At 70.9% G+C, this 112,737-nt stretch carries 110 protein-coding genes, 2 tRNA genes and 1 riboswitch (2 of these 113 running past the window's edge); of the genes, 66 read left to right on the forward strand and 46 right to left on the reverse strand.

The features are described from left to right. On the reverse strand, positions 1–867 hold the 5' portion of the coding sequence (locus tag GL325_RS07150) for a long-chain-fatty-acid--CoA ligase (RefSeq protein ID WP_187769102.1). It extends 684 nt beyond the left edge of the window; 867 of the gene's 1,551 nt are visible here — the first part of the coding sequence; its start codon is at positions 865–867; its stop codon lies beyond the left edge, outside the window. 167 nt (positions 868–1,034) lie between these two features. Here GL325_RS07150 and purF point away from each other — a divergent pair, with 167 nt between their 5' ends. The 3 genes from purF to GL325_RS07165 all read left to right on the forward strand — a co-directional run bounded on the left by purF (position 1,035) and on the right by GL325_RS07165 (position 3,872). Continuing rightward, complete coding sequence (purF, locus tag GL325_RS07155; protein WP_187411570.1) at positions 1,035–2,531, forward strand: amidophosphoribosyltransferase; 1,497 nt, start codon at positions 1,035–1,037, stop codon at positions 2,529–2,531. Continuing rightward, entirely contained in the window at positions 2,528–3,571 is a 1,044-nt protein-coding gene (gene purM, locus GL325_RS07160; protein WP_187411569.1) for a phosphoribosylformylglycinamidine cyclo-ligase, read from the forward strand. Before purF ends, purM begins: the two co-directional genes overlap by 4 nt. Before the next feature lie 124 nt (positions 3,572–3,695). Beyond that, positions 3,696–3,872, forward strand: a complete 177-nt coding sequence (locus tag GL325_RS07165) for a DUF3073 domain-containing protein (protein ID WP_146826240.1) — start codon at positions 3,696–3,698, stop codon at positions 3,870–3,872. Between the two features lie 121 nt (positions 3,873–3,993). Here GL325_RS07165 and GL325_RS07170 read toward each other — a convergent pair whose 3' ends face one another. Together GL325_RS07170 and GL325_RS07175 are read right to left on the reverse strand one after the other, a co-directional pair. Further along, entirely contained in the window at positions 3,994–6,045 is a 2,052-nt protein-coding gene (locus tag GL325_RS07170; RefSeq protein WP_223111070.1) for an MMPL family transporter, read from the reverse strand. Positions 6,046–6,107: 62 nt separating this feature from the next. After that, positions 6,108–6,743, reverse strand: a complete 636-nt coding sequence (locus GL325_RS07175) for a TetR/AcrR family transcriptional regulator (RefSeq protein ID WP_187769103.1) — start codon at positions 6,741–6,743, stop codon at positions 6,108–6,110. Positions 6,744–6,874: 131 nt separating this feature from the next. Here GL325_RS07175 and GL325_RS07180 point away from each other — a divergent pair, with 131 nt between their 5' ends. From GL325_RS07180 to GL325_RS07195, 4 genes are read left to right on the forward strand one after another with little or no spacing between them, the layout of a single operon-like run. Then, entirely contained in the window at positions 6,875–8,224 is a 1,350-nt protein-coding gene (locus GL325_RS07180) for an NAD(P)/FAD-dependent oxidoreductase (RefSeq protein ID WP_187769104.1), read from the forward strand. Then, the gene (locus GL325_RS07185) at positions 8,221–9,075 is read left to right on the forward strand and encodes an SDR family oxidoreductase (RefSeq protein ID WP_154596493.1); all 855 of its coding nucleotides are present in this window, start codon (positions 8,221–8,223) and stop codon (positions 9,073–9,075) included. Before GL325_RS07180 ends, GL325_RS07185 begins: the two co-directional genes overlap by 4 nt. After that, on the forward strand, positions 9,072–10,424 hold the full coding sequence (locus GL325_RS07190) for an MFS transporter (RefSeq protein ID WP_187769105.1): 1,353 nt from the start codon (positions 9,072–9,074) through the stop codon (positions 10,422–10,424). The genes GL325_RS07185 and GL325_RS07190 overlap by 4 nt, the downstream gene beginning before the upstream one ends. Beyond that, positions 10,421–11,143 (forward strand): TSUP family transporter, encoded by a 723-nt coding sequence (locus tag GL325_RS07195; RefSeq protein ID WP_154596495.1) that lies wholly within the window; start codon positions 10,421–10,423, stop codon positions 11,141–11,143. The genes GL325_RS07190 and GL325_RS07195 overlap by 4 nt, the downstream gene beginning before the upstream one ends. A 3-nt stretch (positions 11,144–11,146) precedes the next feature. Here the strand turns inward: GL325_RS07195 and GL325_RS07200 are convergent, their stop codons facing one another. Then, complete coding sequence (locus tag GL325_RS07200) at positions 11,147–12,223, reverse strand: Glu/Leu/Phe/Val dehydrogenase dimerization domain-containing protein (protein ID WP_187769106.1); 1,077 nt, start codon at positions 12,221–12,223, stop codon at positions 11,147–11,149. Between the two features lie 84 nt (positions 12,224–12,307). Further along, positions 12,308–13,129, reverse strand: a complete 822-nt coding sequence (locus GL325_RS07205; protein ID WP_223111071.1) for an SDR family NAD(P)-dependent oxidoreductase — start codon at positions 13,127–13,129, stop codon at positions 12,308–12,310. Positions 13,130–13,170: 41 nt separating this feature from the next. Here GL325_RS07205 and GL325_RS07210 point away from each other — a divergent pair, with 41 nt between their 5' ends. Together GL325_RS07210 and GL325_RS07215 are read left to right on the forward strand one after the other, a co-directional pair. Then, positions 13,171–14,064, forward strand: a complete 894-nt coding sequence (locus GL325_RS07210; RefSeq protein ID WP_249379069.1) for a sterol desaturase family protein — start codon at positions 13,171–13,173, stop codon at positions 14,062–14,064. A 109-nt stretch (positions 14,065–14,173) separates the two neighbouring features. After that, complete coding sequence (locus tag GL325_RS07215) at positions 14,174–15,109, forward strand: hypothetical protein (RefSeq protein ID WP_187769107.1); 936 nt, start codon at positions 14,174–14,176, stop codon at positions 15,107–15,109. 18 nt (positions 15,110–15,127) lie between these two features. On the opposite strand, the gene GL325_RS07220 is transcribed toward GL325_RS07215, so the two are convergent. Continuing rightward, positions 15,128–15,868 (reverse strand): SDR family NAD(P)-dependent oxidoreductase, encoded by a 741-nt coding sequence (locus tag GL325_RS07220; RefSeq protein ID WP_154596499.1) that lies wholly within the window; start codon positions 15,866–15,868, stop codon positions 15,128–15,130. A gap of 26 nt (positions 15,869–15,894) precedes the next feature. Between GL325_RS07220 and mshA the strand changes: the two genes are divergently transcribed. From mshA to GL325_RS07240, 4 genes are read left to right on the forward strand one after another with little or no spacing between them, the layout of a single operon-like run. Next, positions 15,895–17,121: a D-inositol-3-phosphate glycosyltransferase gene (gene mshA / locus GL325_RS07225; RefSeq protein WP_187769108.1), complete on the forward strand. Its 1,227-nt coding sequence runs from the start codon at positions 15,895–15,897 to the stop codon at positions 17,119–17,121. Continuing rightward, a complete protein-coding gene (locus tag GL325_RS07230; RefSeq protein ID WP_187769109.1) occupies positions 17,118–17,603 on the forward strand; it encodes a YbjN domain-containing protein in 486 nt (161 codons plus the stop codon). Before mshA ends, GL325_RS07230 begins: the two co-directional genes overlap by 4 nt. A gap of 31 nt (positions 17,604–17,634) precedes the next feature. Next, positions 17,635–18,207 carry a DsbA family protein gene (locus GL325_RS07235; protein WP_187769110.1) on the forward strand — a complete coding sequence of 191 codons (573 nt, stop codon included), beginning with the start codon at positions 17,635–17,637 and terminating at the stop codon, positions 18,205–18,207. A gap of 10 nt (positions 18,208–18,217) precedes the next feature. Next, positions 18,218–18,961: a phosphoglyceromutase gene (locus tag GL325_RS07240; RefSeq protein WP_154596503.1), complete on the forward strand. Its 744-nt coding sequence runs from the start codon at positions 18,218–18,220 to the stop codon at positions 18,959–18,961. A 96-nt stretch (positions 18,962–19,057) separates the two neighbouring features. Here GL325_RS07240 and GL325_RS07245 read toward each other — a convergent pair whose 3' ends face one another. Then, the gene (locus tag GL325_RS07245; protein WP_187411568.1) at positions 19,058–19,735 is read right to left on the reverse strand and encodes a response regulator transcription factor; all 678 of its coding nucleotides are present in this window, start codon (positions 19,733–19,735) and stop codon (positions 19,058–19,060) included. Continuing rightward, positions 19,732–20,865, reverse strand: a complete 1,134-nt coding sequence (locus tag GL325_RS07250; protein ID WP_255955767.1) for an ATP-binding protein — start codon at positions 20,863–20,865, stop codon at positions 19,732–19,734. The genes GL325_RS07245 and GL325_RS07250 overlap by 4 nt, the downstream gene beginning before the upstream one ends. Before the next feature lie 132 nt (positions 20,866–20,997). Here GL325_RS07250 and phoU point away from each other — a divergent pair, with 132 nt between their 5' ends. Further along, positions 20,998–21,645, forward strand: coding sequence for a phosphate signaling complex protein PhoU (gene phoU / locus GL325_RS07255; RefSeq protein WP_187769111.1), 648 nt, complete (start codon positions 20,998–21,000; stop codon positions 21,643–21,645). A 68-nt stretch (positions 21,646–21,713) separates the two neighbouring features. On the opposite strand, the gene GL325_RS07260 is transcribed toward phoU, so the two are convergent. Continuing rightward, on the reverse strand, positions 21,714–22,274 hold the full coding sequence (locus tag GL325_RS07260; protein ID WP_154596505.1) for a hypothetical protein: 561 nt from the start codon (positions 22,272–22,274) through the stop codon (positions 21,714–21,716). Between the two features lie 93 nt (positions 22,275–22,367). Between GL325_RS07260 and GL325_RS07265 the strand changes: the two genes are divergently transcribed. After that, positions 22,368–22,853, forward strand: coding sequence for a CarD family transcriptional regulator (locus GL325_RS07265; RefSeq protein ID WP_154596506.1), 486 nt, complete (start codon positions 22,368–22,370; stop codon positions 22,851–22,853). A 56-nt stretch (positions 22,854–22,909) separates the two neighbouring features. Here GL325_RS07265 and GL325_RS07270 read toward each other — a convergent pair whose 3' ends face one another. Then, positions 22,910–23,506 (reverse strand): TetR/AcrR family transcriptional regulator, encoded by a 597-nt coding sequence (locus GL325_RS07270; RefSeq protein WP_222865791.1) that lies wholly within the window; start codon positions 23,504–23,506, stop codon positions 22,910–22,912. A 44-nt stretch (positions 23,507–23,550) separates the two neighbouring features. Between GL325_RS07270 and GL325_RS07275 the strand changes: the two genes are divergently transcribed. Further along, entirely contained in the window at positions 23,551–24,741 is a 1,191-nt protein-coding gene (locus GL325_RS07275) for an oxygenase MpaB family protein (RefSeq protein WP_187769112.1), read from the forward strand. A 117-nt stretch (positions 24,742–24,858) separates the two neighbouring features. On the opposite strand, the gene ispF is transcribed toward GL325_RS07275, so the two are convergent. Continuing rightward, complete coding sequence (ispF, locus tag GL325_RS07280; RefSeq protein WP_222865790.1) at positions 24,859–25,329, reverse strand: 2-C-methyl-D-erythritol 2,4-cyclodiphosphate synthase; 471 nt, start codon at positions 25,327–25,329, stop codon at positions 24,859–24,861. A gap of 19 nt (positions 25,330–25,348) precedes the next feature. Further along, the gene (locus GL325_RS15955; RefSeq protein WP_187769113.1) at positions 25,349–26,497 is read right to left on the reverse strand and encodes a peptidase C39 family protein; all 1,149 of its coding nucleotides are present in this window, start codon (positions 26,495–26,497) and stop codon (positions 25,349–25,351) included. Positions 26,498–26,600: 103 nt separating this feature from the next. Between GL325_RS15955 and cysS the strand changes: the two genes are divergently transcribed. After that, entirely contained in the window at positions 26,601–28,010 is a 1,410-nt protein-coding gene (gene cysS, locus GL325_RS07290; protein ID WP_187769114.1) for a cysteine--tRNA ligase, read from the forward strand. Next, positions 28,010–28,954, forward strand: coding sequence for a 23S rRNA (guanosine(2251)-2'-O)-methyltransferase RlmB (gene rlmB / locus GL325_RS07295; protein ID WP_154596509.1), 945 nt, complete (start codon positions 28,010–28,012; stop codon positions 28,952–28,954). The genes cysS and rlmB overlap by 1 nt, the downstream gene beginning before the upstream one ends. A 13-nt stretch (positions 28,955–28,967) precedes the next feature. On the opposite strand, the gene GL325_RS07300 is transcribed toward rlmB, so the two are convergent. Continuing rightward, the gene (locus GL325_RS07300) at positions 28,968–30,251 is read right to left on the reverse strand and encodes a D-arabinono-1,4-lactone oxidase (RefSeq protein WP_187769115.1); all 1,284 of its coding nucleotides are present in this window, start codon (positions 30,249–30,251) and stop codon (positions 28,968–28,970) included. Further along, on the reverse strand, positions 30,248–31,426 hold the full coding sequence (locus GL325_RS07305; RefSeq protein WP_255467061.1) for an amino acid deaminase/aldolase: 1,179 nt from the start codon (positions 31,424–31,426) through the stop codon (positions 30,248–30,250). Before GL325_RS07305 ends, GL325_RS07300 begins: the two co-directional genes overlap by 4 nt. A 24-nt stretch (positions 31,427–31,450) precedes the next feature. Between GL325_RS07305 and GL325_RS07310 the strand changes: the two genes are divergently transcribed. Both GL325_RS07310 and GL325_RS07315 read left to right on the forward strand, forming a co-directional pair. Then, entirely contained in the window at positions 31,451–32,233 is a 783-nt protein-coding gene (locus GL325_RS07310) for a hypothetical protein (protein WP_187769116.1), read from the forward strand. 37 nt (positions 32,234–32,270) lie between these two features. After that, a tRNA-Thr gene (locus GL325_RS07315) sits at positions 32,271–32,346 on the forward strand. A gap of 7 nt (positions 32,347–32,353) precedes the next feature. Here GL325_RS07315 and GL325_RS07320 read toward each other — a convergent pair. Next, positions 32,354–33,286 (reverse strand): MBL fold metallo-hydrolase, encoded by a 933-nt coding sequence (locus GL325_RS07320; protein WP_187769117.1) that lies wholly within the window; start codon positions 33,284–33,286, stop codon positions 32,354–32,356. Positions 33,287–33,401: 115 nt separating this feature from the next. Between GL325_RS07320 and GL325_RS07325 the strand changes: the two genes are divergently transcribed. Genes GL325_RS07325 through purU form a run of 3 tightly spaced genes read left to right on the forward strand, consistent with a single transcriptional unit; the run spans position 33,402 to position 35,496 of the window. Further along, positions 33,402–34,205 (forward strand): class I SAM-dependent methyltransferase, encoded by an 804-nt coding sequence (locus tag GL325_RS07325; RefSeq protein WP_187769118.1) that lies wholly within the window; start codon positions 33,402–33,404, stop codon positions 34,203–34,205. Positions 34,206–34,244: 39 nt separating this feature from the next. Next, on the forward strand, positions 34,245–34,580 hold the full coding sequence (locus GL325_RS07330; RefSeq protein ID WP_154596515.1) for a cupin domain-containing protein: 336 nt from the start codon (positions 34,245–34,247) through the stop codon (positions 34,578–34,580). A 49-nt stretch (positions 34,581–34,629) separates the two neighbouring features. After that, on the forward strand, positions 34,630–35,496 hold the full coding sequence (gene purU, locus GL325_RS07335; RefSeq protein WP_222865789.1) for a formyltetrahydrofolate deformylase: 867 nt from the start codon (positions 34,630–34,632) through the stop codon (positions 35,494–35,496). A gap of 3 nt (positions 35,497–35,499) precedes the next feature. Here the strand turns inward: purU and GL325_RS07340 are convergent, their stop codons facing one another. The 5 genes from GL325_RS07340 to GL325_RS07360 all read right to left on the reverse strand — a co-directional run bounded on the left by GL325_RS07340 (position 35,500) and on the right by GL325_RS07360 (position 39,982). Beyond that, on the reverse strand, positions 35,500–36,360 hold the full coding sequence (locus tag GL325_RS07340) for a hypothetical protein (protein ID WP_187769119.1): 861 nt from the start codon (positions 36,358–36,360) through the stop codon (positions 35,500–35,502). Then, entirely contained in the window at positions 36,357–36,926 is a 570-nt protein-coding gene (locus tag GL325_RS07345; protein WP_255955773.1) for an RNA polymerase sigma factor, read from the reverse strand. Before GL325_RS07345 ends, GL325_RS07340 begins: the two co-directional genes overlap by 4 nt. Before the next feature lie 66 nt (positions 36,927–36,992). Next, positions 36,993–38,159, reverse strand: a complete 1,167-nt coding sequence (locus GL325_RS07350) for an AI-2E family transporter (protein WP_187411564.1) — start codon at positions 38,157–38,159, stop codon at positions 36,993–36,995. A gap of 9 nt (positions 38,160–38,168) precedes the next feature. Then, a complete protein-coding gene (locus GL325_RS07355; protein WP_154596518.1) occupies positions 38,169–38,840 on the reverse strand; it encodes a uracil-DNA glycosylase in 672 nt (223 codons plus the stop codon). Next, positions 38,837–39,982 carry an MFS transporter gene (locus GL325_RS07360; protein ID WP_187411563.1) on the reverse strand — a complete coding sequence of 382 codons (1,146 nt, stop codon included), beginning with the start codon at positions 39,980–39,982 and terminating at the stop codon, positions 38,837–38,839. The genes GL325_RS07355 and GL325_RS07360 overlap by 4 nt, the downstream gene beginning before the upstream one ends. Positions 39,983–40,103: 121 nt before the next feature. Here GL325_RS07360 and GL325_RS07365 point away from each other — a divergent pair, with 121 nt between their 5' ends. After that, entirely contained in the window at positions 40,104–41,303 is a 1,200-nt protein-coding gene (locus GL325_RS07365; protein ID WP_223111072.1) for an MFS transporter, read from the forward strand. Position 41,304: 1 nt separating this feature from the next. Here GL325_RS07365 and GL325_RS07370 read toward each other — a convergent pair whose 3' ends face one another. From GL325_RS07370 to GL325_RS07385, 4 genes are read right to left on the reverse strand one after another with little or no spacing between them, the layout of a single operon-like run. Next, complete coding sequence (locus tag GL325_RS07370; RefSeq protein ID WP_187769122.1) at positions 41,305–41,892, reverse strand: GNAT family N-acetyltransferase; 588 nt, start codon at positions 41,890–41,892, stop codon at positions 41,305–41,307. Positions 41,893–41,940: 48 nt separating this feature from the next. Continuing rightward, positions 41,941–43,350 (reverse strand): aspartate aminotransferase family protein, encoded by a 1,410-nt coding sequence (locus GL325_RS07375; RefSeq protein WP_187769123.1) that lies wholly within the window; start codon positions 43,348–43,350, stop codon positions 41,941–41,943. Continuing rightward, complete coding sequence (locus GL325_RS07380) at positions 43,340–44,653, reverse strand: MFS transporter (protein ID WP_187769124.1); 1,314 nt, start codon at positions 44,651–44,653, stop codon at positions 43,340–43,342. Before GL325_RS07380 ends, GL325_RS07375 begins: the two co-directional genes overlap by 11 nt. Beyond that, on the reverse strand, positions 44,650–46,068 hold the full coding sequence (locus tag GL325_RS07385; protein WP_154596520.1) for a trehalose-6-phosphate synthase: 1,419 nt from the start codon (positions 46,066–46,068) through the stop codon (positions 44,650–44,652). Before GL325_RS07385 ends, GL325_RS07380 begins: the two co-directional genes overlap by 4 nt. 110 nt (positions 46,069–46,178) lie before the next feature. On the opposite strand from GL325_RS07385, the gene GL325_RS07390 reads away from it, so the two are divergent. The 7 genes from GL325_RS07390 to groL all read left to right on the forward strand — a co-directional run bounded on the left by GL325_RS07390 (position 46,179) and on the right by groL (position 51,699). After that, positions 46,179–46,469: a DUF3263 domain-containing protein gene (locus GL325_RS07390; RefSeq protein ID WP_154596521.1), complete on the forward strand. Its 291-nt coding sequence runs from the start codon at positions 46,179–46,181 to the stop codon at positions 46,467–46,469. A 1-nt stretch (position 46,470) separates the two neighbouring features. After that, complete coding sequence (locus tag GL325_RS07395; protein ID WP_187769125.1) at positions 46,471–47,055, forward strand: LytR C-terminal domain-containing protein; 585 nt, start codon at positions 46,471–46,473, stop codon at positions 47,053–47,055. Between the two features lie 27 nt (positions 47,056–47,082). Then, a complete protein-coding gene (gene otsB / locus GL325_RS07400) occupies positions 47,083–47,856 on the forward strand; it encodes a trehalose-phosphatase (RefSeq protein WP_187769126.1) in 774 nt (257 codons plus the stop codon). 89 nt (positions 47,857–47,945) lie between these two features. Then, positions 47,946–48,058: riboswitch (SAM riboswitch) on the forward strand. 8 nt (positions 48,059–48,066) lie between these two features. Further along, positions 48,067–49,338, forward strand: a complete 1,272-nt coding sequence (gene thrC, locus GL325_RS07405) for a threonine synthase (RefSeq protein ID WP_255467060.1) — start codon at positions 48,067–48,069, stop codon at positions 49,336–49,338. A gap of 36 nt (positions 49,339–49,374) precedes the next feature. Next, positions 49,375–49,653 carry a MoaD/ThiS family protein gene (locus GL325_RS07410; RefSeq protein WP_154596525.1) on the forward strand — a complete coding sequence of 93 codons (279 nt, stop codon included), beginning with the start codon at positions 49,375–49,377 and terminating at the stop codon, positions 49,651–49,653. 99 nt (positions 49,654–49,752) lie between these two features. After that, complete coding sequence (locus GL325_RS07415) at positions 49,753–49,956, forward strand: cold-shock protein (protein ID WP_154596526.1); 204 nt, start codon at positions 49,753–49,755, stop codon at positions 49,954–49,956. A 105-nt stretch (positions 49,957–50,061) separates the two neighbouring features. Then, the gene (groL, locus tag GL325_RS07420) at positions 50,062–51,699 is read left to right on the forward strand and encodes a chaperonin GroEL (protein ID WP_154596527.1); all 1,638 of its coding nucleotides are present in this window, start codon (positions 50,062–50,064) and stop codon (positions 51,697–51,699) included. Positions 51,700–51,754: 55 nt separating this feature from the next. On the opposite strand, the gene GL325_RS07425 is transcribed toward groL, so the two are convergent. From GL325_RS07425 to GL325_RS07435, 3 genes are read right to left on the reverse strand one after another with little or no spacing between them, the layout of a single operon-like run. Beyond that, complete coding sequence (locus GL325_RS07425; protein WP_187769127.1) at positions 51,755–53,629, reverse strand: hypothetical protein; 1,875 nt, start codon at positions 53,627–53,629, stop codon at positions 51,755–51,757. Beyond that, positions 53,626–54,345: an ABC transporter ATP-binding protein gene (locus tag GL325_RS07430; protein WP_255499440.1), complete on the reverse strand. Its 720-nt coding sequence runs from the start codon at positions 54,343–54,345 to the stop codon at positions 53,626–53,628. The genes GL325_RS07425 and GL325_RS07430 overlap by 4 nt, the downstream gene beginning before the upstream one ends. Then, complete coding sequence (locus tag GL325_RS07435; protein WP_154596529.1) at positions 54,342–54,860, reverse strand: PadR family transcriptional regulator; 519 nt, start codon at positions 54,858–54,860, stop codon at positions 54,342–54,344. The genes GL325_RS07430 and GL325_RS07435 overlap by 4 nt, the downstream gene beginning before the upstream one ends. A gap of 128 nt (positions 54,861–54,988) precedes the next feature. Here GL325_RS07435 and GL325_RS07440 point away from each other — a divergent pair, with 128 nt between their 5' ends. The 3 genes from GL325_RS07440 (at position 54,989) to GL325_RS07450 (ending at position 58,019) form a co-directional block, all read left to right on the forward strand. After that, complete coding sequence (locus GL325_RS07440) at positions 54,989–55,729, forward strand: hypothetical protein (protein WP_255467059.1); 741 nt, start codon at positions 54,989–54,991, stop codon at positions 55,727–55,729. 398 nt (positions 55,730–56,127) lie between these two features. Continuing rightward, positions 56,128–57,576 (forward strand): sugar transferase, encoded by a 1,449-nt coding sequence (locus GL325_RS07445; RefSeq protein WP_187769128.1) that lies wholly within the window; start codon positions 56,128–56,130, stop codon positions 57,574–57,576. Next, on the forward strand, positions 57,573–58,019 hold the full coding sequence (locus GL325_RS07450) for an adenylyltransferase/cytidyltransferase family protein (RefSeq protein ID WP_255955782.1): 447 nt from the start codon (positions 57,573–57,575) through the stop codon (positions 58,017–58,019). Before GL325_RS07445 ends, GL325_RS07450 begins: the two co-directional genes overlap by 4 nt. A 16-nt stretch (positions 58,020–58,035) precedes the next feature. Here the strand turns inward: GL325_RS07450 and cysN are convergent, their stop codons facing one another. Further along, complete coding sequence (gene cysN / locus GL325_RS07455; protein WP_154596531.1) at positions 58,036–59,280, reverse strand: sulfate adenylyltransferase subunit CysN; 1,245 nt, start codon at positions 59,278–59,280, stop codon at positions 58,036–58,038. After that, positions 59,280–60,200 (reverse strand): sulfate adenylyltransferase subunit CysD, encoded by a 921-nt coding sequence (gene cysD / locus GL325_RS07460; RefSeq protein ID WP_154596532.1) that lies wholly within the window; start codon positions 60,198–60,200, stop codon positions 59,280–59,282. The genes cysN and cysD overlap by 1 nt, the downstream gene beginning before the upstream one ends. Before the next feature lie 165 nt (positions 60,201–60,365). Between cysD and GL325_RS07465 the strand changes: the two genes are divergently transcribed. From GL325_RS07465 to GL325_RS07500, 8 genes are all read left to right on the forward strand, one after another. Next, on the forward strand, positions 60,366–61,313 hold the full coding sequence (locus GL325_RS07465) for a sulfite exporter TauE/SafE family protein (protein WP_187769129.1): 948 nt from the start codon (positions 60,366–60,368) through the stop codon (positions 61,311–61,313). Continuing rightward, positions 61,310–62,503, forward strand: a complete 1,194-nt coding sequence (cysC, locus tag GL325_RS07470) for an adenylyl-sulfate kinase (RefSeq protein WP_154596534.1) — start codon at positions 61,310–61,312, stop codon at positions 62,501–62,503. Before GL325_RS07465 ends, cysC begins: the two co-directional genes overlap by 4 nt. 43 nt (positions 62,504–62,546) lie before the next feature. Further along, positions 62,547–64,151 carry an AMP-binding protein gene (locus GL325_RS07475; protein ID WP_154596535.1) on the forward strand — a complete coding sequence of 535 codons (1,605 nt, stop codon included), beginning with the start codon at positions 62,547–62,549 and terminating at the stop codon, positions 64,149–64,151. A gap of 4 nt (positions 64,152–64,155) precedes the next feature. After that, on the forward strand, positions 64,156–64,614 hold the full coding sequence (locus GL325_RS07480; RefSeq protein ID WP_187769130.1) for a type II toxin-antitoxin system PemK/MazF family toxin: 459 nt from the start codon (positions 64,156–64,158) through the stop codon (positions 64,612–64,614). After that, on the forward strand, positions 64,611–65,597 hold the full coding sequence (locus tag GL325_RS07485) for a YihY/virulence factor BrkB family protein (protein ID WP_187769131.1): 987 nt from the start codon (positions 64,611–64,613) through the stop codon (positions 65,595–65,597). Before GL325_RS07480 ends, GL325_RS07485 begins: the two co-directional genes overlap by 4 nt. A gap of 87 nt (positions 65,598–65,684) precedes the next feature. Next, positions 65,685–66,080 (forward strand): cold-shock protein, encoded by a 396-nt coding sequence (locus GL325_RS07490; RefSeq protein ID WP_154596537.1) that lies wholly within the window; start codon positions 65,685–65,687, stop codon positions 66,078–66,080. A 4-nt stretch (positions 66,081–66,084) separates the two neighbouring features. Further along, complete coding sequence (locus tag GL325_RS15960) at positions 66,085–67,002, forward strand: AEC family transporter (protein WP_187769132.1); 918 nt, start codon at positions 66,085–66,087, stop codon at positions 67,000–67,002. A 59-nt stretch (positions 67,003–67,061) separates the two neighbouring features. After that, entirely contained in the window at positions 67,062–67,784 is a 723-nt protein-coding gene (locus tag GL325_RS07500; protein ID WP_154596539.1) for a DUF3027 domain-containing protein, read from the forward strand. A 40-nt stretch (positions 67,785–67,824) separates the two neighbouring features. Here GL325_RS07500 and GL325_RS07505 read toward each other — a convergent pair whose 3' ends face one another. Next, the gene (locus tag GL325_RS07505; protein WP_187769133.1) at positions 67,825–68,328 is read right to left on the reverse strand and encodes a hypothetical protein; all 504 of its coding nucleotides are present in this window, start codon (positions 68,326–68,328) and stop codon (positions 67,825–67,827) included. Between the two features lie 41 nt (positions 68,329–68,369). Here GL325_RS07505 and GL325_RS07510 point away from each other — a divergent pair, with 41 nt between their 5' ends. Together GL325_RS07510 and GL325_RS07515 are read left to right on the forward strand one after the other, a co-directional pair. After that, complete coding sequence (locus GL325_RS07510; protein WP_187769134.1) at positions 68,370–69,416, forward strand: hypothetical protein; 1,047 nt, start codon at positions 68,370–68,372, stop codon at positions 69,414–69,416. Positions 69,417–69,420: 4 nt separating this feature from the next. Further along, the gene (locus tag GL325_RS07515) at positions 69,421–69,939 is read left to right on the forward strand and encodes a gamma carbonic anhydrase family protein (RefSeq protein ID WP_154596541.1); all 519 of its coding nucleotides are present in this window, start codon (positions 69,421–69,423) and stop codon (positions 69,937–69,939) included. Here the strand turns inward: GL325_RS07515 and serC are convergent. Further along, complete coding sequence (gene serC / locus GL325_RS07520; protein WP_187769135.1) at positions 69,936–71,048, reverse strand: phosphoserine transaminase; 1,113 nt, start codon at positions 71,046–71,048, stop codon at positions 69,936–69,938. The two genes, GL325_RS07515 and serC, sit on opposite strands and share 4 nt — an antisense overlap. A gap of 74 nt (positions 71,049–71,122) precedes the next feature. Here serC and GL325_RS07525 point away from each other — a divergent pair, with 74 nt between their 5' ends. From GL325_RS07525 to GL325_RS15965, 5 genes are read left to right on the forward strand one after another with little or no spacing between them, the layout of a single operon-like run. Next, positions 71,123–72,910 carry a methylmalonyl-CoA mutase family protein gene (locus tag GL325_RS07525; protein WP_255499441.1) on the forward strand — a complete coding sequence of 596 codons (1,788 nt, stop codon included), beginning with the start codon at positions 71,123–71,125 and terminating at the stop codon, positions 72,908–72,910. Further along, a complete protein-coding gene (gene scpA, locus GL325_RS07530) occupies positions 72,907–75,024 on the forward strand; it encodes a methylmalonyl-CoA mutase (protein WP_187769137.1) in 2,118 nt (705 codons plus the stop codon). Before GL325_RS07525 ends, scpA begins: the two co-directional genes overlap by 4 nt. Positions 75,025–75,056: 32 nt before the next feature. Further along, on the forward strand, positions 75,057–76,406 hold the full coding sequence (locus GL325_RS07535) for a hypothetical protein (RefSeq protein ID WP_187769138.1): 1,350 nt from the start codon (positions 75,057–75,059) through the stop codon (positions 76,404–76,406). A gap of 20 nt (positions 76,407–76,426) precedes the next feature. Continuing rightward, the gene (gene meaB / locus GL325_RS07540) at positions 76,427–77,410 is read left to right on the forward strand and encodes a methylmalonyl Co-A mutase-associated GTPase MeaB (protein WP_187411556.1); all 984 of its coding nucleotides are present in this window, start codon (positions 76,427–76,429) and stop codon (positions 77,408–77,410) included. A 52-nt stretch (positions 77,411–77,462) separates the two neighbouring features. Further along, the gene (locus GL325_RS15965; RefSeq protein WP_187411555.1) at positions 77,463–78,257 is read left to right on the forward strand and encodes a transglutaminase family protein; all 795 of its coding nucleotides are present in this window, start codon (positions 77,463–77,465) and stop codon (positions 78,255–78,257) included. A 149-nt stretch (positions 78,258–78,406) separates the two neighbouring features. Here the strand turns inward: GL325_RS15965 and GL325_RS07550 are convergent, their stop codons facing one another. Further along, entirely contained in the window at positions 78,407–80,476 is a 2,070-nt protein-coding gene (locus GL325_RS07550) for an acyltransferase family protein (RefSeq protein ID WP_187769139.1), read from the reverse strand. 129 nt (positions 80,477–80,605) lie between these two features. Between GL325_RS07550 and GL325_RS07555 the strand changes: the two genes are divergently transcribed. Further along, the gene (locus GL325_RS07555; RefSeq protein WP_187769140.1) at positions 80,606–83,935 is read left to right on the forward strand and encodes a CDP-glycerol glycerophosphotransferase family protein; all 3,330 of its coding nucleotides are present in this window, start codon (positions 80,606–80,608) and stop codon (positions 83,933–83,935) included. Positions 83,936–84,378: 443 nt separating this feature from the next. Here GL325_RS07555 and GL325_RS07560 read toward each other — a convergent pair whose 3' ends face one another. Then, entirely contained in the window at positions 84,379–85,488 is a 1,110-nt protein-coding gene (locus GL325_RS07560; protein WP_187769141.1) for a citrate synthase 2, read from the reverse strand. A 101-nt stretch (positions 85,489–85,589) separates the two neighbouring features. Between GL325_RS07560 and pdxH the strand changes: the two genes are divergently transcribed. Both pdxH and GL325_RS07570 read left to right on the forward strand, forming a co-directional pair. Then, positions 85,590–86,228, forward strand: a complete 639-nt coding sequence (gene pdxH, locus GL325_RS07565) for a pyridoxamine 5'-phosphate oxidase (protein ID WP_187769142.1) — start codon at positions 85,590–85,592, stop codon at positions 86,226–86,228. A gap of 47 nt (positions 86,229–86,275) precedes the next feature. Continuing rightward, entirely contained in the window at positions 86,276–87,541 is a 1,266-nt protein-coding gene (locus GL325_RS07570; protein WP_187769143.1) for an MFS transporter, read from the forward strand. An 86-nt stretch (positions 87,542–87,627) separates the two neighbouring features. Here GL325_RS07570 and GL325_RS07575 read toward each other — a convergent pair whose 3' ends face one another. Together GL325_RS07575 and GL325_RS07580 are read right to left on the reverse strand one after the other, a co-directional pair. Next, the gene (locus tag GL325_RS07575) at positions 87,628–88,347 is read right to left on the reverse strand and encodes a hypothetical protein (protein ID WP_187769144.1); all 720 of its coding nucleotides are present in this window, start codon (positions 88,345–88,347) and stop codon (positions 87,628–87,630) included. A 9-nt stretch (positions 88,348–88,356) separates the two neighbouring features. Next, positions 88,357–89,703, reverse strand: a complete 1,347-nt coding sequence (locus GL325_RS07580; protein WP_187769145.1) for a deoxyribodipyrimidine photo-lyase — start codon at positions 89,701–89,703, stop codon at positions 88,357–88,359. 78 nt (positions 89,704–89,781) lie between these two features. Between GL325_RS07580 and GL325_RS07585 the strand changes: the two genes are divergently transcribed. Genes GL325_RS07585 through GL325_RS07600 form a run of 4 tightly spaced genes read left to right on the forward strand, consistent with a single transcriptional unit; the run spans position 89,782 to position 93,722 of the window. Next, positions 89,782–90,468: a metal-dependent transcriptional regulator gene (locus GL325_RS07585; protein ID WP_187411552.1), complete on the forward strand. Its 687-nt coding sequence runs from the start codon at positions 89,782–89,784 to the stop codon at positions 90,466–90,468. A 55-nt stretch (positions 90,469–90,523) separates the two neighbouring features. After that, a complete protein-coding gene (locus GL325_RS07590; RefSeq protein WP_154596552.1) occupies positions 90,524–90,967 on the forward strand; it encodes a PGPGW domain-containing protein in 444 nt (147 codons plus the stop codon). Between the two features lie 32 nt (positions 90,968–90,999). Continuing rightward, complete coding sequence (locus tag GL325_RS07595) at positions 91,000–92,049, forward strand: LLM class flavin-dependent oxidoreductase (protein WP_187769146.1); 1,050 nt, start codon at positions 91,000–91,002, stop codon at positions 92,047–92,049. A gap of 26 nt (positions 92,050–92,075) precedes the next feature. Next, complete coding sequence (locus GL325_RS07600; protein WP_154596554.1) at positions 92,076–93,722, forward strand: sodium:proton antiporter; 1,647 nt, start codon at positions 92,076–92,078, stop codon at positions 93,720–93,722. A gap of 273 nt (positions 93,723–93,995) precedes the next feature. Here the strand turns inward: GL325_RS07600 and GL325_RS07605 are convergent. After that, a tRNA-Arg gene (locus GL325_RS07605) sits at positions 93,996–94,068 on the reverse strand. Positions 94,069–94,190: 122 nt separating this feature from the next. Between GL325_RS07605 and GL325_RS07610 the strand changes: the two genes are divergently transcribed. Both GL325_RS07610 and GL325_RS07615 read left to right on the forward strand, forming a co-directional pair. Continuing rightward, on the forward strand, positions 94,191–95,084 hold the full coding sequence (locus GL325_RS07610) for an NAD(P)-dependent oxidoreductase (protein ID WP_154596555.1): 894 nt from the start codon (positions 94,191–94,193) through the stop codon (positions 95,082–95,084). After that, complete coding sequence (locus tag GL325_RS07615) at positions 95,074–95,262, forward strand: hypothetical protein (RefSeq protein ID WP_154596556.1); 189 nt, start codon at positions 95,074–95,076, stop codon at positions 95,260–95,262. The genes GL325_RS07610 and GL325_RS07615 overlap by 11 nt, the downstream gene beginning before the upstream one ends. A gap of 4 nt (positions 95,263–95,266) precedes the next feature. On the opposite strand, the gene mscL is transcribed toward GL325_RS07615, so the two are convergent. The 3 genes from mscL to GL325_RS07630 all read right to left on the reverse strand — a co-directional run bounded on the left by mscL (position 95,267) and on the right by GL325_RS07630 (position 96,682). Next, positions 95,267–95,698, reverse strand: a complete 432-nt coding sequence (gene mscL, locus GL325_RS07620; RefSeq protein ID WP_154596557.1) for a large conductance mechanosensitive channel protein MscL — start codon at positions 95,696–95,698, stop codon at positions 95,267–95,269. 47 nt (positions 95,699–95,745) lie between these two features. Further along, a complete protein-coding gene (locus GL325_RS07625; protein WP_154596558.1) occupies positions 95,746–96,330 on the reverse strand; it encodes an SAF domain-containing protein in 585 nt (194 codons plus the stop codon). Between the two features lie 67 nt (positions 96,331–96,397). Continuing rightward, complete coding sequence (locus tag GL325_RS07630) at positions 96,398–96,682, reverse strand: FmdB family zinc ribbon protein (RefSeq protein WP_187411551.1); 285 nt, start codon at positions 96,680–96,682, stop codon at positions 96,398–96,400. 73 nt (positions 96,683–96,755) lie between these two features. Between GL325_RS07630 and GL325_RS07635 the strand changes: the two genes are divergently transcribed. The 5 genes from GL325_RS07635 (at position 96,756) to GL325_RS07655 (ending at position 102,572) form a co-directional block, all read left to right on the forward strand. After that, positions 96,756–98,123 carry a hemolysin family protein gene (locus GL325_RS07635; protein ID WP_187411550.1) on the forward strand — a complete coding sequence of 456 codons (1,368 nt, stop codon included), beginning with the start codon at positions 96,756–96,758 and terminating at the stop codon, positions 98,121–98,123. Then, entirely contained in the window at positions 98,120–99,151 is a 1,032-nt protein-coding gene (locus GL325_RS07640) for a hemolysin family protein (RefSeq protein WP_154596559.1), read from the forward strand. The genes GL325_RS07635 and GL325_RS07640 overlap by 4 nt, the downstream gene beginning before the upstream one ends. A 79-nt stretch (positions 99,152–99,230) precedes the next feature. Then, complete coding sequence (gene guaA / locus GL325_RS07645; RefSeq protein ID WP_187411549.1) at positions 99,231–100,817, forward strand: glutamine-hydrolyzing GMP synthase; 1,587 nt, start codon at positions 99,231–99,233, stop codon at positions 100,815–100,817. 40 nt (positions 100,818–100,857) lie between these two features. Continuing rightward, positions 100,858–101,508 (forward strand): hypothetical protein, encoded by a 651-nt coding sequence (locus GL325_RS07650; RefSeq protein ID WP_154596560.1) that lies wholly within the window; start codon positions 100,858–100,860, stop codon positions 101,506–101,508. A gap of 74 nt (positions 101,509–101,582) precedes the next feature. Further along, on the forward strand, positions 101,583–102,572 hold the full coding sequence (locus GL325_RS07655) for a malate dehydrogenase (protein WP_187411548.1): 990 nt from the start codon (positions 101,583–101,585) through the stop codon (positions 102,570–102,572). Between the two features lie 70 nt (positions 102,573–102,642). Here GL325_RS07655 and GL325_RS07660 read toward each other — a convergent pair whose 3' ends face one another. Further along, positions 102,643–102,909, reverse strand: a complete 267-nt coding sequence (locus tag GL325_RS07660) for a DUF3017 domain-containing protein (protein ID WP_154596562.1) — start codon at positions 102,907–102,909, stop codon at positions 102,643–102,645. Further along, positions 102,906–103,769 (reverse strand): bifunctional methylenetetrahydrofolate dehydrogenase/methenyltetrahydrofolate cyclohydrolase, encoded by an 864-nt coding sequence (locus tag GL325_RS07665; RefSeq protein ID WP_187411547.1) that lies wholly within the window; start codon positions 103,767–103,769, stop codon positions 102,906–102,908. The genes GL325_RS07660 and GL325_RS07665 overlap by 4 nt, the downstream gene beginning before the upstream one ends. Before the next feature lie 66 nt (positions 103,770–103,835). Between GL325_RS07665 and GL325_RS07670 the strand changes: the two genes are divergently transcribed. Then, positions 103,836–104,516 carry a TetR/AcrR family transcriptional regulator gene (locus GL325_RS07670; RefSeq protein WP_187769147.1) on the forward strand — a complete coding sequence of 227 codons (681 nt, stop codon included), beginning with the start codon at positions 103,836–103,838 and terminating at the stop codon, positions 104,514–104,516. Here GL325_RS07670 and purH read toward each other — a convergent pair. Genes purH through GL325_RS07685 form a run of 3 tightly spaced genes read right to left on the reverse strand, consistent with a single transcriptional unit; the run spans position 104,488 to position 107,784 of the window. After that, positions 104,488–106,044: a bifunctional phosphoribosylaminoimidazolecarboxamide formyltransferase/IMP cyclohydrolase gene (gene purH, locus GL325_RS07675; protein WP_187769148.1), complete on the reverse strand. Its 1,557-nt coding sequence runs from the start codon at positions 106,042–106,044 to the stop codon at positions 104,488–104,490. The two genes, GL325_RS07670 and purH, sit on opposite strands and share 29 nt — an antisense overlap. Then, a complete protein-coding gene (gene purN, locus GL325_RS07680; protein WP_255955799.1) occupies positions 106,041–106,679 on the reverse strand; it encodes a phosphoribosylglycinamide formyltransferase in 639 nt (212 codons plus the stop codon). Before purN ends, purH begins: the two co-directional genes overlap by 4 nt. Then, positions 106,660–107,784 carry a DUF6350 family protein gene (locus GL325_RS07685; protein WP_187769149.1) on the reverse strand — a complete coding sequence of 375 codons (1,125 nt, stop codon included), beginning with the start codon at positions 107,782–107,784 and terminating at the stop codon, positions 106,660–106,662. Before GL325_RS07685 ends, purN begins: the two co-directional genes overlap by 20 nt. Positions 107,785–107,857: 73 nt before the next feature. Here GL325_RS07685 and GL325_RS07690 point away from each other — a divergent pair, with 73 nt between their 5' ends. Then, on the forward strand, positions 107,858–109,672 hold the full coding sequence (locus tag GL325_RS07690) for a hypothetical protein (protein WP_187769150.1): 1,815 nt from the start codon (positions 107,858–107,860) through the stop codon (positions 109,670–109,672). Positions 109,673–109,846: 174 nt separating this feature from the next. Here GL325_RS07690 and sucD read toward each other — a convergent pair whose 3' ends face one another. Further along, on the reverse strand, positions 109,847–110,743 hold the full coding sequence (gene sucD, locus GL325_RS07695) for a succinate--CoA ligase subunit alpha (protein WP_154596567.1): 897 nt from the start codon (positions 110,741–110,743) through the stop codon (positions 109,847–109,849). 9 nt (positions 110,744–110,752) lie between these two features. After that, positions 110,753–111,916: an ADP-forming succinate--CoA ligase subunit beta gene (gene sucC / locus GL325_RS07700; RefSeq protein ID WP_187769151.1), complete on the reverse strand. Its 1,164-nt coding sequence runs from the start codon at positions 111,914–111,916 to the stop codon at positions 110,753–110,755. A gap of 409 nt (positions 111,917–112,325) precedes the next feature. Between sucC and GL325_RS07705 the strand changes: the two genes are divergently transcribed. Then, positions 112,326–112,737: the 5' portion of a M23 family metallopeptidase gene (locus tag GL325_RS07705; protein ID WP_223111074.1), read on the forward strand. Its footprint extends 515 nt past the window's final position; only the first 412 of its 927 coding nucleotides appear in the window; its start codon is at positions 112,326–112,328; its stop codon lies beyond the right edge, outside the window.

Consider the following 112,737-nt stretch of genomic DNA (forward strand, 5'->3'; position numbering starts at 1 on the left):
GCGCAGGATCGTCTGGGGCATCGGGGCCGCGCCGTAGGAGAACGCACGCAGGCCGCTGAACAGCTTCATCGCGTCGTCTCCGGCCTGCAGCAGCATCGCCACGACGGCGGGCACGAGGAACGCGTGGGTGACGCCGGCCATCATGGCGCCGGCCAGCGCCGTGGGCTCGACCTCGCGGATGATGTGCCCCGGCACCCGGTTCTTGATCCCGAACATCGCGTACGAGGTGCCGCCGACGTGGAACATCGGCATCGCCACGAGCATCTTCGAGCCCTCGGGGTACTCGATGCCCGCATCGGCGTTCTCGGTGTGGGCGACGAGGTTGCGCTGGGTCAGCAGGACGCCCTTGGGCCGCCCGGTCGTGCCGGAGCTGTACATCACGACGACGGGGTCGTCGGGGCTCGTGTCGGGCGACTGGTCGAGCGGCTCGCCGGCGGACTGCCACGCCTCGAACTCGTCGGCCTCACCGCCCATCACGATGATCTTCTCGACCGTCGTGAGCTGGTCGCGGATGACCTCGACCTGGTCCATCAGCTCGGCGCCGACGAACAGCAGCTTCGCGCCGGAGTCGTTGATCGTGTAGTCCAGCTCGTCGCCGGCGAGGCGCCAGTTGACGATCGCGGTGGCCGCGCCGACGAGGCTGGCGCCGAGCACCAGCTGCAGGATCGCCGGGTTGTTCTTGTCGACCACGGCGATGTGGTCGCCGTGGCCGACGCCGTCGGCCGACAGGGCGCCCGCGGTACGGCGCACCGACTCCCACGCCTGCGCCCACGTCCACTCGCGACCCTCGTAGATCCACCCCGTCTCGTCGGGGGCGGCGTCCGCTGCGGCGCGGGCGTGGTCGGCGATGAACGTGGCGTCGGTCATGGGGTCTCCTGAGGGACGGTGACGAGACAGTGGCTGTGAGGTGGCTCACACGGTAGCCGCCCCGAGTCCCGAGTGGAAGACTTCCAAGCAGCCATGACTGTTTGTGTCGGCTTCTCGACCTTCCCGTGGTGGTCATGGCGCCCGTGGGTGGCCGCTAGACTGAATCCGTGCCCCGCGGAGATGGTCTCCTGACCCACGAGCTCGACCCCGCCGATGCCGGACCCCAGGACGCCTGTGGTGTCTTCGGTGTCTGGGCGCCCGGTGAGGAAGTCGCGAAACTGACGTACTTCGGCCTCTATGCCCTGCAGCACCGCGGGCAGGAGTCGGCCGGCATCGCGGTCAGCAACGGCCGCCAGATCCTGGTCTACAAGGACATGGGACTCGTCTCCCAGGTCTTCGACGAGGCCACCTTGGAGTCCTTGCAGGGCGAGGTCGCGATCGGCCACGCGCGGTACTCCACCACCGGCGCCAGTGTCTGGCAGAACGCGCAGCCGACGTTCCGCCCCACGGCGCAGGGGTCGGTCGCGCTGGGCCACAACGGCAACCTGACGAACACCCACGAGCTCGTCCAGCTGCTGCTCGAGCGCACGGCCGGCGACCCGAAGTCCGCTCACGCCGAGACCGCCACGACCGACACCTCCGTCATGGCCTCGCTGTTCGCGTCCTACCGTGACCGCTCGGTCGAGGACGCCGCGCTCGAGGTCCTGCCGAAGCTGCGTGGTGCCTTCTCGCTCGTGTTCATGGACGAGACCACCCTCTATGGCGCCCGCGACCCCCAGGGCATCCGCCCGCTCGTGCTCGGCCGGCTGGAGCGCGGCTGGGTCATCGCCAGTGAGACCGCCGCCCTCGACATCGTCGGCGCCTCGTACATCCGTGAGATCGAGCCCGGCGAGTTCGTCGCCATCGACGAGAACGGCCTGCGCAGCAGCCGGTTCGCCGAGGCCGCGCCCAAGGGCTGCATCTTCGAGTACGTCTACCTGGCGCGCCCTGACACCACGATCAGCGAGCAGCGCGTGTTCAGCGTGCGCGAGCGCATCGGCCGCAAGTTGGCGCGCACCGCCCCGGTCGAGGCCGATCTGGTCATCCCGGTGCCGGAGTCGGGCACCCCGGCGGCGATCGGGTACGCCGAGGAGAGCGGCATCCCGTTCGGCCACGGCCTGGTCAAGAACTCCTACGTCGGGCGGACCTTCATCCAGCCGTCCCAGACGATCCGCCAGCTCGGCATCCGGCTCAAGCTCAACCCGCTGCGCGACGTCATCGCCGGCAAGCGCCTCGTGGTCGTCGACGACTCGATCGTCCGCGGCAACACCCAGCGCGCGCTCGTGCGGATGCTGCGCGAGTTCGGCGCGGCCGAGGTGCACGTGCGGATCTCGAGTCCGCCGGTGAAGTGGCCCTGCTTCTACGGCATCGACTTCGCCTCGCGCGCCGAGTTGATCGCCACCGGCCTGAGCGTGGACGAGATCCGCCGTTCCATCGGCGCCGACAGCCTGTCCTACGTCGAGCTCGACGACCTGATCGAGGCGACCAACGTCCCGGGCGACAACCTCTGCCGGGCCTGCTTCGACGGGGTCTACCCGATCGAGCTGCCCGACGACGACCTCATCGGCAAGCACCTCCTGGAGCTGCCGGCCAACGGGACCGAGCCCTTGAAGGTGATCCAGTGACCTCGTATGCCTCCGCCGGAGTCTCGATCGAAGCGGGCGACCGCGCCGTCGAGCTCATGAAGCAGTGGGTCGCCCGCGCGACCCGGCCCGAGGTCGTGGGCGGGATCGGCGGCTTCGCCGGCCTGTTCGACGCCTCCGCGCTCAAGTCCTACACGCGGCCGTTGCTGGCCACCAGTGCCGACGGCGTCGGTACCAAGGTCGCCATCGCCCAGGCGATGGACCGCCACGACACGATCGGCTTCGACCTCGTCGGCATGCTGGTCGACGACCTCGTGGTCTGCGGCGCCGAGCCGCTGTTCCTGACCGACTACATCGCGACCGGCAAGGTCGTGCCCGAGCGGATCGCCGACATCGTCAAGGGCATCGCCGAGGCGTGCGCCGAGACGGGCACCGCCCTGCTCGGCGGCGAGACCGCCGAGCACCCGGGCCTGCTGGCCCCCGACGAGTACGACATCGCCGGCTCCACCACGGGTGTCGTCGAGGCCGACCGCCTGCTGGGCGCCGATCGGGTCCGCGCGGGCGACGTCGTGATCGCGATGGCGTCCTCGGGTCTGCACTCGAACGGCTACTCGCTGGTGCGTCACGTCTTCTTCGACATCGCCGGGTGGAAGCTCGACCGCGAGGTCCCCGAGTTCGGCCGCACCCTGGGCGAGGAGCTCCTCACGCCCACGCGGCTCTACACCAAGCCCTGCCTGGCGCTGGCCGACGCCGTCGAGGTGCACGCGATGTCGCACATCACCGGCGGAGGCCTGGCGGCCAACCTCGAGCGGGTGCTGCCCGAGTCGGTCTCGGTCCGGCTCGATCGCTCGTCTTGGACCCCGGCGCCGGTCTTCGGCCTGGTCGGTCAGCTGGGTGGCGTCGCCCAGGCCGATCTGGACCAGGCGCTGAACATGGGCGTCGGCATGGTCGCGATCGTGGCCCCCGACGCCGCCGACGCGGCCGTCTCCCTGCTGGCCGAGCACGGCGTCGACGCCTGGATCGCGGGCGAGGTCGGCGCCGCCGACGAGCACGGACCGGGCGGTTCGGTCACTCTCATCTGAAATATTCGCTGCAATACCGGTTCGCGAACGCGCCGAACCGGGGGCCCTGCATGCTTTCTGGGAACGTTTCGGTACGCTTGGGAGCACGACATTGTGAACCACTGAGTGCGAGGGGGTCGAGCCCATGGGCCGCGGCCGTGCGAAAGCGAAGCAGACCAAGGTCGCTCGCGATCTCAAGTACCGGACATTGGACACCGATTTCAATGATCTGGCCCGAGAGCTTCACGGAGAGTCCGGTGACCCGATCCCGGATCAGTACGTAGATCTCGCCAAGGAACTGGGAGGCCCGGCCGCCAGTTGAGCAGCTGGGCGATGTCTCCTTCCGTCGTCTGACGACGGACTCCACTGAAGCGACACCTGTAGGGCACCGTGGTGCCCGGGCGGCTCCGGCGGTCGGTCTCACCGACCGCCGGAGCCTTTCGTCATCGGGAGATCTTGCTGGGCCACCAGAACCAGCGGCCGCACAGCGCCACGATGGCCGGTGTCGCGACGCCACGCACCAGCACGGTGTCCAGCAGCACGCCGAATCCGACGATGACGCCGAGCTGCGCCAGCAGCACGAGCGGCAGCACGCCCAGGACGGCGAACACGGCGGCCAGCAGGATGCCGGCGCTCGTGATGACGCCGCCCGTGACGGCGAGCGCCTTGACGATCGATGCCGTCGCATCGCCCGTCACGACCATCTCCTCGCGCGCTCGCGCGGTCAGGAAGATGTTGTAGTCCACGCCCAGCGCGACCAGGAAGATGAACGCGAGCAGCGGCGTGCTGACGTCCATCGCCGACCAGCCGAGCACCCGGTCGAACAGCACCCAGCCGACGCCCAGGGCGGACAGGTAGGACAGCACGGTCGTCGCACACAGCAGGACCGCGGCCACGACCGAGCGCAGCAGCACCAGCAGCATGATCAGCACGATCACGAGCACGATCGGGATGACGCGCCAGCGGTCGTCGGACGCCGTCTGGTTCTCGTCCAGGGCCTGCGCGTCGGTGCCACCGACGAGCGAGTCCGGATCGGCGTCGTGCACGGCCGTGCGGAGGCCTTCGATGGTGGTCAGGGCCTTCTCGCTCTCGGGCTCGACCGAGAGCACGACCTGCACCTCGGCGAGGTCGTCCGACGCGTTCGCGGGCCGGGCGCTCTCGACGCCCTCGACCTGGTTCGCCGCGGCCACGACGGACTCGACCTTGTCCGGTGAGGTGACCACCGTGGTCGGCGAGGAGATGCCGGCGGGGAACGCGTCCTGCAGGGTCTCCTGGGCGGTGATCGACTCCGGGGTGTCGAGGAACTGCTCGCTCTGGCCCAGGCCCGTGTTCAGGCCCAGCAGGCCCGCGGCCATGGCCGTCAGCACCGCGAGGGCCGCGATCGTGGTCGGCCACGGCCTGGAGGTGACCGCCTTGCCGACGCGGAACCACCAGCCCTTCTCGGCCGGGTCGGCGTCGCCCTCGTGCGGGACGAACGGCCAGAACAGCCAGCGACCCGGGATGACCATGGCCGAGGGCAGCACGAGCAGGGCGAACGCCACGGCGACCGCGATGCCGAGCGCACCGGACCAACCGATCGCGCTGACGAACGGCGAGTCGGCGATCAGTAGCGACAGCAGTGCGAGGACCACGGTGCCCGAGCTGGACAAGATGGCCGGGGCCGCTCCGCCGAGGGCGGTGCGCATGGCCTCGTGCCGCGACGAGTGGCGGCGCAGCTCCTCGCGATAGCGGGCGATCAGCAGCAGGGCGTAGTTGGTGCCGGCGCCGAAGACGAGGACGGACGTGATGCCGGTGATGGAGCCGTCGATGCCCACGTCGAACGCGCCCGAGACGCCCTCGAGCGCGCGGGCGGCCACTCGGTCGCCGATGCCGATGACGGTCAGGGGCACGAGCCACAGCCACGGGCTGCGGTACGTGACGATGAGCAGGATGGCCACGACCGCGGCGGTGACGGCCAGCAGGCGCACGTCGGCACCGGCGAACACGGCACCGAGGTCGGCCTGGACGGCCGGTGCGCCCGTGACCTGGGCCTTCACGCCGTCGGGCAGGTCCTGCTTCGCGAGGTCACGCAACTCCTTGACCCGGTCCTTGTTCTCGTCGGACTCCAGGCCCGTCTCGAACGGCACGGCGACAAGTGCGGCGGACTGGTCCTCGGCGGGCACCGGCGGGCTGACCTCGACGCCGAGCTCGGACGCGATGACGCGCGAGCGTTCGGCGATCGCCGCCAGGTCACGCCCGTCGAGTCCGCTGTCCTTGGAGTAGACGACGATGGCCGGCGCCTCGTCCGCGTTCGGCAGCTTCTTCAGCGCGGCCCGGGCCTGGGACGACTCCGCGGAGTCCGGCAGGTTCGAGCCGGCCTCCGAGCCGGTGGTCGGATCGGGCGCGAACGCCATGATCAGGCCGGCGACCACGAGGCCGAGCAACACGACCACGATCGATCGCTTGGGGCCCACGAGATGAGCCAGGGGAAAGGTGCGTTGAGCGCGGCGATTCACGCTAGAAGGTTAAACTGTCTAACGAAATTCCGCTCAGTCCGGTCCGTGTCGTGCGACGCGGATCAGGCGACGGGCAGGGAGAGAGCGCCGTCGACGAGGCCGTGCAGGTGGCGCCGGAATCGCTCGAATGTCGGGTGATCCGTGGGCTGGGCCCGGGTGCCCGTGGGGTCGACCACGCCGGCCCGGCTGAAGGCGTGGGTCGTCCACACGATCGTGTAGACGAGCAGGTCCAGGTCGGCGTCCGTCGTGACGTGGGCGCTCTCGAGCAGCGCGCGGACGCGACCGGCGACCCGCTCGACGAGCGGGCCGGTGAACTCGCTCTCGAGTTCGGACAGCATCTCGCCCTCGGCGAGCCACCGTCGCATCCACAGTGCGGGGACGTCGGGGTGGGCCACGCAGAAGCTCAGGTACGCGTCGATGAAGGCGTGCAGTCCGGCGCGCGCCGCCTCGGGTGTCGACTCGGTGTCGGGGAGGGTGGTCAGCGCCTGCTCGACGGAGTCGCGCTGGGCGATGTGCGCCTCGCGCATGACCTCGCGGTAGAGGTCGCTCTTGCCGCCCACGTGATAGGCCACCGTGGCGATGTTGAGGCCGACGGCCTCGGCGATCGCGCGCGTGCTGGTGGCGTCGTACCCGCGCTCGGCGAACAGCCGCGAGGCGGCGGCCAGGATGCGGTCACGGCTCGACGGCTGCTCGCTCATGGCGTCACCCTACGCCATGGCTCCATCAGTTGATGGATCCCGTTTCTCCTGGTGAGAGTTGCTTGCGCTCCTCTCCATCATGCGATTGAATGACCGCGTCGAGACGCACGTCACACGAAGGAATCACCCACATGCCTGCTCATGTCGCCGTTGTCGGCGCCGGCGCCGCCGGTCTGACGACCGCCAAGTCACTGCTGGACGAGGGCCTGGACGTCACCGTCCTGGAACTGGGCGACCGGCCCGGCGGCCTGTGGGTCCAGGGGAACGCCAGCGGCCTGTCGCCGGCCTACGACTCGTTGCACCTCAACACGAGCAAGGGCCGCACCGAGTTCGCGGACTTCCCGATGCCGGCCGACTGGCCCGACTACCCGTCCGCCGCGATGATCGCGGGCTACCTCGCGGACTACGCCGAGCGCTTCGGCGTCACCGAGCGGATCCGATTCGGGACCGAGGTCGTTTCGGTCGACCGCACCGACACCGGCTGGACCGTCGTGTCCCGCACGGGCGACGTCGAGACCTCCGAGACCTTCGACGCGGTCGTCGTCGCGAACGGCCACAACTGGGACCCGCGCTGGCCCGAGCCGCAGTACCCCGGGACGTTCGACGGCGAGCAGATGCACGCGCACGACTACCGCAGCGCCTCGCAGTTCGCGGGCCGGCGCGTCATGGTCGTCGGGATGGGCAACTCCGCGATGGACATCGCGGTCGACGCCTCGTACGTGGGCAGCGGCCCGGTGCTGCTGTCGGCGCGCCACGGCGTCCACATCGTGCCGAAGTACCTCTTCGGCCGGCCCGCCGACGCGACCGGCGCCCTGTTGTCGGCGCTGCCGTGGCGGGTTCGCCAGAAGGTCGCCGAGACGATGCTGCGAGTCGCCGTGGGCACGCCGCAGTCGTACGGCCTCCCTGCCCCCTCGGGCGGCCTGTTCCAGAACCACCCGACGATCAGCGACACGATCCTGCACCGCGTCACGCACGGCGAGGTCGTCGCGCGGCCCGGTATCGAACGCTTCGAGGGATCGCGCGTCCATTTCACGGACGGCACGTCCGACGAGGCCGACGTCATCGTGTGGGCGACCGGCTATCGCGTCACGATCCCGTTCCTGGGTGAGCGGTGGATCGGCGCCGACCCGGAGCGGCTGCCGCTCTACCAGCGGGTGTTCCACCTCGACGACCCCGGTCTGGCGTTCGTGGGACTCATGCAGTCGACGGGCGCCGCGCTGCCCGTGGTCGAGGCACAGGGCAAGCTCGTCGCGGCGCACCTCGGCGGCCGCTACGGCCTGCCCGCGCCGGACGAGCAGCGAGCGGTCGTGGAGTCGACGTATGCCGCCGCCGTCGCCCGATGGGGGAACAAGCGGCCCATGATGCGCATCGACTTCGACGAGTACGTCGCTGCCGTGCCGAAGGAGATCGCTGCCGGCGCCGCCCGCGCCGATCGCGGCGCCGTCACCTTCCGTCCCGTCTCCCAGGAGGTCCCCGCATGAAGCTCTCGCTCCTGACACCCCGCCGGCCCGCCGCCGGGCGCCGTGTCCTCATCACCGGCGCGTCTGGCACGCTCGGCCGCGAGCTCGGCCGCCGTCTCGTCTCCGAGGGGGCCGTCGTGGTCGGCCTCGACATCGCCCCGGCGGGGGACGAGCCCTTCGAGGTCGTCGCGTGCGACATCACCGACGACGACTCGGCCGCAGCCGGTGTCGCCCGGGCCATCGACCTGCTCGGCGGGCTCGACGTGCTGGTCAACAACGCCGGCATCGGCGGGCCTGCCCCGGCCGAGCTCGCGCCCGGCGACGAGGTCCGTCGTCAGCTCGAGATCAACCTGGTCGGCACGTGGCGGATCACGGCGGCGTGCGTGGACGCGCTCGTCGCGTCCCGCGGCCGCGTCGTCATGGTCACCTCGCGCATGGCCGTCATGCAGTTGCCGCTGGCAGCGGCGTACGGCGCCTCCAAGCGCGCGATGGTCGCCTATGCCGATGCCCTGCGACTCGAGCTGGGCACGCACGTGGGGGTCACCTGCGTCTATCCGTCCGCCGTCCGCAGCCCCATCCACGACTCCACCCGCGAGGCGGGGCTGTCCCTGGAGGGCATGAGCAGCTACGAGTCCCTCGAGGGCGTCGTCGACGCGATCCACCTCGCGGCGCTGTCGGCTCGGGCCCGCCGCGACATCACCACCACGGGCAGGGGAGCGGTGGAGTTCTTCCTGTCCCGGCACCTGCCGCAGGTCACCGACGGGATCGTCCGCCGCACCCTCGCCGGCCGCGCCGCCGCCGGCGCCTTCGACGGTGCCGAGCTCGCCGCCGGCGTCGTCGCACGTCACCGGGGAACGGCGGGCGTCCGATGAGCGCCCGTGAGGACGCGCCCATCGACGAGTCGACCCGCGCGCCCGTCGGCGCCCTGTCCGCCTACGCCTCCGGCTCGTTCGGCATGGGCGTCTGGGTCACGGTGCCCGGCCTGCTGCTGCTGTACTTCCTGACCGACATCCTCGGGGTCGCCGCCGCTCTCGCCGGCCTGACCCTGCTGCTGCCGAAGATCATCGACGTCGTCATCCACCCGATGATCGGCTCGCGCTCGGACCGCCAGGCGCGAGCACTCGGACACCGGCGCCGCATGATGACCGGGGGCGTGGCCCTCGGCCTGGCGATGGTGGCCATGTTCACGGTCCCGTCCTCGCTCGAGGGCGCACCCGCCGCCGCATGGGTCGGCGGTTGGTACATCGTCGGCAACCTGCTGTTCGCGATGTTCCAGGTGCCTTACCTGACCACGCCGTCCGACCTGCGGATCGGCTACCACGAGCGCACCCGCGTCTTCATGTTCCGGATGCTGTTCCTGACGGTCGGACTGCTGGGCGCCGGCGTCGCCGCACCTGCTCTCGTGTCCAGCGAGCAGCGCGGCGACTACACGACGATGGCCGCCGTCCTGGCCGTCGTGATGGTCGTGTCGGCTCTCGTGGCGATCCTGGGCGTGCGCCGGCTGACCGACGCGTGCGGCTTCCGGGCACCGGCCGAGTCCGCCGGGCACTCGACGATCGCGGACGTGAAGGTGGCCTGGGCCGATCGCGACTTCCGCATGCTGGTCCTGTCCTACCTGTTCACCGGCACCACGACCCACCTGTTCATGGCGGCGCTGCCGTACTTCACGCGCTACGTCTTCGACAGCGCGGGCCTGACGGCGGTGTTCATGGGCTGCTTCCTCGCTCCCGCGGTGCTGGCCGGCCCGATCTGGCTGAGGCTCTCCCGCAGGATCGGGAAGCAGCGCGGTCTGCTGCTCTCCCAGCTGATCTTCGTCGTCGGTTCGCTGGCGGTGGCGCTGGGCGCGTGGCTGGACGCGGTCGCCGTGTCCGTCGTGGTCGTCGCGGTCATGGGCTTCGCGTTCGCCGGCCTGCAGCTGTTCGCCTTCTCGATGGTGCCGGACGCCGTCGCGGCCGCGGAGGAGAAGGGGGACTCCCAGGCCGGCGCGTACACGGGGGTCTGGACGGCCACCGAGGCGCTGGGAACGGCGGCCGGGCCGTACCTGTACTCGGCCGCGCTGGCCGTGGGCGGCTTCGTCTCCAGCACCGCCGACGTCGAGGTGACGCAGCCCGAATCGGCGATGAAGGCGCTGCTGTGGGGCTTCACCGTGCTGCCGGCCGCACTGATGGTCGTGGCGATCGTGTTCCAGCGCCGCTACCGGCTCGACCCCGCTCGCCGATGAGTGATCAGCTCCTCGCCGGACTGTCGTCCGGCGACCTCGTCCTGCTCGCCGTCCTCGTCGGAGCCTTCGCCCAGGCGACGACCGGCATGGGATTCTCCCTCGTCGCCGCACCCGTGCTGATCGCCGTGCGCGGGCCGGCGGAGGGGGTCGCCCTGGTCGTGCTCCTGGCGGCCTGCTCGTCGGGGCTGCCGCTCCTGCGGGAGGGGCGCCACGCCCAGCGGCGCGACGCGCTGCGGCTCCTGGTCCCCACACTCGCCGCGACACCGCTGATCGCCTGGGCGCTGGCGCCCCTCGACCACACGTGGCTCGCGGTCGCCGGCGGGATCGGCGTCGTCGTCGGCGTGGCGATGCTCGCGTCCGGATGGCGGTCGGCATGGCTGCGTCGGCCTGCGGGCACCATCGCGACGGGCATCATGAGCGCCGGCCTGAACGTGGTGGGCGGAGTGGGCGGGCCACCCGTCGGTCTCTACGCCGCCAACTCGACCTGGACCCCCGCGCAGACCCGCGGCACGCTGCACACGTTCCTGATCGTGCAGAACCTCGTCACCGCCGTGGTGGTCGGCCTGGTGCTGCCGTCGTGGCAGATGCTGGCTGCGCTCGGGGTCGGCACGGTGGTCGGGCTGGTCGTCGCGCCGCGGCTGTCGATCGGCGCGGCCCGCGCGGGGATCCTGTGCGTCTCGGCGGTCGGCGGGATGGCCCTCCTGCTGAGCGCCGCCTGACGGTCAGGGGAGCCGGATCTGCCCGAGTCGTCCGATCTCGCGGATGCGCTGCTCGGCCTGGCGGTCCGCGGCCTCCGCGGTCGTGATGTCCTCGCTCGCCGCGCGCTCCAGCACGGACAGGGTCGTGTCGAAGATGCCGGTCGCCCGGGCCTTCGCCCGCTCGAACGAGAACCCGCTCGGATCCAGCTCGTCCGCCACCTGGATCACGCCGCCGGCGTTCACGCAGTAGTCGGGCGCGTAGACGATCCCCCGGTCGGAGAGCAGCTTGCCGATGCCCTCGTGGGCCAGCTGGTTGTTGGCCGCGCCGGCGACGACCTTCGCGGTCAGCGTCTCGAGGCTCTTCTCGTCGAGCGCACCGCCGAGGGCGCAGGGCGCGTAGACGTCGAGGTCGGCTGCGATGAGGGCGTCGGTCGACTCGGCGACCTCGATCGAGGGGTACTGCTGCACCAGACGCGCCACCGCCTCGGAGTCGATGTCGGTGACGACGACGCGCGCGTCCTCCTCGACCAGGTGGGCGGCCAGGTGCCGTCCGACCTTGCCCACACCGGCGATGCCGACGCGCTTGCCCGCCAGCGACGCGTCGCCCCAGGCGAACTGCGCCGCCGCCCGCATGCCCTGGTGGACGCCGAAGGCGGTCAGGACGCTGGAGTCGCCGGCGCCGCCGTGGTCGACCGTCCGGCCGGTGACGAAGTCCGACTCGCGCGCGATGACGTCCATGTCGGTGGAGTAGGTGCCCACGTCGCAGGCGGTGAAGTAGCGCCCGTTCAGCGACTGGACGAAGCGGCCGTAGGCCCGCAGCAGCGCCTCGGACTTGTCGGTGCGCGGGTCACCGATGATGACGGCCTTGCCGCCGCCCAGGTCGAGTCCGGCGAGCGCGTTCTTGTAGGCCATGCCCTGGCTGAGGTTGAGGACGTCCGCGAGCGCGTCGGTCTCGGAGGCGTAGGGGAAGAAGCGGGTGCCACCCAGGCCCGGGCCCAATGCGGTGGAGTACAGGGCGATGATCGCCCGCAGACCGGAGGCCTCGTCATGACAGAACACGACTTGCTCGTGGTGGGTTCCGAAGCTGCTGGGCGCGCCCATGAGTCCTTCTTCCTGGCCGGGAGGGGTGGTTCCGGACCGGTCTGAATCGGTGACGACCGGGGGTGGTGGCCGTTGCGCCCGATGCTACTCGGGTACGTCGCCGGCGGCCGTCCGCCGAGCCAGCTGACGGTCCATCCGGCGGAAGAACGGCGCGGTCGCCCGGGTGACGATGCCGGGGGCCAGGGCCATCGACGTCTCGCCGGCGACGCCGAACGCGCTCGCGATCCGCGAGGGGCGCGACACGACGGCGCGCTCGATCCAGCGGGCCGCGTCGTCGGGGCTCATCATCTTCATCGCCCGGTAGATCTCGGTGCCCCCGGACATCGGGGTGCGCACCATCGGGAAGTGCACCGTCGAGGTCGTGATCCCCGCGTGACCCAACTCCGCAGAGAGGGAGCGGACGTACGACTCGAGGGCGCTCTTGCTGGCCAGGTAGGCCGAGAAGAGAGGGATCGGCACCTGGGTCGACAAGGTCGAGCTGACGACCACGTGCCCGCGCCCCTGCGCCAGCATCGAGGGCAGTACGAGGTGGATCAACCGCACGGACGCGAAGTAGTTGATCGCCATGACCCGCTCGTGGTCGTGCAGCCGGTCGAAGGACTCGACGATCGGGCGCCGGATCGAGCGGGCCGCGTTGTTCACCAGGACGTCGATGCGGCCGTTTGCACCGAGGACCTGATCGACGGCGGCGGCAGTGGAGTCGTCGTCGGTGAGGTCGACCGGGTACGCCTCGGCGGCTCCTCCCTCGGCGCGGATGGCGGCGGCGAGGGACTCCAGCTCGTCGGCGCGCCGGGCCAGGAGGCACACCGTCGCACCGCGTGCGGCGAGGCGTCGCGCGGCGGCCGCGCCGATCCCGCTGGAGGAGCCCGTGACGACGATGACCTGTCCGGCCGGATCGATGCCCATGGCGTGTGAGCGTAGTCACATCGAGGCCGTATCGTGGTCGCGTGCTCGAGGAACTCCTGGACCCGATGAAGAACCCGGTCACCTACGCGGTGCCGTTCTTCCTGCTCAGCATCGCGATCGAGGTCGCCGCCCTGCGGTGGCTCGACCACGACGACAACGTCACGGGCTACGCGTTCAAGGACGCGCGCACGTCGATCTCGATGGGCGTCGGCTCCATCGTGTTCCTGACGACCTTCAAGGTCATCACGTTCTTCGGGTTCGTGTTCGTCTTCGCCCATGCGGCGCTGTTCGAGCTGTCGACCTCGGCCTGGTGGTACTGGCCGACGCTGATCATCGCGCTGGACTTCTGTTACTACTGGCACCACCGCTTCAGTCACCGCGTGCGGATCGGCTGGGCCGGACACCAGGCCCACCACTCCAGCGAGTACATGAACTTCGGGACGGCGCTCCGGCAGAAGTGGAACCCCTGGTTCGAGTTCTTCTTCTGGCTGCCGTTGCCGTTGTTGGGCTTCGCGCCCTGGACCTTGTTCGCAGCGTTCGCGGCCAACCTGATCTATCAGTTCTTCGTGCACACCGAGATGGTCGGCAAGCTGCCGCGCCCCATCGAGTGGGTCTTCAACACGCCGTCGCACCACCGGGTGCACCACGGCTCGGATCCGGAGTACCTGGACAAGAACTACGGCGGCATCCTCATCGTCTGGGACCGCCTGTTCGGCACGTTCCAGCCCGAGCTGCACCGGCCGCGCTACGGACTGACCCACCCCGTCGAGACCCACAACCTGCTGACGCTGCAGTACGGCGACTACCGCAAGATGGCCGCCGACGTCCGCGCGGCGGCCACGTGGCGCGAGAAGCTCGGGTACGTGCTCGGGCCTCCGGGATGGCGCCCCGACGGCTCGGTCGAGCGCGGCCGGGCCGAGGCCGGCACCAGCTGATCGTCCACGCCTCGCGATGTTTCAGATCCGTGTCGTCACGATGGGCGCGGCGGCCGTTCCCCTCGTAGGGTGTTGGAAATCGGCGACATGAACCTCGAGAGGATCCGCGATGGCCAAGGACAAGAGCGACAAGAAGCTCCACGAGAAGGTCGGTGACCTGACCAAGGAGATCCGCAAGGCCAGCAAGTCGGCCGAGAAGGAGATCGGCAAGGCACGCAAGTCCGCCGAGAAGACCGCTGCCAAGCAGGTCGACCGGGCGATGAAGTCCGCGTCGAAGCAGATCGACCGCGTGAAGTCCGACGTGGCGCAGGTCCGTGACACCACGGCCAAGCAGATCGCCGACCTGACCGCGGCCGTCGACCAGCTGCGGTCCGAGATCGCGAAGCAGGCCCGCAACGCCACCGGACGTGGCGGGGAGTCCACCTCCTCGGCGGCTGCCGCCGCTCCCGCCCCGGCGGGTGCCTCGCAGCCGATGGACCCCGCCGACTCCACCCCGTCCTCCGAGCCGCCCGTGGCCTCGGCCGCGGCCGAGAAGCTCGCGGCGGCCGATCCGGACGTCCCGGATCGCACGACCACGCCGGGCACCACGTTCACGACCGACGAGCAGCCCACCAACCGGACGACGGCACGCAAGGCGCCGGCCAAGAAGAGCTCGGCCAAGAAGGCTCCGGCCAGGTCCGCGAACGGCACCAGCTCGGCGACCACGAAGAAGGCGGCCGCGAAGAAGACGACGGGCGCCGGCACCTCCACGGCCGCGAAGAAGACGACGGGCGCCGGCACCTCCACGGCCGCGAAGAAGTCCGCGGCGAAGAAGACCGCGGCGAAGAAGACGGCCACCAAGAAGGCGACCACGGCGAAGAAGACGACCGCGAAGAAGTCGCCCACGGCGACGCCGGGCGCCTCGGACACCCAGGCCGCCGCGACCCCCGGTCGCAAGACGGCCGCCCGGAAGGCGAGCACGCCGCCGTCGACGACCGGCACGACGACCCCGCCGCCCGCGACGCCGCAGAGCGGTGCCGGGGCGGACGTCCCCGCCGCCGACTGAGTCGAGCGGTCGCCCAGGTCACGTGGGCCGGCGGTGCACCTTCCACTGCGCGGCCTGGGCGACCGGCTTGATGACCATCAGGTCGATGTCGACGTGCGCGGGTCGCGTCGCGACCCAGCAGATGGCGTCGGCGATGTCCTGCGCCACGAGCGGCTCGTCGACCCCGGCGTACACGGCGTCGGCGCGCTCCTGGTCGCCGTCGAACCGGGTGAGGCTGAACTCCTCGGTCTTGACCATGCCCGGAGCGATCTCGGTGATGCGCACCGGCTGACCGTTCAGCTCCAGCCGCAGGGTCTCGGTGACCGCCGCCAGCGCGTGCTTGGCGGCGGTGTAGCCGCCCCCGCCCTCGTAGGTGATGTGGCCGGCGGTCGAGCCGACGTTGATGATCGTGCCCGCGCCGGAGGCGATCAGCGCCGGAGCGAGCGCCTGGGTCACGGCCACGGTGCCGAGCACGTTCGTCTCGTACATCCAGCGCCAGTCCGCGAGGTCGGCCTCGGTGACGGGGGACATCCCCTTGGCGCCGCCGGCGTTGTTCACCAGCAGGTCGAGTCGGTCGCCGACGACCTCGACCAGACGTGCGACGTCGTCCGGTGCGGTGATGTCGCAGGGCACGGCGGTGGCGCCGATCTCCTCGGCGAGACGCTCGATGCGCTCGCGTCGGCGGGCGACGGCGAAGACGGTGTATCCAGCGGCGGACAGGGCGCGGGCGGTGGCCTCGCCGATCCCGCTGCTGGCGCCGGTCACGACTGCTGTGGGCATGGGGACAGCGTGCCAGAATGGATCGCATGTCTGCTCGCGGGATCCGTCGTGTCGCGATGCTCTCGGCGCACACCTCTCCGTTGGATCAGCCCGGCACGGGCGACGCCGGCGGCATGAACGTGTACGTGCTGGAGCTGTCGAGGCAACTGGCCGCCCACGGCGTCGAGGTCGAGGTCTTCACGCGCGCCACGTCGCGCCACCTGCCGCCCGTGGTCGACGCCGGTGACGGGATCCGGGTCCACCACGTGGCCGCCGGCCCGTTCGAGGGCCTCACGAAGGACGAGCTGCCCAGTCAGCTGTGCGCCTTCGTCCGCGACGTGCTGCGCGTCGAGGCACGCCACGACCCCGGCTACTTCGACCTCGTCCACTCGCACTACTGGCTCTCGGGCCAGGTCGGCACCGTGTTGCGCGAGCGCTGGGGCGTCCCGCTCGTGCACTCGATGCACACGATGGCGAAGGTCAAGAACGCCGCGCTGGCCAGCAACGACCGACCCGAGCCCGTCGGTCGTGTCGCCGGCGAGGAGGAGATCGTCCGGTTCGCGGATCGGCTGATCGCCAACACCGCCGAGGAGCGCCGCGAGCTGATCGACCTCTACGACGCGGACCCGAGCGCGGTCGCCGTCGTCCACCCGGGTGTCGACCTGGGCGTCTTCACGGGTTCGGTGCCCGACGACGAGCCGCCCCTGATCGTCTTCGCCGGCCGCATCCAGCCGCTCAAGGCCCCCGACGTGGTGCTGCGGGCCTCCGCCCTGATCGACGTGCCGCACCGCGTCGCGATCATCGGCGGCCCTTCCGGCAGCGGCCTGGACCGCCCGACCGAGCTGACCGACCTCGCGCGCGACCTCGGCATCGCCGATCGGGTCGAGTTCGTCCGCCCGGTCACGCAGGCCGAGTTGGCGCAGTGGTACTCGCGCGCCGCCGTCGTCTGCGTGCCGTCGCACAACGAGTCGTTCGGGCTCGTCGCCATCGAGGCCCAGGCGTGCGGCACCCCGGTCGTCGCGGCGGCGGTCGGCGGTCTCACCACGGCGGTCGCGGACGGTGTCACGGGCACGCTCGTCGACGGCCACGATCCGGCCGACTACGCGGCGGCGATCCGGCCGTACCTGGCCGACGCGGCCTTCCGGCGCGAGGCCGGCGCCAAGGCCGTCCACCACGCGGAGTCGTTCGGGTGGGACGTCACCGCCGAGCGCACCCTCGACGTCTATGCCGCCGCCCTGCGGGACCGCGCGGCGGCGCGGAAGGAGAGCCGATGACCGACGCCCGCGACGTGATCGTCGCAGCACTGGACGAGGCCGGGCTCGAGTACGTCCGTCACGGTGAGGACGTGTTCGAGGTCGAGCTGCCGGGCGTGCGCAAGCTCAAGACCGCCTGCCGGCTGGAGGTCGGGAAGCACGCCCTCGGCGTGCACGCGTTCGTCGCGCGCCGCCCCGACGAGAACCACGAGGCGGTCTACCGCTGGCTGCTCGAGCGCAACCTCAAGCTCTACGGGGTCGCCTTCGCGCTGGACGCCGCCGGCGACATCTACCTCGACGGGCGTCTCCCGCTCCAGGCGATCACGGCCGACGAGATCGACCGGATCCTGGGCTCGGTGCTCTCCTACGCCGACGAGTCGTTCAACCCGATCCTCGAGCTGGGCTTCGCGTCGAGCATCCGCAAGGAGTGGCGCTGGCGCGAGTCGCGCGGCGAGTCCACGCGCAATCTCGACGCCTTCCGCCACCTGCGCCCGCAGGACTGACCCTTCGGTCCCGTCGCGTAGCGTGGTCGCCGTGAAAGCCATCGTGTTCGCCGACGTGGTGGACGCCTGGTCCTACGTCGGCGCCGTCCGGTTCGAGCGGGCCGCGGCCCTGTACACGATCGTGACCGGCGAGCCGGTCGAGATCTCGTACCGTGCGGCCGCGTTCGAGGCGCCGGCCGCCGTCGAGGGCGTCGCCGCGGCCGCCCGCATCACCGGCATCGAGCTCAACGCCGACGAGGTCGTCCCGGCCGACTCGACCGACGCCTGGCGCCTGCTGACCTGGGCCGCCGAGTCCGGTGCCGACGTGCAGCGCGAGCTCTTGCACCAACTGTGGCGCGCGTACTTCCTCGAGGGGACGGACATCGCGGACTCCTTCGTCCTGGCCAGCCGGGCCGCCCTGGTCGGACTCGACCTCGAGACCGCCGATGCGCTGCTGGCGAGCGACGAGTTCCGGACCGAGGTCACCGATCAGCGTGAGACGGCGGCGGCCATCGGGGCGACCTCCTCGCCCTTCGTCGTCGTCGAGGCCCGCTACACGCTCGCGGGCGTCCATTCCCAGGACGACTACCTCCGGGCCCTGCAGTCCATCGCCACCCAGCACTAGGGTGGGATCCATGAGCACCTTGGTCCTGCTGCGTCATGGACACAGCGAGTGGAACGCACTGAACCTCTTCACCGGTTGGGTCGACGTCGACCTCAACGAGCAGGGCGTGCAGGAGGCGTTGCGCGCGCCCCAGCTGTTGAGCGAGGCCGGCATCCTGCCGGACGTCTCGCACACGTCGCTGCTGCGACGGGCGATCCGCACGTCCGAGATCACCCTCAACGGCATCGACCGGCACTGGGTCCCGGTCAAGCGCAGCTGGCGTCTGAACGAGCGTCACTACGGCGCCCTGCAGGGCAAGGACAAGAAGGAGACCCTCGAGGAGTTCGGCGAGGAGCAGTTCATGACCTGGCGCCGCTCGTACTCGACGCCGCCGCCGGCGCTGCCCGACGACTCGGAGTTCAGCCAGGTCGGTGACGCGCGCTACGCCGAGCTGCCCAGTGAGCTGATGCCCCGCACCGAGTGCCTGGCCGACGTCCTCGACCGCATGCTGCCCTACTGGTACGACGAGATCGTGCCGGACCTGCGGGCGGGCAAGACGGTCCTGGTCACGGCGCACGGCAACTCGCTGCGCGCCCTGGTCAAGCACCTGGACGGGCTGGGCGAGGACGAGGTCGTCGGCCTGAACATCCCCACCGGCATCCCGTTGGTCTACGACCTCGACGACGACGTCAAGCCCACGACGCGCGGGGGCCGGTACCTCGACCCCGCTGCCGCCGAGGCCGCCATCGCCGCCGTCGCCAACCAGGGCCGCTGACGCCGCAGGTTTACCACGGGACCGTGGTAATTCCGCGCCTCCCCAGGGAAGTTTCCCGAGGGAAGCGCTGGTTTACCACGGGACCGTGGTAAACCGTCAGGCGTACTTGTAGCCCAGGCCCCGGACGGTGGTCAGGACGGTCGGGTGGGCGGGGTCGTCCTCGATCTTCGCGCGCAGTCGCTTGACGTGGACGTCGAGCGTCTTCGTGTCGCCGACGTAGTCCGACCCCCACACCCGGTCGATCAGCTGGCCGCGGGTCAGGACGCGGCCGGAGTTGCGCAGGAAGAACTCGAGCAGCTCGAACTCCTTGAGCGGCAGCTTGACCTCCTGGCCGTCCACCGAGACCAGGTGTCGGTCGATGTCCATGCGGACGGCGCCGACCTCGATCACGGCGTCGTCGTCGGGCTCCTCGGCGGCGCCGCGACGCAGGACCGCACGGATCCGCGCCACCAGCTCGCGGGGGGAGTACGGCTTGGTCACGTAGTCGTCGGCTCCCAGCTCGAGGCCGACGACCTTGTCGATCTCGGTGTCCTTCGCGCTGACCATGATGATCGGCACCGACGAGCTCTGGCGGATGGTGCGGCACACCTCGGTGCCCGGCAGTCCGGGCAGCATGAGGTCGAGCAGGATGATGTCCGCGCCGCCGCGCTCGAAGGCGGTCAGGGCGTCGGGACCGGTCTCGGCGACCGCGACGTCGTAGCCCTCCTTGCGCAGGACGTACGACAGGGCCTCGCTGTAGCTGGCCTCGTCCTCGACGATCAGGACCTTGGTCACTCGTGCTCTCCTTCATCGATGTCCCGCGCCGGCAACACCAGCGTGAAGGACGAACCGAGGCCCGGCTCACTCCAGACCTCGACGGTACCGCCGTTGCTGGCGGCGACATGCTTGACGATCGACAAGCCCAGGCCGGTGCCCCCGGTGGCGCGGGCGCGCGCCGGGTCGACCCGGTAGAACCGCTCGAAGATCCGCTCCTGCTCCTCCGGGGCGATGCCCACTCCGTGATCCGACACGGTGATCCGCACGTCCTGGCCGTCACCCACGGCCGCGACCGCCACGGCCGATCCGGCCGGGCTGTACGTCACGGCGTTCTCGACCAGGTTGCTGACGGCGGCGTGCAGCTGGGCCCGGTCGCCGCGCACGTGGAGGTCGGACTGGACGTCCTGCGTGATCTCGATGCCCTTGGCCTCGGCGTCGGTGCGCGAGTGCTCGACGGCCTCGGCGACCAGCTCGTCGACCTTGACGGTGCGCGCGTCGTCGCTGACCACATCGGCCTGCAGGCGCGACAGGTCGATGATCTGCTGGACGAGTCGGGTGAGGCGTTCGCTCTCGGTCTGCATCCGGGCGGCGAACCGCTCGACCGCCTCAGGGTCGTCGCGTGCCTCGCCGACGGCCTCGGCGAGCAGGCTGATCGCGCCGATCGGGGTCTTGAGCTCGTGGCTGACGTTCGCGACGAAGTCGCGCCGCAGCGCCTCGACGCGCTGCTCGGTGGTGCGGTCCTCGACCAGGGCGAGCACCAGTCCGTGCGACAGCGGTGCGACCCGGGCGCGGACGTAGACCGGGGGACGGCGCCGGGCGCGGATCTCGAACTCGGCCTCGCGGACCTCGCCGTAGCGACGCACCTGGCGCACGAGGTCGAGCAGCTCGGCGCTGCGGAGCCGGTCGTCGTCGGTCACGAAGCCGAGGCCGATCGCCGCGGCCGAGGCGCGCAGGACGCGCTCGTCGCGGTCCAGGACCAGGGCCGAGGACCGCAGCACCGAGAGCACGGTGACGATGTCGGGCGGGACCGCCGGCGTCCCGGTCGCCGGGACCCTCTCCTGCGAGCGCTCGGAGAACCGCCACACGTACGTGATGACGGCACCCAACACGACGCCCGCGGCACCGGCCAGGATCGAGGAGACCTCCACGAGGTCGATCGTAGGCTGCCCGTGGGGGCGCGCCGTCACCGAGAGCCCTCGGCCGCCGGGGTTTCCGTCACCGTTCACCGGGCGTTCACCGCACGTCGCCGGGCATTCATGCAGCGCCCCTAGCGTCGAGCCATGCGCGACCAGTACTACGAGCAGCTCGACCACATCGTCGACGAGCTCGTCCTCATCACCGACCGGGTCCGAACCGCCGTGGCCGATGCGACCACGGCCCTGCTCGAGACCGACCTTCCGACCGCCGAGCGGGTGATCGGCGGCGAGGGCGACATCGAGGAGTCGATCGACGAGGTCGAGGAGCGCGCCCTCGTGCTGCTCGCCACCCAGCAGCCCGTCGCCGGCGACCTGCGCCAGCTGGTGTCGACGCTGCGCATGGTGGCCGACCTGCAGCGCATGAGCGCCCTGGCGGTCCACGTCTCCAAGATCGCGCGGCGGCGCATGCCGGTCTCGGCCGTGCCCGAGCCGGTCCGGCCGCTGATCCGCGACATGGCGAACGTGGCGCACTCGATGATCGGGTCGGCCGCCCGCATCGTGTCCGAGCGCGACCTCGACGCCGCCGCCGCCCTCGAGTTCGAGGACGACGAGATGGACCGCCTGCGCCAGGAGCTCTTCCGCGTCCTGCTGGAGGGGACGTGGGAGCACGGCGTCGACACGGCGATCGACCTGGCGCTGCTGGGGCGCTACTACGAGCGCATGGGGGACCACGCGGTGAACATGGCCCGCCGCGTCGTCTACCTCGTCACGGGGGAGCTGCCGGTCGCCTGACCGGATGAACGACGAACGGCCCGGGCGATCCGCCCGGGCCGTTCGTTCGTGCTGTGTTCGTGGGGTGGTCATCCCGCCGGCGGCGAGGTGTCCTCCTGGTCGTCGTTGGTCTCCGGCATGGCCGGGTCGGTCTCGTCCTCCTGCGGCGTCGCGGTGGCGCCGGGCTTCGGACGCTTGGCGACGCTGTCGTACATGCTGTCGCGCGCCACGATCGGCACCTCGAGGCTGGAGTCGCCGCCGGGCGTCGCCGCGAAGCTGATGGTGACGTAGTCGCCCGCGGTCACCTCGACCAGCTTGACGACGATCTCGCCCTCGGCGCCGAGCGTGAGCAGCTGCTGCGGCTTGACCGAGATGGGGCGGGGGAGCTTCTTGGCGGCGCCGTCGATCGAGACCGTCTCGATGGTCTGGGCCTCGTTGGCGAGCAGGCCACCGGAGAACGTCGCGGTGCCGTCGCCGTTGTCGACGAGCAGGCCGTTGAAGACCTGGACGGGGCCCGTTCGCAGGTCCGAACCCACGGACGCTTGGTACTGCTGGTTGGTCTGCGCGCGGAAACTCGTGCCGCAGGCGGAGAGCGCGAACGGGGCGATCAGGGCCAGGGCGACGGTGGCGACGGTGCGACGAGTGCTCACCTTGGCATGGTATCCGGCACGGTCGGAGATGAACGCAGGCAGGGTACTCGTTCCCTTCTGTTATTCTAGTCACCTAGGAAAGGTGCTTGCTCCATGGCTTTCTCTGTCGGCGAAACCGTTGTGTATCCGAACCACGGCGCTGCGGTCATCGAAGACATCGAGGTCCGGACCATCAAGGGTGAGGACCGCGCGTACCTCGTTCTCCGGATCATCGCTCAGAACGATTTGGTCGTGCGCGTGCCGGCCGACAATGTCGACCTGGTGGGGGTGCGCGATGTGGTCGACGAAGCGGGACTGGAGCGAGTCTTCAGTGTCCTTCGTGCCGAACACGTCGAAGAGCCCACCAACTGGTCCCGACGGTACAAGGCGAATCTGGAGAAATTGCACTCCGGTGACGTCCTGAAGGTGGCCGAGGTCGTTCGCGACCTGTGGCGGCGTGATCACGAGCGTGGCCTCTCGGCCGGTGAGAAGCGGATGCTGGCCAAGGCGCGCCAGATCCTCGTCTCCGAGCTCGCGCTCGCCGAGAACACGAACGAGGACAAGGCCGAGACCCGTCTCGACGAGGTCCTCGCCTCCTGATTCGAACACCATGAGAAACGCCCGGCTCCGGCCGGGCGTTTCTCATGTCCGGGGTCTCACAGGCACGCCATGCCGAGCGCGACCAGGTCGTCGACGAACTCCTCGCGGGTCAGCGGCGGATCCTCGTCGAGCACGAAGCGGACCGTCAAGGACTCCACGGCCAGGACGATGAGCCACGAGGAACGTGCCGGATCGCGCTGCCGGCCGTGTGCCGGGAGCCGTCCGCCGAGGTAGGCCCGCAGTAAATCGCGCACCCGCCGCTCCAGGCCGAGCCGGTCGTCCAGGTGCCGCGACGCCGGCAGTTCCTGCCAGACCACGCGCAAGAGGGTGGGGTCGCGCTGCAGCGCCGTCAGCAGCGCCTCGGCGGTCGCCCGTGCCATCGCCGCGGGCTCGTCGTGGACGTGGTCGACCAGGGCCGCGACCACGTCCTCGGCGAGCCGGTCGACGTAGCGCGACGTCACCTCCTCGACGATCGCCGCCTTGTCGGGGAAGTACTGGTAGAGCGAGCCGGGACTGACGCCGGCGCGGTCCGCCACCCGGTTCGTGGTGAGTCGCTCGTACCCGTCGGCCACGAGCACGTCGCGAGCCGCGTCGACGATCGCGTCGACCATCTCGCGGGATCGCTGTTGTCGCGGGACTTTGCGCAGGGCCATGACGCGAATTGTATGCGAGTGATTGCTCGTGTCAGGGTGACGGCATGACCCAGGTGTCCGTATATCCGTCGCGCTTCCGCTCGGCCGAGCAGCGAGGCCGTCGCCTCGGCCGCGTGCTCAAGTACGCCGGGGGTGTCTCGCAGGTCGACGACGGGCTCCTCGACCGGATCGGCCGCGCCTTCAACGAGCAGGACGAGACCGGCGCCCGGTTCGCCGCCGCCATGCGACGTCCGGTCGGTGATCCGGAGCGCGTGACGATGGAGCAGTTCACGCGGGCGCTCCAGCAGGGCGTGGGGGCCGTCGAGGCCGCCCCGCCGGCGCTGGTCGACCTCGTCGGTCCGGCCGAGCAGGACCCGCCGTGGCTCAACCGCGAACTGGTGGACGAGGGAGCGCGCGTGTACCGCCGGTTCGGGCGCAATGCGGCCGATGTGTTGTTGCAGCTCGCGCTGATCGGCGGCTACCGGTTCGGCGGCCCGCCGGACCTGCTGGTGGCGACCGGCGCGCTGACGGGCGACAGCACGCGTCGGCGTCTCGCCGAGACCCAGTCCTGGGCCGTGGCCGTGACGACGCCCGGTGGCCTCGAGCCCCATGGCGACGGCTGGCGGACCACGCTGCACGTGCGCGCCATGCACGCGCTGGTGAACCAGGCCATGGCGCCGCGCTGGGACACCGAGCGCTGGGGACTGCCGATCAACCAGGCGGACCAGGCCGGGACCCTCGGACTCTTCGACGGCACGGTGCTGATCGGCGTGAAGGCACTGGGCGTCCCGGTGAGCCGGGCGGAGTCCGACGCGGTGATGCACCTGTGGAAGTACGTCGGATGGCTCATGGGCGTCGACGAGTCCTGGCTGGTCGAGACCGAACGCGAGCGGCACCGCATGAACTACCACGTGGTCCTGGCCCAGGCCGGCATCACGGAGGCAGGCCCGCGCCTGTCGCAGGACATCATCTCGGTGCTCGGCACGCTGCCGCACGGTCGCTGGAAGACGGAGCGGAACCTCAGCATGCTGAGCGTCTTCCTCGGCCGCGAGAGCATGCGCGAGCTCGGCCTGCCGTGGCGCCCGCCGTGGGCGCTGGCGATGCTCTGGGGCGCGAACACGGCGCGCTACCGCGTGCTCGGCCGCCTGCCCGGCGGTCGCGAGCGGCTGGATGTCGCGGGCGCAGCCGTGGCCCAGAAGATCCTGGCCGAGTACTACGACTCGGACGACCGCGCGGTCGCCGAGCTGCCTGCCTGAGGCGCCCCGCACTCCACTTTTGGAACCGGATCCACCTTCTCGGACAGATTCGACGTGGATCCAGTTCCAAAAGTTGGAAGGGGGGGGAGGAGGAGGGCCGGGTCGAGCGGGACTCCGTCAGACAACGAGGGCGACGGCGATCGCGGCGATGCCCTCACCGCGTCCGGTGAGGCCCAGCCCGTCGGTCGTGGTGCCCGAGAGTGACACCGGTGCCCCGATCGCCTCGGACAGCACGGCCATCGCCTCGTCGCGGCGGCCGGAGAGGCGCGGCTCGTTGCCGATCAGCTGGACGCTGACGTTGCCCACGGCCAGACCGGCCTCGCGCACGAGCTCGGCGGTCCCGCGCAGGAACTCCAGGCCCGAGGCTCCGGCGTAGCGCGGGTCGGCCGTGCCGAAGCGGCTGCCGATGTCGCCCAGTCCGGCGGCCGTCAGCACCGCGTCGACCATCGCGTGGGCCACGCAGTCGCCGTCGGAGTGCCCCTCGAGTCCGCGCGGGGCGTCGGGCCAGTGCAGTCCGGCCACCCACAGGGGACGGCCCTCGACGAGCTGGTGCACGTCGGTGCCGATGCCGACCCGGGGAATGCTCACGTCCTGCACCCTAGTCGGGTCAGAACTTCAGCCGCTCGGCCGTCGGCGCGATGACGTAGGTGACGCCGCCGCTGCCCTTGAGCCAGGCCCGCTCGAACTGCGCGCGGTCGTAGACGCGACGCACCTGCGAGTTGGTCCGTCCCGCCGGATCGTTCACGATGACGTCGCCCGTGGCGGTGAAGCCGCGCACGACGAGGAGGTGGCCGGGCGTCGAGCTGATCGGGGCGCCCGTGAGCTGGCCGCGACCGAACGCGACCGAGGCGATGACCGGGACGCCCTGCTTGATGTACGACTCGATCGGTCGCAGGTTCACCAGCCGGTGGACGACCGCGTCGGTGCCGAAGCGCGACGCATACGCGGTGTTGAACGGCCAGGTGCCGGTGCCGCGGTAGGAGGAGTCGTAGCTGTAGCGAGCGGCATGATCGACCTGCGGATCCGCGCCCTTGGCGAACGCGGTCGCCTTCTTCGACGGGCCCAGGCCCCAGTACCGCAGCACCATCGACGTCGAGGTCGGCGAGCACCAGGCCTCGCCGCCGCCACCGAACTGCGGGAAGTGACCTCGGTGGATCATCTGCGAGTACGCCGGGACCTTCAGGTCGATCGTCCGGGTCATCGAGGTCTTGGAGGTCTTGGCCGTCTTGCTGACGTAGGTCGACGACACTCCGGTGACGGCGCGGACGACCGGGGACTTCACCTTCGTGGTCTTGCGCCAGGCCGACACCTGGATCTGCCAGCGGGTGAACGACTTGCCGGAGCGGGCCCGGACGATGTCCGTGTCGAGCTGGGCGAGGGCGTCGGCCTGCTTGCCGTACGTCGTGCGCTTGCCGCCGGCGAGGGCGTGGCGCCACTGCGCCACCGTCTTCCACGACGAGACCTTCGAGCCGTCGGCGACGCGGACGTAGACCTTGAGCCACGTGCCGTCGGGCATGCGGCCGACGTTCCACGAGGGGAGCAGTGCGGTGCTGCGTTGCGGGGTCGACACCCACGGCGACCGCCACATCTTGCCCTTCTTGCCCGCGGGGATGACCAGATTCGGCGTCCAGCGGGTGAGCTGCGGCTTGGGGTGGGAGGCGGCCTCGGCCGGCGCCGTGGCCAGCCCCGGCGCGATCAGAACGGACGTCAGCAGGGCGGTGAGCACTGCCGCGACGGGGAAGAGTCGGCGGATCACCGCCTCAGGCTAGGTGAAATGTGTGACCAGCGGTAGGGAAGTGGCGGGGCAGGCAGGAATCGACGCGGTCCGGACACCGTGCTGCGGCCGATACTCTTGACTCGTGACGCTGCACCTGTACGACTCCGCCAGCCGTGAGCTGAAGCCGCTCGACCCCGTCGTGCCCGGCAAGGTCGGCATCTACCACTGTGGACTGACGGTGCAGGGTCCTCCGCACATCGGGCACATCCGCAAGGAGCTCGTGTTCGACGTGCTGCGTCGTTGGCTGGAGCGGTCGGGCCTCGAGGTCACGATCATCGCCAACGTCACCGACATCGACGACAAGATCCTCGCCAAGGCGCGCGAGCAGGGTCAGCCCTGGTTCGCGGTCGCGTACGAGAACGAGCGCGCACTGCACGCCGCGTACGAGGTCCTCGGCTGCCGCCCGCCCACCTATGAGCCGCGCGCGACGGGCCACGTCCCCGAGATGATCGAGATGATCGAGACCCTCATCGAGCGCGGTCACGCCTATCCGGCCACCGACGGCTCCGGCGACGTGTACTTCGACGTCCGCTCGTGGCCGGACTACGGCGAGCTGTCGAACCAGCGCATCGACGACATGCAGGCGGCGCCCGACGCCCCGGCCGAGGGCAAGCGGGACCCCCGCGACTTCGCGCTGTGGAAGGGCCGCAAGGCCGACGAGCCCGAGTCGGCGTCCTGGCCGACCCCGTGGGGACGCGGTCGCCCCGGTTGGCACCTCGAGTGCTCGGCGATGGCCGCGAAGTACCTCGGCACCGAGTTCGACATCCACGGCGGCGGCCTGGACCTGCGCTTCCCGCACCACGAGAACGAGCTGGCCCAGTCCCGGGCCGCGGGACAGCGGTTCGCCCGCGTCTGGATGCACAACGCGATGCTCAACCTGGGCAACTCCAAGATGAGCAAGAGCGTCGGCAACACGCTCGCCGTCAGCGAGGTCGTCAAGCGCGTGCCCGCGATCGCCCTGCGCTACTACCTGGTCGCGGCGCACTACCGCTCGATCATCGAGTTCAGCGAGCAGTCCCTGGCCGAGGCGGCCACCGCCTTCGAGCGGATCGAGGGCTTCTGCCTGCGCGCCGCCGAGCTGGTCGGCGCGGGCGAGCCGGGCGACGTCCCGGTCGCGTTCACCGAGGCCATGGACGACGACCTCGCCGTGCCCGCCGCGCTGGCCGTGCTGCAGGCCGCGGTCGGCGAGGGCAACCGGCTGGTCGCCGACGGTCCGTCGCCGGAGCTGGCGCAGACCTTGGCCTCGGTGCGGGCGATGCTGGACGTACTGGGACTCGACCCGTTCACCTGGGCCACGACGCAGGGCGAGTCCTCCGCGACCGTCGACGCGCTGGCCCAGCTCGTCGACGCGCTGGTGGCCGCGCGCGCCGAGGCCAAGGCCGCCAAGGACTGGAACCGCGCGGACGAACTGCGCGATCAACTCACTGCTGCGGGGATCGAACTCGAGGACACGCCCTCGGGGACCCGCTGGAACCTGAAGGGTGGCCACTGATGGCCGGCAACAGCAAGCGCAAGGGTGCGATCAAGAAGACGGGCAAGGGCAACCCCACCGCCGGTTCGGGCGGCCGTCGCCGTCAGGGACTGGAGGGCAAGGGCCCGACGCCTCGTGCCGAGGATCGTCCCTACCACAAGAAGCACAAGATGGCCCAGGCCGCCGAGAAGCGTCAGTCCGGTCGGCCGAAGCGTCGCAACGACGACGGCCCCGAGCTGGTCGTGGGCCGCAACTCGGTCGTCGAGCTGCTGCGGGCCAACGTGCCCGTCGTGGCGCTGCAGATCGCCGAGGGCATCGACCGTGACGACCGCGTGCGCGAGATCTTCCAGCTCGCGGCCGACCGCCACGTGCCGCTGCTCGAGGTCGCCCGCGTCGAGCTCGACCGGATCACGTCCGGTGCGGTGCACCAGGGTGTCGCGGCGAAGCTCGAGGCGTACGACTACGCCGATCCGGACGAGCTGCTCGACCTGGCCGCCGAGCGTGGCGAGCCGGCGCTGATCGTCCTGCTCGACGGCATCACCGATCCGCGCAACCTGGGTGCCATCGTGCGCTCGGCCGCGGGCTTCGGCGTCCACGGCGTCGTGATCCCCGAGCGCCGGGCGGCGCACATGACGGCGGCGGCGTGGAAGACCTCCGCCGGTGCCGCCGCGCGCGTGCCCGTGGCCCGCGCCACCAACCTGACGCGCCAGATCAAGGCGTACCAGGAGGCCGGACTCATGGTGATCGGCCTGGCCGCCGACGGCGACGTCGCGCTGCCCGACATGGACCTCGCCGACGGCCCGCTGGCGGTCGTCATCGGCAGCGAGGGCAAGGGCCTCTCGCGCCTCGTGAGCGAGACCTGCGACCAGCTGGTGTCGATCCCGATGTCGTCGTCACTGGAGTCGCTCAACGCGGGCGTCGCGGCCGGCATCACGCTCTACGCGATCAGCCAGGTCCGCGCCTGAGGCACGGACCTGCTCAGCTGCCGAGCACCTGCCGCAGGTAGTCGTTGGTGAACTTGCGGCCGGGATCGAGCCGGTCGCGGACGCCGAGGAAGTCGTCGAACCGCGGGTAGACCTTGCGGAAGTGGTCGGAGCCCAGGGTGTGCATCTTGCCCCAGTGCGGTCGGCCCTCGTGGGCGATGAAGATGTCCTGCATCGCCGCGAAGTACGACGTCGGGTCGGTGCGGTGGTACTGGTGCACGGCGATGTAGACGTTGTCGCGGCCGTGGCCGGTCGAGAGCCAGATGTCGTCGGCGGCCGTGAAGCGGACCTCGACGGGGAACGAGACGTGCTCGCCGGAGCGCGCGTACCACCGGCGCATCTCGGCGATGGCCTCGGCGGCCGCGGCTCGCGGCAGGGCGAACTCGGACTCGCGGAACCGCACGCGGCGCGGCGAGATGAACACCTCGTGCGACGTGTCGGTGTACTCGCGGGCGCCGAGCACCGAGCCGCTGACCGCGTTGATCCGGGGGATCAGCGCGGGCCGGCGGCTGGCGATGCGCTGGATGCGCTCGTAGACCGTGTTCGACAGGAACTCGTCGTCGAGCGTGTGCCGCCAGCGTGGCAACGGGGCGCGCGGCGTTCCCTCGGGCACACGGTTGTTGCGCTTGGTGAGCGCCCGATCGGTGTGCGGGAAGAAGTAGAACTCGAAGTGGTCGTTGCCGTCGACGAGCTGGTCGAGGTCGGTCAGCACCTCGGGCAGCGCCATCGGCTCCTCACGCGCGTGCAACAGAAACGCCGGGACGCACTGCAGCGTGACCTCGGTGACGATGCCGAGGGCGCCGAGGCCGACACGGGCCGCGTCGAACATGTCGTGGCCCCGGTCGATCTCGAGCACCTCGCCCTCGGCGGTGACCAGCTGCAGGGCGGCCACGGCGCGGGCGATGCCGAACAACCGGGCGCCCGTGCCGTGCGTGCCCGTGGACGTGGCTCCGGCGACGGACTGTGGATCGACGTCGCCCAGATTGGGCAGCGCGAGGCCCAGCGCGTCGAGGCGCCGGTTCAGGTCGTGCAGCGAGATGCCCGCCTGGACCCGGACCAGGCCCGTGGTCGTGTCGGCGTGCAGGATCCGATTCATCGCGTCCAGCCGCAGCAGGGCGCCGTCCGTGGCGGCGACGGGGGTGAAGGAGTGGCCCGCGCCGACCGCCTTCACCTGCGGGTGCTCGCGGACGAACGCGATGACCTCGTCGGTGGAGGCCGGACGGCCTACCACGGCCGGGTGCGCCGTGACGTTGCCGGCCCAGTTCTGCCAGGTGGTCATCCGAAGTTCTTCCCCTCACCACGGTAGGTCGGGATCATCGTGGCGTGGCCGGCCTGGTCGACCAGGGCCACGCGGTCGAACCGCTCGCACATCTCGCCGGCCTTCGCGTGCCGGAAGAGCACGCGGTCGCCGATCGTCAGGGAGCGCGCCACCTTGCCGTGCAACGGGGTCTGGACCTCGCCGGCGCCCTCGGCGGAGTACAGCTCGAGGCCCTCGGGCCACACCGGCGTGGGGACCCGGGAGTCACCCGGCGGGCCGGAGGCGATGTACCCGCCGCCGAAGCACGTGACCGCGTCGCGCGAGGGTTTGCGCACCACCGAGAGCGCGAAGAAGGCCGAGGGACGCGGTGTGAAGGAGCGGTAGCCGTCGAAGAGGGTGGGCACGAACAGGCCCGAGCCCGCGGCCAGCTCGGTGATCGAGGAGTCGCCGCGCCAGACGTCGAGACTGCCGGTGCCGCCGGCGTTGACGATCTGCAGGTCGGTCATGTTCGACACCGCCTTGACGATGCGGCGACGTCGGCGGCGCAACTCGCCGGCGGAGCGGCGCTTGACCATGCGGACGGCCGCGCCGCTGTCGGGCAGGCCGGCGATCTGAGCGTCGTAGAACATCAGGCCCACCAGGTCGAAGCCCGGACGCTCGCTGATCTCGGCGGCGATCCGCTTCGCCTCGCGCGTGGTGTGGACGGGGGAGCGGTGGGCGCCCAGGTGAGCGCCGAACATCCGCAGGGACGCGTCGACGTCGAGGCAGACGCGGATCGGCGGGTGGCCCGGACCGGTGTACGCGTCGATGAGGTCGAGCGCCTCGAGGGAGTCGACCATGACCGTGATCGAGGCCAGCCGGCGTTCGTCCGAGACGAGGTCGGCGTACGCCTCGCGCTCGACGCTGGGGTAGGCCAGCAAGATGTCGTCGACGCCATGGTCGGCCAGCCACACGGACTCGGCCAGCGAGTACGTCATGACGCCACGGAAACCGTCCAGGGTCAGCGCGTTCTTGATGATCGTGCGGACCCGGATCGACTTGGTCGCCAGGCGGATCGGCACGCCGTTCGCCCGCCGGACGAGGTCGCTCGCGTTGGCCCACAGGGCCTCCTCGTCGATCACCGCGAAGGGCGTGTCGAGCAGGTTCGTGGCGCGCAGGAGGCGGGGATACGGGGGAGTGAGGGAAGGAGGGGCCACGGGGCCAGTATGCATACTGGTCGGGTGCGTCGACCGGTCCTGCTGCTCGTGTTGGTGTCCTTCGTGCTCGCCGCCTGCACGTGGCGTTCGGACGACTCCGACCGTGGCGATGCGCCCGAGCCCCAGCCCACGCCCACGACGTCGATCTCGTTCGAGGACCTGGGCGTCGCGGACTGGCCGTCGCCTGACGAGGCGCGGTTCCCCGAGCCTCCGGCGCGTCCGGAGTGGCTGGCGGCCGAGGAGTACGCGCGCATGGTCGCGGCCGTGCGGACCTGGGCGGTCCAGGCCGTCGCGTCCCCCGAGCAGGTCGGTGCCGGACTGCCCGAGGAGCTGGCCGCGATGATCGCCGACGCCGGAGAGGATGACGCGGTGGCCCCGGCCCTCGCGCAGGGCAACGTGCTCGACCCCGGTCTCGAGGTGCTGGCGACCGGCCTGACGGGCGCCTGGACGCTGTCGGACGACGGGGAGTCGATGAACCTCGCGCTGCAGACGCGGGCGGCCTACGAGGTCAGGACGCCCGACGGGCCGGTGCGCGTGATCGGCGTGTTGCGGACCCAGGGCATCATCGCCGGCCCCGACACCCCGGAGTGGGGGACGGTCATGGGCTGGCAGGAGTTCGGTGCGGCGGACTGCGCCATCGCCCTGGACGGCTTCCTCACCGCCGGCGGCGACGCCGACGACCTGCAGTCGGATCTCGGCACCTTCGCCGAGATCGGCAACGGCGACGAGGCGATCACGCCCGAGCTGCCCGACGACCAGCTCGTCGACGAGGACTTCAAGCGCCGCTGTGAGGCCGGACGGGTCTGAGGCTCGCTAGGATGAGCCGGGCGGCACGGCCGCCCATGCCCCTGTAGCTCAGTCGGTAGAGCGCTTCTCTTGTAAAGAAGATGTCGCGGGTTCGAATCCTGTCGGGGGCTCCACCGGTCGTCAGTCCGTCCAGGGATCCTCGCGCCGCCACAGCGTCGGCAGGTGCAGCCGCACCCCGTCGCGCTCGGCCAGCGTGCGCAGGACGCGCACCGTCACGTCGAGGTCGTCCCCGGCATAGGGCAGGGCGCGCAGCGGTGCCGTGAGCGGGCGGAAGAAGTCGTCCCAGTGCGTCATCACCACGCGCCGTGCCCCGACCGCCGAGACCGTGTGGCGCCAGTACTGCGCGATGTAGTCCTCGCCGAGCACGCCCAGTTGTCCGACGCCGAGGTAGACCACGTCGGCGCGGGTGCCGTCCAAGGCTCCCGGTACGAACCCGGCACTGCCCTGCACGAGCGTGGACCCCGTGGCGGGGTGCTCGACCAGCAGCGACCACGCCTCGCCGCAGCGATAGGCCTTCGCGCGCGCGGGCGTGCGCAGGGGTTCGTCGATGGTGCCGGGAAAGCGATCCGGCGGGCAGTGCGCCGACGGCACTCCCGTGACGGTCCAGGGCCCGTAGGCGGTCGGGGTGGCCGGCGCCAGGAGCCGGGTCTGCTCGGGATCGAGGTCCGCGCCACGGCCGACCTGCAGGGTGGAGGTACCGCCGACGAGGAGCGCCCCCGTGCGCCGCGCCACCTCGGGGGAGTCCATGACGTGGTCGAAGTGGCTGTGGACCGGCAGGACCGCCTCGACCCGCGGCGCCGTCGCCCCGATCAGGCCGAGTCGCTCGAGGGCCGCGTCGATCCGCTCGGGCACCGGAGCGATCGTTCCGAGTCCCACCTTCACCAGCGACGGCCGCGAGAAGAACCCGTCGATCACCAGGGCCGACTCGCCGTCGTCGAAGGAGAGCGTCGAGACCCCGGCGAAGGTCACCGCCGGCGCGCCCGGCGCCGCCTCGGGGGCGTCGAACAGGCTCGCGTGGGCGGACAGGTCGGGGCGACCGAGCTTGATGCGCATGGACGCACCCTAGGGCGGCGCGGTCCTCGGCGGAGACGGAGAAGCCCGATTCGGGGGGTGGGCAGACCCGCCTCGCGTCGTTAGGGTGAGCCCCACTGAGGACCTAGGGGGCCACGTGTCGCAGATCGAGCACCGCGTCGAATTGGACGCCGACCTGACGAATCCGGACTATTCCGGGCTCGTCCTGACCGACGAGGAGATCGCCGCAGGCGCGCACCGCACGTTCGTCGGCGGCGTCTGGGACTCCCATGGCAAGCACCAACTGGACTTCCTGATCTCGCAGGGCCTGAAGCCGCACCACAAGCTGATGGACGTCGGCTGCGGCTCCTTCCGGGCCGGCCGGCACTTCATCGACTACCTCGACGCCGGCAACTACTACGGCATCGACGCCAACCACTCGGTGATGCAGGCCGGCTACGACAACGAGCTCTCGGACGAGCAGCGCGCGAAGCTGCCGATCGAGAACCTGAGGGCGAACGATCGCTTCGACACCGACTTCGGCGCGACGTTCGACTACGCGATCGCCAACTCGGTCTTCACCCACGTCTCGTTGAACCACATCCGGCTGTGCATGTACCGGCTCGACAAGGTCATGGCGCCGGGCGGCTCCTTCTACGCCACGTACTTCGTGCGCAAGAAGTCCGTGCCGATCGACGCGGTCAAGCCGATCAAGCGCCGCAACAAGGGCTACTTCACCGAGAAGAACAACTACGTCTACTACCGCGAGGACCTGCGCTGGGCGGCGAAGTGGGGCGACTGGTCGTACACGTGGATCGGCGACTGGGGGCATCCGGCCAACCAGCAGATGGTCAGGTACAGCAAGCTCACGCCCGAGCAGGTCGAGGAGCGTCGCGCCGCCCGTGAGAAGGCCGCCAACCCCGGCCGGGTGCGCCGGATCGCCCGGCGCATCGTCGGCTGACGCCCGTCGGACGGCTACGCGACGGGTTACGGTCGAGGCATGGAGTCCACGCATCTGCCGTCCCTCGGAAGCGACCTGCTCGACCAGGCACGCGCCTCACACGCGGGCCGCAGTGCGGCGGCCCTGCACCCGGGGCGTCACCATCACCTGCGCCAGACCGTGATCGCGCTGGCGGCGGACCACCGGCTCGACGAGCACGAGGCGCCGCCGGAGGCGACCCTGCAGGTGCTCACCGGATCGGTGCGGCTGACCGCAGGCGAGGAGAGCTGGGATGGATCAGCCGGCGACCTGCTGGTGATCCCCGACCACCGCCATGACCTGCTGGCACTCGAGGACGCCGTCGTCCTGCTGACCACGCTCGTCGACGCGACCTGACCGGGAGGGCCGATCAGCGTGCGCCGGGCCACCTGAGACGATGCAGTCCATGGACGTTCCCCAGCCGCACAGCGACTTCATCTTGACCTTCGCCTGCCCCGACCGGGTGGGCATCGTGGCGACGATCGCCTCGACGCTGGCGCAGGACGGTTGGACGATCACCGAGAGCCAGCAGTACGCCGATCCCGACACCCGGCGCTTCTTCATGCGGGTGCGATTCGCCGCCGACCGCGAGGTCGAGCTGGAGCAGATGCGGGCGATGCTGTCCCCGGCCCTCGAGCCGTTCGAGATGGACTGGGAGCTGCACGACGCGACCGCTCCGCTGCGCGTCGTCGTCATGGTCTCCAAGCAGGGACACGTGCTCAACAACCTGCTGTTCCACACCCGGCAGGGTCAGCTGCCGATCGAGATCGTCGCGGTCGTGTCGAACCACCCCGACTGGCGCGACGTGGTCGAGTGGCACGGGATCGAGTTCCACCAGATCCGCGTGACCCCCGAGACCAAGCGCGAGACCGAGCAGTTCGTCCTGGATCTGATGGAGCGCACGCAGGCCGAGGCGCTGATCCTGGCCCGGTACATGCAGATCCTGACCGACCAGATGTGCCGCGACGTCCACGGCCGCGCCATCAACATCCACCACTCGCTGCTGCCGAGCTTCAAGGGCGCGCGACCCTACGAGCAGGCGCACCGGCACGGGGTGAAGGTCATCGGCGCCACGGCACACTACGTCACGGCCGACCTCGACGAGGGGCCGATCATCGAGCAGGACTTCCGCCGTGTCGACCACCGCTCGTCGGCCGCGGAGCTGGCGGCGATGGGTCAGGACCTCGAGGCGCGCGCGCTGGTGCACGCGGTGCGCGCGCACGCCGAGCACCGGGTACTGCTCAACGGGATGAAGACGGTCGTCTTCGACTGACGTTCACCGGAAGAGCGCGTCGACCTCGGAGCGGTCCAGTGAGGGTGACCAGGCGGCGTTCGGCGGAGCCGCAGCCCAGACGAATCCGTCCGAAGCCGCAGTCAGCGATTCGATGACGACGGGTCCCGACCCCGTCCCGCCATCGATCGCCAGGAGAACCGATGCGCCGGTGCGATGGGGAACATGACCCCCCGGCCGGACCTCCACGAGATCGTCGAGCTCCTTCTCGTCCAGGCGGCCGAACGTGGACTCCAGATATCGACGCATGTCCCGCTTGGTGACGACTCCTCCGTGCTGGAGCACGGTCATGGTGGCTGCGCCGGCCCTCTGGCGCGACTGCTTGACCGCGACGGTCAGTCGAGTCAGCACCTCTGCGTCGTCCTCGCCGCCGATGACGACCGGCACGGAGTCGGTCACCGTGCCCTCGACGACGTCATCGATGAGACTCGAGCGCGTGAACTCTGCGAACGTGCTGGCGCCATAAGCCGCGGACCGGGAGGTGGTCTCGCTGCCGGCCACCTCGATCACCTGGATCGGCGGGGTCGCGGATGCTCGCTCGGCCGGCGATTCGCGAGCAGGGTCCCGGCTGCTCGAAGCGGTGTCGGTCACGTCCGCGCCATCGAGCGTGGCGAAGATCGGAGCCGCCACGACCGCGACGGCCGCGATGCCGGCCGCCCATGCGAGCGAGCGATGCCGGGGTGCCGGGCTTCTCATCGCCGACACGTCCGAGTTCGTTCGCGAGTGTCCGACCTCGTCCCGGTACCGGGCGTACGCCGACTCGAAGTAGGTGTCGTCGGGGGTGCCGATGTGCGCGGCCTCCACCAGCGCGTTCCACGCGCTCGCGGGTTCGTCTCGTCGATTCATCGCCGTCCCTCTCGTCCAGTGCCCTTCTTTCCCTCACTTGTCCGGTCGTCGGTCGAGCGTTCGCTCATCGCCTCGCGCAGGCGCTCACGAGCACGATGCAGGCGTGATCGCGCTGTCCCTTGGCGCAGGCCGAGGACTGAGGCCGCTTCGGTCGGAGAGAGCCCTTCCCACGCCACGAGGAGAAGGACCTCACGTTCGGCCGGCGGCACCTGGGCCAACGCTGCGCGCAGCTCGGGTGCGACGGAAAGGGCGTCGAGGCGCTCATCGACGGCTTCCCAGTCCTGGCCCGAGGTGTCGCGCTGGCGGAACGGTGTTGCGGGCCGGCGACTGCGACGCAGATGCGCGCGCAGGACATTGCGAGCGACCCCGAAGAGCCAGGGCCGGACGTCCCCTCGTGCGGCGTCGAAGGTGTGTCGGCTCGTGTAGGCGGCGACCCACACATCGACCAGGAGGTCATCGGCGTCCGTCGGTGACCGGCGCGCCAGATACGCATGGATCGGCACCCGAAGCTCCCACAGGGATGCACCGAACCGCTCGGCCTCTTCGGCTGACTGGTCCTGAGGCACGATGTTCACACCTCTGTCTTGGCCGGGAGTCGCCGAAGCGTTCGCTCCGGGTCGATTCGGGGCCTCTCAGAGTGGTCGGCCGGTCCCCGGGTCGGGGTCGTCCGGCGGGTCTGACGCCGGGGTCGTCGAGGTGAGCGCCACGGGGTCGCCGCCGGCCGTCAGGGCCGCGTCGATCCGCTCGTTGGCGTAGCGCAGGATCTCGGCGACCGTGGCCGTGACGGGCACCGCCAGGAACGCTCCGGTGATGCCGAACATCGAGCCGCCGGCGGTGACGGCCATCAGCACGACCGCCGGGTGCAGGTTCATGCTCTTGCCCTGCAGCATCGGCGACAGGACGTTGCCCTCGAGCTGCTGCACGGCGACGATCACGATCAGGACGATCACGGCGTCCCGCGGCGAGTTCGTCACGAGCGTGACCAGCACGGCGATCGCGCCGCTGGCGAAGGCACCGATGATCGGGATGAACCCGCCGATGAAGGTGATGAGCGCCAACGGCACCCACAGCGGCTGGCCGACGACCAGCAGCGCGGTGCCGATCAGCACGGCGTCGATCAGCGAGACGAGGGCCTGGGTGCGGATGAAGCCGCCCAGGGTGTTCCACGCCCGGTAGAGCAGCTCACGCAGGTGGCCGCCGACGCGGTGGCCGCCGAGGCGCTCCACGAAGGGCAGGAAGCGGTGGCCGTCCTTGATGAACAGGAAGGTCAGGATCAGCACCAGGACGGTGTTGACGACGACGTTCGTGGCGACGCCGATCGTGGACAGGACGCCGCTGCTGATGTCACCGGCGCTGTTGCGCAGCCAGTCCTCGATCGAGTCGAGCGCGTTGCTGATCTGGTTCGACTCCACGGGCAGGGGGCCGTTGAGGAGCCACTCCTGCACCTCGCCGACGCCCTTCGCGGCGCGGTCGGCGATCTGGGGCGCCTCGTCGATCAGCTGCGGGATGAGGATCGAGAACAGGAATCCGAGCGCGGCCAGGAAGGCCAGCAGCACGAGTCCCGCAGCGGCGGCGGCCGGCACCCCGCGGTCGCGCAGGGCCTTGGCCGGCGGGCCGAGGACCGTCGCGAACAGGATCGCCAGGGCGACCGGGAACCAGATCACCCACGTGTGTCCGACCGCCCAACCGAGGACGTACAGGGCGGCCGCGATCACGACGAGGCGGATGCCCCAGCGCTGGACCACGCCGAAGCCCTGATCGATGATGACGGCCCGGTCGCGAATGCGTGTCTCGCTCACGCCGCCACCCTAGCCGGGGAGGCGCCAATCGACCGGCTGTGCACCCTGCTTCCGGAGCGCGTCGTCGGCGCGGCTGAACGGGCGGGAGCCGAAGAACCCCCGGGAGGCCGACAGCGGGCTGGGGTGAGGCGACTCGATCCGGGGGACGTCGCCCAGCCGTGGGGCCAGTGCCTGGGCGTCGCGACCCCACAGGATCGCGACGAGCGGACCACCGCGTTCGACCAGCGCGGCGATCGCCCGGTCGGTGATCGACTCCCAGCCCTTGCCGCGATGGCTCGCCGCCTCGCCGGGCCGGACGGTCAGGACGCGGTTGAGCAGCATGACGCCCTGGTCGGCCCAGGCGGAGAGGTCGCCGTGGGCCGCCGGCTCGATGCCGAGGTCGGCCTGCAGCTCGGTGTAGATGTTGACCAGGCTGCGCGGCAGCGGCCGCACGTCGGGCCGGACCGAGAAGGACAGGCCCATCGCGTGTCCCGGCGTGGGGTACGGATCCTGTCCGGTGACCAGCACCCGCACCTGGGCCAGGGGAGTGCGGAAGGCGCGGAAGATCGCGTCCGGCTCCGGCAGGTAGCTGTTTCCCGCAGCCACCTCGGCGCGCAAGAACTCACCCATGGTGGCGATCTGCTCGCTGACGGGCTCCATCGCCTCGGCCCAGTCCGGCGCCATCAGGTCATCGAGGCTCATCGGCGGCTCCCGAGGGCGCGAGGGGCGAGGGCACTGGCCACGAGGCACAGGGCGAGGGGGACGAGGAAGGCCGTGGTCAGCGGGACCCAGTGCGTCAGCAGACCGATGATCGAGGGTCCGCTCAGGAGCGCCACGTAGCCCATGCCGGTGACGCGGGCGATGATCGCCGCGCCGTGACGCGGATCGACGTTGCCGGCGGCCGAGAAGAACTGGGGGACGCAGCCGGCCAGCCCGATGCCGACGACGGCCCAGCCGAGGATGGCGATCGCGGGGGTGGGGGCGACGATCGCGATGGTGAGGCCGCAGGCACCCAGCAGCGAGGCCCATCGGACGAAGGTCCCGGCGCCCGTCACCGCGACGATCCGGTCGACGACCAGGCGCGAGACGAACATCGTCAGGCTGAACGCGCCGTAGGCCACGGCGGCGAGGGCCTCGGAGGTGCCGAGCTCGTCGCGCAGGTGGACGGTGCTCCAGTCGTAGGCCACGCCCTCGGCCAGCATGAGCGCGAAGGCCAGCGCTCCGAGCAGCACGATCTGCAGGGTCCACGCGGGCCGGCCGGGTCGGTCCTGCGAGTCGCGCACGTCGTGGTCGAGCAGGTGCGGCCGCACCGCGACGACGAGGACGAGCCCGATGATCGCGAACACCACGAAGTCCAGCGGGACCGGCGAGCCGAGCGCCAGCATCGCGCCACCGAGCGCCGACGCGGCCAGGCCGCCGGCGGAGAAGTACGCGTGGAACGACGACATGATCGGGCGGCCGTAGGCCCGCTCCACGGTGACGGCCTGTGCGTTCTGGGCGACGTCGACGACGCCGTTGGCGGCACCCAGGATGCCGAGTCCGGCCGCGAGGGTCCACACGTTCGTCGCCAGGCTGGGCAACACGATGGCGAGACACATCACGACCAGTGCGACCACCACGGCTCGGGCGCTGCCGGTCCGGTCGACGAAGAACCCTGCTGCCTGCATCGCGACCCAGGCGCACACGCCCGTCCACAGCAGCAGCGTCCCGAGCGTGGCCGCCGAGATGTCGGTGCGGTCCATGATCGCGGGGATGTGCACGATCCAGGCACCCAGCACGAAACCGTTGGTGAACAGCACCGCGGACGTGGCCACGCGGGCCCGGGTCAACGTCGGTTCCACCACGGGCCGAGTCTAGGAGCCGCGGTGCGCGGTGCGGGGTGGGCGGGCCCGGTAGCATGGGCGGGTTGTGAATTCTGCGATCGCCGATTACCGCCGTCTCTGGGGCGCAGCTGGACTCTCGTTCGTGACGGTGGCCTTCCTGGGACGCATTCCGCTCGCGATGAGCCAGATGGGCGTGCTGCTGCTGGTCGCCCAGGCCACGGGGCGTTACGGCATCGCCGGCGCCACGGCCGGCGCCCTCGCGGTCGCGAACGCGGCCGGGTCCCCGTTCTTCGGCGCGCTCGCCGATCGCATCGGTCAGCGCCCCGTCGTCCTCATCCAGTCGGTCGCCGGATCGCTGGGCCTGGTCTCGATCGTGTTCTTCGCCGGCCAGGAGGTCTCCTCGGCCGTGCTCGTCGTCGTCGCGGCGCTCACCGGTCTGGCCATGCCCCAGGTCGGCCCGCTGGCGCGCGTGCGCTGGCGGCCCGTGCTGGCCCTGCGGGTCAACGAGGGCCGCATCCGCAAGGACGAGGTCGACCGCTTCGTCGATCTCGCGTTCTCCTACGAGGGCGCCGGCGACGAGGCCTCGTTCGTGCTCGGCCCGGCGCTGGTCGGCATCCTCGGTGTCCTCATCGGCGCCGAGGGGGCGCTGCTCGCCGCCGCGGTCCTGTTGCTGGTCTTCGGCACGTGGTTCGCCGCGCACCGGACGGCGGCGCTCGTGCCGCGCGGCAGCGAGCACGCGCCCACGCACGGCGTCCGGCTGTGGACCTCGGCGTTCCTGTCGCTGGCCGCGGCCGTGTTCCTCATGGGCGTGCTGTTCGGCAGCATCCAGACGGGCACCACGGTGCTGGCCACCGATCAGGGCCACCCCGACGTGGCGGGCCTGATCCACGCGGTGCTCGGCATCGGGAGCGTCGTCGCTGCCTTCGCGCTGGCGGCGGTGCCGGCCAGCGTCCTGTACGCCACCCGGATGCTGATCGCCTCCGGGGCGATGCTCGCGCTCGCCTCGCCGCTGATGTTCGTCCACACCATCCCGCAGCTGGTCGCGGTGATCGCGTTGATGGGCTTCGCCGTCGCGCCGTACCTGATCAGCGCCTTCGCCCTCGCGGGTCTCATCGTCCCTCCGGCACGGATCGGGACGGCGATGACCTTCATGGCCGGCGCCACGGGGCTGGGCTATGCGACGGGTGCGTCGATCGCCGGCCGCGCCGCCGACGGGGCCTTCGGCTCCGAGGGTCCGACCCCGGCCTTCACCGTCACCATCGCAGCCATGGGGGCGGCGCTCCTGCTGTCGTTGGCCTCGCAGCGGGTCCTGCGCAGGGCCAAGATCGCCTCCTCCGTCTGAGTCAGCGCTCGAGCGCGGTCCGGAGCCGCTGTGCGGCGGTCGGCCACTCGTCGTCGAGCATCGAGAACGTCACGGTGTCGCGCCACGATCCGTCGTCGCGCAGCTTGTGCTTGCGCAGGACGCCCTCACGCCGGGCGCCGAGCCGGGCGATCGCGTCCTGCGAGCGCTGGTTGCGGATGTCGGTGTGCCACACGACCCGCACGCAGCCGAGCTCGTCGAACGCGCGCGTCAGCAGCAGCAGTTTCGCCTCGGTGTTCAACCCGCTGCGCCAGAAGCGCCGGCCGATCCAGGTGTGCCCGATCGCGGCGGTCCTCATCGCAGGGCTCACGTCGTAGAAGCACGTCATGCCGGCGACCTCGCCGGTGCGCAGGTCGACCTGCGCCCACGGCACGAGCGCCGGGTCGGCCAGGGTCCGAGCGATCCGCTGCGCGGCCACGTCGGCGTCCATCGCGTCCCAGCCGCGCAGGTGCTCGAACACGGCCTCGTCGTCACCGGCGGCGGCGAGCCCGGCCGCGTGGTCGATCGTCAGGGGCTCGAGGCGCACGAGGGATCCGGTCAGGATCGCGGGCGTCGTCCACGGATCTGTCACGCGGTCACCCTAGCCACGCGGTCACCCTGGCCACGCTGATGCGCCGGCTCAGCGCGTGAGGCGGTCCAGGAAGGCGACCATGAGTGCCTCGCGCACCCGCGGGGGAGCGACGTCGACCAGCGCGTTGACCGGACCGAGCCGGTCGGGCACGGCGACCTGACCGTCGCCACCGGCGAGACCGGCGAGGGCGAGGAGCCCGTCGAACGCCTCGTCGTCGAGCGTGTCCGGATCGAGGGTCGCCGCGGCCTCGGCCAGTGCGGGGTCGATGCGGACGGGACCGGCCACGGCCGCCTCGGCCACCGCTTCGCGCAGCGCCGTGAGGAACTCCGGCACGGAGTCCGCGGTGGCGGCCGAGATCGTGAGGTGCAGGTTCGCCGGCTCGTCCCCGAAGCGCATCTGGGGCTGCACGAACCAGCCGCGGTCGAGCATCAGGTCGCTGATGGTGAAGACGTCGACGGCGTCGTCGGTGCCCACGACGACCAGGGAGGTGTCCGGCCGCTCGACCAGGTGCAGGTGGTCGATGGCCTCGATCCCCTCGGCGAGCGCCCGCGTGCCGGTGAGCGTGTGCTCGACCAGCTCGCGGTATCCCTCGGAGCCGATGAGGCGGACGACCGCCCAGGCCGCGGCCAGCGGCCCGCCGGACTTGGTCGACTGCATCGTGGAGTTGAGCATCGTGTAACCGGGCCAGTCGGCGTACGCGAAGAACTGGGGCCGTCGCAGCCCGGCGTCGGCGTGCAGCAGCAGGGACACGCCCTTGGGGGTGTACGCGTACTTGTGCAGGTCCACCGAGATGCTCGTGACACCGGGCACCGCGAAGTCCCACGGGGCCGCGTCGGGCATCCACGGCAGGATCCAGCCGCCGATGCAGGCGTCGACGTGCAGACGCAGGCCGCGCTCGCGCGTGACGGCGGCGAGTTCCTCGATCGGGTCGATCACGCCGTGGGCGTAGGAGGGTGTCGACGCCGCGACCAGGACGACCCGGTCCCCGAGGCGATCGATCGTCTCGGTCATGGCGGCGACGTCGGCACGGTGCTCGGCCCCGACCGGCACGGCGACGAGCTCGACACCGAAGTAGTGCGCGGCCTTGGCGAAGGCGGCATGGATCGTGCTGGGCACGACCATCGCGGGTCGCTCGACGCGGGCGGCGTCCCGGGCGGTCTGGACCGCCAGCAGGATCGACTCGGTGCCGCCGGACGTGACCGTCCCGACGACCGCGTCCCCCGCGTGCAGGTGTGTCCGCGCGAACGCCACGAGGTCCGCCTCCATCGACAGCAGGCTCGGGAAGGCGGTGGGGTCGAGCCCGTTGGCCGACGCGTACATCGCCAGCGCCTGACGGCCGACCTCGTCGGCGGCAGCCAGGCCCGAGTCGTAGACGTAGGCCAGCGTCCGGCCACCGTGCGTGGGCAGGTCCTGGCGGCGCCGCTCGGACAGCTCGGCGAGAATCTGGTCAGGTGACATCGGCGCTCCTGAGGCGGTCGTCCAGGCGGTAGCCCCGCAGCAGCACGAGGCTCAGCACCGTGAGTGTGGCGGGGATGAGGGAGAAGCCCAGGGCGATCGCCAGGCGTGCGCTGTCGGGCTGGGTGACGGTCTCGCCGCCGGTCGACGAGACGTAGCCGCCGGCCGTCAGCGCCAGGGCGAGGATGCCCGGACCGAGGGCCAGGCCCAGCGTCTCGCCGGCGGTCCACACACCGGTGAACACGCCGACCCGGTTGGCGCCGCTGCGTCGCGCATCGTCGGCGGCGACGTCCGGCAGCATCGCCATGGGGAACACCTGGGCGCCCGCGTACCCGATGCCGACGAGGGCCGCGGCGACGTACGTGACGGCGACCCAACCGGCATGGGCGCTGAGCAGGGCGACCATCCCGGCGATGAGGAAGCCGGTGGCGAAGACGTATCCCGAGCGCTTGCCGCGCGTGGCGGCGTACCGCTCCCACAGCGGCGTCACGAGCAGTGCCGGGCCGACGAAGGCCACGAACAACAGCGTGTTCGCCGCCGCACTGTCCAGCAGGTGGTCGGCGACGTAGGCGACGCCGGCCAGCACGGTGCCGATGGCGGCGGCCTGCACCACGAAGGTCAGCAGCACGGCGCGGAAGTCCGGGTTGGCGCCGACGAGCCGCAGTTGGTCGGAGAACGTTCCCGTCGCGGTCTCACCGGGGTGGTCGGGGGCGCCGCGGGTGCCCCACCAGGAGCCCAGGACGCCGATCGCGATGATGACACCGACGTACGCACCCATGGCGGCGTGGCCGAACTCGTCGGCGACGATCGGCGCGGTGGCGCCCGAGACCAGGATCGCGAGCGCGAGCACCACGACCCGCCAGGTCATCAGCCGCGTCCGCTCGCCGTAGTCCAGGGTCAGCTCCGCGGGCATCGCGACGTACGGCACCTGGAAGAACGCGTAGGCGCTCGCGCAGCCCAGGAAGGCCACGGCCACCCAGGCGGCGCCCAGCGCCTGCGGGTCGGCGGGGCCGGCGAACATGACGGCGAACAGCACCGCCAGGGTCAGGCCGGCCCGGACGAGGAACGGACGGCGGCGTCCCCCGGGGTGCCGCGAGCGGTCGCTGATCCGGCCCGCGATCGGGTTGAGCACGACGTCCCACGCCTTGGGCGCGAAGACCAGCACGCCCGCCAGCGCCGTCCCGATGCCGATCGTGTCGGTCAGGTACGGCAGGAGCAGCAGGCCCGGCACGGTGCCGAACGTGCCCGTCGCGACGCTGCCGAGGGCATAGCCGCGTCGGACCCGCGCCGGGAGCTGCGTCGTCACCCGTCCGAGGGCTCGATGTCGCGGACGGCGGCCAGCTCGTCGAGGAAGGTCTTGGCCCAGCGCACGATGTCGTTCTCCATGACCTGCTTGCGCAGGGCGCGCATGCGCTTGCGCAGGTCGACGGGGCTGGCCTGCATCGCGTCGACCATCGCCTGCTTCATGCCGTTGATGTCGTGGGGATTGACCAGGAAGGCCTGTCTGAGCTCGCCCGCGGCACCGGCGAACTCGCTCAGGACCAGGGCGCCGCGGTCGTCCCAGCGCGTGGCGATGTACTCCTTCGCCACGAGGTTCATGCCGTCGCGCAGCGGGGTGACGACCATGACGTCCGCAGCGCGGTACATCGCGGCCATCTCCTCGCGGGGGAAGGACGCGTGCAGGTACTGGATCGGCTGCTGGCCGATGCGTCCCATGTCGCCGTTGATGCGGCCGACCAGCCGATTGATGTCGTCGCGCAGGATGCGGTACTGCTGGACCCGCTCGCGCGAGGGGGTCGCGACCTGGACGAACACGGCGTCGTCGACGTCGATCACGCCGTCGCTGACGAGCTCGCCGAACGCACGCAGGCGCTGGGGCAGGCCCTTGGTGTAGTCGAGCCGGTCGATGCCGATCAGGACGTGGCGCGGGTTGCCCAGGCTGTCGCGGATCTCCTGGGCCCGGGCGATCACCTCGGGTGTGCGCGAGAGCTGCTCGAACCCGCGCGCGTCGATCGAGATCGGGTAGGCCTTCGCGATGACCTTGCGGCCGTCGGGCAGGAAGACGGTGTCCTTCACGGTGCGGTGGCCGACGCGCTGGCGGACCAACCGGGCGAAGTTCTGGGCGCCGCCGGGCATCTGGAAGCCGACGAGATCGGCGCCCAGCAGGCCCTCGAGGATCTGGCGACGCCACGGCAGCTGCTGGAACAGCTCGGTCGGGGGGAAGGGGATGTGCAGGAAGAACCCGATCAACAGGTCGGACCGCAGCTCGCGCAGCATCTGGGGCACGAGCTGGAGCTGGTAGTCCTGCACCCACACGATCGCGCCCGGAGCGGCCAGCGAGGCCGCCTTCTCGGCGAAGCGCCGGTTCACGGTGACGTAGGCGTCCCACCACTCGCGGTGGTACTCCGGCGTGACGACCACGTCGTGGTAGAGCGGCCACAGGGTGCCGTTGGAGAACCCCTCGTAGTAGTCCTCGACCTCCTGCTCGGACAGCGGGACCGGGACGAGGCGCAGGCCGTCGTGGACGAACTCGGGCAGGTCCTCGTCGGACGCGCCGTGCCAGCCGATCCAGGCTCCGCCCTTGACCTTCATCACGGGCTCGAGGGCGGTCACGAGGCCGCCGGGGGACTTGCGCCAGGACACCTCGCCGTCGGGACCGACGAGACGGTCGACGGGGAGGCGGTTGGCGATCACGAGGAAGTCGGTCTGCTCGGGCGCCATGGGCCCACCCTAGATGAGAACGGGCGCACGCGCGTGGGACTGACGGGCGTCCGGGCGTCGATTCGCCGACATGAATGACAACCGTGTGATTCCGCCGGTACCATCGAGCCATGGCAGCGGTGGAGAGTCACGACCCGGTGGTCCACGAGGGCACATTGTCCGATCGCGACCGCGAGATGCTCGAGCTCGAGCGGCTGTGGTGGAAGTACGCCGGCGCCAAGGAGCAGGCGATCCGCGACAAGTTCGACATGACCGCCACGCGCTACTACCAGATCCTCAACGCGCTGATCGACTCCGAAGAGGCGCTCGCGCACGACCCCCTGCTCGTCAAGCGGCTCCGTCGCCTGCGCTCGCAGCGTCAGCGCCAGCGTCAGGCCCGCCGCACCGGCTCCGACCGCTGAGGTGGAGCACGAGCCCGAGCCCGAGCGTCCCGAGGATCGTCGTGACCTCGGCCGTCCCCGGCCCACGTGGTCGCTGATCGTCCTGCCGGCCGTCTGGCTCGTCCTGGGTGCTCTCGGGGGTGTGGCCATCATCAGCGTCGTCCGCAGCGACGACCCCCCGGCCGCGTCCGCCGAGGTGTCGAAGGGCGCCAGCGCCGAGCCCACGGCCACCAAGAAGCCGAAGGCGCAGAAGTCCGAGAAGTCCGAGCCCACGGCGAAGGCGACGAAGAAGCCCAAGCCGGAGCCCACGACCGAGCCGACCGTCGAGCCCACCGCGACCCGCTCGATCGCGGTCGGCGTCTACAACCAGATCGGCATCGGCGGTCTGGCCGCCCGGGTCGCCGGGCAGGCCCGGGGTGCCGGCTGGAACGTCGCGGCGGTCTCCGACTGGCGCGGCAGCGTGCCACAGGACACGGTCTACTTCCCCGCGGGACAGCAGGCCGAGGCCGCGCTGCTGGGTCAGGACCTGGGCATCGTCCGGCTCATGCCCGCCACCGCGAACATGTCCTCGTCGTCGCTCACCGTCGTGCTGGCCAGCCCCCGGTGAGCTTTCGTGCCGCGCCATAATGGGGACATGACCGACCCGGGGCAGATGCTGCTGGCCCTCGACTTCGACGGAACACTCGCTCCGATCGTGGAGGACCCGGAGGCGGCGTACATCCACCCGAAGTCGCTGGACGCCCTGCGTCGTCTCGGGCCCGTGCTGGGCGCGATCGTGATCATCACCGGGCGCCCGGTCGACCAGGTCCGCCGACTCGGCCGGTTCGAGGAGGGCCCCGGTCTGGAGCACCTCGTCGTCTTCGGGCAGTACGGAGCCGAGCGCTGGGACGCGGCCACCGGCCAGGTCCGCCGCCCCAGCCGCCCGCAGGGCGTCTCCGACCTCGCCGACTGCCTGCCGCAGTGGCTCGAGGACCATGGCGCCTCGCGGATCCGTGTCGAGGACAAGGGACTGGCCATCGCGCTGCACACCCGCGGGGTCGCCCCGGGTCTGCTCGACGAGTTGCGACCCCAGATCGAGGCGCTCGCCGCCGAGGTCGGTCTGCACCTCGAGCCGGGTCGCCAGGTCATCGAGTTGCGTGCGTCGGGCTCGGACAAGGGCCAAGCGCTGCGCCGGGCGATCGAGCCGACGCAGCCCCACATCGTCATGTACGCCGGTGACGACCTCGGCGACCTCCCCGCCTTCGAGGAGGGACTCGCGTTGCGCGCCGACGGCATCGACGTCACGCTGGTGTGCTCGGCCTCGGCCGAGCAGGATGCGCTGGTGCCGCTCGCGGACGTCGTCCTCGACGGCCCCGACGCCGTCGCGACGTGGCTGAACGAGTTGGCCGACTCGCTCGTGCCCGCCTGACCGGTCACCGCGCCTGCCGCACCTCACCGCGTCCGTCTCATCACTTGGACGTAGTAGACGTATCGTGAGACGCCGTCCTACGCTGAACCCACTCATCCCGAGGGGCAGAGGGACACGGCCCGACGAAGCCCCAGCAACCAGCCGATCACCGGCCAGGTGCTAATTCCGTCCGTGGCCGAACGCCGGCCCGGAGAGATGAATGGAGCCTTCGTGAGCGTCACGACCCCGGACCAGACCACCACCCCCCTGCGTGAGGGCGCCTTCGGCAAGGCGACGTGCCTGAAGTGCCGCGAGTGCGGAGCGACGCGCGAGCTCGGCCCGCACTACGCCTGTTACGAGTGCTTCGGTCCGCTCGAGATCGGCTACGAGTTCGGCACCGTCACCCGCGAGCAGATCGAGGCCGGGCCCGCGAACATCTGGCGCTACAAGGCGCTGCTGCCCGTGCCGGACGACATCGAGACCAGCCCCAACCTCGAGCCCGGCTTCACCCGGCTGCTCGACGCGCGCAACCTCGCCGCCGAGCTGGGCCTGACGCGACTGTGGGTCAAGGACGACAGCACCAACCCGACCAACTCCTTCAAGGATCGCGTCGTGGCCTGTGCGCTGAGTGCCGCGCGCGAGTTCGGCAGCAAGGTCTTCGCCTGCCCGTCCACCGGCAACCTGGCGAACGCGGTCGCCGCGGCCGGGGCCCGCGCCGGCATCCGCACCGTCGTGTTCATCCCGAGCGACCTCGAGACGCCCAAGCAGGTCAACTCGGCGATCTTCACCGACAACCTCGTGGCCGTCGACGGCACGTACGACGACGTCAACAAGCTCGCCAGTGAGATCGCCGGTGAGGACCCGGGCTGGGCGTTCGTCAACGTGAACGTCCGGCCGTTCTACGCCGAGGGCTCCAAGACCCTCGGCTACGAGATCGCCGAGCAGCTGGGCTGGCGACTCCCGGACCAGGTGGTCATCCCGGTCGCGTCGGGCTCGCAGCTGACCAAGGTGCACAAGGCCTTCCGGGAGCTCGTCGAGCTCGGGCTGGTCGAGGACAAGCCCTGCCGGATCTTCGGCGCGCAGGCCCGGGGCTGCAATCCCGTCGCGACCGCCTTCAAGGATGGCGTCGACGCGATCCGCCCGGTCAAGCCCGACACGATCGCCAAGTCGCTGGCGATCGGCAACCCCGCCGACGGCGTCTACGTGCTCGACATCGCGCGAGCCACCCAGGGCGCCGTCGAGGAGGTCGACGACGAGCAGATCCGCGACGCGATCGTCCTGCTGGCGCGCACGGAGGGGATCTTCACCGAGACCGCCGGCGGCACCACGGTGGCCGTGTTGAAGAAGCTCGTCGAGACCGGGCAGCTCGACCCGTCGCTCGAGACCGTCGTGATCAACACCGGCCACGGCCTCAAGACGCTCGACGCCGTCGCCGGCTCGGTCGGTCCGCGAGCGACCATCGCCCCCACCTACGACGCCTTCACCGCGGCCGGCATCGCCTGATCCGTCCGACCCACCCCTTCTTCTGAGGAGCACCCCATGGCCGTGTCCGTCCGTATCCCCACCATCTTGCGCAGCTACACGAACGACGAGTCCCAGGTCAGCGCCGAGGGCGAGAACCTCAGCGCCGTGATCGAGTCGCTCGAGGCGACCTACCCCGGCATCCGGGCGCGGATCGTCGACGAGGACGGCAAGTTGCGCCGGTTCGTGAACGTGTACGTGGCGGAGGAGGATGTCCGTTTCGCCGACGGTCTCGACACCCGCACGGTCGACGGCACGCAGATCTCGATCATCCCGGCGGTCGCCGGCGGCTGCTGAGCCACCGATCGCCGGATCCGATTCACGCTGCGGCCACGGCTGGCGATACGCTGGAGGTGGGTCCGGCCGCGGGCCTTTTCGCGCAGAACAGGTGGTCACATGGTGCATGGCACCGTCAAGTGGTTCAACTCCGACAAGGGGTACGGCTTCATCGCCGTCGACGGCCAGGACGACGTGTTCGTCCACTGGTCGAAGATCGCGATCAACGGCTTCAAGACCCTCGAGGACGGTCAGACCGTCGAACTCGAGGTCGTCGACGGCCCGAAGGGACGCGAGGCCGAGAACGTGCAGCCTCAGCACTGACGGGCTGGATCGGCCCCGGTGCGGGGTGGCTTGAGTTGTGGTGATTAGCACTCGTATAGTGAGAGTGCTAGATCCACTTCTACCCATTGTCGGAGACACGCACCCATGGCTAAGTCCATCGCATTCAACGAAGAAGCCCGGCGCGGGCTCGAGCGCGGCATGAACCAGCTCGCCGACGCCGTGAAGGTCACCCTCGGCCCGAAGGGCCGCAACGTCGTCCTCGAGAAGAAGTGGGGAGCCCCCACGATCACGAACGACGGCGTCTCCATCGCCAAGGAGATCGAGCTCGAGGACCCCTACGAGAAGATCGGCGCCGAGCTCGTCAAGGAAGTCGCCAAGAAGACTGACGACGTCGCCGGTGACGGCACCACGACGGCCACCGTCCTGGCCCAGGCGCTCGTGCGCGAGGGTCTGCGCAACGTGGCCGCCGGCGCCAACCCGATGGGCCTGAAGAAGGGCATCGAGACCGCGGTCGAGGCCATCAGCGCCCAGCTGCTGGACATGGCCAAGGACGTCGAGACCAAGGAGCAGATCGCCTCCACCGCGTCCATCTCGGCCGCCGACCCGACGGTCGGCGAGATCATCGCCGAGGCCATGGACAAGGTCGGCAAGGAAGGCGTCATCACGGTCGAGGAGTCGAACACGTTCGGCCTCGACCTCGAGCTGACCGAGGGCATGCGGTTCGACAAGGGTCACCTGTCGGGCTACTTCGTCACCGATCCCGAGCGCATGGAGACGGTCCTCGAGGATCCGTACATCCTGATCGTCAACAGCAAGATCAGCACCGTGAAGGACATGGTCCCGGTGCTGGAGAAGGTCATGCAGACCGGCAAGCCGCTGGCGATCATCGCCGAGGACGTCGAGGGCGAGGCCCTGGCCACCCTCATCGTCAACAAGCTCAAGGGCACCTTCAAGTCGGTCGCCATCAAGGCCCCCGGCTTCGGTGACCGCCGCAAGGCCATGCTGACCGACATCGCGATCCTCACCGGTGGCGAGGTCATCAGCGAGGAGGTCGGTCTCAAGCTCGAGAACGCCGATCTGACCCTGCTGGGCACGGCGCGCAAGGTCGTCACGTCCAAGGACGAGACCACCATCGTCGAGGGTGGCGGCGACGAGGCCCAGATCGCCGGCCGCGTGGCCCAGATCAAGGCCGAGATCGAGAACAGCGACTCGGACTACGACCGCGAGAAGCTCCAGGAGCGCCTCGCCAAGCTGGCCGGCGGCGTGGCCGTCATCAAGGTCGGCGCGGCCACCGAGGTCGAGCTCAAGGAGCGCAAGCACCGCATCGAGGACGCCGTTCGCAACGCGAAGGCGGCCGTCGAGGAGGGCATCGTCCCCGGTGGTGGCGTCGCGCTGGTCCAGGCCAGCAAGGCCGCGTTCGAGAAGCTCGAGCTCACCGGTGACGAGGCGACCGGCGCGAACATCGTGCGCCTGGCTGTGTCGGCCCCGCTGAAGCAGATCGCCATCAACGCGGGCCTCGAGGGCGGAGTCGTGGCCGAGAAGGTCGCGAACCTCGAGCCCGGCCAGGGCCTCAACGCGGCCACCGGCGAGTACGTCGACATGATCGCCTCGGGCATCATCGACCCCGCCAAGGTGACGCGCTCGGCGCTGCAGAACGCCGCGTCCATCGCCGCGCTGTTCCTGACGACCGAGGCTGTCGTCGCTGACAAGCCCGAGCCCGCCGCCGCCGGTGGCGCGCCGGACATGGGCGACATGGGTGGCATGGGCGGCATGGGCTTCTGAGTCCACTGCTGTACCTCACGGAACCCCGGCACCTCGGTGCCGGGGTTCCGTGCGTTCAGCGCAGGCTCGAGGTCGCGTGCTCGCTGCGCACCGGCGCAGTGGCGAAGGCGACGCCCGCGACCACGAGGGGGATGGCGATGCCGACCGTGGCCAGCAGGGCCCACGGGATGGCGACGAACGCCTCGCCGTAGCCACCGGTCATCGACGTCGCAGCCCGCATGCCGGGCAGGACCCCGACGAGCAGGCCCAGCATGCTCCCGAGCCCGCCGATCAGCAGGGCGGCGGCCGCAGCGCTCCACCGCGTCGTCGACGGGCGAGCGCCGACGGAGACGAGGGTCGCGGCGTCCTCGCGCCCGTCCAGCCGGGCCAGCGCGACGGCGGTCGCGGTGGCGAGGCCGACGACACCCACGCCCAGCAGCGTGAGCAGGACGAAGATCAGGTGGTAGCTCGCGAAGCGGGCCTCCTGCTGGACCTCGACGCTGACGCCGGGCACCTTCTCCAGCGCCGTCAGCTGGTCGTCGGAGGGCGCCGGACCGCGGCGATCGACGACGGCGGACGTGGCCACGAAGTCCAGGCCGAGCGACCGGGCCAGGTCCGGCGGGATGACGACGCGCGCGAGCGGGCTCCTGACCCCGTCGGGCACCGGTTCACCCTCGAGGTCGGCAGGCACGGCGGGAATCACCAGCGGTGTCCCCGAGCCGGACTCCTCGGCGTCGACGTCCTCGAGCGTTGCGGCGAGGCGACCGTTGCGGACGGCGGCCGTGGGGCCGGCGAGGGCACGTCCCGCGTCGAGCGCAGCGACGGCCTCGGGCTCCAGTGCCACGCCCCAACCCTGCACCGTGTCGGCATCGGCGACGACCACGTCGAACCGGGTGTTGTCGTACTGGATTCCGGAGGGTCCGGAATGCGAGAACTCCACGGAGACGTGTTCGTCCTCGGCGGGGGTCCCCATCGGCAGCAGGGCCACCCCCTCCGAGGCTCCGGCGCGCACGGCCGACTCGAGGGCCTCGGCGGACTCGCCGTACACCGTGACCGCACCGACGGGGAGGGGGTAGATCACCGATTCGGTGAGGCGGTCCTGGTTGTCGCTGAACGAGCCGATGCCCAGTGCGGTGACGGCCGCGACGCCCGCCATGACCGCGGCGATCGCCGGCGCCGTGCGCATGCGGTGGCGGTCGGCGTCACGGGCGGCGAGGCGTGCCGGCAGTGGCAGTGCCGCCGACGCCTTGCTCGTGACGTGGACCAGTGTCGGCGTCATGAGCGCGACTCCGGCGCCGAGCAGCGTCGTCCAGGCGGCGATCAAGATCGAGTCGGAGCTTCTCGAGGCGATGCCGAGCGCCCCGGCGGCCACGAGCACGATGCCGACGGCGAGCCATCGACGGCCGGGCCGGGTGTCCCGTCCGGCGGGCGTCGCGGGCAACGTCGCGGCGGTGATGAGCGCCGCCGCGACGGAGGAGCCCACGGCCACCGCCGCGAGGAAGGGCCACAGCGCGAGGTCGCCCAGCGATGCGACGGTGTGCTGTCCCTCGTCGAGGCGGTTGATCACCGCGACGAGTGCGAGCCACCCGGGCACGGCGAGCAGCAAGCCTCCCGCGGCACCGAGAACGCCGGTCACCAGGCCGACGGCCGTGATGGTGCGACGCAGATCGGCCTGCGTCCCTCCGGTCGACGCGAGCAGGTCGAGTTCGTCGCGTCGTGCCCGCGCGGTGACGCCGAAGGCCGGGATCGTCAGCAGGACGATCAGCAGCATGATCGGCAGGTAGAGCACGACGGCGAACGTGAGGTCGGTCGCCCCCATGACGAGTGCGGTGTAGATGCCCGCGAACAGGACGGGAAGTCCGATGAGGGACGCGGTGAGGAAGGAGCGGCGGCGATGCGCGCTCACGTCCCTGCGGGCGAGGCGCATCGCGACGCGCCAGGAGCCGCTCATGCCGCTCCACCGCCCGCGGTCGAGCGGTCGACGATCTTGCCGTCCCGCAGGAAGACCACGGTGTCGGCCCACGCCGCGTGGCGCGGGTCGTGGGTGACCATGACGGCTCCGGCTCCGGCGTCGACCCGCTCTCGCAGTCGCTTCATGATGTCCTCTCCCGTCGTGGAGTCGAGCGAGCCGGTGGGCTCGTCGGCGAGGATGAGCCGGCGCTCGCCGACCAGCGCGCGGGCGATGGCGGCCCGTTGTCGCTCCCCGCCCGAGACCTGGTCCGGCCGGCGCCGCTCGGCGTCGATGAGGTCGAGCTCTGCCAGCGCCGCACGGGCAGCGGCCATCGAGGCCTTGAAGGACATGCCGTCCAACTCCAGCGGGAGCGCGACGTTCTCGGTCAGCGACAGCGTGCGGATGAGGTTGAGCTCCTGGAACACGTAGCCGGCGGAGCGCCGCCGCACGCCCGCCAGCGCGGCGGCGGAGCAGCTGGCGAGGTCCACGCCGTCGACGACGACGGTGCCGTCGTCGGGCAGGTCGAGTCCGCCCGCGAGCCGCAGAAGCGTGGACTTCCCCGATCCCGACGGGCCCATGACGGCGACGAACTCACCGACCGAGACCGTCAGGTCGATCCCGTCGACGGCACGGATGGTGAGGTCACCGTCGGGGTACCAGCGCGTCGCGCCCCGGATCTCCAGGACCACGTCCCGGTCCGCCTGTGTCATCGTCATTGTCCGTCCTTGGTGGTGAGTCGGTCCTCGACGTGATCGAGCCAGCGCACGAGCGCCTCGGTGTCGAAGATGCGGCGTTCGAGCACCAGCTCGGCACCGAGTCCGGAGGTCCCGGAACGTTTCTGCGCCGTGAGGTCGCGGAGTCGTTCGATTCCGGCCGCACGATGGCGTTGCACGACGTCGCGGACGTCGACGTCGTCCGCGTCGACGGCCAGCGCCAGCTTGATGGTCAGCTCGTCGCGCGGGTCGGGGTTGGTCAGCGAGGGGTCGTCCCACCAGTGAGCCAGCGCCTCGCGTCCGGCCGCGGTGATCGCGTACTCCTTGCGGTAGTCGTCCGTGCCGTCCCCGACCGGCTCGACCAGGCCGTCCCGCTGCAGGCGGCCCAGCGTGGAGTACACCTGCCCGATGTTGATCGGCCAGGTCCCGCCCGTGCGGCGCTCGAACTCGGCGCGCAGCTCGGCGCCGTAGTGCGGTGTCGCGGCCAAGAGCGCGAGCAGTCCGTGTCTGACACTCATGATACTGAGTATGCATACCCAGTATGTTCTGGTCAAGGATGGTCGGTGGCGGGGGATTTCGCCGCGATGTCGCGGGGCGCGCGCCACCGGTGCACCCGCGCGGACCGAGCCCACGGGACAATGGGCCGGTGACGACGTGGCAGCAGTTGACCCGTACCGACGACCGGCTGACCGACGAGCACCGGGCGCGACTGATCGCCGCGGGCGTCGAGCCGGAACGGTTGGAGGCGGTCGACTGGCGCCGGATGGACGGGCCGCTGCCCTCCTGGTGGAACGATCTGGGCAACGCGCTCTACGCCGCCGAGGGGGCCCGCCTGCCCGACCACGTCGTCGAGGCGCTCACCACCTTCTACTTCCGCGACACCGTCATCGTGATCGGCGCACCCTTGGACCAGCTGACGTCTCTGTTGGTGGGCGGCGACGAGGCCACGGTGTTCCTGGACCAGCGCGTCGTCCTCACCGCCGGCGAGGTCTACTGCGGGCCCGGGTCCTCCGTCGTCCTGCACGGACCCTTGGTGGCCACGCGCTCGCCCGTGGTGGATGCGCGCAACGGCGGCCGCGTCGTCGCCGCCGGAGATCAGCTGTGGGCGGCGGGGGTCTACATCGCCACGGACGACATGCACCGGCTGGAGGACGCGGCCACGGGGGAGCGGATCAACCCCTTCGGCGCCACCATCTCGATCGGGCACCACGTGTGGCTCTGTCGCGATGCGGTGGTGTCCGGACACGTCGACATCGGCGAGCACGTGTGCGTCGGTCTCCGCGCGGTCGTGCGGGGCCAGAAGGTGCCGTCGCACGTCGTCGTCGCGGGGTCCCCGGGGCGCGTGGTGCGGGAGGGGACAACGTGGTCTTTCGGAGATGAGCCGTGACTCTCGCTTTGTCCCGTGATTGCAGGTAACCTCCGCATATCGGCCGTCCGTCGCTGGATTTCCCGCGCATGACCCGATTCCCCTCCTGTAACCCGCAGTAACATCTGATGTGACTTGGGCAACACTGGTGAATTTGTGCAATGCGCGGACACATGCGCCGTGAATGCCCTACTTTCAAAGGAAAGCAGGGGCGTCGCGTCACTTGATGCCGGGTCGGTGGGGGAAGCCGGCGCGGGGGAGATCGAGTGGCGGGAGTCGAGCGGGGGATGCCCACGGGCACGTATCGACACCGAGTCATGACGCTCTTGGCTGGTACGCAGACACGAGACGGCACGTGAGCGCAAGGTGAGGCGGAGGGGTCCGCAGCTCGGCACCAAGGCTCGCATTGGGGAGTGGGAATGAGTTCAGCGATCGATGGGCGAGACGACGTCGTCCTACCGCTGCGACTGGTCGAGCCGATCACCGGCGAGGCTGAGTTCGGATCACCGTCCGTGCACCGCGAGCTCACCGCCATCCCGACCGGCCGTTCCTCCGTCGCCACTCTCGTCCGCCAAGGCCTCGTCGGCCACCTCATCGTCCTGCTCGGAACCGTCGCCGCCGGCCTGGTCGTCGGCCTCACGCCCGGGACCCTGGTCCTGGTCACCCTCGGCGTCGTCGTCTGGCTGGGCTTCGGCCTCGCCGCCCTGCCCGCCTACGAGCGCGCCGGCTCGCTGCGCCCCGCGAAGCGGCTCCTGGCCGTGCTCGCGCTGGGCGCCCTCACCACCCTGGTCGTCTCCGATGTCGTGTCCGCGGAACTGCGGGCGACGGTCGTCGTCCTGAGCGTCACGGCGGTCCTGATCGTCGCGTCCGCGCTGGTCCACCGCGCCGTCATGCGGCGCGTCCCGACGCTCCTGGTCGGTCCGGCGGACGCGGTCAACCGGCTGTCCGCCCGCTGGGAGGATCGCGAGGACCTCGTCGTGGTCGGCCGGTGCACGTGGGACTCGAACCTGCCCCTGGGCAGCGCCACGGTGAACTCCGTCGTGCGCGACGTCCCCAAGCTGCTGCGCACGGTGCGCGGGGCGCGGGTCGTCATCACCGCCGACCAGGCGCTGGGCGACGCCTCCCTGCGTCACCTCGCCTGGGGGCTGCAGCGCGCCGAGGTCGAGTGCCTCGTCCTGACCGACATGAACGACTACGTCGAGTTCGTCCGGCCCACGAAGGTCGGCGACCAGCTGGCGCTCGCGCTCGACCCGCCGAACAGTCACCTCGTCGGTCAGGCGACCAAGGCCTTCTTCGATCGGTCCGTCGCCCTGATGGCGGTCGTGCTCGGTGCCCCGCTGATGGCGCTCATCGCGCTGGCCATCCGGCTCGACTCGCCCGGGCCGGTGATCTACCGCCAGGAGCGCACGGGCAAGGACGGCGTGCCGTTCACCATCTTCAAGTTCCGCACCATGGTCCTCGACGCCGACCAGCGCGTCGAGGAGCTCCGCGAGCTCAACGACGGTGCCGGGCCCCTGTTCAAGATGACGCAGGATCCCCGCGTCACCCGGATCGGCCGACTGCTGCGCCAGACGTCCCTGGACGAGCTGCCCCAGCTGTTCAACGTGCTGCTGGGCGACATGGCCCTGGTCGGTCCGCGGCCCGCGCTCGAGAGTGAGACCTCGCAGTACAGCCAGTGGGTCTGGCGTCGCCTGCACGTCAAGCCCGGCATGACCGGCCTGTGGCAGGTCAGCGGTCGCTCGACGCTGTCGTGGGACGAGTCCATCCGGCTCGACCTGATGTACGTCAACAACTGGAACCTGCGGATGGACTTCTCGATCCTGGTCAAGACCATCGGTGTGGTCCTGAACCGCAAGGGCGCCTGGTGAGCACCGTCGAGACCGTCGAGGTCGGATACGCCAGCGGCGTGTTCGACATGTTCCACATCGGTCATCTCAACCTGCTGCGCCGATCCCGCGAGCACTGCAACACCCTGGTCGTGGGCGTGGCCAGTGACGAGTACGTCCTGGGTCTCAAGGGACGCCAGCCGGTCGTGCCGCTGGCCGAGCGCCTCGAGATCGTCGCGTCGTTGCGCTTCGTCGACGAGGTGATCGTCGATCACAGCGAGGACAAGCGCCTGGCCTGGCGCGACCGCAGCTTCGACGCCATCTTCAAGGGCGACGACTGGCGCGGGTCGCCCAAGGGTGAGCGGCTCGAGCAGGCCATGCGGGACGTGGGCGCCCGGGTCGTGTACTTCCCGTACACGCTCCACACCTCCAGCACCCGGCTGCGCGGGTACATCGAGCGCAGCGAGGCCGAGAGCTTCGGCTGAGCCGACGCTCCCGGGCTCAGTGCTCGGTGATGGTGCCGGCGCCGACCGTCCGGTTGGTGGCCTCGTCGATCAGGATGAACGCGCCGCCCTGCCGGTTGCGCTGGTAGGGATCGACCATGAGCGGCTGCGTCGTGCGCAGGATGACCCGGCCGATCGCGTTGAGCGGCAGGTCGGACGGCGACTGGTGCCGGTGCAAGGTGTTGACGTCGAGCTCGTACCGGATCTCCTTGACGAGCGCCCGTGCCGACCGCGTCGTGTGCTTGATCGCGTACTTGCTCCCGACGCGCATCGGCTCGGCGTCCATCCAGCAGATCATCGCGTCGAGATCCTGCGTGACCGTGGGCATGTTGTTCGGGCGCACGATCATGTCGCCGCGCGACACGTCGACCTCGTCCTCCAGCCGGACGGTCACGGACATGGGGGAGAAGGCCTCGGAGAGCTCTCCCTTGGCGGTGTCGATCGCCTTGATCTTGGTGGGCAGGCCGCTGGGGAGCACGATGACGTCGTCGCCGGGGCGCAGGACGCCGCTGATGACCTGGCCGGCGAAGGCGCGGTAGTCGCCCTGGCCGTTCTGGGGCCGGATGACGTACTGCACCGGGAAGCGCACGTCGACCAGGTTGCGGTCGCTGGCGATGTAGACGTTCTCGAGATGGTGCAGCAGCGACGGTCCGTCGTACCAGGGCATCTCGGCCGAGCGCGTGACGACGTTGTCGCCGGTCAGGGCCGAGAGCGGGATGGTGGTGACGTCGGTGAACTCGAGGCGAGCGGCGAAGTCGACGAACTCGTCGCTGATCTCGCGGTAGACGTCCTCAGACCAGTCGACCAGGTCCATCTTGTTGATCGCCAGCACGATGTGCGGCACCCGCAGCAGGGACACCAGCGTCGCGTGGCGGCGGCTCTGCTCCTGCAGGCCCTTGCGCGCGTCGACCAGGATGATCGCGAGGTCGGCGGTCGAGGCGCCCGTGACCATGTTGCGCGTGTACTGGATGTGCCCGGGGGTGTCGGCGATGATGAACTTGCGCTTGGGCGTGGAGAAGTAGCGGTAGGCGACGTCGATCGTGATGCCCTGCTCGCGCTCGGCACGCAGGCCGTCGGTCAGCAGGGCCAGGTCGGTGTACTCGTCGCCGCGCTTGGCGCTCGTGGCCTCGACGGCCTCGAGCTGGTCGGTGAAGATCGACTTCGAGTCGAACAGCAGCCGGCCGATGAGCGTGCTCTTGCCGTCGTCGACCGAGCCGGCCGTAGCGAATCGCAGGATGTCCATCAGAAGTAGCCCTCCTTCTTGCGATCCTCCATCGCGGCCTCACTGACCTTGTCGTCGCCGCGCGTGGCGCCGCGCTCGGTGATCCGCGTGGCCGCGACCTCGGCCACGACCTCCTCCGGCGTGGCGGCGGTCGAGGGGACCGCCGCGGTCAAGGTGGCGTCGCCGACGGTGCGGTAGCGGACCGACTCGACGAACACCTCCTCGTCGTCGCGGGGGCGGCAGTGCTGGTTGATCGTGAAGTACATGCCGTCGCGCAAGAAGACCTCGCGCTCCTTGGCGTAATAGATGTCCGGCAGCTCGATGTTCTCGCGGGCGATGTACTGCCAGATGTCCAGCTCGGTCCAGTTCGACAGCGGGAAGCAGCGGATGCTCTCGCCCGGGTGGATCCGGCCGTTGTAGAGGCCCCACAGCTCGGGCCGCTGGTTCTTGGGGTCCCACTGGCCGAAGTCGTCCCGGAAGGAGAAGACGCGCTCCTTGGCGCGGGCCTTCTCCTCGTCGCGACGGGCGCCGCCGAACAGCGCGGAGAGCCCGTGGCGCTCGGCCGTACGGATGAGGACGGGGGTCTGGATGCGGTTGCGCGAGCCGTTGGGCTCCTCGCGCACGAAGCCCTCGTCGATCGCCTCCTGCACCGATCCGACGATGAGCCGGACCCCGAGCTCCTCGACCACGCGGTCGCGGAAGGCGAGCACCTCGTCGAAGTTGTGCCCGGTGTCGATGTGCACGACGGGGAAGGGGATCGGCCCGGGGGCGAAGGCACGCACCGCGAGGTGGAGCATGACGACGGAGTCCTTGCCACCGGAGAACAGCAGTCCGGGATGCTCGTTCTCAGCGACGAGCTCGCGGATGATGAAGATCGCCTCGGCTTCGAGGTGGTCGAGCTGGCTCAGGCCGTAGCGGCGCGTGTCGCTCGTGTCGGTCATCGACGGGTTCCTCCCCAGCGGGTCGATCGGTGCCCCGGTGCTGCGATGGCGCGCGGATCAGGTTCCGCGTCGGCCACACCGTCGGCGCGGCTCGACACTAACACCGCGACGAAGGCCCGCTGTACCTCGGTGAAGGCGTGAGACGCTGTGACACAATCGGCCCCCATGGACTCGTCGCTGGTGGCCGGTGCCTTCATCGTCGGCATCGTCGTCGGTCTGACCGGCATGGGCGGTGGCGCGCTCATGACACCGATGCTCGTCTTCTTCTTCAACGTGCCCCCGCTGACCGCCGTGTCGAGCGATCTGGTGGCCAGCGCCGTGATGAAGCCGGTGGGGGCCTCGGTGCATCTGCGCCGCGGCACGGTGAACCTCAAGCTCGTGGGCTGGCTGTGCGCCGGCTCGGTCCCGTCGGCCTTCTGCGGAGTCCTCGTCCTGAGGGCCTTCGGCCAGTCCGAGCAGGCCCAGGAGACGATCAAGATCGCGCTCGGCGTGGCCATCTTGCTCAGTGCCGCGATGCTCATGGTCCGCGCCTACCTGCGCCTGGTCGAGCGTGCGCGGACCCGTGACGGACGCGGTGAGCCGCTGCCCCAGTCGCGTCCCGAGCGCGAGGTGCGACCCCTGCCCACGCTGCTGCTGGGCATCGTCGGCGGCCTCGTGGTGGGCATGACGTCCGTCGGCTCGGGGTCCCTCGTGATCATCGGTCTGATGCTGCTCTACCCGGGCCTCAAGGCCAGCCAGCTGGTCGGCACGGACCTGGTCCAGGCGGTGCCCCTGGTCGCGGCGGCGGCGATCAGCCACGCGTTCTTCGGTGACCTCGACCTGGCCATCTCGCTGCCGTTGATCATCGGCTCGGTGCCCGGTGCCTACATCGGGGCGCGGTTGTCGGCCCGGCTGCCCGGTGGTTGGGTGCGGCGCGCCCTGGCGTTCGTCCTGCTGGCGTCGGGCCTGAGGCTGATCGGCGTCCCCACCGACACGACGGGCCTCATCCTCGTGCTGGTGCTCTTCGGTGCCCCGCTGGTCTGGATGGTGATCCGGTTGCGACTGGGATTCCCGGCGTTCGCGATGCTCGAGAACCGCCAGCGCAGAGCCCCACGTGACGAGTCGCGCCGATGAGCGCCTCGGCCGTCCTGCGAGGCCCGCAGCTCGACGGGCTGGAGCTGATCCTGGGCCGGTTCCTCGCGCCCGTCGACGGCTACTGCCTGCCCGGCCGGGCTCCGGCGGACTGGCCGGTCGAGGCGCACCTGGCGGTGCCCGCCCAGGCGGCCCGTGAGGCCGTCGACCAGGGCTCGCTGACCCTGACCGATCCCGACAACACGCCGCTGGCCGTCCTGGTCCTGGCGGACACGCGTCCGCGCGACGACCGCACGACCTGGGTCGCCGGTCGCGTCCGTCCGCTCAAGGCGGCCGAGCACCCGCCGGCCCGGGCCCTGCGTCTGGTCGTGCCCGTGGACCTGCGCGACCACGTCGTCGCGCTCTTCGCCGGCCGCGTGAGCGCTGCCGACGTCATGCGTGCCGTCCGCGCCGCGGACGGACGGCCGCTGGCCCTGATCGGGGTGGCCAGTCAGGACGTCCCGGCCGCCGACGTGGCCGTGATGGACGAGCTGCGGCACTGCGCCGACGAGATCCCCGGCGCTCGCGCCTGGTACCTCGCGGCGCCCGCCGTCAGCGAGACCAGCACCGCCGAGGAGGTGCTGGAACTCGCCCTGCGCACCTCGGGCGTCGACGAGTACCTGGACTTCCGCCACCCGGGTGCCGCAGCGGCCGGGGGCGCCGTGCTGCTGTTCACCGGGCTCTCGGGGGCCGGCAAGTCCACCGTCGCCCGGGCGCTCGTCGAGGCCGTCACGGCCCGGGGGCTCGCGCGCCCGGTCCTGCTCGACGGCGACGATGTGCGCCAGGAGCTCTCGGCAGGCCTGGGCTACGGCCGCGAGGACCGCGAGCGCAACCTCACGCGCATCGCCTGGGTCGCCGCGCGCGTCGCCGAGGTGGGCGGACTGGCGGTGTGCGCACCGATCGCGCCGTTCGCGTCGGCCCGCCAGGCGATGCGCGAGCGGGTCGAGCCCACGTCGCCCTTCCTGGTCATCCACGTGGCCACGCCGATGGCGGTCGCCGAGGCCCGGGACCGCAAGGGCCTGTACGCGAAGGCGCGGGCCGGGCTCATCCCCGACTTCACCGGGATCGACTCGCCGTACGAGGTGCCCGACGACGCCGATCTGGTGATCGACACCTCCCGGACCGGGGTCGGCGAGTGCGTCGAGTCCGTGCTGGGGATGTTGCGTGACAAGGGCTTGGTCACAGAGTCCTGAAAACGGGCAGGATACTGCCGTTTTGACTGTTAGGCTCCCGTCCATGGGTGATCTGGGTTACAAACTGAAGGTGCTGCGGCGCATGGGTGTCATCAAGGCACTTCCGCCCCACAAGATGATCGGCGCTGCGCGCCAACTCAAGAAGTGGGGCCCTGGCCTCCCTTCCGGTGTCAACGCCGCCGCCAAGCGCTACCCCAAGCAGGTCGCGATCATTGACGACGCCGGCGAGATCACCTACGAGAACTTCGCCAAGCAGATCAACCAGTTCACCGAGGTGCTGCGCGACCGCGGACTCCAGCCGGGCGACTCCGTCGCCGTGCTGTGCCGCAACCACCGCTACCTGGTGATCGCGCTCACCGCGGTCATGCAGCTCGGTGGCCGCATCCTGCTGCTCAACACCATGTCCAGCCGCGCACAGCTGACCGACCTGGCCGAGCGTGAGGGCGCCGAGCTGCTCATCCTCGACCAGGAGTTCCTGCCGCTGGTCGAGGACGTGCGTCGCAGCCGGCTGATGCTGGCGTGGGCCGGCCGGGACGCGCCCGACGACCTGCCGTCGATCGAGTCGGCGACCGCCAACCAGCCCTCCGGCGACCAGCCGCTGCCGGCCCGGCACGGCGAGATCATCATCTTCACGTCCGGCACGACGGGCCTGCCCAAGGGCGCCAAGCGCAAGGAGCCCGAGGACCTCAAGCCGGTGCTCGCGTTCTTCGGCTCGATCCCGTATCGCAGCAACTCGGTGGTCGCCATCGGTGCGCCGCTGTTCCACTCCTGGGGCCTGATCAACCTGGGCTTCGGCATGTCGACGTGCCCCACGTTCGTGTTCCGGCGTCGGTTCAGCCCCGAGCAGACGTTGCGCGACATCGAGAAGTACAAGGTCGAGGTCCTGGTCGTCGTGCCGCTCATGCTCCAGCGCATGGTCAAGGCCGACCCCCAGGTCGTCAAGGACACGGATGTGTCGAGCCTGAAGATCACGGCGTCCAGCGGCTCGGCCCTGGCCGGCGACCTGGCCCTGCACTTCATGGACATGTTCACCGACTCGATCTACAACTTCTACGGCGCGACCGAGACCAGCTGGATCACGATCGCCGACCCGAAGGACCTGCGGGCTGCGCCCGGTACGGCCGGCCGCGTCCCGTGGCGCACGACCGTCAAGATCCTCGACCACGACGGCATCGAGGTGCCCCAGGGCGACATCGGCGTCATCCACGTCGTGAACGACATGCCCTTCGGCGGGTACACCGACGGTCGCAACAAGTCCTTCCACTCCGGTCTCATGGACTCGGGCGACCTCGGCTACTTCGACGAGGAAGGTCGACTCTTCGTGGCCGGCCGCGACGACGACATGATCATCTCCGGCGGCGAGAACGTCTTCCCGCGCGAGCTGGAGGACTGCCTCGTCGAGCACCCCGAGGTCGCCGACGTGGTCGTCACCGGCATCGCCGACCCCGAGTGGGGCCAGCGCCTGGCCGCCTACGTGGTGCGCAAGGAGGGCAGCGGCGTCACCGCCGACGACCTGGTGCAGTACGCCAAGGACAACGTGGCCCGCTCGGCCGTCCCGCGCGGGGTCATGTTCCTCGACACCTTGCCGCGCAACCCCACGGGCAAGGTCATGAAGCGTCAGCTGCCCGCCTTCGAGACGACAGTCTGATCCGGTGCCCCGCCGGGGTCTGGCCGGTGTCCTGCGGCGGCTCGCCGGCGTCGGTCGCGCCCCTGCGTCGCCGACCGCCGGCCTCGACACGACGTGGGCCGGCGACCGTGACGGGCGCCCCGACCCGGGCGAGATCGTCTGGACCTGGGTGCCCTACGAGGACGATCCCCGCCGCGGCAAGGACCGGCCGGTCCTGCTGGTCGGCCGCCGGGCGGACGGCACCCTGGTGGCCCTGCAGATGACGTCGCAGGACCACGACCGGGACGCCGCCCAGGAGACTCGGGCCGGCCGCTTGTGGATGGACATCGGCTCCGGGCCCTGGGACGCCCAGGGCCGGCCGAGCGAGGTCCGGCTCAACCGGTTGATCGAGGTGCGCGAGGACGACGTCCGCCGAGAAGGCGCCGTGCTGTCCCGCGAGGTGTACGAGGGCGTCCTGCGCGCTGCGCGACAATACCTGTCATGAGCATCGTCGCCCGGGTCGACCGCTATCAGCGGAAGCACCCGGTCGTCGGCTTCCCGATCGCCGTCGTCTACAAGTTCTTCGACGACCAGGGTCCCTACCTGGCGGCGATCATGACGTACTACGCCTTCATCGCGATCTTCCCGTTGATGCTGATCGCCACGTCGGTCCTGGGATTCGTGCTGCAGGACGACCTCGACCTGCAGCAGGATCTGCTCGACACGGCGCTGGGCCAGTTCCCGATCGTCGGCGACCAGCTGGGCCGCCCGGAGGGCCTCACCGGCAGCACCACCGCGATCGTGGTGGGCACGGTCGCCGCGCTCTACGGGGCGCTCGGCGTCGGGCAGTCGACCCAGAACGCCGGGAACGTCGCCTGGGGCGTTCCCCGCAACAGCCGGCCCAACCCGATCGTCATGCGGCTGCGCAGCGTCGTGGTGCTGAGCATCGGCGGTCTCGGCATCGGCGTCATCGCCGTCGTCCAGTCGATCGTGGACAACCCCCAGGTCGTCGGCATCGACCACCTGCCCGACCTCGGCCTGCTGGTCCGCTTCGTCGGTCTGCTCGTGTCGTGGGGGATCTTCATCACCGTGTTCAAGCTCGTGAGCCTGCGCCGGGCGTCCTGGCGGTCGGTGCTGCCGGGCTCGCTGTTCTGCGCGCTGGGCTGGCAGCTGCTGCAGTACGTCGGCGACGCGTACGTGCAGCGGGTGATCGTGCGGGCGTCGTCGATGAACCAGACCTTCGCGCTCGTCCTCGGACTGATCGCCCTGCTGTTCCTGCTGACGTCGATCATCGTGATCGGTCTGGAGATCAACGTCGTGCGCCGGCGCCGGCTCTATCCTCGCGCCCTGCTGACTCCCTTCACCGACAACGTGGTGCTCACCGAGGGCGATCGACGCGCCTACGCGCAGTACGCGCGGATGCAGCGGCACAAGGGATTCCAGACCATCTCCGTCGACTTCGACAGCGACGACGACACGGCGCCGTGACGGGATCCGGGCAGCAGCGCGACCCGCTCGGGGCCCGGAGGCCACTAGACTGCAGACGTTGCACCCGGCGAACGCAAAGGAACGGTCATGCCCACCGGCAAGGTGAAGTGGTACGACCCCGAGAAGGGGTTCGGTTTCCTCAGTCGTGAGGACGGCGACGACGTCTACGTGCGGTCCGACGCGCTCCCCGACGGCGTCACCACGCTCAAGGCCGGCACGCGCGTCGAGTTCGGCATCGCCGCCGGCCGCCGCGGCGACCAGGCGCTCCAGGTGCGCGTGCTCGACCCCACCCCCTCGGTGGCCCAGGCGCAGGCCCAGGCGCGACGGAAGTCTCCCGAGGAGATGGTCGTCATCGTCGAGGACCTCGTGAACCTCCTGGACGGCCTGGGCGAGGGCTACCGGCACGGCCGGCACCCCGAGGGCAAGCGCGCCCGCCAGGTCGCGCAGCTGCTGCGTCGCCTCGCGGCCGACCTCGACGCCTGATCGGGTGACCGGAGCGCTCGAGGGCTTCGCGGTCATCGGCGCCCTCATCGCGGTGGGCTACGTCCTGGCCGCGACGGGGGTGCTCGACGCCGCCAGCCAGGTCGTGCTCTCGCGCCTCGTCTACTTCGTCGCCACTCCGGCGCTGCTGATCGACGTCCTGGGCTCGACCGACCTCGGCACGGTCTTCGGTCCGTGGTTCGTGGTCGCCGTCGCCGCGGTGGTGGGCAGCCTCGCGGTCTACCTGCCGTGGGCCCGCTGGCGTGGTCGCGCGCGACGCGACGCCGTGGTGGGCGGACTCTCGTCGTCGTACGCCAACGCCGGGTACCTCGGCCTGCCGATCGCGGGATTCGTCCTGGGCGACGCGGCGTTCGCGCTGCCGACGATGGTGCTGCAGCTGACCATCTACGCGCCGCTCGCGCTGACCTTCCTGAGCATGGACGCCGGCGTCCGAGCCACCCCGTGGTCGTTCGTCCAGGCAGGGCTGCGCAACCCCGTCTCGGTCGCGGCGGTCATCGGGGTGCTGCTGTCGCTGGCGCACGTGGAGATGCCGCGCATCGTGGCCGAGCCGATCTCGCTGCTGGGGGCGATGGCCATTCCGAGTGCTCTGCTGGCCTACGGCGTCGCGTTGCGCTTCGGGCCCCGGGTCGGGCACGGCAACGGCCGTGAGGTCGCCTTCGTCTCCGTCCTCAAGCTCGCGTGGCAACCGCTCGTCGCGTACCTGGTGGCCCGGTACGCGCTCGATCTCAGCGCACACGAGACCGCCGGGGTCACCCTGATGGCGGCGTTGCCCACGGCGCAGAACGTGTTCGTGTACGCCTCGCGGTTCGGGCACGCGACGGTCCTGGCCCGTGACTGCGTGGCGGTGACGACGGTGGCGTCGCTGCCCGTGCTCGTCGTGCTGGCGGCCGTGCTCGTGCCGTGACCCCTGCGGCGGACCGGCCGGGTTGGTCCGGTATGGGCCGGTGAGGGACAATCGGAGGCATGAGCACGGTGACCTCCCACGCACGCGCGGCCCTCGACGAGAGCCTCGACGACGGCACCGTCGGTGATCACCTCGGCACCACCGAGGAGGCGCCGGGGCTGCTGACCGAGCGCTTCGCGTGCCTGCTGCCCGGATACCGCGGCTGGTACTGGGCGGTCAGCGTGTGCGTGCTGGACGACCACACCACCGTCAACGACATCGTGCTGCTGCCCGGCGACGAGGCGATCGTCGCTCCGGCGTGGACGCCCTACCGCGAGCGCATCCGTCCCGGCGACCTCGGTCCCGGCGACGTGCTGCCGCCCGAGGAGGACGACATCCGGCTCGTCCCGGCCTGGTCGGCCGGCGACGGCGACGGAACCGGCGTGGTCGACCGTCACTTCGCCCGCGAGATCGGTCTCGGTCGCGAGTGGGTCCTCTCCCTCGAAGGACGCGAGGACGCCGCCGAGCGCTGGTACGAGGGCGACGCCGGACCCGACACCCCGATCGCCAAGCAGGCGCCGGGCGTCTGCGGCACGTGCGGGTTCCTCGTCTCCCTGGCCGGCGACCTGTCCGACCGGTTCGGCGTGTGCGCGAACAAGATGGCGAACGCCGACGGACGCGTCGTCGCGCTGACCCACGGGTGCGGTGCGCACTCGGGCAGCCGGCCCAAGCGCTCGTCGTCGGCCTCGAAGCTGCCGGACCCGGTCTACGACACGATCAGCGTGCAGGTCGAGGAGTTCTGAGCCCGTCGTGCCTGCTGCGACGCTGCGAGGCCGTGGGGCCTCAGTTCCTGCGACGCCGTCCGATCGGTCGCTCGGTCGGCTCGCTGCTCTCGGCCGGCGGGGCGACCTCGGCCTGCTGAGCGCGCGGGGCGCGGGTCTTCTCGGCCCGGGGAGCCTTCGCGGGCTTGGCGGGCTTGGCGGCTTTTGCGGCCCTCGGGGTCGTCGTGACCTCGGGCGTCTTCTTCGCCTCGGGCGCCTCCGCCTGCCGCTCGAGCAGCGCGTCGCGGCGTCGCTTGCAGAACTCGATGCCCATGAGGCCCAGCCCCAGCCCGGCGATCGCCGTCCAGAGCCACCACGTGCGACCCTGCTCCTGCAGGTTGCCCCAGAACGGCAGCAGGGCGATCGCCACGATGCCCCAGCCGATCGTGCCGATGGTCATCGTGCGGACGCCGTCGACGTCCATGGGCTCGACGTCCGCCACGCGATGGGTCGTGCGGCCGAACTCCAGCTCCGTGACCTCGGGGCGGCCCAGGTCGGGGATGCGCGACTTCTTCGTACGGGCCATGCCCCCACGATAGCCCGCAGCCCGGGAAGGAAGGTGCGCGTGTGAATCCCCGTCATCGCCGCTTGTTGATCCCCGGGCTGCTGCTCGCCCTGATCGTCGTGGTCGTCGTGGCATCGCTGATCGACCGGGCGGACGCTGCCGTCGCCGAGCCGGTGACGACGCTCTCGGACCCCAGGATCACCGAGTCGAGCGGCCTGGCCGTCAGCACCGCCGAGGACGATCTGGCCTACACGGTCAATGACTCGGGGAATGCTGCCGAGGTCTTCGCCGTCGATCTCACGACCGGTGCGGTCGTCGGAGTCACCACCGTCCGCGCGCAGTTCCGCGACGTCGAGGCGCTGGCACTGCGCGACGGCACGCTGTGGATCGGCGACATCGGCGACAACCGGGCCGAGCGCGGTGACCTCGCCCTCTACGCCATCGAGGAGCCCGGCCGTACGACGGCCACCGTCGACGCGCGCCGCTTCCCCGTCTCGCTCGAGGGCGGCCCCGCCGACGTCGAGGCGCTGCTGGCCCCGCCGGAGTCCGACCGGCTGCAGGTCGTCACGAAGTCGCTCGCCGATGCGACCGTCCTGACGCTCTCCGAGGACGACCTCGACGTGGGCCGGACCACCGAGTTCGATCAGACGGCCTCGGGTCTTCCGGCGCTGGTCACCGACGGCGCCTACTCGCGCGACGGCTCGCGGGTCGCGGTGCTGTCATACGGCTCGCTGTGGTCGATCGACCCCGCCGACTGGAGCGTCGTCGGCAGCGGGTCGCTGCCGCCGCTGGAGCAGTCCGAGACCGTGGCGTTCGTGTCCGACGACGCGGTCCTCGTCGGCAGCGAGGGCGCCGACTCGCCCCTGTACCGGCTCGCTCTGCCGTCCGGAGGTGCCGCGACCCGGGATCCGGACACGGTGGCCACCGCCACGCCCGAGCCGACGTCCTCCAGCGCGCCGGTGACCGGCGCGGATGAGGCGTCCGACGACGTGGTCGACGGCCGCACCCTCGTCGTGGGTGGGATCGGCGCCGCAGGCCTCGTCGCGGTGCTGGTGTTCCTCGTGGTCCGCCGGGGGCGTTCGGGAGGCTCGCGCCGGGCGCTACGGTGACGCCATGAAGATCGCTCTGGGAGACAGGTCACCGCAGGTCCACGAGTCGGCGTTCGTCGCCCCCACCGCCACCCTGGTGGGATCGGTCGTCCTCGAGGAGGGCTCCAGCGTCTGGTACGGCGCCGTCCTGCGTGCCGACAACGAGCCGATCACGATCGGCCCGCGCAGCAACGTCCAGGACAACTGCGTCTTCCACGTCGACCAGGGCAAGCCGCTGACCCTCGGTGAGGGCGTCTCGGTGGGCCACGGCGCGATCATCCACGGCGCCACGGTCGGCGACCACGTGCTCGTCGGGATGGGCGCCACGATCCTCAACGGCGCCGAGATCGGCGACGAGTGCCTCATCGCCGCCAACGCCCTGGTGCCGCAGGGCGCCGTGATCCCGCCGCGTTCCCTCGTGGCCGGGGTTCCCGGCAAGGTCCGCCGCGAGCTGACCGACGACGAGGTCGCCACGCTGCACCTCAATGCGGCCATCTACGAGGAGCACCGCGAGCTGCACCGCTCCGGGATCGTCGTCGACTAGCGCGCGAGCCGCTCGACCACGTGGTCGATGCAGCGCGTCAGCGCGGTGACGTCGTCGGGCTCGATCGCCGGGAACATCGCGATGCGCAGCTGGTTGCGACCCAGGCCCCGGTAGCCGGCCACGTCGACGATGCCGTTCTCGCGCAGGGCGGCCACGACGTCGGCGGCGGCGACGCCGTCGAGGTCGATCGTGCCCACGACGAGGGAGCGATCCGCGGGGTCGGGGACGAAGGGCGTCGCGAAGGCGCTGGCCTCGGCCCAGGAGTAGAGCCGCTGTGACGAGTCCGTCGTGCGCGAGACGGCCCAGTCCAGGCCGCCGTTGCCGTTGAGCCAGCGCAGCTGCTGGTCCATCAGGAACAACGTCGCGACGGCCGGGGTGTTGTAGGTCTGGTCCTTCAGCGAGTTGTCGATCGCCGTCGGCAGGTCGAGGAACCCGGGGATGTGACGACCCGATGCCTTGATCCGGTGCGCGCGCTCGATGGCGGCGGGGGACATGAGCGCGATCCACAGACCACCGTCGGACGCGAAGCCCTTCTGCGGCGCGAAGTAGTAGACGTCGGTCTGCGCCACGTCGACCGGCAGGCCCGCTGCGCCGGAGGTCGCGTCGACGAGGACGAGTGCCCCGTCGTCGATCCCCTCCGGGCGGCGCACCGGCACCATGACGCCGGTCGAGGTCTCGTTGTGCGCCCAGGCGTAGACGTCGATCCCGGCCGTCGCGTGCGGCTCGGGATGGGTGGAGAAGTCCGACTCGAGCAGCTCGGGGTCCTCCAGGAACGGCGCCGCGGCGACCGCCCGGGCGAACTTGGTGGTGAACTCACCGTGCACGAGGTGCTGGCTGCGGCGCTCGACCAGACCGAACATGGCGGCGTCGAAGAACGCGTGCGACCCGCCCAGGCCCAGGACCACCTCGTAGCCCTCGGGCAGGGAGAACAGCTCGCCCAGTCCCTCGCGCAGGCTGCCCACCAGCGCCTTGACCGGTGCGGCCCGGTGCGAGGTGCCCATCAGCGAGTCGCCGGTGTTCGCGAGGGCGGCCAGCGCCTCGGGGCGCACCTTGGAGGGACCGGAGCCGAAGCGTCCGTCGCCGGGCAGGAGTTCGTCGGGGATCTGCACGACGTCATTGTCGCAGCCGCCCTCGGAACGATGCGTTGAACCGTCCACGGATGCGGGCGGCTACCATGCCACGCATGGCAGCAGACGACCCCGTGGTGCCCCTCGCGGAGGGCATCGAGCACGACCAGTCGCAGTGGGAGAAGGCCACGGCGGCCGTCCTGCGCAAGACGCGCCGGCTCGCTGAGGACGCCCCCGACTCCGAGGTGTGGTCCGTCCTGACGACCACCACGCTCGACGGCCTCAGCATCACCCCGCTGGGCACGCCCGAGCTCGTGTCCGACCTGCCCGAGACCGGCCTGCCGGGCGAGGCGCCCTACACCCGCGGCTCCGGCACGGGCGATCCCGAGCTGACCGGCTGGGACATCCGCGGCTGGTTCACCGACCCCGAGACGACTCCGGCGGACCTGTCCACCGAGCTCGAGAACGGTGCCAACTCGCTGTGGCTCACGGTGGGGGAGCGCGGCATCGCCGCCGACCGCCTCGCCGAGCTGCTCGAGCCGGTCTTCCTCGATCTGGCGCCGGTGGTGCTGGACGCGCGCGAGGACGCCGTCGCCGCCGCCGAGGCGTTCCTGGCCGTCTGCCGTGACAAGGGCACCGACCCGCATCCGCTGACCAACCTCGGCGCGACGGGCACCGACCTCGACACCGTCGTCCGCGTGGCCACGCTCGCGAAGGAGGCCGGCGTCCGCGGCGTCGTCGTCGACGCCAGTGCGCTGCACGACCAGGGAGCCTCCGAGGTCCAGGAGCTCGCCTGGTCGATGATGGTCGCGGTGACGTACCTGCGTGCCCTCGAGGCCGCGGGATTCACGACCGACGAGGCCGCCGCTCAGCTGGAGTTCCGCTACGCGGCCACCGACGAGCAGTTCCCGACGATCGCCAAGCTCCGCGCGGCCCGTGCCCTGTGGAACCGGGTCGGCGAGATCAGCGGCATCGGCGCGCAGGCCCGGGCGCAGCGCCAGCACGCCGTCACCTCGCGCCCGATGATGGCGCGGTACGACTCGTACACGAACATGCTGCGCACCACGGTCGCCGGCTTCGCCGCGGGCGTCGGCGGCGCGGACGCCGTCACGGTCCTGCCGTTCGACGAGCCGCTCGGCCTCCCGACGCCGTTCAGCCGCCGCATCGCGCGCAACACCTCCAGCCTGCTGATCCACGAGTCGCACGTCGCCAAGGTCGTCGACCCGGCTGGCGGCGCGTACGCCGTCGAGAAGTTCACCGACGATCTCGCGATGGCCGCGTGGGCCCTGTTCTCCGAGCTCGACGGCCTCGACGAGCTCGAGGGCGTGGCCGACCTGGACGCCGCCGCCGACCGCCTGCGCCCGCTGGTCGAGGCGGTGCGCGACGACCGCGCGCTGCAGATCGCCCGCCGCCAGCGGCCGATCACCGGCGTCAGCGAGTTCCCGAACCCCGCCGAGAAGCTGCCCGAGCGCCGGCCGTACCCGGTCGAGCCGGACGTCTTCCGCTACGCCGGGGAGTTCGAGCAGATGCGCGACGAGCCCGCCGCGCAGCCGGTCTTCCTGGCCACGATGGGAACGATCGCGGCCCACACCGCCCGGGCGACCTTCGCCATCAACCTGCTGGCCGCCGGCGGGATCGGCATCGGTGCCGCCGGTGCCACCACCGACGTCGCCGACGTGGTCGACAAGTACCGCGAGGCCGGTGCGCCGCCGGTGGTGTGCCTGGCCGGGACCGACGCCGCCTACGGCGAGTGGGGTGCCGAGCTCGTCACGGCGCTGCGTGAGGCCGGCGCCTCGTACGTGATCGTCGCCGGAAAGTCCGACATCGGCCAGGACGCCTCGGCGGCCATGGGCCTGGACGCGCTGGCCTTCCTGCGCGCCCTGCGAGAGGAGCTGCAGAAATGAGCACCCCCCAGAGTTTCGCCGGTGAGCCGTGGCAGAGCCCCGAGGGCATCCCGGTCAAGCGGCTGTACACGCCCGAGGACCTGGCCGGGCTGGACGCGCTCGACACGTACCCGGGCCTGACCCCGTTCCTGCGCGGTCCCTACCCGGCGATGTACACGACCCAGCCGTGGACGATCCGCCAGTACGCCGGCTTCTCGACCGCCGAGGAGTCCAACGCGTTCTACCGCCGCAACCTGGCCGCGGGCCAGAAGGGCCTCTCGGTCGCGTTCGACCTGGCGACCCACCGCGGCTACGACTCCGACAACCCGCGCGTCGTCGGTGACGTCGGCATGGCGGGCGTCGCGATCGACTCGATCTACGACACGCGCACGCTGTTCGAGGGCATCCCCCTGGACCAGATGAGCGTCTCGATGACGATGAACGGTGCGGTGCTGCCGGTGCTGGCGCTGTTCATCGTGGCGGCCGAGGAGCAGGGCGTGAAGCCCGAGCAGCTGACCGGGACCATCCAGAACGACATCCTCAAGGAGTTCATGGTCCGGAACACGTACATCTACCCGCCGGCGCCCTCGATGCGGATCATCTCCGACATCTTCGCGTACACGGCGGCCAAGATGCCGCGGTTCAACTCCATCTCGATCTCCGGCTACCACATCCAGGAGGCCGGGGCGACGAACGACCTCGAGCTGGCCTACACGCTGGCCGACGGTGTCGAGTACATCCGCGCCGGCCTGGACGTGGGCCTCGACATCGACGCGTTCGCCCCGCGGCTGAGCTTCTTCTGGGCGATCGGCATGAACTTCTTCATGGAGGTCGCCAAGCTGCGCGCCGCCCGGGCCCTGTGGGCGCGGCTGGTCAGCGACTTCGATCCCAAGAACCCCAAGTCGCTGAGCCTGCGCACCCACTCGCAGACCTCGGGCTGGAGCCTCACGGCCCAGGACGTCTACAACAACGTCGGCCGCACGGCGATCGAGGCGATGGCGGCCACGCAGGGTCACACGCAGAGCCTGCACACCAACGCCCTGGACGAGGCCATCGCGCTGCCGACCGACTTCAGCGCCCGCATCGCCCGCAACACCCAGCTGCTGCTGCAGCAGGAGACGGGCACGACCCAGACGATCGACCCCTGGGCCGGCTCGTACTACGTCGAGAAGCTGACGCACGACCTGGCCAACCGCGCCTGGGCGCACATCCAGGAGGTCGAGGCGGCCGGCGGCATGGCCAAGGCGATCGACGAGGGCATCCCCAAGATGCGCATCGAGGAGGCCGCGGCCCGCACCCAGGCCCGGATCGACTCCGGCCAGCAGGCCGTCATCGGCGTCAACACCTACCGCGTCCCCGACGAGGAGCCCTTCGAGGTCCTCAAGGTCGACAACAAGGCCGTGCTGGCCTCGCAGATCGCCAAGCTCGAGCGGCTGCGCGCCGAGCGCAACGACGACGACGTCCGCCGCGCGCTGGACGCCCTGACGGCCTCGGCCGAGCGCGGCGCCCAGCAGTCCGGTGGCGAGGGCTCCATGGACGGGAACCTGCTGAAACTGGCCGTCGACGCCGCGCGCGCCAAGGCCACCGTCGGCGAGATCAGCGACGCGCTCGAGAAGGTCTACGGGCGTCACCAAGCCGTCATCCGTACGATCTCGGGTGTGTACCGCACCGAAGCCGGCCAGGCGGGCAACGTCGCCAAGGTCATCGAGGCCACCGACGAGTTCGAGCGTGCCGAGGGCCGCCGCCCGCGCATCCTCGTGGCCAAGATGGGTCAGGACGGCCACGACCGCGGCCAGAAGGTCATCGTCACGGCGTTCGCCGACATGGGCTTCGACGTCGACGTAGGCCCGCTGTTCTCGACGCCGGAGGAGGTCGCCCAGCAGGCGGTCGACGCCGACGTCCACGTCGTGGGGGTCTCGTCCCTCGCGGCGGGTCACCTCACGCTGCTGCCGGCGTTGAAGGCCGCGCTCGAGGAGCAGGGTCGTCCCGACATCATGGTCGTCATCGGCGGGGTCATCCCGCCCGACGACGTCGCGACCCTCAAGGAGATGGGCGCTGCCGAGGTCTTCCTGCCCGGCACGGTCATCGCCGACTCCGCGCTCGACCTGCTGGCGCGCCTGCGTGAGGACGCCTGAGGGGTAACTGCGGGTTGCACTAGCATGCAGGCGTGGACGACCGCCTCGCGTTGATGGACCAGGGCTCGTTCCTGGGGCTGCGCGCCCTGGGACACCAGCCGTGGACCTTCTTCACGTGGGTCTACGACCGTCCGGTCGACCTCGAGGCGTTGCAGCGCTTCAACGAGGCCCTCGCCGACACGTTGCTGGGCCGTCTCGTGCAGCGCTCGCCGCTGCCCGGCGGTCGGCATCGGTGGGTGGCTGTCGATGCGGTCCCGCCGCTCGAGGTCGAGCAGGTGCCGCGCTCGCGTGACGAGATCCACGACTGGACCGACGAGCTGGGCGATCGTGGCGTCGACCCCGAGCACGGTCCCGGCTGGCGCATAGGCGTGCTGCCGCTGACCGACGGCGGCACGGCGGTGGCCATGGTCTCGCCGCACGCGCTCGGCGACGGCCTCTGCAAGCTGGACGCCATCGCCGACGCCGTCAAGGGTGTCGCGCGTCGCCCTGTCTACCGGCCGCGCGGCGCCCGGCCGTGGCGCGAGCTGCTGTGGTCGGACCTCGTGACCTTCGTCCGCGAGCTGCCGGCGGTGGCCCGTGCGGTGATCGCCGGGATCGCGGTGGCGCGGGCCGAGTCCGCCGGGTCGGCGCCTGCGTCCTCCCCGACGCCGCAGCGGGAGTCCGCGGCGCTGCCGCCCGTCGAGCCCGAATCGTTCCATCCCGCCGCAGCCTGCGTGCGCGTCACCCGGGCCGACTGGGACGCCGCGGCGGCCCGGCTCGGTGGCACGAGCAACACCCTCGTGTCGGCCTTCGCGGCTCGCCTGGCGCAGCGGTTCGGTCGCACCGACGCCGACGGGCGGGTCGCGCTCGCCGTGCCCGTCAGCGTCCGGGTCGAGGGCGACACCCGTGCGAACGCGCTGGACTCGGTGACGGTCCACGCCGACCCCCGAGGGTTGGACCGGGATCTCACCGGCCTGCGGGCCGCCACCAAGACCGCGCTGCGCGAGCGGGCCGAGCGCCCTCACGACATGCTCGCGGTGCTGCCCCTCGTGCCGATCACGCCGCCGGTCGTCGTGCGCCGGGCCGAGCAGCTGGCGATGGGGTCGACCTCGTCGCCCGTCGGCTGTTCCAACCACGGTCGGCTCGACCCGGCGATCATGCGCATCGACGGCGCAGCGCCCGTGGACTTCTGGGTGCGCTCCGCGGAGCCCGGACAGACGGCGGCCGAGCTGGACCGGCTCGGCGGCAAGCTCTACGTGCTGGCCGGTGGTGCGCTGGACGCGGTGTACCTCTCGGTGATCGCGCACCCGGTCGGTGGCGGACTCGACCGGCCCGAGCTGCACGATCACGTCGCCGCGACGCTGACCGACTTCGGGCTCACGCCCTCGTCCGTCACGCGGTGATCCCCGACTACGATGCAGGCGTGACGGACCTGACCCAGTTGATCGACGGTGTCCGCGAGGGCAGGAGGGCGGCGGTGTCGCGGGCCATCACCCTCGTCGAGTCCCGCCGGACCGACCACCGCACCGCCTCGCGCGAGCTGCTGGCCGAGCTCACGGCCGCGCCCGACTCGAAGGTCGGTGGTGCGGTGCGGGTCGGGATCTCCGGTGTCCCCGGAGTCGGCAAGTCGACATTCATCGAGGCGCTCGGCGTCCATCTGACCGGCCGCGGACACCGCGTCGGCGTCCTGGCCGTGGATCCGTCCAGCGTCCGCACGCGTGGCTCGGTACTGGGCGACAAGACCCGCATGGTGCGCCTGTCGACCGATCCGAACGCCTACATCCGCCCGTCGCCCAGCGCCGGCAGTCTCGGCGGCGTCGCCCGGGCGACCAGCCAGGCGCTGACGGTCCTCGAGGCCGCCGGGTACGACGTCGTGCTGGTCGAGACCGTCGGCGTCGGCCAGTCCGAGATCACGGTCGCCGGCATGGTCGACACGTTCTTGTTCCTCACCCTGGCGCGCACCGGCGACCAGCTGCAGGGGATCAAGAAGGGCATCCTCGAGATCGCGGACGTCATCACCGTCAACAAGGCCGACGGTGAGCGGGCCCGCGAGGCGGAGTCGACCGCACGCGAGCTGGCCGGTGCCCTGCGCCTGGTGTACGCCGGCACCCAGGACTGGGTGCCCCCCGTGCTGACCTGCTCCGCCCTCGAGGGTTCGGGGATCGACACCGTCTGGAGTCGTGTCCTGCGGCACCGCGAGTTCATGGGCCAGCGCGGTGTGGCGAGCAAGCGCGCGCAGCAGCAGTTGGACTTCACGTGGGCGCTGGTGCGTGACGAGATCGAGCAGCGGCTGGCGACGGACGACTCCGTGGCGAAGGTCCGCGAACGGGTGCGCGACGAGGTCCTGGCCGGTCGCTTGTCCCCGGCGGCGGCCGCCGACGAGATCCTCGACGCGTTCGATCACTGAGGGCCGGTCAGCGCAGCGCGCACTCTCGGGTCGGGCGTGCCAGCATGGACCGGTGAAGCGCACCGTCTCCGCCCATCTCGAACTGCACGCCTTCGACCGAGCCGACCTCGTCCTGTCCATCGCCGTGGCCGGCAACATCACGACCCAGAGCGAGACGCTGACCGTCGTCCAGAACGGCGTCGAGCTGGAGGCGCGGGAGATCGCGGGACGGCACGAGACGCGCCTGCACCGCATCGACGCGCCTCCCGGACCGATCACCATCGACTACGAGGCCGTCGTCGAGGGCCGTGCCCGGCCGATCGTCACCGAGGAGCTCGACATCATCGAGTACCGCCGGCCGAGCCGCTACGCCGAGTCGGACTCGCTCTTCGCGATCTCGCGCGCCGAGTTCAAGGGCCTGTCCGGCAAGCCGCTGCTGGACGCGGTGACCTCCTGGGTCGGCACCCAGCTGTCCTACGTGACCGGCAGCAGTCAGCCGACCGACGGAGCCGTGCAGACGATGCTGAAGCGCCAGGGTGTCTGCCGGGACTTCGCCCACCTCGTGATCGCCCTGCTGCGCGCGCACGACGTTCCGGCCCGGCTGGTCTCGGTCTACGCGCCGGGCCTGCAGCCGATGGACTTCCACGCGGTCGCCGAGGCGTACGTCGAGGGCGACTGGCACGTCGTCGATGCGACGTCGCTGGCCCCGCGCGAGACGATGCTGCGCATCGCGACGGGGATGGACGCCTCCGAGACGGCCTTCCTCTCGCAGCACCACGCGGCCGTCAATCTGAACCGCATGAACGTCACCGCCGTGGCCGACTCGCTGCCCAGTGACGACGTCACCGAGCTCGTCACCTTGGGCTGAACATGGCGTGACACGCCGAAAGAACCACGCAGATAGTTCCAAAGGACTACCTGATGGGTTAATGTCAACACATACGACTGCCGCGTCGTCGGATCGCCTCGGGGGGGTGATGCGGCGTCGCGGCAGTTCTTCTTCCGGTTCCGCCGCGGTCAGGACGGTCGCGGCAGCGCGCCCATGCCGACCAGCCGGCGGTACACGTACGGCGTCATGGTGCGCACGTAGGTGACACTCAGGTGCGTGATGTCGCGGTAGACGTTCACCCCGCCGATGATGGCCGGGCAGGTCGTGCGATCGCAGTAGAACTGGCTCAGGTCCAGGGCCTGGGCGCCGTCGATGTGCTTGCCGGTCGCGAGGAACGCGTCGAAGTGACCCAGCGCCTCGTCACGGTCGACGGCGCAGGCGTCGGGCGTGATCTCGTCGAGCTGCGAGAGGCACTTCTGCGGCGACTTCGGCAGTCGGGGGTTGTCGCGGATCGCCACGATCCGGACGCCCTTCTCCAGAACAGGGCGCCAGACCGCCTCCATGCTCTCGACGCGCTCCTGCTGGGAGCCCGTGAGCATCTTGGCGTAGCCGGTCGTGAGGATCAGGTCCGTCTGCGGGGCCCGCTCCAGCAACCAGGCCTGGAGGTTGTCCTTCCATTCCTGGCAGGTGCTGACGCGCAGCGGGTCCTCGTGCTCGATCTCGTCGCGGGTCCAGGCGCAGCTGCTCTTGAGCTGGGCCGACACGGTGATGAGCTTCTGGTCGGCCATCCGCACCAGGGCGGGCAGGAACGAGCGGGCGTGGGAGTCGCCCAGCAGCGTCACGTGCGGCAGTGACCGGTCCGAGAGGTCGCCGAAGGTGCAGTCGTTCAGCTCGGTGTCGTGGACGCCGGCGAAGCAGCCCGGGTAGCCCGAGGCGTAGTCCTCGGCGGCGGCCTCGGGACTGGGCACGAGCTGGTCGTCGAGCTCGGGGTTGTGGCAGGGCTTCTCGGGGTCGCGTGCCGCGGCGCCGAAGCACGGCGGCGCGTCCTCGACCAGCTGCTCGGCGACGCGTCCGGCCCGCTCCTCGGCGGCGACGGCGCTCTGGTGCCCCACGAGGCAGCCCGAGACGAGCACCGCGGCACCGCCGAGGGTGGCCAGGCCGGTGATCGCGGGCTTGCGCAGGCCGAAGCGATGGGTGAAGCGGATCGGGTCCTCGACCCAGCGCTTGGTCGCCCAGGCGGCCGCGATCGTGAACACCAGGATCCCGATCCGCGGCGCGAGCCCGAGCTCGTGGCCCAGGACGTACGGCAGGATCACGATCGGCGGCCAGTGCCACAGGTACATCGAGTACGAGATCTCGCTGAGCTCGTGGGTGACCCGCCAGCGCATGAGGGGCGTGGGGGAGAGGCGGCCGGTCGGCTCGCCGGCCCAGATCACCGCGAGGGTCGCCATGACGGGCAGGATCGCCGCCGTGCCGGGGAACGGGGTCGTCTCGTCGTAGTTCAGACCGCACCAGGCGAGGGTGAGGAAGCCGGCCCACGAGAGCAGGAACGTGGGGCCGCCGCGCCTGACGGTGGCGCTGCCCATGACCAGCGCCAGCAGGGCTCCCGCCCCGAACTGCCAGGCGCGGGCAGGGGTGACGAAGTAGGCGGCCGGGGGATTGGCCTGGGTGATCCACAGCGAGTAGGCCAGGCTCGCGACGGTGGCCGTGCCGAGCACGATCCCCACCATGAGCCGGTGCGAACGGCCCAGTCGCACGGCGAGCACGGTGGCCAGCAGCACGAGCAGCGGCCACACCAGGTAGAACTGCTCCTCGATCGAGAGCGTCCAGTAGTGCTGCACCGCGGTGGGATCGGCGTCCGCCGCGAGATAGTCGACCGAGTCGGCGGCCAGGGCCCAGTTCTGGACGTACAGCGCCGAGGCGATGACCTCGGTGAAGTTCTGGCGCCACGTCGCCAGCGGCATCCACAGCCAGACGGCCAGGGCCGAGGCGCCCAGCACCAGATAGGCGGCCGGCAGCAGGCGGCGGGCCCGCCGGGCCCAGAAGCGGGCCAGGTCGATCCGGCCCGTGTCCGCCGTCTCGCGCAGCAGGTGCCCGGTGATGAGGAATCCGGAGATCACGAAGAAGACGTCGACGCCGATGTACCCGCCGGGCAGCCGTCCTGGCCACAGGTGGTACAGCACGACGAGCAGCACGGCGCAGGCTCGCAGAGCCGCGATTTCGGCACGGAACCGGTCACGGGGCGGGCTGGCGGGCACCGCACCACGATACGGGCTCGCCCCCAACGCCGCGTCCGCGGTCCACGGCGGGCGCACGGTGCGCGGGAGGCCGGCCCCACTAGACTCGGCATTCGCGTGCCAGCGAAGTCGACGGGAACCGAGGAGAGCATGCCTGACGTGGGTCGAGTGCGTCGTCGAGTCGCGGCGATGGTCCCCGAGAGCGTCAAGGACCGCATCCGCCGCGCCCGTGGCCAGGCCCCGGCGCCGCGGCCCCACGCCGAGCTCGTCGTGCGCCACGACGACGGCCGCATCGTCTACACCGGCGAGTTCCGCGACCCGGTGCGCGTGGTCGCCCTGGTCGTCCGGCCGGCCAGCCGGCTCGGCCAGGTCGCCCTGCGACTCGAGCAGAGCCCTGATCGGCACTTCTCCTTCGTCCTCGATCCCGCCGAGCTGTGGGAGGCCGGAGGCCGCGCCGCCGGCCGGTTCGACCTCTTCGTCGAGGTCGAGGGCAGCGGAGCCCAGCGCACCGAGCTGCGGCTGGGCCGGTTCGACCGCACCGACACCGCGGCCGCGATGGACCGGATCGACCTCGTGGGCGCCTCGTCGCCGTTCGGCGAGGAGGTGCACGCCTGGTCGCACGTCACCGACCAGGGCAACGTGTCCGTCCGGTACGCACTCGAGCCCATCCGTCGCTTCGAGGTCGAGGGGCGTCGCCTCGAGGTCGGTCCGCGCGGGATCAGCGCCGACTTCGACCTCAAGACGTTCTCGCGGCCCGTCCGCGAGATGCACCTCGCGCTCGTGTGGCGGTTCTCGGGCACCACGCAGGAGATCCCGGTCACGGTCGAGCCGCGCGACGCCACGGCCGCGTACGGCCTGCACGAGTACCGGATCTCCTTCGACGTGCAGCCGGACGCTGTCGATGACGAGGAGCGCGAGGGGGTCATCGACCCGCACCTGGTGCTGGACCTCGACGGCTTCGACCTGCCCGTGCGCGTGCCCTTCGCCCAGAAGAGCTTCGCCCGGACCCGGCTGCGCGACCTGCCCGTGCCGACGCGCGGTGGCGGGCACGTCGACCAGTGGGTGCCGTACCTGACGTTCCGCGCCAAGCGACTGGCGTTCTGGTCCGAGCGGTTCACGGTCGCGAACCACGCCTACCTGCGCCGCCTCGTGCGCTGGGCGTGGCTGCTGGCCCCGATCCGCCCGTTCTCGGGCATCTGGCTGGTCGGCGAGGTGCCCTACAAGGCCCAGGACAACGGCTTCGCGCTCTTCCGCTGGATCCGCACGAACCAGCCCCGGCGTCGTGCCTACTACGTGATCGACGCCGACTCGCCCGACCGCGCCAAGGTCGAGCCCTTCGGGAACGTGGTCACGGCCCGGTCGCGCGACCACATCCGCTACACCGTCCTGGCCTCACGGTTCGTGGGCAGCCACCACGCCGAGTACCTGCACGCCTCGCGCTCGACCACGCTCGCGCGGCACGCCCAGGGCCTGCGGGTCTTCCTGCAGCACGGCGTCACGGGCATGAAGAACGTGCGGCTCAACTACGGCCGCCTGCACATGCAGGAGATGCCGCCGGATCGCGCGGTCGTGAACTCGGCGGCCGAGAAGCAGATCTTCATCGAGGACCTCGACTACTTCCCGTCCCAGGTCAAGGTCACGGGCTTCGCCCGGTACGACACGCTGTTCGCCGGCGAGCCCACGGTGCGCCGCCGCCTGCTGGTCATGCCGACCTGGCGCGACTGGCTGTCCAGCCGCGAGAGCGTGCTGCAGAGCGCCTACCTCGCGCACTGGACCGAGTTCCTGAACGATCCGCAGATCCAGCGGCTGCGCCGCGAGGGTGTCGAGATCCTCATGGTGATGCACCCGAACCTGCGGGCCGTGGTCGACGAGCTGCACCTCGAGGGCATCACGATCGCGCCGCGGGACGCGGACGTGCAGGAGCTGATCCGCACCAGCGCCGCGCTCGTCACCGACTACTCGAGCGTGGCGTGGGACGCCGCATTCCTGCGCCGCCCGGTGTTCTTCTTCCGGTTCGACGACGCGGTCCTCACCGGCGCCCGGACCCCGTTCATCGACGCGGCGACCGAGCTGCCGGGGCCGATCGCCCACCGCGCCACCGACCTCGCGGCCGAGGTCGCCCGGTCCGCGGACGGCGACTTCGTGATGGACGAGCAGTACGCCCGCCGCGCCGCCAAGTACCTCGAGCTCCCGCCGACCGGCTACTGCGAGCGCAACTACGAGATGGTGCGCACCGCGGACGGCCTGTCCACGCGCCTGCTGCGGCTGCGGAACCGGCGCGGCGTGCGCGACGCGTTCCTGCGGTTCCGGGCCGGGCCGCACTACTACCGCGTCATGGGCTGGATGTTCCGCCTCGGCAGCCTGCTGCCGCGCCGCGACGTCGTCGTCTTCGAGAGCGACCGCGGCAACGCCTACGGCGGCAGCCCGCGGGCCCTCTTCGAGCGCCTCCACGAGCGGGGCACGCCGCTTGAGCTCTGGTACGTCAACAACTCCACGCTGCGCGTCCCGCCGGGCACGAACAAGGTCTTCCGGCTGACCCCGCGGTACTTCTGGACGCTGTCGCGAGCCCGCTACTGGGTGTTCAACCAGAACGTCCACGACCTGTGCAAGCGCCCGCGCGGCACGTACTACCTGCAGACCTGGCACGGCACGCCGCTGAAGCGGATGCAGAACGACGTCCCGGTCATGCACGGCCGCGCCGAGGACTACCACCGGAAGGCCCAGGAGCTGGTCGAGCGCTGGTCGGCCCTGGTCTCGCCGAGCGAGTACGCCACCGCGGCGTTCCGCAGCGCCTTCGGGTTCACCGGGCCGATCATCGAGTCGGGCTATCCGGGCAACGACGTCTTCCACACCGAGGAGGGGCGCCGCCGCGCCCGCGAGACCCGGCTCCGCCTCGGCCTGGCCGAGGACCGCACGGTCGTGCTCTACGCGCCGACCTTCCGCGACGACGGTCGCGCCGCCGGCGCCAAGGGCGCGTGGGCCCACGACATGGCGCTCGATCTCGGTCGGTTCGCCGAGCGGCTCGGCTCGGACGTGACGCTGCTGGTGCGTCTGCACCCGCTGGTGAAGTTCACCTGGCCCAAGGACCTCGACGCGAGCATCGTCAACGTCTCGAAGTACCCCGACACCCAGGACCTGCTGCTGGTGGCCGACGCGCTCATCACCGACTACTCGTCGATCATGTTCGACTACGCCCAGCGGCAGCGGCCGATCATCTCGTACGTGTACGACCTGGAGCACTACCGCGACGAGCTGCGGGGCTTCTACGTCGACCTCGAGGAGATCGCGCCCGGGCCGGTGGTGCGCACGAGCGACGAGGTCATCGACGCCGTGGCGAACCTGTCGGACCTCGAGACGCGGTACGCCGACCGGCTCGCGGCGTTCCGCGAGCGTTTCGGCAGCCTCGAGGACGGACACGCGTCCGACCGCGTCATCGACGCCGTCTTCACCGAGGCCGAGCGCGGCACCCCGCCGGCCTGACCCGCGCCGGTGGGCTTGGTATCACCCCCGGTCCATCGGGCTCCTGAGCCGTACGGGCCACCCGGGCCACGATCGAGTTTCCGGGCACGCAGCACGGGCCCCGGGCGGCCTTCGGGCTCCAGCAGACCCTCGGATCGGTCGAGACCCCTCGGCTCGACTGCGTCGGCCAGAACATCGGCAACGTCTCCCCGGTCCCGAGGCTGGAGCTGCGTGAGTACTGGTGGCACCAGAAGCCCGACTACACGATCGCCTGGTCGAGCGCCACGTCGAAGGTCACGTGGCGCCAGAGCGGCCGGACCACGTACACCTCACCGGGCGGCACGGCCACCGAGAGTCAGAGCTATCAGGCCGACGGAGTCCTCACCCTGCGCCCGAAGCGCTGAGCGGACGACACGGGGCCGGTACCACCCGGTACCGGCCCCGTCATCGTTCGTCGCGAGTCGTCAGCTGTTGGCCCAGTCCGGGTTCCAGCCCTCGACCTCGTCGGCCTTGCGCGACTCGGGACCGGTGTAGATGGCCGAGGGGCGGATCAGGCGACCGGTCTTGTACTGCTCGAGGATGTGGGCACTCCAGCCGGCCGTGCGGGCCGACGTGAACATCGCGGTGAACATGTTGGAGGGGATCTCCGCGAAGTCCAGCACGATCGCGGCCCAGAACTCGACGTTCGTCTCGAGGACGCGGTCGGGGCGGCGCTCGCGCAGCTCCTTCAGGGCGGCCTGCTCGAGCGCCTCGGCGACCTCGGCGCGCGGAGCGTTGAGCTCCTTGGCGGTCCGGCGCAGCGTGCGGGCGCGCGGGTCCTCGGCGCGGTAGACGCGGTGGCCGAAGCCCATCAGGCGCTCGCCGGAGTCGAGGAGCTGCTTGACGTACGCGGTGGCGTCGCCGGTCTTCTCGACCTGCTCGATCATGCCCAGGACGCGCGAGGGGGCGCCGCCGTGGAGCGGGCCCGACATCGCACCGACCGCGCCGGACAGCGCGGCGGCGACGTCGGCGCCGGTGGAGGCGATGACGCGGGCGGTGAAGGTGGAGGCGTTCATGCCGTGCTCGGCGGCCGACACGAGGTAGGCGTCGATGGCCTTGGCGTGATCGGGGTTGACCTCACCGCGCCAGCGGGTCAGCATCCGCTCGACGATCGTGTCGCACTTGTCGATCTCGGCCTGGGGCACCATCGGCTTGCCGAGGCCGCGCGCGGCCTGGGCCACGTACGACAGGACCATCACGGCGGTGCGGGCGAGGTCGTCGCGCACCTCTTCGGGCGTCTGGATGTCGTAGAGCTGACGCAGGCCCCACACGGGAGCCATCTGGGCGATCGCGCTCTGGACGTCGGCGCGGATGTCGCCGGAGTGCACGGGGATGGGGTACGGCTCGGCCGGGGGCAGGCCGGGATCATAGGATCCGTCGACCAGCAGGCCCCAGATCTTCTCGAACGGCACACGGCCGACCAGGTCGTCGATGTCGACGCCGCGGTACCGGAGTGCGGATCCTTCTTTGTCGGGTTCGGCGATCTCGCTCTCGAACGCTACGACGCCTTCCAATCCGTGGTGCACTTGAGTCATGCCCCCATAGTGCCCTGCGCCTCACAGGTTCGGAGCAGGGCGGTCACCCTACCGGCCGGTAGCACAGCCCTCTGCGGCCTCGCGCTGGCTACCGTGGACCCATGGCGAACGACGAGCTGGCCCGGATGCGGACCGAGTACGCGCGCAGCGGGCTGGCCGACGAGGACGCCGGGGACGATCCGATCGCCCTCGCTCAGACCTGGCTCGCCGAGGTGGTGGCGGCCGGCGTGCACGAGCCGAACGCGATGGCGGTGGCCACCGCGACGGCAGACGGTGCGCCGTCGTTGCGGATCGTCCTGCTCAAGGGCCTGGACGAGCACGGGGCCGTCTTCTTCACCAACTACGAGTCGCGCAAGGGCCGTGAGCTGGCCGAGAACCCGCGGGCCGCGGCCGTCCTGCTCTGGCATCCGCTGCAGCGCCAGGTGCGGATCGAGGGTCCCGTCGAGCGCCTCGATCCGGCCGAGTCGGACGCGTACTTCCTGGCCCGGCCGGAGGGCGCGCGGATCAGCGCGGCCTCGTCGCCGCAGTCCCACGTGGTCGACGGACGTGACGAGCTGGAGCGCCGCTGGGCCGAGGCTGAGGCGGCCGGAGCGGCCGAGCGGCGTCCCGACGGATGGGGCGGCTACCGGATCGTCCCGGAGGTCGTCGAGTTCTGGCACGGCCGCGAGAACCGGCTGCACGACCGGATCCGGTTCACCCGGTCGGGCGACCGGTGGGAGAGGGACCGGCTCGCCCCCTGACGTGGACACGACGGGCCGTCACGCAGGGTCGCCCCTAGGCTGCTGCGGTGCCGAACGTGCTGACCGACCTGCGCCCCCTGCGCGCCTCGGCCGCCTACCGGAGGCTGTGGATCGGGCAGGCGGTCTCGGGCTTCGGCCAGCAGATGTCGGTCGTGGCGATCGCGTGGGAGGTCTGGCTGCTGACGGAGTCGTCGTTCTCGGTCGGCCTGGTCGGGCTGGCGGGCCTGCTGCCGCTGGTGATCGGCGGGCTGTACGGCGGGGCGCTCGTGGACGCCTTCGACCGGCGCACGGTGGCGCTCGCGTCGGCGATGGGGCTGTGGATCTCCTCGATCGCGCTCGTGGCGCACAGCGTCGCGGGTCTGGAGTCGGTGGGCTTCCTCTACGGCGTCGTCGCGGTGCAGGCCCTGTTCTTCGCGGTCAACAACCCGGCCCGCGCCGCGATGCTGCCGCAGTTGCTGCCGGCGCACCTGCTGCCGGCTGCCAATGCGCTGGGGATGGCCGCCACCAACCTGTCGTTCACGGTCGGCCCGCTGCTCGGCGGCGTCCTGATCGCCTGGCGCGGTGTCGAGGCGGCCTACGTGGTGGACGTGCTGCTCTACGTCGCGGCGCTCTACTCGGTCGTGCGCCTGCCCGCGCTGCCGCCGGCCAAGCCCATGCCGGTGCCCGGGCTGCGGTCGGTCGTCGAAGGGCTGCGGTTCCTGCGCACCGCGCCCAACATCGCGATGTCCTTCGTGGTCGACCTGTGCGCGATGGTGTTTGCGCAGCCGCGCGCGCTGTTCCCGGCGCTGGCCGCGACGGTCTACGCCACGTCGCAGGGCGGTGACGCAGGGGCCTCGTCCCTGGGGCTGCTCCAGGCCTCTCCGGCGATCGGGTCGCTGGCGGCGTTCGTGTTCTCGGGCTGGGTCAGCCGGGTGCACCGCCACGGGATCGCGATCGTGGTGGCGATCGTCGTCTACGGCGCGAGCGTCGCGGCGGCGGGCTTCTCGGCGATCGGCCTGCCCGGCCTGTTGTGGCTCGCCGTGACGTGCCTGGCGCTGTCCGGTGCCGCCGACATGATCAGCGCGGCCTACCGCTCGACGATCCTGCAGACCGCGGCGCCCGACGAGATGCGCGGGCGCATGCAGGGCCTGTTCATCGTGGTCGTCGCGGGTGGGCCCCGCCTGGGCGACTTCCTGATCGGCTCACTGGCCGAGTTCACGGGCGCGCCGTGGGCGATGGTGGTCGGCGGCGGGTTGTGCATCGCCGGCGTCCTGCTCTCAGTGGCCCTGCGGCGACGCTTCCTCGCCTACGACGGGCGTCACCCGACCCCCTGACCTCCCGAGATTTGCTCCGATCTCGACCTTTCAACCGGGTTGAAACGCAGAAAATGGAGCAAATCTCGGGACGGGGGAGGGGCGGGTCAGCTGCCGAAGGTGGCCAGGTCGATCTGGATCCAGACCTGCTCCGAGCGGCCGACGAGCTCGCCCTCGGGGGTGTGGAGCGCGGTGCTGGTGAAGAACTTGCGGCCTTCGCGGCGGGCCAGCTGCCCGACCGCGTGATAGGTCCGGCCGGCGACGGGGGAGGAGTACACCTCGGCCGTCATGGTTCCCAGCACCATCGGCTGCGCCGAGAAGTCGGCCGCCCATCCACCGGGGCAGTCCAGGGCGGCCCAGGCGATCGGCGTGCCGGCCGTGCCGTCCGCCTCGACGAGCGCTTCGTGCACGTGCCACGGCGCCGCGGTCAGATCGCCACCCACCGGGCCGCTGAAGATCCGCAGGCCGTCGCCCTCGCCGCGCGCGGTGCCGCACGTGAAGCACTGGTCGAACGGGTGCGTGGTGAAGCCGGGGTAGGCCTTGAGTCCCGCCGTGACGGTCTCGGCGTCGGCGAACGGCGGAGCATCACGCGTGAACGACCCCGGTCCCGCCGTGCCCACGACCGCGCCGCCGTGGGTCATCAGGCGGGTCTCGTCGGCGTCGTGCTCCCAGGCCAGGGGAGTGTCCAGCGGAGGCGGCATCCGCAGCCGCGCCGTCGTCGGGCCGTCGTGACCCCGGCCGAGCCACGCCTCGGCGACCAGACCGCTGACCCAACCACCGTTGCCGGAGTCGGGGGGACCGTTGAACTGGCGCGCGATGGTGACCATGCCTCGACGCTATCGTCCGAGGTCGGCGTGCCGGCGCAGTGCCTCCGCCCGCTCGAGGGCGTGATCGACCAAGGGCGGCGGATAGTCGGCCGGCGGTGCGTCGAGGGTCCAGGGCTCGTGCACGGCCGGACCCGGGACGTCGCGCAGCTCGGGCACCCAGCGCCGGACGTAGGTCCCGTCGGGGTCGAGGCGCCGACCCTGGGCGACGGGGTTGAAGACGCGGAAGTACGGGGCAGCGTCCGTGCCGCAGCCGGCGACCCACTGCCAGCCGTGCTGGTTGTTCGCCAGGTCGGCGTCGACGAGTCGCTCCAGGAACCAGTGCGCGCCGTGGGTCCACTCCAGGTGCAGGTCCTTCACCAGGAAGCTGGCCACTGCCATCCGCGCCCGGTTGTGCATCCAGCCCTCGGCGAGCAACTGGCGCATCCCGGCATCGATGAACGGGAAGCCGGTGCGGCCCTGCTGCCACGCCTCGAAGTCGCCGGCCGGCTCGTCGTACCGCATGCGCTCGTACCGCCGGTCGTAGTAGCCGTGGGCCGAGTCCGGCCGCTCGTGCAGCACGTCGGCGTAGAACTCGCGAAAGGCCAGCTGACGTTCGTAGGCGCGAGCCCCGTCCGAGGCGCGCTCGGCCAGGTCGGCCAGCAGGGTGCGCGGGTGCACCGTCCCCCACTTCAGGTGCACCGACATCCGCGAGGTGGTGTCGAGGTCGGGTCGGTCGCGCTCGGTGGCGTAGGCATCGACGTGGTCGTCGAGCCACCGGTGCCAGTGCTCGAGCGCGGCGCGCTCGCCGACGGGCGGGAGCGCGACTCCGTCCGGCGGCTCGGCCTCCGGCAGGCCCGTCCCTCCACCGGGCCGGAGCCAGGGGATGCCTGCAGGATCGATCGGCTCCACCGGCCGACCGGTGCCGCGGTCCTGCCAGGACCGGAAGAACGGCGTGAAGACCCGGTAGGCCGTGCCGTCGGTCTTGCGGATCGTGCCCGGGTCGACGGCGTAGCCCGACCCGGTGCGCACGAGAGGGACGGTGCCGAGCGCCTCGGCGACCGCCTGGTCGCGGCGCAGCCCGTACGGCGTGTGGGCGGCCGTCACGTGCACGCTGGTGGCGCCGGTCTGCCGCACGAGCCGCGGGATCTCGACCTCCGGGCGACCTCGGACGAGGTGCAGGCCACCGATCCGCTCGTCGAACTCCGCGAGCAGCCGCGACAGGTACGCCGCGCGGACCGGCATCCGGGTCACGTCGAGGTGGTCGTCGAGGACGAAGACGGGCACGACGCCGTCCGTGCCCGCGGCCAGTGCGGCGCGCAGCGCCGGGTGGTCGCGGAGCCGCAGGTCGCTGCGGAACCACATCAGCGCGACGGGCATGAGTGCATCCTCTCCCGCCGGGGACGGGGGTGCAGGTCGGCGGACCTTTGATTGGTCCCGGCATGGAACAATGGCCGCGTGAGCGAGCTCATCGACACCACCGAGATGTACCTGAGGACCATCTTCGAGCTGGAGGAGGAGGGGATCATCCCGCTGCGCGCGCGGATCGCCGAGCGCCTCCACCAAAGTGGCCCGACGGTCAGCCAGACGGTGGCGCGCATGGAGCGCGACGGACTGCTGACGGTCGAGGGCGACCGACACCTCGAGCTCTCCGAGCGCGGCCGCTCGCTGGCCATCCGCGTGATGCGCAAGCACCGGCTCGCCGAGCGGCTGCTCACCGACGTCATCGGTCTGGAGATCGAGTACGTCCACGAAGAGGCCTGTCGCTGGGAGCACGTGATGTCCGAGCAGGTCGAGCGCCGGCTCATCGAGCTGCTCGGCCACCCGACCGAGTCTCCGTACGGCAACCCGATCCCCGGCCTGGGCGAGTTGGGTCAGGACGAGACGCCGATCGACTTCCTCGACGGCGTGCAGTCCCTGCTGACCGCCGCGATCGGCGAGGAGCCGGTGCGCGTGGTCGTGCGCCGGATCGCCGAGGAGCTGCAGAAGGACACCGAGGTCATGTCCGTGCTGCGCCGTGTCGGCGCCCTGCCCGGCAACGACGTCCTGGCCTCGCGGGGCCACGACGGCCTCGTCGTCGCACGTCAGTCCGAGACGGCCGAGATCGATCCCGAAGCCGCCGCCCACATCTTCGTCTCGCGGTGAGCCGCACTCCTCCTCGTCCGGTCTGGGGTTGCAGCCCGGCTGGCATGCTTGCGCCATGACGATCGGCGCACGCGTGCGGGGCTGGTTCGAGCGCACCGGCTCCGAGGCACTGGGCTGGACCCTCGTCGTCCTGGGCATCCTCATGCTGGTCATGCCCGGTCCCGGCCTGCTGGGCATGTTCGGCGGCATCGTCCTGCTGGCGCGCCACTACACGTGGGCCGACCGGCTGGTCGACCCGCTCGAGGCGAAGGCCATGGAGGCCGCCCAGTACGGCGTCGCCACCATCCCGCGCATCCTGGTCAGCGTCCTGGGCATCATCTGGGTCGGCGCCGTGGGGCTGGTCTGGTTCCTGTCCCCGCAGATCCCCGAGTTCGAGATCCTCGGCGTCGGCTTCGGCCCCGAGCTGCCCGCCGCCGGCTGGGTCGGTGCGGTCGGCATCTGGTTCTCGGACCTGATCGCCCTCGTGCTGCTGGTCTACAGCATCCGCCGCTGGCGCTGATCGGGGCCAGCCTCCGGCACTAGGGTGGGGCGATGACCTCGAGCATCGATCCGGCCGCCGTCGAGCTGGGCCTGGACACTTTCGGCGACGTCGCGGCGGGTCCCGACGGTGCCCCGCTCCACCAGGCCGTCGTGCTGCGGCAGGTCGTCGACCAGGCGGTGCTGGCCGACCGCGTGGGCCTGAGCTTCATCGGACTGGGCGAGCACCACCGCGACGACTTCGCGATCACCGCCCCCGACGTCGTCCTGGGCGCGATCGCTGCGCGCACCGAGCGGATCCACCTCGGCTCGGCCGTCACGGTGCTCAGCTCCGACGACCCGATCCGCGTCTTCGAGAGCTTCTCGACGCTCGACGCCCTCTCGAACGGCCGCGCCGAGGTCATCTTGGGCCGCGGGTCGTTCACCGAGTCCTTCCCGCTGTTCGGCTTCGAGCTGGCCGACTACGAGCGGCTCTTCGCCGAGAAGCTCGATCTGTTCACGGCCCTGCTGACCGAGGAGCCCGTGACGTGGTCCGGCTCGATCCGTCCGCCGCTGACGGACCAGCGCGTGTACCCGCCCACCGAGTCGGGCCGGCTCAAGGCGTGGATCGGCGTCGGCGGCACGCCGCAGTCGGTCGTGCGGGCGGCGCACTACCGGCTGCCGCTCATGCTGGCGATCATCGGCGGGCCCCCGGCGCAGTTCGTGCCGCTGGCGAACTACTACCGCGACCTGTTGGCCGCCGACGGCGTCGAGCCGCTGCCGATCGGGATGCACTCGCCCGGCCACGTCGCACCGAGCGACGAGCAGGCCCGCGACGAGCTGTTCCCCCACTTCCAGGCCCAGCGCGACCGCATCGGCCGCGAGCGCGGCTGGCCGCCCACCACGCGGATCCAGTTCGAGCGCGACGCCAGCCCCGAGGGCGCCCTGTACGTCGGGTCGCCCGAGACCGTCGCCCGCAAGATCGCCACCAACATGGAGGCACTGGGCGTCAGCCGGTTCGACCTGAAGTACGCCAACGGCGCGATGCCGCACGAGCAGCTGATGCGCAGCATCGAGCTGTACGGGGCCCGGGTGGCCCCGCTCGTGCGCGACATGCTCGCCTGAGAGCCCGCTCGCCTACGCTGACCGCCATGGAGTCGATCCAGATCGCCGTTCTCGTCATCGTGGCGATCACGGCGGCCTCGGCGCTGGCGCCGCGGATCGGCATCGCCTCCCCGCTCGTGCTGCTGGCGGTGGGCATGGTCGTCAGCCTGCTGCCGTTCACTCCCGAGTTCGTCATCGAGCCGGAGTTCATCTTGTCGGGGCTCCTGCCACCGCTGTTGTACTCCACCGCCGTCAACATGCCGACGATGGACTTCCGGCGCGACTTCCGCACGATCAGCGGGCTGTCGGTCCTGCTCGTCGTCGTGAGCTCCTTGGTGCTCGGCGGCCTGTTCACCCTGCTGATCGACGGCATCGACTACCCGATGGCGGTGGCGCTGGGTGCCATCGTCAGCCCCACGGACGCGGTCGCCACCTCGATCGCGCGGCGCCTCGGCGCTCCCTCGCGCGTGGTCACGGTGTTGGAGGGCGAGAGCCTGCTCAACGACGCCACGGCGCTGGTGCTGCTGCGGACCGCCGTGGCCGCGACCGGGGCCGGCGTGAGCGCCGCCGGCGTCCTGGGCGACTTCGTGTGGGCGGTCGTCGGCGCCGTCTCGATCGGGTGGCTGGTGGGCGCGGTGCTGCTGCGCATCCGGGCGCGGATCGAGGACGCGGCCGTGACGACCGCGATCTCCTTCACGGTGCCGTTCCTGGCCTATCTGCCGGCGGAGCACCTGGGCGCCTCCGGGCTGGTCGCGGCGGTCACCGCGGGCCTCGTGACCGGTCACGGCCGGGCGAAGCACCTGGGCCCGCGCCAGCGGCTCTCCGACCACCAGAACTGGCGCACGATCGAGGTCCTGCTCGAGGGCGTGGTCTTCCTCGCGATGGGGCTGGAGGTCTCGGCGCTCGTCCAGGACGTCGAGGAGACCACCGACGGGGGAGTCGCGCGAGCCTTCACGCTGGCCGCCGTGGCGCTCGTCGTGGCGTTGGCCATCCGTGCGGGCTACACGGCGACCATCGTGCTCATGGAGCGTCGTCGTGAACGCCGCTCGCCGCAGGTCCGCGAGGCGATCGACCGGTGGCGCTCGCAGGTCGAGCACAGTCGCCATCCGCGCGCGGCCCGCTCGCGCCGCCGTCTGCGCCGGGTGGCCGCCGACATCGACTTCTACGACGCCTCGCGGTTCGGGCGGGGCGAGGGTCTCGTGCTCGTCTGGGCGGGCATGCGCGGCGTCGTGACGCTGGCCGCGGCCCAGACGCTGCCCACCGAGACCGACGGTCGTTCGCTGTTGGTCCTGGTGGCCTTCTTCGTGGCGCTGATCTCCTTGGTCGTGCAGGGCGGCACGCTGTCGGTGCTGGTGCGTCTGCTCGGTCTGGCGGGGCGCGAGCAGGAGTCGACCCAGGAGTGGGAGCAGTTGGACGCCCGGATGCTGGAGGCGGCCAACGAGGTCCTGGACGACGCCGATCCGACGGACCAGGCCCAGCTGTTGCGCGAGCGTGTCACCCAGAAGGCCGAGGATGACGCGCACGACCGCGACGTGATGAACCGGCTGCGGCTGCAGATCATCGAGCGACAGCGCCGGATGCTGCTGCACGAGCGCTCGCTCGGCACCTTCAGCAGTGCTGCGCTCGGGCGGATGCTCGCCCGGCTGGACGCCGACGAGCTGAGCATCGACCTCCGACGCGGTGACGAGGCCTGAGGGGTGTGAGGGTCACCTCATGGACGGCGACGCGCGCCGGGGGGGCTTGTGTTGACGGTGGGGCACGTGTGAGTGTTGTGACTGTCGTGGTGACCGAGGGACCTTTTTCTCCCGGGCCCCATCGGAGCCACGGGGGGTGTCTGCACCCGGAGCACGCCGTTCTTCCCCCAAGACGGCGTGAAGGTGCCGCGCCGGAGGTCCCCGTTCCCCATGGGCGCCCCGGCGCGGCATTCCCCTGTCGCGCCTGCAATGACGGCCGCCGGCGTACCTGGGTGCCCCCGAGAGGATTCGAACCTCCGACCTGCGGTTTAGGAAACCGTTGCTCTATCCCCTGAGCTACGGGGGCGCACCGGTCCATCTTTCCATGGCCGTCCTGTCACGCGGTCGACATGGGTCGAGTGGGGCCGTGTGGCGCTCCTGGCACCCGCAGTCGTCTCACGATTCGGATATCGGCCGTAGACTCGGCGGGTGCGAATCCTGCTGACGGGCGCCAACGGCGTGATGGGACGGGCGACGATCCCGGCCCTGCAGAACGCCGGGCACGAGGTCGTCGGACTCGTGCGCTCGCCCACGGCCGCCCGGCAGGTGCAGTCGACCGGTGCCACCGCCATCGTGGGCGACGTCCTCGACCGTGCCTCGGTGGTGCGGGCGATGCGTGGCTGTGACGCGGTGGTCAACTTCGCCACGCGCGTCCCCGTCGGAGCGGCCGCGATGCTGCCCGGATCGCTCAACCAGATCAACCGGATCCGCACGATCGGCGCCGGCGTGGTGGCCGACGCGGCGATCGAGTGCGGCACCGGACTGATGATCCAGCAGAGCCTGAGTCTCATCTACGCCGCTCGCGGCGAGGAGTGGATCGACGAGTCCGGCCCGATCGACGTGACGATGGTCAGCGAGCCGCTCACCGTCGCCGAGCAGCACGCCCAGCGGGTCGAGCGGGCCGGCGGCGTCGCCGTGCGGCTGCGCTACGGCCTGATCTGCGGCGACGACCCGAACTCGCAGTTCCTCGTGCACCGAGCTCGCAAGCGCCTCCCGATCGGCCTGGGCGACCCCGACTCGTGGATGCACGTGGTGCACCCCCTCGACATCGGCACCTCGGCCGTCGCCGCCCTGGGCGCGCCCAGTGGCGCCTACAACGTGGGGGCCGAGCCGCTCAAGCGCCGCGAGTACGTCGACGCGATCGCGCGGGTCGCGGGCCACAGCCACGGCCGGTTCTTCCGCCGCTGGCTGTTCAGCGTCACGGCCGACAAGCTCGAGCTGCTGGCCCGCTCGCAGCGGGTCACGTCGCAGCTGTTCATGGACCGCACCGGCTGGAAGCCCAGCCGGCCGGTCCTGACCCCGGACTGGTTCCGTGCCGGCTGAGGAGCGCGAGGAGGCCGCCCGCCGAGCCCGTCGCGAGCGCGCGGCGCGGCTGCTGGGCGACCTGCTGCCCTCCACGACCCGTGACGAGCGCTCCGAGGGATGGGGCGACGATCGCGGCGGCTCGACGCGTGACGACGAGCTGCGCCGGAACGTCCCCCCGCACCACGGCAAGGACTGAGCCCTCAGGCCGTGGGGTCGACCCCCGGGGCCGGCCCGCGCTGCGTGGCGCTGCCACCGAGGGCGTCGCGGATCTCGCGCAGCAGCAGGATGTCCTCGCTGGGCCCCTCGGGCTCCTCCTCCTGGCCCGTGGCGAGACGCTCCATCAGCTTCTTCGAGGGCACGACGAAGATGAAGTAGACCACCGCGGCGGTGATGAGGAACGTGATGATCGCGTTGATGACCGCGGCGAAGTCGATGACGGTCGCGTCGTTCTTCTCGATCAGCTGGTACGACAGCCCGTCGACGTTGGCGCCGCCGAACGCGTTGATGATCGGCTCGATGATCGCTGCGGTGAAGGTACTGACCAGGGCGGTGAACGCGGTGCCGATGACGACGGCGACGGCGAGGTCGACGATGTTGCCTCGCAGCAGGAAGTCCTTGAAACCTTGAAGCATGGTCGCTCCTTCGATGGTGGGGCTGACCTCTCGACAGTAGGCCCGCCTCACCGCGCCTGGCGAGCCACCACCACGGCGGCGAGCCGTGAGGTGACCGAGGCCCGCGCGACCTTCGTGGCCACGGCGGGGGCGGCGGCCACGGCGACGACCGCCGTCTCGCGCTCGACGTCGGTGCGGACCGTGACCACCTCGACGCCGGTGGCGACCGGGTGCGCATCACCCTCGTCGCCCACCGCCAGCAGGTCCACGGCGTCCCCGGCGCGCAGCAGCTCACCGGTGGCGGCGGGGACCTCGACCGTGGCCAGGACGCGTCCGTCTCCGAGGTCGCGCGGGTCGACGACGCGTCGGTCGGTGAAGATCTCGCCCGCGCGCATCGCTCCCGAGAGGGCGCGCCCGGTGACGTCGCCGGTGGTGACGGTGCCGTCGGGAACGGACTGGTCGGGGATGCGCCGGACCTGCAGGTCCGCCGCCCGCACGACGGTGCCACCGCCGAGGTCGCGGGCGGCGACCACGACGGCCCGCGAGTCGGGGGAGTGGGTCACCGCCGTGATCGCGGACCACACGGCCAGGCCGGCCAGCATCGCGGCCAGCACACGCCGATGGGTCAGGACGAAACGAGCGACCGATTCCATGCGGCGAGGCTAGGCACGATCAGCGCCGGGGGTGTGGTTCGTCCACAGCTGCCCGGGTGCAGCGGGCTCAGGCGGTGCCGGAGCCCGTCGATCCGCTGGAGGAACTCGAGGAGGACGACGTCGAGGAGGACGTGGACGAGCTCGACGAGGAGGAGCCCGACGACGAGCCGGGGGTCGACCGGCTGTCGTTGCGGTAGAACCCCGAGCCCTTGAAGACCACGCCGGCGGCACCGAAGACCTTGCGCAGCTGACCGCTGCAGGCCGGGCACGTCGTCAGCGCGGCGTCGGAGAAGCTCTGCTTGACCTCGAGCTGCTCGCCACAGTCGGCGCAACGGTATTGGTACGTGGGCACGACGAGAAGGATACCGCTCGCAACCCAGCGCTAGAGTGGGACGTCCACGCCCCCTATCCGAGGACCCAGCACTGTGACCGAATGGCTTCTGCTGTTCACGTCGTTCCTCCTGATGCTCGCGTGCGGGGTGTTCGTCGCCGCGGAGTTCTCCTTCGTCACCGTCGACCGCGCCACGATCGAGCGCGAGGCCGCTGCGGGCGACCGCGGTGCGCAGGGCACGGCCAAGGCGCTCCACTCCCTCTCGACCCAGTTGAGCGGCGCCCAGCTGGGCATCACGATCACCAACCTCGCGATCGGCTTCCTGGCCGAGCCGGCGATCGGACGGCTGCTGCACGATCCGCTGACCTCGATCGGCCTGTCCGGTGGCGGCCTCAATGCCGCGTCCTACGCGATCGCGCTGATCCTGAGCACCTTCGTGACGATGCTGGTCGGCGAGCTGATCCCCAAGAACCTCGCGCTGTCCCTGCCCCAGCAGACGGCCGCGTACACGCAGTGGATGCAGCGCGCGTTCACCAAGGCGATGGCGTGGCCCATCCGCGGCCTGAACAACATGGCCAACCGCACGCTGCTGTGGCTCGGTGTCGAGCCGCAGGAGGAGTTGCGGTCCGCTCGTTCGCCGCTGGAGCTGCGGTCGCTCGTCCTGCGCTCGGCGTCCGAGGGTGCGATCGACGACGAGACCGCCGAACTGGTCGCCCGGAGCATCGCCTTCGGCGATCGCACCGCGGCCGACGTGCGGACCCCGCGCGTCCGCGTCCACTTCCTCGAGGAGCGCGACACCGCGATGGACCTGATCGAGGCGGCCCGCCAGACGGGGCACTCGAAGTTCCCGGTGATCGGTCGCTCGCCCGATGACGTGGTCGGCGTCGTGCACGTCAAGCAGGCCGTCGCGGTCGACCCCGACCGCCGCCGCAGCGTCCGCCTCTCCGAGATCGCCGAGCGCGCCGCCACGGTGCCCGACACCCTCGAGCTCGATCCGCTGCTGGTGCAGTTGCGCGACCAGAACAACCAGATGGCGATCGTCGTGGACGAGTACGGCGGCACCGACGGCATCGTCACGCTCGAGGACCTCGTCGAGGAGATCGTCGGCGACATCGCCGACGAGCACGACCGGGTGTCCGACTCGAGCCGGCACCGCCGCGACGGGACCTGGTCGCTGTCGGGTCTGCTGCGACCGGACGAGGTCTTCGAGCAGACCGGCGTCGCGCTGCCCGAGGGCGAGGACTACGAGACGATCGCCGGCCTGATGCTCGAGCGCCTGGGCCGCCTCGCGGTGCGCGACGACGTCGTCGTGCTGCAGGTCGACTCCACCCCCGAGAACGACGAGGACGACGCGGTGCCGTTGACCGTGCGCCTGCGGGTCGAGCGGCTCGAGGGCCGCCGGATCGACCGCATCGCGCTGACGATCGACGACTCGGACGACGACCAGGAGGCCGACCGATGAGCGGCTGGCCGGCGTTGCTGCTGACCTTGGTCCTGCTGCTGCTGAACGCCCTGTTCGTGGCGGCGGAGTTCGCACTGATCTCGGCCCGGCGCACGCAGCTCGAGCCCGAGGCCCAGGCCGGCAAGCGCAGTGCGAAGCTGGCGCTCAAGGCGATGGAGAACGTCACCCTCGCGATGGCGGCGGCACAGCTCGGCATCACCATGTGCTCGCTGGGCCTGGGCGCGATCAGCGAGCCCGCGATCGCGCACCTGCTGGAGCCGGCCTTCGAGTACTTCGGGGTCGCCGACGCGCTCGTGCACCCGATCTCGTTCGCGATCGCGCTGACCCTGGTGGTCTTCCTGCACGTCGTCTACGGCGAGATGGTGCCCAAGAACCTGGCATTGGCGGCGCCTGACCGGGCGGCCCTCATCCTGGGTCCGTTCATGCTGGGCGTCATCGCGGTGCTCAAGCCGCTCGTGGTGGCGCTCAACGCGATCGCCAACGGCGCGGTGCGCCTGGCCGGCATCGAGCCCAAGGACGAGGTCAACTCGACGTTCACCCACGACGAGGTCGCCGGTCTGCTCGAGGAGTCGCGCCGTGAGGGCCTGCTCGACGACGACGAGTACGGCCTGGTCACCGGTGCCCTGGACTTCCACGAGGGCACGGTGTCCCAGGTGCTGCTGCCCCGCGACAGCCTGGTGACGATCGCCCCGGGGTCGACGCCCGTCGACGTCGAGGAGGCGTGCGCCCGCACCGGCTACTCGCGGTTCCCGGTCGCCGGAGCCGACGGCGAGCTGACGGGCTACCTGCACATCAAGGACGTCCTCGAGACCGAGGACGCCTCGCGGCACCGCCCCATCGCGGACAAGTGGCTGCGGCCCCTGTCGACGGTGCGGATGTCCAGCGGCCTGTACGACGCCCTGCGCACGATGCAGGCCAAGGGCTCGCACATGGCCCGCGTGGCCGACGAGTCCGGCACCGTGATCGGCGTCGTGATGCTCGAGGACGTGCTGGAGGAGCTCGTCGGCGAGATCCGCGAGCAGGTCTGACCGCATCGCGGAGGCCCTCGCCGGGGCGGCCCGACGAAGTGCCTACAGGCGGCCCCGAGGGCGGCACTAGACTCGGGGGGTGGCCGCCGAAACTCCTGAGTCCGTTGCCGAAGCCCATCACGACACCGTCATCGTCGTCGACTTCGGTGCCCAGTACGCCCAGCTGATCGCGCGACGCGTGCGTGAGGCGAAGGTCTACTCCGAGATCATGCCGCACACGGCGACGTCCGAGGAGATCCTGGCCAAGAACCCCAAGGCCGTCATCCTGTCCGGCGGCCCCTCCTCGGTGTACGAGACCGGCGCCCCGCAGCTGCCGCTCGGCCTGGTCGACTCCGGCACCGCCGTCTTCGGCATCTGCTACGGATTCATGGCCATGGCCCAGGCGCTCGGCGGCGAGGTCGCCAAGACCGGTCAGCGCGAGTACGGACGTACGGCCGTCTCGGTGCTCGAGCCGGGGACCCTGCTGGCCGGCCTGCCCGAGACCCTCGTCAGCTGGATGTCCCACGGCGACGAGGTCGTGCGGGCGCCGGAGGGCTTCACCCTCAGTGCCAAGAGCGACCGCGCCACCGTCGCCGCCTTCGAGAACGTCGACCGCCGTCTCGCGGGCGTGCAGTGGCACCCCGAGGTCATGCACTCGCAGTTCGGCCAGAAGATCCTCGAGCACTTCCTGTTCGGCATCGCCGGCTGCGAGCCCACCTGGACCAGCGCCAACATCGTCGAGGAGCAGGTCGAGCTGATCCGCGAGCAGGTCGGCGACGCGCGCGTCATCTCGGCCCTGTCCGGCGGAGTCGACTCGGCCGTCTCGACCGCGCTCGTGCAGAAGGCGATCGGCGACCAGCTGACCGCCGTCTTCGTCGACCACGGCCTGTTGCGCGAGGGCGAGGCCGAGCAGGTCCGCAAGGACTACGTCGCGGCCACCGGGGTCGACCTGAAGGTCGTCGACGCCCAGGACCAGTTCCTGGGCTTCCTCGACGGCGTCACCGACCCGGAGGAGAAGCGCAAGATCATCGGCCGCGAGTTCATCCGCACCTTCGAGGCCGCCGAGCGCGAGGTGCTCGCCACCCCGGGCGCGCCGGTCAAGTTCCTGGTGCAGGGCACGCTCTACCCCGACGTCGTCGAGTCCGGTGGCGGCGAAGGCGCGGCCAACATCAAGAGCCACCACAACGTCGGCGGCCTGCCCGAGGACCTCGAGTTCTCGCTGATCGAGCCCCTGCGCACGCTGTTCAAGGACGAGGTGCGTCAGGTCGGTCGCGAGCTGGGCATCCCCGAGGCGATCGTCTCGCGGCACCCGTTCCCCGGGCCCGGACTGGCGATCCGTATCGTCGGCGCCGTCAGCGAGGAGCGCCTGCAGATCCTGCGCCGCGCCGACGCGATCGTGCGCGAGGAGACCACGGCCGCGGGCCTCGACAACGAGATCTGGCAGTTCCCGGTGGTGCTGCTGGCCGACGTGCGCTCGGTCGGCGTCCAGGGCGACGGCCGCACCTACGGCCACCCCATCGTGCTGCGTCCGGTCTCGAGCGAGGACGCCATGACGGCCGACTGGAGCCGCCTGCCGTACGAGCTGCTCGAGCGGATCTCCACCCGCATCACCAACGAGGTCGACGAGGTCAACCGCGTCGTCCTCGACGTCACGAGCAAGCCGCCGGGCACCATCGAGTGGGAGTGAGCGTTTTCGTCCCTCGTCCGGTCGCCGTTAGGGTGGACCGATGAGTTGGCGAGGTGCGCGTCCTGTCCTGCTCGTGCTGGCTGTCGTGGCCACGCTCGGGGTGTTCGGGTGGTACATGATCTCGGGCGGCGACTCCGGGGACGACCAGACCACCGGTGCGGCCCCGACCGCCGAGCCGACCGAGTCGGTCCTGACCGTCGACCCGAGTCGCGAGGCCCCGGCGCCGAAGCCCACGACCGAGCCGACGACGGTGCCCACCGTCACGGAGTGCGAGGACGAGAACACGCGCTTCAACGCCGACGGCACCCAGGGCGACAGCCTGCTGCCGGACTGCGGCCAGACCCCCGTCACGAAGCAGCAGCAGCAGACCGACGGTCTCTCGTTGGCGTGCGGCGGCGACTACCCGGTGATCCTCTACAAGTCCACCACCACGGCGGCGAAGACCTCGATCTGCGGCCGTGACGCCGTGGGCGACCGGTTCCGCGTCGTCGTGAAGCCCCAGGGCGGCGACACCGTCGACCTGCCGGGCGAATACGACTGGCGACGCGACGTCTACGTCGCCGAGGCCGGCGGCACGCGGTACGAACTGCACGCCGTCGACGGTTCCCTGCACGTCATCCGTGACGGACAGACCCGCGTCCAGGACTCGAAGGACTGGATCTCGTTGGACAACGAGATCGACGACCTCTGACCGGGCGGTGGCGTGGGCGAATCCGTCCTGCGCTAGTTTCGACAACAGACACCCCACACAAGGAGCACATCGACGTGAGCACCTCTCCTGTCAAGGTGGCCGTCACCGGCGCCGCCGGCCAGATCGGCTACAGCCTTCTCTTCCGTCTTGCCAGCGGCTCGCTGCTCGGTCCCGACACCCCGATCCAGCTGCGGCTGCTCGAGATCACCCCGGCGCTCAAGGCGCTCGAGGGCGTCGTGATGGAGCTCGACGACTGCGCGTTCCCGACGCTGGACTCGGTCGAGATCGGTGACGACCCGAACCACATCTTCGACGGCGCGAACCTCGCCCTGCTCGTGGGCGCGCGTCCGCGCACCAAGGGCATGGAGCGCGGCGACCTGCTGGAGGCCAACGGCGCGATCTTCACCGCGCAGGGCAAGGCCCTCAACGAGGTCGCGGCCGACGACATCCGCATCGGCGTCACCGGCAACCCGGCGAACACCAACGCGCTGATCGCGATGAAGAACGCGCCGAACATCCCGGCCGAGCGCTTCACCGCCCTGACCCGCCTCGACCACAACCGGGCGATCAGCCAGCTGGCCGCCAAGACCGGCGCCAAGGTCGCGGACATCACCAAGATGACGATCTGGGGCAACCACTCGGCCACCCAGTACCCGGACATCTTCCACGCCGAGATCGCCGGCCGGAACGCCGCCGAGGTCGTCGACGACCAGGCCTGGATCGAGAACGACTTCATCCCGACCGTCGCCAAGCGCGGCGCCGCGATCATCGAGGCCCGCGGTGCGTCCAGCGCCGCCTCGGCCGCCTCGGCCACGATCGACGCCGCCCGCGACTGGCTGACCGGCTCCGCCGAGAACGACTGGGTCTCCATGGCCGTGGCGTCCGACGGCTCCTACGGTGTGCCCGAGGGCCTCATCAGCTCGTTCCCCGTCACCACCAAGAACGGTGACTGGGAGATCGTCCAGGGTCTCGAGATCGACGAGTTCAGCCGCGCCCGGATCGACGCCAGCGTCGCCGAGCTCGCGGAGGAGCGCGACGCGGTCACGCAGCTGGGCCTCATCTGAGCCGAGTAGCGAACGCAAGCAGGGCCGCCCCTCGGGGCGGCCCTGCTTCTTTTTCGTCTCGGGGTACCGCTCAGGACGGCACGAGGATCGCCAGCACGAGCAGCGAGACGCCCAGGAAGCCCATCCACACGACGTCGAACAGCTTGCCGCGCACGCGCAGCATGCCGGTGTGGTCGATCGGCACGACCATGCGGGCGACCGCGGAGACCATGAACGAGACACCGATCACCATGAGGCCCGCACGCCAGGGGCCGAGCACGACCATCCCCAGCCCGACCGCGACCGCCAGCAGGTGCACCAGGTAGATCCGCGACCCGTTGCTTCGGGGGAGCTTCACCCGGCGTCCTCGGCGGCGGCCTCGCTGAAGTCGACGACGTTGCTGAGCAGCATCGCCCGCGTCATCGGCCCGACGCCGCCGGGGTTGGGGGTGACCCAGCCGGCGGTGTCCCACACGTCCGGCGCGAGGTCGCCGACGATCTTGCCGTTCTCGTCGCGGCTGACGCCGACGTCGAGCAACGCGGCACCCGGCTTGACCATGTCGCCGGTGATGATGCCCGGGACGCCCGCGGCGGCGATGACGATGTCGGCGCGGCGCACCTCGGCCGCCAGGTCGCGCGTGCCGGTGTGGCACAGGGTGACGGTGGCGTTCTCGCTGCGGCGGGTCAGCAACAGGCCCATGGGACGGCCGACCGTGATGCCGCGGCCGACGACCACGGCATGCTTGCCGGCGATCTCGACGTCGTGGCGGCGCAGCAACTCGAGGATGCCGCGCGGGGTGCACGGCAGGGGAGCGGGCTTGCCCAGCACGAGCCAGCCCAGGTTCGTCGGATGCAGGCCGTCGGCATCCTTCGCCGGGTCGATCCGGCCGATCACGGCGTTCTCGTCCAGCCCTTTCGGCAGCGGCAGCTGCACGATGTAGAGGGTGCACTTCGGGTCGGCGTTGAGCTCGTCGACGGCCGCCTCGACCTCGGCCTGGCTCGCGTCGGCCGGCAGGTCGATGCGGATCGACTCGATGCCGATCTCGGCGCAGTCCTTGTGCTTGGCGCCGACGTACCAGCGGCTGGCCGGGTCGTCGCCGACGAGGATCGTGCCGAGGCCGGGCGTGATGCCGCGGGCGCGCAGGGCGTCGACACGATCACGCAGCTCGGACTTGATGGTGGCGGCGACGGCCTTGCCGTCGAGGGTCTGGGCGGTCACGGACCCAGTCTTTCACGCTGAGGCAGTCCGCCGGGGGTCCGGTCCGTTGAGCCCTAGACTGCGGACATGACTTCGCGGGCGCAGTTGTCCCAAGAGCGCAGTCGGCAGCGCCGCGAGGCCCTGCTGAACGCTGCTCTGGACCTTTTCGTCGAAGGCGGCTCCCGGGCCGTCACCCATCGAGCGGTCGCGGCGGCGGCCGGTCTTCCGGCCGCGACGACGACCTACTACTTCGCGACGATCGATGAGCTGCTGCGCGAGGCGCTCCAGCACCACATCCAGGGTTGGCTGGCCACGATGGCCCGGCTGGCCGACGTCGACGTGCAGGGCCTGGTCGGGTTCATCACGAAGGACACGTCCGTGGAGTTCGCGGCGGGCATCTTCGCCCAGCGCCCGGCCACCACCGCCACCCGCGAGCTCGCGGTCATCCTCGGCGCGGCCCGCGACCCCCAGCTGCGCGAGGCCGCGGTGACGGCGCTGACGACGGCGACCGACGTGCTCGTCAAGCTGCTGGTGTCGGCGGGCATCCCCGATCCGTCGGGTCTGGCCGAGGACATGGTGTCCGTCGTCGCGGGCGTCGCCCTGCGCCGGTCGGCGGGGGTCAACACCGAGGCCGAGGAGGCCGTCAAAGTGGTGCGCGCACTGCGCGCCCTCGTCATCGGTCATCTGATCGACGACGAGGCCGGCACGCAGATGCTGGAGGACCTGCGCCAGCAGGTGCTCAGTGGAAGAAGTGACGAGTCCCCGTGACGTACATCGTGACGCCGGCGGCAGCCGCCGCGGCGACCGTCTCGGCGTCGCGCACCGAGCCACCCGGCTGGACGATCGCCGTGACGCCCGCGTCGATCAGGATCTGAGGCCCGTCCGCGAACGGGAAGAACGCGTCGGACGCGGCCACCGAGCCGCGCGCGCGGTCCTCGCCGGCGCGCTCGACCGCGAGGCGGCACGAATCGACCCGGTTGACCTGACCCATGCCGATGCCGACGGACGCGCCGTCCTTGGCCAGCAAGATGGCGTTCGACTTGACCGCCTTGCACGCGCGCCACGCGAACACGAGGTCGGCGAAGGTGTCGGAGTCGACCGGCTCGCCGGCGGCGAGCGTCCACGTCGTCGGGTCGTCGCCCTCGGCGTCGACCAGGTCACGGCGCTGCAGCAGCACACCGCCGCTGATCGGCCGGAACTCGACCGGCGACTCGTGCGACGGTGCCGGGCAGCGCAGGATGCGGATGTTCTTCTTGCCCTGCAGGATCTCGACGGCGCCGTCCTCGTAGTCGGGCGCCACGATCACCTCGGTGAAGACCTCGGCGACCTGCTCGGCCATGGCGACGGTGACGGGGCGGTTGGCCGCGATGACTCCGCCGAAGGCCGAGACCGGGTCGCAGGCATGGGCCCGCGCGTGGGCCTGGGCGATGTCGGTGCCCACGGCGATGCCGCACGGGTTGGCGTGCTTGATGATCGCCACGGCGGGCTTCTCATGGGTGAACGCGGCGCGGCGGGCGGCGTCGGTGTCGACGTAGTTGTTGTACGACATCTCCTTGCCGTGCAGCTGCTCGGCGCCGGCCAGGCCGCTCGTGCCGTCGGTGTAGAGCGCGGCGGGCTGGTGCGGGTTCTCGCCGTAGCGCAGGACGGCGGACCGGTCCCACGTCGCGCCGGCGAACGCCGGGAACGGCTCGGCATCGGCCGGGGCGTAGGTCGAGGAGAACCACGAGGCGACGGCGACGTCGTAGGCGGCGGTGTGCGCGAACGCCTGGGCGGCGAGGCGCTTGCGCTGGTCGAAGGTGAACCCGCCGTTCGCCAGGGCCTGGCTCACCTCGCCGTAGGCGCTCGGCGACACGACGACGGCGACGCTGGGGTGGTTCTTGGCGGCGGCGCGCACCATCGACGGTCCGCCGATGTCGATCTGCTCGACGACCTCGTCGGGAGCGGCGCCCGACGCGACGGTCTCGCGGAAGGGGTAGAGGTTGACGATCACCAGGTCGAACGGCTCGATGTCGAGCTCCTCGAGCTGGCGCGCGTGGTCCGCCAGGCGGCGGTCGGCCAGGATGCCGGCGTGCACGCGCGGGTGCAGGGTCTTGACCCGGCCGTCGAGGCACTCGGGGAAGCCGGTGAGCTCCTCCACCGGGGTCACCGGGATGCCGGCGGCCTCGATCGTCTTGGCGGTGGAGCCGGTCGAGACGATCGAGACGCCCTCGGCGTGCAGGGCGGCAGCGAGCTCGGTCAGTCCGGTCTTGTCGTACACCGAGACGAGGGCGCGCTTGATGGGGCGGAGGTCGGTCATGACGGGTCCTTCGGCTGGAAGCGGATGCGACGGCCCTCGATCGTCCAGGGCTCGCGGGCCAGGCGGCCGACCCACTCGACGAGCATGGCCCGCTCGTGGGTCTTGATGCGTTCGTGCAGGGACTCGGGGTCGTCGTCGTCCTCGACCGGCACCGCGACCTGGGCCACGATCGGCCCGGTGTCGACGCCGGCATCGACGACGAAGAGCGTCGCGCCCGTGACCTTGACGCCGTACTCGAGGGCGTCGCGGGGCCCGTGCATGCCGGGGAAGGACGGCGACAGCGCCGGGTGGGTGTTGACGGTGCGACCGCCGAACCGCGCCAGGAAGGCCGGCCCGGTGAGCTTCATGAAGCCGGCCAGCACGACGAGGTCGGGGCGGTGGGCGGCGACCTGCTCGGCGAGGGACGCGTCCCAGTCCTCCCGCGAGGGGTGATCACCCACGCGGTCGACGAACGTGGTGATGCCGGCACGCTCGGCGCGGGCGAGACCTTCGATACCGTCGCGATCGGCGCCGACCGCGACGATCCGGGCACCGTAGGCCGGGTCGGCCGAGGCGTCGATCAGGGCCTGCAGGTTGGTCCCGGAGCCCGAGACGAGGACCACGAGCCGGGCGGGCTCAGGACGAGGCGCGGTCACGTGCAGAACGATAGTGGGCGCCGATCGCACCGAGGGCGCCGCCCGCCGCCAGCAGGGGCACGGCGATGAGCAGGCCCTGCCAGGCGGGCGGCCCGGCCGTCTGCAGCGCTCCGGGCCCGAGGGAGCCGCGCGAGGTCTCGATCAGCAGCCCCACGAGGGCACCGCCCACCGCGCCCGCCAGCGCCCCGTCCGCGGCGACTCGTGCCCACCCGCGCTCGGGAACCGGGATGCCGGTGAAGGCGACCAGCCCGGCGGCGACGCCGGCAGCCAGCGGGACGAGCGTCACCAGCACGACCCAGCCGCCGAACGGACCGGGATCGGGCAGTGCCGCCAGCGGCGGGAAGCCGGGCACCGAGCCCAGCGCGCTGCCGGCGAGGTCGACGGAGGTGTCGCTGCCCAGGGTGAACCCCGGGCCCAGCAGGACCGACGCCGACCACAGGACGAGCGTGGGGAACGCCAGCAGGCACATCAGGCCGAGCAGGAAGGGGCCACCGGGGTCGAGGGTGGCCCACAGGTCGGCGGCGCGGTCGAGGTGCCGCACGAGCATGACCAGCGTCAGGATCGTCGCGCCGCCCAGCAGGCCGATCACGCCGGTGGCGGCACCGTCGGCGACCGGGGCCCAGCGGCGGGGGAGTCCGAGCCAGGCGATGCCCGAGCGTCGAGCGGCACCCCAGGCGGCCGGCAGGCCGACGACGACGAACGCGCCGAAGGCGGCCCGGACGAAGTTCGTGCTGTGGGCGTCGGTCATCGTCGCCGCGGAGCAGATCCCGGCGAGCACGCCCGCGATGCCGCCGGTCATCGCCCCGAAGGCGACGGGGTCGACGATGGGGGTCCGCAAGGTCAGGCGGGTGAACGTGAACACCAGGACGATCACCAGGAGCGTCGCGCCCACCGGCACCATGTCGATCCGGGTCTCGCCGGTCGTCAGGGTCGCACCCACGGTGACGAGCCAGGCGCGGATCGACGTCCGGATCACGGCGACGGTCGAGTCGGCCGTCCCGGTCGCCAGCGTCGCGGCGCCCGCGAGGAGGATGCTGAGAAGGGCCGATCCGGCCGCGGTGAGGATCGCCGGGCGCCACTGATCGGCAGCACGGGACTCAGGCATCTCACCATCCAACCGGTACTGTGGCGACGATCCTGACAGCACACGCCGGGGCGGATCGAAGGGAGGCGGACGGATGACTCGAGTCGACGAGTTCGACGCCTTCTATTCGGCGACGCAGCGCGTGACGCTCGTCACGACGTACGCCAAGTGCGGCGATCGCGACGTCGCTCGCGACGCCACGATCGAGGCCTACCGGCACGCCTGGGCCCAGTGGGCCCGCGTCTCGGCCGCCGACCCGGCGGCGTTCGTCCGCGCCGAGGCGTGGAAGGGGACGGCGCTGATCCGCAGCACGCACCCGCTGCGCCGCAAGCGTCCCCACGACACCGACCGGGCGTTGCTCAAGCAGCTCGACGACCTCGACCAGCCGTCCCGGCGGCTGATCAGCCTCATGACGATCGCCGACGTCGACCTCGACGAGGCGGCGCTCGAGGTGGGAGTCGGTGACGAGGAGGCGCTGGAGCTGGCGTCCCGCGGATTCAGCCGGATCGAGGAGGGCCTCGGCGCGAGCCTCGACGAGGTCGTCGAGCGGATGCGTGCCCTCGCGGTCGTCACCGCCGGCATGGATCTGCCGACCGCGCCCGAGGTGCGGCGCTCCGCGAGTCGCGGGGCGCGTCGCAACACCGTCCTGGCCGTGGTGGCCGCCCTCGTCCTGACGCTCTTCGGCGGAGCCTTCGTGGCCCAGGGTGACGCGATGGAGCGTCAGTCGGCACTGCCCGACCGCGAGAAGATCGGCGCCGAGTCGCGCGACATCGTGCTGGACTCGCACAACATCGGCACCGACGACCTGCTGTCGGCCAGCGAGGTGGCGCACCTGCGGCCCGACACGACGTGGAAGGTCGACGCCACCGACACCGACCCGAAGAACGCGACGCCGTACGCGACCTGTCCGACCTCGCGCTTCGCCGACCCAGACCCCCTCAAGGTGTTCGTGCGGGCCTTCAGCAACGAGCGCGGCGGACGCGTGGCGCAGGCCCTCGAGGTCTCGCGGTCGCAGGCGGCCTCGGAGGCCGCGTTCGACCGGCTCGTGTCGTTCTACGCCGGCTGCCAGCACCCGCGCACTCGCCTCGTCGACGCGTATCGCGTCGAGCGTCCGTTCGGCGACTTCGACATCCTGCGCCTGCAGTCCTACCGCTCACCGGCCCGGTTCATCACGGTGGGCCTGGCGCAGTCCGGCTCGCTCACCAGCACCCTGGTGCACGAGGCGCCGGGCACCGAGCGCACCGACGTCCGCGAGTTCGCGCGCGTGCTGAACGAGTCCATCAGCCGCGTGTGCGCGGACTCCGGTGGCGACTGCACCGAGCGGTTCACCGTCACGTCGGCGCTGCCGCCGCCGGTGGGGAAGTACCCCGAGTTCCTCGACGTCGTCGACCTGCCGCCGGTCAAGACCGTCGACAGCGTCTGGAGCGCCAGCGCCCCCATCGAGGTCGGTGAGCAGAACCCCACGGCGACCCTGTGCGACGACGCCTCCTTCACCGGCAAGTCCGTCGTGCAGGCCCAGGCGCGCGTGTTCGCGATCCCCGAGGCGCCGGTGCTGCCCGAGCAGTTCGCGCTCACGCAGACGGTCGGCCGCTTCACCGACGACCGGGCCGCGAAGGCGTTCTACGACCGGATCCGCAAGAAGGTCGACCGCTGCCCCGACAGCGACCTCCCGGCCAAGATCGACGAGGCCAAGAAGATCAGGGGCGAGGGCTTCACGGGCATGTCGTGGCGCATCGGCCTGGAGATCGGCAAGAACAAGGTCGTCTACTACCGGATGGGCATCGTGCGCCGCGGCAAGGACGTCACCCAGGTGCTCTTCCCGCCCGCGGGCAAGTTCGCCATCTCCGGCGGCGAGTTCCGTGCCGTGCTCAAGCGCGCCGGTGAGCGCCTCGCCTACGCCCCGCAGTGAGCGCGCGTGCGGTGTCGGTTTACCACGGTCCCGTGGTAAACCAGCGCCTCCCCGGGGAAACTTCCCCAGGGAGGTGACGGATTCCCATGGTCCCGTGGTAATCCGGCCACCCGCCCCCCGCAACGACGAAGCCCCCGCGACCGTGAGGTCGCGGGGGCTTCGTGCTGACGGGTGTCAGAGGCTCTGCAGGATCTCCCGCATGAGGGCGGCGGTCTCGGACGGCGTCTTGCCGACCTTGACCCCGGCGGCCTCGAGGGCCTCCTTCTTCGCCTGGGCGGTGCCCGAGGAACCGGACACGATGGCGCCGGCGTGGCCCATCGTCTTGCCCTCGGGGGCCGTGAAGCCCGCGACGTAGCCGACGACCGGCTTGGTGACGTGGGCCTTGATGTACTCGGCCGCACGCTCCTCGGCGTCGCCACCGATCTCGCCGATCATCACGATCGCCTTGGTGTCGGGGTCGTTCTCGAACGCCTCGAGCGCATCGATGTGCGTCGTGCCGATGACCGGGTCGCCGCCGATGCCGATGGCGGTGGTGAAGCCGAAGTCACGCAGCTCGAACATCATCTGGTAGGTCAGGGTGCCCGACTTGGACACCAGACCGATCGGGCCCGCACCGGCGATCGTGGCCGGCGTGATGCCGGCCAGCGCCTGCCCGGGGCTGATGATGCCCGGGCAGTTGGGGCCGATGATGCGGGTCTTCTTGCCCTGGGCGTACGCCCAGAACTCGGCCGTGTCCTGGACCGGCACGCCCTCGGTGATGATCACCAGCAGGCCGATCTCGGCGTCGATGGCCTCGATGACGGCGTCCTTGGTGAACGCCGGCGGCACGAAGGCCACCGACACGTCGGCGCCGGTCTTCTCCATCGCCTCGGCGACCGAGCCGAAGACGGGGAGCTCGACGTCGTTGCCGTCGGCATCGACGTGCGTGACCGTGGTGCCGGCCTTGCGCGCGTTGACACCGCCCACGACGTTGGTGCCGGACTTGAGCATGAGGGCGGTGTGCTTGGTGCCCTCGCCGCCCGTGATGCCCTGGACGATGACCTTGGAGTCAGAGTTGAGATAGATCGCCATTTTCGTCCCTTACGCGTTCGCGAGCTCGGCGGCCTTGTCGGCGGCACCGTCCATGGTGTCGACGAGCGTGACCAGCGGGTGGTTCAGTTCGTTGAGGATCGCGCGGCCCTCGTCGACCTTGTTGCCGTCGAGACGCACGACGAGCGGCTTGGTGGCCTCGTCGCCGAGGATCTCGAGCGCGCCCTTGATGCCGTTGGCGACCGCGTCACAGGACGTGATGCCACCGAAGACGTTGACGAACACGCTCTTGACCTGCTCATCGTTCAAGATGACGTCCAGGCCGTCGGCCATGACCTGCGCCGAGGCGCCGCCGCCGATGTCGAGGAAGTTGGCGGGCTTGACGCCGCCGTGTGCCTCACCGGCGTACGCGACCACGTCGAGCGTGCTCATGACCAGGCCCGCGCCGTTGCCGATGATGCCGACCTCGCCGTCGAGCTTGACGTAGTTCAGGCCCTTCGACTTGGCCTTGACCTCGAGCGGGTCGGTGGCGTCGTTGTCGACGAACGCCTCGTGCTCGGGGTGACGGAACTCGGCGTTCTCGTCGAGCGAGACCTTGCCGTCGAGGGCCTCCAGCTTGTCGCCCTCGAGGCGCGCCAGCGGGTTGACCTCGACCAGCGTCGCGTCCTCCTCGACGAAGACCTTCCACAGGGCCTGGATCATCTCGACGGCCTGGTCGGCCAGCTCGGCCGGGAACTTCGCGTCGGCGACGATCTCACGGGCCTTGGCCTCGTCGACGCCGGTGCCGGCGTCGATCGGGATCTGGCGCACGGCCTCGGGGTTGGTCTTCGCGACCTCCTCGATCTCGACACCACCCTCGACGCTCGCGATGCACAGGTAGCTGCGGTTCGCGCGATCGAGCAGGAACGAGAAGTAGTACTCCTCGACCGGGGGAGTCGCCGGCGTGACCAGCACGCGGTTGACCGTGAGGCCCTTGATCTCCATGCCCAGGATGTTCGACGCGTGCTCGAAGGCCTCGTCGGCGGTCTTGGCGATCTTGACGCCGCCGGCCTTGCCGCGGCCGCCGGCCTTGACCTGCGCCTTGATGACGGTGACGCCGCCCAACTGCTCGGCAGCGGCCTTGGCCCCTTCGGCCGTGGTGACCACGGTGCCGAGGGTCGTTGCGACGTTGTGCTTGGCGAAGAGCTCCTTCGCCTGATATTCCATCAGATCCACGGTGACGTCCTTAATGGTGGGATTCGCTGTGGTTCAGCGGCCGCCGTGGACGCGACGCCGCCGAAGCGCTCGCGACTCTACCGGGCGTGAGGCCGCCGTTCAGGGCTGGGTTGTGTAAACGTGAGTTGAAACACCGTCCCGTCATCTGGACATGCGGGATCGACTTTCCTCTGTTATCTGGGAGTTAACCGCCGTTCACCCGGGTCGAAAGTTGGAATCGTGGACCCCGAGTCCCCTAGACTCGCGGAGTCCGACAGCCTGACCCCCCGGAGGCGCAAACCGTATGTCCGAACTCGATCGCTCGAGGAAGAGCGGTCGGTCGACCCCCGATGCCCCTGAGAACACCGGACGCGTTGGATCGCGCCGTGCAGTACGTCCCGTCGAGACCGACCACGACTCCACCATGGTGATGAACGCCGTGAGCGCCGAGTCGACGTCACAGACCTACACCGTCGGCCGCCGGGCGAAGCGCCCGACTCCCGTCGCCGCGCCGAAGGCCGTCAAGGCCGCCGTCGACCAGCCCGCCGCGACCCCCGCGCGTGCCGAGCGCAGCGCCCCCGCCGTCGAGGACACCATCACGTTCCCCGCCGTCGGCTCCCTTCCCTCCGGCCGGATCCCCGGCGCCCGCCGCGCGGCCCGCCGCGCCGCCGTCTCGAGCCGCACCCGCCTCGCGGCCGGTGCCGCCGCCGTCGCGATCGCCGCGATCGGCTCGCTGAGCGTCACCTCGCCCGGCCTGCTCGCCGGCGCCGATGCCGCTCTGGCCAAGAACTACGTCGGCGCCAACGCGACCAACGCGGTCGACGTCTCGCGCAACTACGACC

It is taken from the genome of Aeromicrobium sp. 636, assembly GCF_024433585.1.
GTDB lineage: Bacteria > Actinomycetota > Actinomycetes > Propionibacteriales > Nocardioidaceae > Aeromicrobium > Aeromicrobium senzhongii.

Excerpts from the sequence above, each read along its gene's own strand:
- GL325_RS07490 (WP_154596537.1), top strand. The coding sequence starts at position 65,685 with ATGCCCACCGGCAAGGTGAAGTGGTACGACCCCGAGAAGGGGTTCGGT.
- GL325_RS07425 (WP_187769127.1), bottom strand. The coding sequence starts at position 53,629 with ATGAGCGGCTCCTGGCGCGTCGCGATGCGCCTCGCCCGCAGGGACGTG.
- GL325_RS07555 (WP_187769140.1), top strand. The coding sequence starts at position 80,606 with ATGCCTGACGTGGGTCGAGTGCGTCGTCGAGTCGCGGCGATGGTCCCC.
- GL325_RS07505 (WP_187769133.1), bottom strand. The coding sequence starts at position 68,328 with ATGGCCCGTACGAAGAAGTCGCGCATCCCCGACCTGGGCCGCCCCGAG.
- groL (WP_154596527.1), top strand. The coding sequence starts at position 50,062 with ATGGCTAAGTCCATCGCATTCAACGAAGAAGCCCGGCGCGGGCTCGAG.
- GL325_RS07300 (WP_187769115.1), bottom strand. The coding sequence starts at position 30,251 with ATGACCACCTGGCAGAACTGGGCCGGCAACGTCACGGCGCACCCGGCC.
- pdxH (WP_187769142.1), top strand. The coding sequence starts at position 85,590 with ATGGCGAACGACGAGCTGGCCCGGATGCGGACCGAGTACGCGCGCAGC.
- GL325_RS07270 (WP_222865791.1), bottom strand. The coding sequence starts at position 23,506 with ATGGCCCTGCGCAAAGTCCCGCGACAACAGCGATCCCGCGAGATGGTC.
- purH (WP_187769148.1), bottom strand. The coding sequence starts at position 106,044 with ATGACCGACCTCCGCCCCATCAAGCGCGCCCTCGTCTCGGTGTACGAC.
- sucD (WP_154596567.1), bottom strand. The coding sequence starts at position 110,743 with ATGGCGATCTATCTCAACTCTGACTCCAAGGTCATCGTCCAGGGCATC.
- GL325_RS07580 (WP_187769145.1), bottom strand. The coding sequence starts at position 89,703 with ATGCCCGTCGCGCTGATGTGGTTCCGCAGCGACCTGCGGCTCCGCGAC.
- GL325_RS07205 (WP_223111071.1), bottom strand. The coding sequence starts at position 13,129 with ATGGGCATCGATCCGGCCGGACAGGTCATCGTCGTCACGGGCTCCTCC.
- GL325_RS07355 (WP_154596518.1), bottom strand. The coding sequence starts at position 38,840 with ATGAGCCTCGATGACCTGATGGCGCCGGACTGGGCCGAGGCGATGGAG.
- GL325_RS07215 (WP_187769107.1), top strand. The coding sequence starts at position 14,174 with ATGGCCAAGGACAAGAGCGACAAGAAGCTCCACGAGAAGGTCGGTGAC.
- GL325_RS07185 (WP_154596493.1), top strand. The coding sequence starts at position 8,221 with ATGAAGCTCTCGCTCCTGACACCCCGCCGGCCCGCCGCCGGGCGCCGT.
- GL325_RS07240 (WP_154596503.1), top strand. The coding sequence starts at position 18,218 with ATGAGCACCTTGGTCCTGCTGCGTCATGGACACAGCGAGTGGAACGCA.
- cysD (WP_154596532.1), bottom strand. The coding sequence starts at position 60,200 with ATGACCGACACGAGCGACACGCGCCGCTACGGCCTGAGCCAGCTCGAC.
- GL325_RS07600 (WP_154596554.1), top strand. The coding sequence starts at position 92,076 with ATGGAGTCGATCCAGATCGCCGTTCTCGTCATCGTGGCGATCACGGCG.
- GL325_RS07485 (WP_187769131.1), top strand. The coding sequence starts at position 64,611 with ATGAGCATCGTCGCCCGGGTCGACCGCTATCAGCGGAAGCACCCGGTC.
- GL325_RS07575 (WP_187769144.1), bottom strand. The coding sequence starts at position 88,347 with ATGGTCACCATCGCGCGCCAGTTCAACGGTCCCCCCGACTCCGGCAAC.
- GL325_RS07640 (WP_154596559.1), top strand. The coding sequence starts at position 98,120 with ATGAGCGGCTGGCCGGCGTTGCTGCTGACCTTGGTCCTGCTGCTGCTG.
- GL325_RS07595 (WP_187769146.1), top strand. The coding sequence starts at position 91,000 with ATGACCTCGAGCATCGATCCGGCCGCCGTCGAGCTGGGCCTGGACACT.
- mshA (WP_187769108.1), top strand. The coding sequence starts at position 15,895 with ATGTCTGCTCGCGGGATCCGTCGTGTCGCGATGCTCTCGGCGCACACC.
- GL325_RS07560 (WP_187769141.1), bottom strand. The coding sequence starts at position 85,488 with ATGACTCAAGTGCACCACGGATTGGAAGGCGTCGTAGCGTTCGAGAGC.
- GL325_RS07385 (WP_154596520.1), bottom strand. The coding sequence starts at position 46,068 with ATGGCGCCCGAGCAGACCGACTTCCTCGTGATCGCCAACCGCCTCCCC.
- scpA (WP_187769137.1), top strand. The coding sequence starts at position 72,907 with ATGAGCACCCCCCAGAGTTTCGCCGGTGAGCCGTGGCAGAGCCCCGAG.
- cysN (WP_154596531.1), bottom strand. The coding sequence starts at position 59,280 with ATGGACATCCTGCGATTCGCTACGGCCGGCTCGGTCGACGACGGCAAG.
- GL325_RS07275 (WP_187769112.1), top strand. The coding sequence starts at position 23,551 with ATGACCCAGGTGTCCGTATATCCGTCGCGCTTCCGCTCGGCCGAGCAG.
- GL325_RS07430 (WP_255499440.1), bottom strand. The coding sequence starts at position 54,345 with ATGACGATGACACAGGCGGACCGGGACGTGGTCCTGGAGATCCGGGGC.
- GL325_RS07435 (WP_154596529.1), bottom strand. The coding sequence starts at position 54,860 with ATGAGTGTCAGACACGGACTGCTCGCGCTCTTGGCCGCGACACCGCAC.
- GL325_RS07650 (WP_154596560.1), top strand. The coding sequence starts at position 100,858 with ATGAGTTGGCGAGGTGCGCGTCCTGTCCTGCTCGTGCTGGCTGTCGTG.
- GL325_RS07685 (WP_187769149.1), bottom strand. The coding sequence starts at position 107,784 with ATGCCTGAGTCCCGTGCTGCCGATCAGTGGCGCCCGGCGATCCTCACC.
- GL325_RS07445 (WP_187769128.1), top strand. The coding sequence starts at position 56,128 with ATGAGTTCAGCGATCGATGGGCGAGACGACGTCGTCCTACCGCTGCGA.
- GL325_RS07165 (WP_146826240.1), top strand. The coding sequence starts at position 3,696 with ATGGGCCGCGGCCGTGCGAAAGCGAAGCAGACCAAGGTCGCTCGCGAT.
- GL325_RS07475 (WP_154596535.1), top strand. The coding sequence starts at position 62,547 with ATGGGTGATCTGGGTTACAAACTGAAGGTGCTGCGGCGCATGGGTGTC.
- phoU (WP_187769111.1), top strand. The coding sequence starts at position 20,998 with ATGCGCGACCAGTACTACGAGCAGCTCGACCACATCGTCGACGAGCTC.
- cysC (WP_154596534.1), top strand. The coding sequence starts at position 61,310 with ATGAGCGCCTCGGCCGTCCTGCGAGGCCCGCAGCTCGACGGGCTGGAG.
- GL325_RS07330 (WP_154596515.1), top strand. The coding sequence starts at position 34,245 with ATGGAGTCCACGCATCTGCCGTCCCTCGGAAGCGACCTGCTCGACCAG.
- GL325_RS07390 (WP_154596521.1), top strand. The coding sequence starts at position 46,179 with ATGGCAGCGGTGGAGAGTCACGACCCGGTGGTCCACGAGGGCACATTG.
- GL325_RS07515 (WP_154596541.1), top strand. The coding sequence starts at position 69,421 with ATGAAGATCGCTCTGGGAGACAGGTCACCGCAGGTCCACGAGTCGGCG.
- GL325_RS07670 (WP_187769147.1), top strand. The coding sequence starts at position 103,836 with ATGACTTCGCGGGCGCAGTTGTCCCAAGAGCGCAGTCGGCAGCGCCGC.
- mscL (WP_154596557.1), bottom strand. The coding sequence starts at position 95,698 with ATGCTTCAAGGTTTCAAGGACTTCCTGCTGCGAGGCAACATCGTCGAC.
- rlmB (WP_154596509.1), top strand. The coding sequence starts at position 28,010 with ATGGCCGGCAACAGCAAGCGCAAGGGTGCGATCAAGAAGACGGGCAAG.
- GL325_RS07195 (WP_154596495.1), top strand. The coding sequence starts at position 10,421 with ATGAGTGATCAGCTCCTCGCCGGACTGTCGTCCGGCGACCTCGTCCTG.
- GL325_RS07175 (WP_187769103.1), bottom strand. The coding sequence starts at position 6,743 with ATGAGCGAGCAGCCGTCGAGCCGTGACCGCATCCTGGCCGCCGCCTCG.
- GL325_RS07320 (WP_187769117.1), bottom strand. The coding sequence starts at position 33,286 with ATGCGCATCAAGCTCGGTCGCCCCGACCTGTCCGCCCACGCGAGCCTG.
- GL325_RS07230 (WP_187769109.1), top strand. The coding sequence starts at position 17,118 with ATGACCGACGCCCGCGACGTGATCGTCGCAGCACTGGACGAGGCCGGG.
- GL325_RS07525 (WP_255499441.1), top strand. The coding sequence starts at position 71,123 with ATGGCAGCAGACGACCCCGTGGTGCCCCTCGCGGAGGGCATCGAGCAC.
- GL325_RS07220 (WP_154596499.1), bottom strand. The coding sequence starts at position 15,868 with ATGCCCACAGCAGTCGTGACCGGCGCCAGCAGCGGGATCGGCGAGGCC.
- GL325_RS07465 (WP_187769129.1), top strand. The coding sequence starts at position 60,366 with ATGGACTCGTCGCTGGTGGCCGGTGCCTTCATCGTCGGCATCGTCGTC.
- GL325_RS07375 (WP_187769123.1), bottom strand. The coding sequence starts at position 43,350 with ATGTCACCTGACCAGATTCTCGCCGAGCTGTCCGAGCGGCGCCGCCAG.
- GL325_RS07415 (WP_154596526.1), top strand. The coding sequence starts at position 49,753 with ATGGTGCATGGCACCGTCAAGTGGTTCAACTCCGACAAGGGGTACGGC.
- GL325_RS07410 (WP_154596525.1), top strand. The coding sequence starts at position 49,375 with ATGGCCGTGTCCGTCCGTATCCCCACCATCTTGCGCAGCTACACGAAC.
- GL325_RS07190 (WP_187769105.1), top strand. The coding sequence starts at position 9,072 with ATGAGCGCCCGTGAGGACGCGCCCATCGACGAGTCGACCCGCGCGCCC.
- GL325_RS07690 (WP_187769150.1), top strand. The coding sequence starts at position 107,858 with ATGACTCGAGTCGACGAGTTCGACGCCTTCTATTCGGCGACGCAGCGC.
- GL325_RS07200 (WP_187769106.1), bottom strand. The coding sequence starts at position 12,223 with ATGGGCGCGCCCAGCAGCTTCGGAACCCACCACGAGCAAGTCGTGTTC.
- otsB (WP_187769126.1), top strand. The coding sequence starts at position 47,083 with ATGACCGACCCGGGGCAGATGCTGCTGGCCCTCGACTTCGACGGAACA.
- GL325_RS07500 (WP_154596539.1), top strand. The coding sequence starts at position 67,062 with ATGAGCACGGTGACCTCCCACGCACGCGCGGCCCTCGACGAGAGCCTC.
- GL325_RS07340 (WP_187769119.1), bottom strand. The coding sequence starts at position 36,360 with ATGAATCGACGAGACGAACCCGCGAGCGCGTGGAACGCGCTGGTGGAG.
- GL325_RS07265 (WP_154596506.1), top strand. The coding sequence starts at position 22,368 with ATGGCTTTCTCTGTCGGCGAAACCGTTGTGTATCCGAACCACGGCGCT.
- purU (WP_222865789.1), top strand. The coding sequence starts at position 34,630 with ATGGACGTTCCCCAGCCGCACAGCGACTTCATCTTGACCTTCGCCTGC.
- GL325_RS07180 (WP_187769104.1), top strand. The coding sequence starts at position 6,875 with ATGCCTGCTCATGTCGCCGTTGTCGGCGCCGGCGCCGCCGGTCTGACG.
- GL325_RS07590 (WP_154596552.1), top strand. The coding sequence starts at position 90,524 with ATGACGATCGGCGCACGCGTGCGGGGCTGGTTCGAGCGCACCGGCTCC.
- GL325_RS07625 (WP_154596558.1), bottom strand. The coding sequence starts at position 96,330 with ATGGAATCGGTCGCTCGTTTCGTCCTGACCCATCGGCGTGTGCTGGCC.